At 72.7% G+C, this 113846-nt stretch carries 102 protein-coding genes, 2 pseudogenes and 2 riboswitches (1 of these 106 cut by a window edge); of the genes and pseudogenes, 53 read left to right on the forward strand and 51 right to left on the reverse strand.

Features of this window, described 5'->3' with window-relative positions; genetic code table 11:
- Together htpX and Sru02f_RS07950 are read right to left on the reverse strand one after the other, a co-directional pair.
- Positions 1–861: the 5' portion of a zinc metalloprotease HtpX gene (gene htpX / locus Sru02f_RS07945; RefSeq protein WP_109032089.1), read on the reverse strand. It extends 54 nt beyond the left edge of the window; 861 of the gene's 915 nt are visible here — the first part of the coding sequence; its start codon is at positions 859–861; its stop codon lies beyond the left edge, outside the window.
- Between the two features lie 62 nt (positions 862–923).
- A complete protein-coding gene (locus tag Sru02f_RS07950; RefSeq protein ID WP_109031750.1) occupies positions 924–1295 on the reverse strand; it encodes a winged helix-turn-helix transcriptional regulator in 372 nt (123 codons plus the stop codon).
- Positions 1296–1408: 113 nt separating this feature from the next.
- Here Sru02f_RS07950 and Sru02f_RS07955 point away from each other — a divergent pair, with 113 nt between their 5' ends.
- On the forward strand, positions 1409–2248 hold the full coding sequence (locus tag Sru02f_RS07955; protein ID WP_109032090.1) for an SDR family oxidoreductase: 840 nt from the start codon (positions 1409–1411) through the stop codon (positions 2246–2248).
- 21 nt (positions 2249–2269) lie between these two features.
- Here the strand turns inward: Sru02f_RS07955 and Sru02f_RS07960 are convergent, their stop codons facing one another.
- Positions 2270–2530: an SCO2583/SCO2584 N-terminal domain-containing protein gene (locus Sru02f_RS07960; RefSeq protein ID WP_016326052.1), complete on the reverse strand. Its 261-nt coding sequence runs from the start codon at positions 2528–2530 to the stop codon at positions 2270–2272.
- Positions 2531–2701: 171 nt separating this feature from the next.
- Positions 2702–4111 carry a type I glutamate--ammonia ligase gene (gene glnA / locus Sru02f_RS07965; RefSeq protein WP_003976617.1) on the reverse strand — a complete coding sequence of 470 codons (1410 nt, stop codon included), beginning with the start codon at positions 4109–4111 and terminating at the stop codon, positions 2702–2704.
- Positions 4112–4331: 220 nt separating this feature from the next.
- On the opposite strand from glnA, the gene Sru02f_RS07970 reads away from it, so the two are divergent.
- Positions 4332–4799, forward strand: coding sequence for an RDD family protein (locus Sru02f_RS07970; RefSeq protein WP_109031751.1), 468 nt, complete (start codon positions 4332–4334; stop codon positions 4797–4799).
- 133 nt (positions 4800–4932) lie between these two features.
- Here Sru02f_RS07970 and Sru02f_RS07975 read toward each other — a convergent pair whose 3' ends face one another.
- The 4 genes from Sru02f_RS07975 to lipB form a co-directional block, all read right to left on the reverse strand.
- Positions 4933–5637, reverse strand: coding sequence for a DUF4191 domain-containing protein (locus Sru02f_RS07975; RefSeq protein ID WP_003976619.1), 705 nt, complete (start codon positions 5635–5637; stop codon positions 4933–4935).
- 81 nt (positions 5638–5718) lie between these two features.
- The gene (locus tag Sru02f_RS07980; RefSeq protein ID WP_003976620.1) at positions 5719–5934 is read right to left on the reverse strand and encodes an SCO2195 family GlnR-regulated protein; all 216 of its coding nucleotides are present in this window, start codon (positions 5932–5934) and stop codon (positions 5719–5721) included.
- A 244-nt stretch (positions 5935–6178) separates the two neighbouring features.
- Positions 6179–7132: a lipoyl synthase gene (gene lipA, locus Sru02f_RS07985; protein WP_109031752.1), complete on the reverse strand. Its 954-nt coding sequence runs from the start codon at positions 7130–7132 to the stop codon at positions 6179–6181.
- A 153-nt stretch (positions 7133–7285) separates the two neighbouring features.
- Complete coding sequence (gene lipB, locus Sru02f_RS07990; RefSeq protein ID WP_109031753.1) at positions 7286–8086, reverse strand: lipoyl(octanoyl) transferase LipB; 801 nt, start codon at positions 8084–8086, stop codon at positions 7286–7288.
- 234 nt (positions 8087–8320) lie between these two features.
- On the opposite strand from lipB, the gene Sru02f_RS07995 reads away from it, so the two are divergent.
- Positions 8321–9781 (forward strand): regulator, encoded by a 1461-nt coding sequence (locus tag Sru02f_RS07995; RefSeq protein WP_373103414.1) that lies wholly within the window; start codon positions 8321–8323, stop codon positions 9779–9781.
- An 18-nt stretch (positions 9782–9799) separates the two neighbouring features.
- On the opposite strand, the pseudogene Sru02f_RS08000 reads toward Sru02f_RS07995, so the two are convergent.
- Positions 9800–11202 (reverse strand): annotated as a pseudogene (locus Sru02f_RS08000) (NAD(P)/FAD-dependent oxidoreductase).
- Positions 11203–11443: 241 nt separating this feature from the next.
- A complete protein-coding gene (locus Sru02f_RS08005; protein WP_244941842.1) occupies positions 11444–12454 on the reverse strand; it encodes a TIGR01777 family oxidoreductase in 1011 nt (336 codons plus the stop codon).
- Positions 12455–12586: 132 nt separating this feature from the next.
- On the opposite strand from Sru02f_RS08005, the gene Sru02f_RS08010 reads away from it, so the two are divergent.
- Positions 12587–13087, forward strand: coding sequence for a GNAT family N-acetyltransferase (locus tag Sru02f_RS08010; protein ID WP_174855067.1), 501 nt, complete (start codon positions 12587–12589; stop codon positions 13085–13087).
- Positions 13088–13093: 6 nt separating this feature from the next.
- On the opposite strand, the gene Sru02f_RS08015 is transcribed toward Sru02f_RS08010, so the two are convergent.
- Positions 13094–14278: a MarP family serine protease gene (locus Sru02f_RS08015; RefSeq protein WP_109031756.1), complete on the reverse strand. Its 1185-nt coding sequence runs from the start codon at positions 14276–14278 to the stop codon at positions 13094–13096.
- A 110-nt stretch (positions 14279–14388) separates the two neighbouring features.
- Between Sru02f_RS08015 and Sru02f_RS08020 the strand changes: the two genes are divergently transcribed.
- The gene (locus Sru02f_RS08020) at positions 14389–15315 is read left to right on the forward strand and encodes a peptidoglycan recognition protein family protein (protein WP_109031757.1); all 927 of its coding nucleotides are present in this window, start codon (positions 14389–14391) and stop codon (positions 15313–15315) included.
- Between the two features lie 34 nt (positions 15316–15349).
- Here the strand turns inward: Sru02f_RS08020 and Sru02f_RS08025 are convergent, their stop codons facing one another.
- From Sru02f_RS08025 to Sru02f_RS08055, 7 genes and pseudogenes are all read right to left on the reverse strand, one after another.
- Positions 15350–15871, reverse strand: coding sequence for a DUF4240 domain-containing protein (locus Sru02f_RS08025; protein ID WP_109031758.1), 522 nt, complete (start codon positions 15869–15871; stop codon positions 15350–15352).
- Between the two features lie 555 nt (positions 15872–16426).
- On the reverse strand, positions 16427–17410 hold the full coding sequence (locus tag Sru02f_RS08030) for a helix-turn-helix transcriptional regulator (protein ID WP_109031759.1): 984 nt from the start codon (positions 17408–17410) through the stop codon (positions 16427–16429).
- A 70-nt stretch (positions 17411–17480) separates the two neighbouring features.
- Positions 17481–20180: a pyruvate dehydrogenase (acetyl-transferring), homodimeric type gene (gene aceE, locus Sru02f_RS08035; protein ID WP_109031760.1), complete on the reverse strand. Its 2700-nt coding sequence runs from the start codon at positions 20178–20180 to the stop codon at positions 17481–17483.
- A gap of 389 nt (positions 20181–20569) precedes the next feature.
- Positions 20570–21193 (reverse strand): GntR family transcriptional regulator, encoded by a 624-nt coding sequence (locus Sru02f_RS08040; RefSeq protein WP_003976633.1) that lies wholly within the window; start codon positions 21191–21193, stop codon positions 20570–20572.
- A gap of 209 nt (positions 21194–21402) precedes the next feature.
- Positions 21403–23173, reverse strand: a pseudogene (gene sucB / locus Sru02f_RS08045) (2-oxoglutarate dehydrogenase, E2 component, dihydrolipoamide succinyltransferase).
- A 63-nt stretch (positions 23174–23236) separates the two neighbouring features.
- Positions 23237–24625, reverse strand: a complete 1389-nt coding sequence (gene lpdA, locus Sru02f_RS08050; RefSeq protein WP_030873385.1) for a dihydrolipoyl dehydrogenase — start codon at positions 24623–24625, stop codon at positions 23237–23239.
- Positions 24626–25004: 379 nt separating this feature from the next.
- Positions 25005–26549 carry a leucyl aminopeptidase gene (locus tag Sru02f_RS08055; RefSeq protein ID WP_109031762.1) on the reverse strand — a complete coding sequence of 515 codons (1545 nt, stop codon included), beginning with the start codon at positions 26547–26549 and terminating at the stop codon, positions 25005–25007.
- 252 nt (positions 26550–26801) lie between these two features.
- Between Sru02f_RS08055 and Sru02f_RS08060 the strand changes: the two genes are divergently transcribed.
- Positions 26802–27647: an endo alpha-1,4 polygalactosaminidase gene (locus tag Sru02f_RS08060; protein ID WP_109031763.1), complete on the forward strand. Its 846-nt coding sequence runs from the start codon at positions 26802–26804 to the stop codon at positions 27645–27647.
- Positions 27648–27656: 9 nt separating this feature from the next.
- On the opposite strand, the gene Sru02f_RS08065 is transcribed toward Sru02f_RS08060, so the two are convergent.
- Positions 27657–28439, reverse strand: a complete 783-nt coding sequence (locus tag Sru02f_RS08065; RefSeq protein WP_109031764.1) for an adenosylcobinamide-GDP ribazoletransferase — start codon at positions 28437–28439, stop codon at positions 27657–27659.
- Between the two features lie 60 nt (positions 28440–28499).
- On the opposite strand from Sru02f_RS08065, the gene Sru02f_RS08070 reads away from it, so the two are divergent.
- The gene (locus Sru02f_RS08070) at positions 28500–29240 is read left to right on the forward strand and encodes a hypothetical protein (protein WP_109031765.1); all 741 of its coding nucleotides are present in this window, start codon (positions 28500–28502) and stop codon (positions 29238–29240) included.
- A 689-nt stretch (positions 29241–29929) separates the two neighbouring features.
- Here Sru02f_RS08070 and cobT read toward each other — a convergent pair.
- Entirely contained in the window at positions 29930–31003 is a 1074-nt protein-coding gene (cobT, locus tag Sru02f_RS08075) for a nicotinate-nucleotide--dimethylbenzimidazole phosphoribosyltransferase (RefSeq protein ID WP_109031766.1), read from the reverse strand.
- 112 nt (positions 31004–31115) lie between these two features.
- On the opposite strand from cobT, the gene Sru02f_RS08080 reads away from it, so the two are divergent.
- The gene (locus Sru02f_RS08080) at positions 31116–31877 is read left to right on the forward strand and encodes a class I SAM-dependent methyltransferase (RefSeq protein ID WP_164272402.1); all 762 of its coding nucleotides are present in this window, start codon (positions 31116–31118) and stop codon (positions 31875–31877) included.
- On the opposite strand, the gene Sru02f_RS08085 is transcribed toward Sru02f_RS08080, so the two are convergent.
- The gene (locus tag Sru02f_RS08085; protein WP_109031768.1) at positions 31866–33065 is read right to left on the reverse strand and encodes a bifunctional adenosylcobinamide kinase/adenosylcobinamide-phosphate guanylyltransferase; all 1200 of its coding nucleotides are present in this window, start codon (positions 33063–33065) and stop codon (positions 31866–31868) included. The two genes, Sru02f_RS08080 and Sru02f_RS08085, sit on opposite strands and share 12 nt — an antisense overlap.
- 210 nt (positions 33066–33275) lie before the next feature.
- Here Sru02f_RS08085 and Sru02f_RS08090 point away from each other — a divergent pair, with 210 nt between their 5' ends.
- The gene (locus tag Sru02f_RS08090; protein ID WP_109032093.1) at positions 33276–33524 is read left to right on the forward strand and encodes a hypothetical protein; all 249 of its coding nucleotides are present in this window, start codon (positions 33276–33278) and stop codon (positions 33522–33524) included.
- Between the two features lie 30 nt (positions 33525–33554).
- On the opposite strand, the gene Sru02f_RS08095 is transcribed toward Sru02f_RS08090, so the two are convergent.
- The 3 genes from Sru02f_RS08095 to Sru02f_RS08105 form a co-directional block, all read right to left on the reverse strand.
- Entirely contained in the window at positions 33555–34643 is a 1089-nt protein-coding gene (locus tag Sru02f_RS08095; RefSeq protein WP_109031769.1) for a S1C family serine protease, read from the reverse strand.
- Positions 34644–34743: 100 nt separating this feature from the next.
- Positions 34744–35445 carry a class I SAM-dependent methyltransferase gene (locus tag Sru02f_RS08100; RefSeq protein ID WP_109031770.1) on the reverse strand — a complete coding sequence of 234 codons (702 nt, stop codon included), beginning with the start codon at positions 35443–35445 and terminating at the stop codon, positions 34744–34746.
- 83 nt (positions 35446–35528) lie between these two features.
- Positions 35529–36206 (reverse strand): DUF3043 domain-containing protein, encoded by a 678-nt coding sequence (locus Sru02f_RS08105; protein WP_164272160.1) that lies wholly within the window; start codon positions 36204–36206, stop codon positions 35529–35531.
- A 244-nt stretch (positions 36207–36450) separates the two neighbouring features.
- Between Sru02f_RS08105 and Sru02f_RS08110 the strand changes: the two genes are divergently transcribed.
- The 5 genes from Sru02f_RS08110 to Sru02f_RS08130 all read left to right on the forward strand — a co-directional run bounded on the left by Sru02f_RS08110 (position 36451) and on the right by Sru02f_RS08130 (position 42968).
- Positions 36451–37248, forward strand: coding sequence for a PspA/IM30 family protein (locus Sru02f_RS08110; protein WP_275413688.1), 798 nt, complete (start codon positions 36451–36453; stop codon positions 37246–37248).
- Positions 37249–37269: 21 nt separating this feature from the next.
- Positions 37270–37554, forward strand: coding sequence for a PspA-associated protein PspAA (gene pspAA, locus Sru02f_RS08115; RefSeq protein WP_003976649.1), 285 nt, complete (start codon positions 37270–37272; stop codon positions 37552–37554).
- 169 nt (positions 37555–37723) lie between these two features.
- A complete protein-coding gene (locus Sru02f_RS08120; RefSeq protein WP_109031773.1) occupies positions 37724–38944 on the forward strand; it encodes a sensor histidine kinase in 1221 nt (406 codons plus the stop codon).
- 35 nt (positions 38945–38979) lie between these two features.
- Positions 38980–39663 carry a response regulator gene (locus Sru02f_RS08125; protein WP_087809777.1) on the forward strand — a complete coding sequence of 228 codons (684 nt, stop codon included), beginning with the start codon at positions 38980–38982 and terminating at the stop codon, positions 39661–39663.
- A gap of 179 nt (positions 39664–39842) precedes the next feature.
- Positions 39843–42968 (forward strand): efflux RND transporter permease subunit, encoded by a 3126-nt coding sequence (locus Sru02f_RS08130; protein ID WP_109031774.1) that lies wholly within the window; start codon positions 39843–39845, stop codon positions 42966–42968.
- 78 nt (positions 42969–43046) lie between these two features.
- Here Sru02f_RS08130 and nadA read toward each other — a convergent pair whose 3' ends face one another.
- Complete coding sequence (nadA, locus tag Sru02f_RS08135; RefSeq protein ID WP_109032094.1) at positions 43047–44231, reverse strand: quinolinate synthase NadA; 1185 nt, start codon at positions 44229–44231, stop codon at positions 43047–43049.
- 275 nt (positions 44232–44506) lie between these two features.
- On the opposite strand from nadA, the gene Sru02f_RS08140 reads away from it, so the two are divergent.
- Positions 44507–44863 (forward strand): iron-sulfur cluster assembly accessory protein, encoded by a 357-nt coding sequence (locus Sru02f_RS08140; RefSeq protein ID WP_003976654.1) that lies wholly within the window; start codon positions 44507–44509, stop codon positions 44861–44863.
- 101 nt (positions 44864–44964) lie between these two features.
- Here Sru02f_RS08140 and Sru02f_RS08145 read toward each other — a convergent pair whose 3' ends face one another.
- On the reverse strand, positions 44965–46500 hold the full coding sequence (locus Sru02f_RS08145) for a hypothetical protein (RefSeq protein WP_109031775.1): 1536 nt from the start codon (positions 46498–46500) through the stop codon (positions 44965–44967).
- A 114-nt stretch (positions 46501–46614) separates the two neighbouring features.
- Complete coding sequence (locus Sru02f_RS08150) at positions 46615–46824, reverse strand: hypothetical protein (protein ID WP_109031776.1); 210 nt, start codon at positions 46822–46824, stop codon at positions 46615–46617.
- 132 nt (positions 46825–46956) lie between these two features.
- On the opposite strand from Sru02f_RS08150, the gene Sru02f_RS08155 reads away from it, so the two are divergent.
- Complete coding sequence (locus tag Sru02f_RS08155) at positions 46957–47931, forward strand: carbohydrate kinase family protein (RefSeq protein ID WP_016326033.1); 975 nt, start codon at positions 46957–46959, stop codon at positions 47929–47931.
- 120 nt (positions 47932–48051) lie between these two features.
- Here Sru02f_RS08155 and Sru02f_RS08160 read toward each other — a convergent pair whose 3' ends face one another.
- On the reverse strand, positions 48052–49434 hold the full coding sequence (locus Sru02f_RS08160) for a cysteine desulfurase/sulfurtransferase TusA family protein (RefSeq protein ID WP_109031777.1): 1383 nt from the start codon (positions 49432–49434) through the stop codon (positions 48052–48054).
- Between the two features lie 329 nt (positions 49435–49763).
- Between Sru02f_RS08160 and ctaC the strand changes: the two genes are divergently transcribed.
- The 4 genes from ctaC to Sru02f_RS08180 all read left to right on the forward strand — a co-directional run bounded on the left by ctaC (position 49764) and on the right by Sru02f_RS08180 (position 54272).
- Complete coding sequence (ctaC, locus tag Sru02f_RS08165) at positions 49764–50723, forward strand: aa3-type cytochrome oxidase subunit II (RefSeq protein WP_011028168.1); 960 nt, start codon at positions 49764–49766, stop codon at positions 50721–50723.
- Positions 50720–52456, forward strand: coding sequence for an aa3-type cytochrome oxidase subunit I (gene ctaD, locus Sru02f_RS08170; RefSeq protein ID WP_003976660.1), 1737 nt, complete (start codon positions 50720–50722; stop codon positions 52454–52456). The genes ctaC and ctaD overlap by 4 nt, the downstream gene beginning before the upstream one ends.
- The gene (locus Sru02f_RS08175; RefSeq protein ID WP_109031778.1) at positions 52453–52851 is read left to right on the forward strand and encodes a cytochrome c oxidase subunit 4; all 399 of its coding nucleotides are present in this window, start codon (positions 52453–52455) and stop codon (positions 52849–52851) included. The genes ctaD and Sru02f_RS08175 overlap by 4 nt, the downstream gene beginning before the upstream one ends.
- Positions 52852–52997: 146 nt before the next feature.
- Positions 52998–54272 carry a L,D-transpeptidase gene (locus tag Sru02f_RS08180; RefSeq protein WP_109031779.1) on the forward strand — a complete coding sequence of 425 codons (1275 nt, stop codon included), beginning with the start codon at positions 52998–53000 and terminating at the stop codon, positions 54270–54272.
- A gap of 104 nt (positions 54273–54376) precedes the next feature.
- Here the strand turns inward: Sru02f_RS08180 and Sru02f_RS08185 are convergent, their stop codons facing one another.
- On the reverse strand, positions 54377–54778 hold the full coding sequence (locus tag Sru02f_RS08185; RefSeq protein ID WP_109031780.1) for a response regulator: 402 nt from the start codon (positions 54776–54778) through the stop codon (positions 54377–54379).
- A gap of 198 nt (positions 54779–54976) precedes the next feature.
- On the opposite strand from Sru02f_RS08185, the gene ctaE reads away from it, so the two are divergent.
- The 6 genes from ctaE to Sru02f_RS08215 all read left to right on the forward strand — a co-directional run bounded on the left by ctaE (position 54977) and on the right by Sru02f_RS08215 (position 62122).
- Complete coding sequence (gene ctaE, locus Sru02f_RS08190) at positions 54977–55597, forward strand: aa3-type cytochrome oxidase subunit III (protein ID WP_003976664.1); 621 nt, start codon at positions 54977–54979, stop codon at positions 55595–55597.
- A gap of 74 nt (positions 55598–55671) precedes the next feature.
- On the forward strand, positions 55672–56481 hold the full coding sequence (qcrC, locus tag Sru02f_RS08195; RefSeq protein WP_003976665.1) for a cytochrome bc1 complex diheme cytochrome c subunit: 810 nt from the start codon (positions 55672–55674) through the stop codon (positions 56479–56481).
- On the forward strand, positions 56478–57539 hold the full coding sequence (gene qcrA / locus Sru02f_RS08200) for a cytochrome bc1 complex Rieske iron-sulfur subunit (protein WP_003976666.1): 1062 nt from the start codon (positions 56478–56480) through the stop codon (positions 57537–57539). Before qcrC ends, qcrA begins: the two co-directional genes overlap by 4 nt.
- Entirely contained in the window at positions 57536–59173 is a 1638-nt protein-coding gene (qcrB, locus tag Sru02f_RS08205) for a cytochrome bc1 complex cytochrome b subunit (protein WP_109031781.1), read from the forward strand. Before qcrA ends, qcrB begins: the two co-directional genes overlap by 4 nt.
- Before the next feature lie 131 nt (positions 59174–59304).
- Positions 59305–60369: an anthranilate phosphoribosyltransferase gene (gene trpD, locus Sru02f_RS08210; protein ID WP_109031782.1), complete on the forward strand. Its 1065-nt coding sequence runs from the start codon at positions 59305–59307 to the stop codon at positions 60367–60369.
- 104 nt (positions 60370–60473) lie between these two features.
- Positions 60474–60590, forward strand: a riboswitch (SAM riboswitch).
- Positions 60591–60736: 146 nt separating this feature from the next.
- Positions 60737–62122: an aminotransferase class V-fold PLP-dependent enzyme gene (locus tag Sru02f_RS08215; protein WP_109031783.1), complete on the forward strand. Its 1386-nt coding sequence runs from the start codon at positions 60737–60739 to the stop codon at positions 62120–62122.
- On the opposite strand, the gene Sru02f_RS08220 is transcribed toward Sru02f_RS08215, so the two are convergent.
- The 7 genes from Sru02f_RS08220 to Sru02f_RS08250 form a co-directional block, all read right to left on the reverse strand.
- The gene (locus tag Sru02f_RS08220) at positions 62044–63279 is read right to left on the reverse strand and encodes a glycerate kinase (RefSeq protein WP_167469535.1); all 1236 of its coding nucleotides are present in this window, start codon (positions 63277–63279) and stop codon (positions 62044–62046) included. The two genes, Sru02f_RS08215 and Sru02f_RS08220, sit on opposite strands and share 79 nt — an antisense overlap.
- A gap of 29 nt (positions 63280–63308) precedes the next feature.
- Positions 63309–64724 (reverse strand): SLC13 family permease, encoded by a 1416-nt coding sequence (locus Sru02f_RS08225; protein WP_167469514.1) that lies wholly within the window; start codon positions 64722–64724, stop codon positions 63309–63311.
- An 82-nt stretch (positions 64725–64806) separates the two neighbouring features.
- Positions 64807–65472, reverse strand: a complete 666-nt coding sequence (locus tag Sru02f_RS08230; protein ID WP_003976672.1) for a response regulator transcription factor — start codon at positions 65470–65472, stop codon at positions 64807–64809.
- Positions 65469–66833, reverse strand: coding sequence for a sensor histidine kinase (locus tag Sru02f_RS08235; protein WP_109032096.1), 1365 nt, complete (start codon positions 66831–66833; stop codon positions 65469–65471). Before Sru02f_RS08235 ends, Sru02f_RS08230 begins: the two co-directional genes overlap by 4 nt.
- A gap of 58 nt (positions 66834–66891) precedes the next feature.
- Positions 66892–67206 carry a small secreted hydrophilic protein gene (locus Sru02f_RS08240; RefSeq protein WP_109031785.1) on the reverse strand — a complete coding sequence of 105 codons (315 nt, stop codon included), beginning with the start codon at positions 67204–67206 and terminating at the stop codon, positions 66892–66894.
- A gap of 157 nt (positions 67207–67363) precedes the next feature.
- A complete protein-coding gene (locus Sru02f_RS08245) occupies positions 67364–67645 on the reverse strand; it encodes an Lrp/AsnC family transcriptional regulator (RefSeq protein WP_003976675.1) in 282 nt (93 codons plus the stop codon).
- Complete coding sequence (locus Sru02f_RS08250; protein ID WP_109031786.1) at positions 67642–68412, reverse strand: rhomboid family intramembrane serine protease; 771 nt, start codon at positions 68410–68412, stop codon at positions 67642–67644. The genes Sru02f_RS08245 and Sru02f_RS08250 overlap by 4 nt, the downstream gene beginning before the upstream one ends.
- Positions 68413–68568: 156 nt before the next feature.
- On the opposite strand from Sru02f_RS08250, the gene Sru02f_RS08255 reads away from it, so the two are divergent.
- The 5 genes from Sru02f_RS08255 (at position 68569) to Sru02f_RS08275 (ending at position 74029) form a co-directional block, all read left to right on the forward strand.
- A complete protein-coding gene (locus Sru02f_RS08255) occupies positions 68569–68808 on the forward strand; it encodes a hypothetical protein (RefSeq protein WP_003976677.1) in 240 nt (79 codons plus the stop codon).
- Positions 68809–68870: 62 nt separating this feature from the next.
- Positions 68871–70214 carry an NYN domain-containing protein gene (locus Sru02f_RS08260; RefSeq protein ID WP_109031787.1) on the forward strand — a complete coding sequence of 448 codons (1344 nt, stop codon included), beginning with the start codon at positions 68871–68873 and terminating at the stop codon, positions 70212–70214.
- A gap of 231 nt (positions 70215–70445) precedes the next feature.
- Positions 70446–71489 (forward strand): C40 family peptidase, encoded by a 1044-nt coding sequence (locus tag Sru02f_RS08265; RefSeq protein ID WP_109032097.1) that lies wholly within the window; start codon positions 70446–70448, stop codon positions 71487–71489.
- Between the two features lie 235 nt (positions 71490–71724).
- A complete protein-coding gene (locus tag Sru02f_RS08270; RefSeq protein ID WP_109031788.1) occupies positions 71725–72741 on the forward strand; it encodes a C40 family peptidase in 1017 nt (338 codons plus the stop codon).
- Positions 72742–72835: 94 nt separating this feature from the next.
- Complete coding sequence (locus Sru02f_RS08275) at positions 72836–74029, forward strand: hypothetical protein (protein WP_167469515.1); 1194 nt, start codon at positions 72836–72838, stop codon at positions 74027–74029.
- A gap of 35 nt (positions 74030–74064) precedes the next feature.
- Here the strand turns inward: Sru02f_RS08275 and Sru02f_RS08280 are convergent, their stop codons facing one another.
- A complete protein-coding gene (locus Sru02f_RS08280; protein ID WP_109031789.1) occupies positions 74065–75330 on the reverse strand; it encodes a glycosyltransferase family 87 protein in 1266 nt (421 codons plus the stop codon).
- Positions 75331–75488: 158 nt separating this feature from the next.
- On the opposite strand from Sru02f_RS08280, the gene Sru02f_RS08285 reads away from it, so the two are divergent.
- A complete protein-coding gene (locus tag Sru02f_RS08285) occupies positions 75489–76631 on the forward strand; it encodes a glycosyltransferase family 4 protein (protein ID WP_109031790.1) in 1143 nt (380 codons plus the stop codon).
- Between the two features lie 117 nt (positions 76632–76748).
- On the opposite strand, the gene Sru02f_RS08290 is transcribed toward Sru02f_RS08285, so the two are convergent.
- A complete protein-coding gene (locus tag Sru02f_RS08290; RefSeq protein ID WP_109031791.1) occupies positions 76749–78545 on the reverse strand; it encodes an AMP-dependent synthetase/ligase in 1797 nt (598 codons plus the stop codon).
- Positions 78546–78897: 352 nt separating this feature from the next.
- On the opposite strand from Sru02f_RS08290, the gene Sru02f_RS08295 reads away from it, so the two are divergent.
- From Sru02f_RS08295 to Sru02f_RS08320, 6 genes are all read left to right on the forward strand, one after another.
- Entirely contained in the window at positions 78898–79653 is a 756-nt protein-coding gene (locus Sru02f_RS08295) for a metallophosphoesterase family protein (RefSeq protein WP_174855084.1), read from the forward strand.
- Between the two features lie 137 nt (positions 79654–79790).
- Entirely contained in the window at positions 79791–80228 is a 438-nt protein-coding gene (locus tag Sru02f_RS08300; RefSeq protein WP_109031793.1) for an SRPBCC family protein, read from the forward strand.
- Positions 80229–80351: 123 nt separating this feature from the next.
- On the forward strand, positions 80352–81524 hold the full coding sequence (locus Sru02f_RS08305) for an ArsA family ATPase (RefSeq protein WP_109031794.1): 1173 nt from the start codon (positions 80352–80354) through the stop codon (positions 81522–81524).
- A gap of 70 nt (positions 81525–81594) precedes the next feature.
- A complete protein-coding gene (locus Sru02f_RS08310) occupies positions 81595–82170 on the forward strand; it encodes a carbon catabolit repression protein (protein ID WP_109031795.1) in 576 nt (191 codons plus the stop codon).
- A 54-nt stretch (positions 82171–82224) separates the two neighbouring features.
- Complete coding sequence (locus Sru02f_RS08315) at positions 82225–83178, forward strand: ROK family glucokinase (RefSeq protein WP_019327958.1); 954 nt, start codon at positions 82225–82227, stop codon at positions 83176–83178.
- A gap of 169 nt (positions 83179–83347) precedes the next feature.
- Positions 83348–84109, forward strand: a complete 762-nt coding sequence (locus Sru02f_RS08320; RefSeq protein ID WP_109031796.1) for an endonuclease/exonuclease/phosphatase family protein — start codon at positions 83348–83350, stop codon at positions 84107–84109.
- A 26-nt stretch (positions 84110–84135) separates the two neighbouring features.
- Here Sru02f_RS08320 and Sru02f_RS08325 read toward each other — a convergent pair whose 3' ends face one another.
- The gene (locus tag Sru02f_RS08325; protein WP_109031797.1) at positions 84136–84753 is read right to left on the reverse strand and encodes a hypothetical protein; all 618 of its coding nucleotides are present in this window, start codon (positions 84751–84753) and stop codon (positions 84136–84138) included.
- On the reverse strand, positions 84746–85549 hold the full coding sequence (locus Sru02f_RS08330) for an alpha/beta hydrolase (RefSeq protein ID WP_109031798.1): 804 nt from the start codon (positions 85547–85549) through the stop codon (positions 84746–84748). Before Sru02f_RS08330 ends, Sru02f_RS08325 begins: the two co-directional genes overlap by 8 nt.
- Positions 85550–85699: 150 nt before the next feature.
- Between Sru02f_RS08330 and Sru02f_RS08335 the strand changes: the two genes are divergently transcribed.
- From Sru02f_RS08335 to Sru02f_RS08355, 5 genes are all read left to right on the forward strand, one after another.
- Positions 85700–86473 carry a lysophospholipid acyltransferase family protein gene (locus Sru02f_RS08335; RefSeq protein WP_167469516.1) on the forward strand — a complete coding sequence of 258 codons (774 nt, stop codon included), beginning with the start codon at positions 85700–85702 and terminating at the stop codon, positions 86471–86473.
- Between the two features lie 40 nt (positions 86474–86513).
- On the forward strand, positions 86514–87755 hold the full coding sequence (gene macS / locus Sru02f_RS08340; RefSeq protein ID WP_109031800.1) for a MacS family sensor histidine kinase: 1242 nt from the start codon (positions 86514–86516) through the stop codon (positions 87753–87755).
- Entirely contained in the window at positions 87748–88470 is a 723-nt protein-coding gene (locus Sru02f_RS08345; protein ID WP_167469517.1) for a response regulator, read from the forward strand. The genes macS and Sru02f_RS08345 overlap by 8 nt, the downstream gene beginning before the upstream one ends.
- Before the next feature lie 51 nt (positions 88471–88521).
- The gene (locus Sru02f_RS08350) at positions 88522–89550 is read left to right on the forward strand and encodes a 6-phosphofructokinase (RefSeq protein ID WP_109031801.1); all 1029 of its coding nucleotides are present in this window, start codon (positions 88522–88524) and stop codon (positions 89548–89550) included.
- An 83-nt stretch (positions 89551–89633) separates the two neighbouring features.
- Positions 89634–90629: a 2-hydroxyacid dehydrogenase gene (locus Sru02f_RS08355; RefSeq protein WP_109031802.1), complete on the forward strand. Its 996-nt coding sequence runs from the start codon at positions 89634–89636 to the stop codon at positions 90627–90629.
- Here the strand turns inward: Sru02f_RS08355 and Sru02f_RS08360 are convergent.
- The 3 genes from Sru02f_RS08360 to Sru02f_RS08370 all read right to left on the reverse strand — a co-directional run bounded on the left by Sru02f_RS08360 (position 90581) and on the right by Sru02f_RS08370 (position 95595).
- Positions 90581–92488 carry an anthranilate synthase family protein gene (locus Sru02f_RS08360; RefSeq protein ID WP_373103416.1) on the reverse strand — a complete coding sequence of 636 codons (1908 nt, stop codon included), beginning with the start codon at positions 92486–92488 and terminating at the stop codon, positions 90581–90583. The two genes, Sru02f_RS08355 and Sru02f_RS08360, sit on opposite strands and share 49 nt — an antisense overlap.
- A gap of 106 nt (positions 92489–92594) precedes the next feature.
- Positions 92595–92693, reverse strand: coding sequence for a trp operon leader peptide (locus Sru02f_RS08365; protein WP_109031804.1), 99 nt, complete (start codon positions 92691–92693; stop codon positions 92595–92597).
- 70 nt (positions 92694–92763) lie between these two features.
- On the reverse strand, positions 92764–95595 hold the full coding sequence (locus Sru02f_RS08370) for an N-acetylmuramoyl-L-alanine amidase (RefSeq protein ID WP_109031805.1): 2832 nt from the start codon (positions 95593–95595) through the stop codon (positions 92764–92766).
- 170 nt (positions 95596–95765) lie between these two features.
- On the opposite strand from Sru02f_RS08370, the gene Sru02f_RS08375 reads away from it, so the two are divergent.
- A complete protein-coding gene (locus Sru02f_RS08375) occupies positions 95766–97118 on the forward strand; it encodes a class II 3-deoxy-7-phosphoheptulonate synthase (RefSeq protein WP_109031807.1) in 1353 nt (450 codons plus the stop codon).
- Between the two features lie 165 nt (positions 97119–97283).
- Positions 97284–97517, forward strand: coding sequence for a (2Fe-2S)-binding protein (locus tag Sru02f_RS08380; protein ID WP_030869393.1), 234 nt, complete (start codon positions 97284–97286; stop codon positions 97515–97517).
- A 14-nt stretch (positions 97518–97531) separates the two neighbouring features.
- Here the strand turns inward: Sru02f_RS08380 and bfr are convergent, their stop codons facing one another.
- Positions 97532–98035: a bacterioferritin gene (gene bfr / locus Sru02f_RS08385; protein ID WP_007448529.1), complete on the reverse strand. Its 504-nt coding sequence runs from the start codon at positions 98033–98035 to the stop codon at positions 97532–97534.
- A gap of 191 nt (positions 98036–98226) precedes the next feature.
- Between bfr and Sru02f_RS08390 the strand changes: the two genes are divergently transcribed.
- The gene (locus Sru02f_RS08390) at positions 98227–98874 is read left to right on the forward strand and encodes a sulfite oxidase-like oxidoreductase (RefSeq protein WP_109031808.1); all 648 of its coding nucleotides are present in this window, start codon (positions 98227–98229) and stop codon (positions 98872–98874) included.
- A 70-nt stretch (positions 98875–98944) separates the two neighbouring features.
- Here the strand turns inward: Sru02f_RS08390 and Sru02f_RS08395 are convergent, their stop codons facing one another.
- The 5 genes from Sru02f_RS08395 to thiO form a co-directional block, all read right to left on the reverse strand.
- Positions 98945–99826, reverse strand: coding sequence for a deoxyribonuclease IV (locus Sru02f_RS08395; RefSeq protein WP_109031809.1), 882 nt, complete (start codon positions 99824–99826; stop codon positions 98945–98947).
- A 159-nt stretch (positions 99827–99985) separates the two neighbouring features.
- Positions 99986–101950, reverse strand: a complete 1965-nt coding sequence (gene pknB, locus Sru02f_RS08400) for a Stk1 family PASTA domain-containing Ser/Thr kinase (protein WP_167469518.1) — start codon at positions 101948–101950, stop codon at positions 99986–99988.
- 209 nt (positions 101951–102159) lie between these two features.
- Complete coding sequence (locus Sru02f_RS08405) at positions 102160–102957, reverse strand: thiazole synthase (RefSeq protein WP_109031811.1); 798 nt, start codon at positions 102955–102957, stop codon at positions 102160–102162.
- Positions 102958–102959: 2 nt separating this feature from the next.
- A complete protein-coding gene (thiS, locus tag Sru02f_RS08410; RefSeq protein WP_109031812.1) occupies positions 102960–103160 on the reverse strand; it encodes a sulfur carrier protein ThiS in 201 nt (66 codons plus the stop codon).
- A 5-nt stretch (positions 103161–103165) separates the two neighbouring features.
- Positions 103166–104398 (reverse strand): glycine oxidase ThiO, encoded by a 1233-nt coding sequence (thiO, locus tag Sru02f_RS08415; RefSeq protein WP_109031813.1) that lies wholly within the window; start codon positions 104396–104398, stop codon positions 103166–103168.
- Positions 104396–104507: riboswitch (TPP riboswitch) on the reverse strand. It overlaps the preceding gene by 3 nt.
- Before the next feature lie 126 nt (positions 104508–104633).
- Here thiO and Sru02f_RS08420 point away from each other — a divergent pair.
- The 5 genes from Sru02f_RS08420 to Sru02f_RS08440 all read left to right on the forward strand — a co-directional run bounded on the left by Sru02f_RS08420 (position 104634) and on the right by Sru02f_RS08440 (position 109273).
- Positions 104634–105932, forward strand: coding sequence for an NAD(P)/FAD-dependent oxidoreductase (locus Sru02f_RS08420; RefSeq protein WP_373103418.1), 1299 nt, complete (start codon positions 104634–104636; stop codon positions 105930–105932).
- A 41-nt stretch (positions 105933–105973) separates the two neighbouring features.
- The gene (locus Sru02f_RS08425) at positions 105974–106339 is read left to right on the forward strand and encodes an Rv2175c family DNA-binding protein (RefSeq protein WP_087809829.1); all 366 of its coding nucleotides are present in this window, start codon (positions 105974–105976) and stop codon (positions 106337–106339) included.
- 155 nt (positions 106340–106494) lie between these two features.
- The gene (thiE, locus tag Sru02f_RS08430) at positions 106495–107166 is read left to right on the forward strand and encodes a thiamine phosphate synthase (protein WP_109031814.1); all 672 of its coding nucleotides are present in this window, start codon (positions 106495–106497) and stop codon (positions 107164–107166) included.
- Positions 107167–107303: 137 nt separating this feature from the next.
- Positions 107304–108227, forward strand: a complete 924-nt coding sequence (gene metF / locus Sru02f_RS08435; RefSeq protein ID WP_109031815.1) for a methylenetetrahydrofolate reductase [NAD(P)H] — start codon at positions 107304–107306, stop codon at positions 108225–108227.
- 56 nt (positions 108228–108283) lie between these two features.
- Positions 108284–109273 carry an SCO2102 family sporulation regulator gene (locus tag Sru02f_RS08440; RefSeq protein ID WP_109031816.1) on the forward strand — a complete coding sequence of 330 codons (990 nt, stop codon included), beginning with the start codon at positions 108284–108286 and terminating at the stop codon, positions 109271–109273.
- Between the two features lie 15 nt (positions 109274–109288).
- Here the strand turns inward: Sru02f_RS08440 and Sru02f_RS08445 are convergent, their stop codons facing one another.
- Both Sru02f_RS08445 and Sru02f_RS08450 read right to left on the reverse strand, forming a co-directional pair.
- A complete protein-coding gene (locus Sru02f_RS08445) occupies positions 109289–110809 on the reverse strand; it encodes a phytoene desaturase family protein (RefSeq protein WP_109031817.1) in 1521 nt (506 codons plus the stop codon).
- 470 nt (positions 110810–111279) lie between these two features.
- Positions 111280–111909: a TetR/AcrR family transcriptional regulator gene (locus tag Sru02f_RS08450; protein WP_011028140.1), complete on the reverse strand. Its 630-nt coding sequence runs from the start codon at positions 111907–111909 to the stop codon at positions 111280–111282.
- Between the two features lie 183 nt (positions 111910–112092).
- Between Sru02f_RS08450 and Sru02f_RS08455 the strand changes: the two genes are divergently transcribed.
- Both Sru02f_RS08455 and Sru02f_RS08460 read left to right on the forward strand, forming a co-directional pair.
- Positions 112093–112686, forward strand: coding sequence for an SAV_6107 family HEPN domain-containing protein (locus Sru02f_RS08455; protein ID WP_159107540.1), 594 nt, complete (start codon positions 112093–112095; stop codon positions 112684–112686).
- Between the two features lie 148 nt (positions 112687–112834).
- Positions 112835–113662, forward strand: coding sequence for a methyltransferase (locus Sru02f_RS08460; RefSeq protein WP_174855069.1), 828 nt, complete (start codon positions 112835–112837; stop codon positions 113660–113662).
- The last annotated feature ends 184 nt before the right edge of the window (positions 113663–113846 follow it).

Genomic DNA, 113846 nt, shown 5'->3' on the forward strand with positions numbered 1-113846 from the left:
CTGGTCGAGCCGCTGCTCCAGGCTGGGGTGGGTGGCGAAGAACCGGCCGAGGCCGGGGTCGCTGCCGAAGGCCGGGGTGAAGTAGAAGGCGTTGAAGGCCTGGGCCGTGCGCAGGTCCTTGGTCGGGATGCGGGCGATGTCGCCGGTGACCTTGGTGAGCGCCGCCGCCAGGGCCGAGGGGCGCCCGGTGAGCAGGGCCGCGGCCCGGTCGGCCGCCAGCTCCCGGTACCGGGACAGGGCCCGGATCAGCAGGAAGCTGAGCGCGTACACGGCCGCCGAGACGCCCATCACGACCGCCAGCACGGCCATCGTGTTCTGGTCCCGGCGCCCGCCGAAGAGCTGGGAGTAGAAGGCGAACCGCACGATCAGCCCGGCGATCACGCCCAGGAACGACGCCACCGTGATCACCGCGACGTCCTTGTGCGCCACGTGCGACAGCTCGTGCGCCAGCACCCCCTCCAGCTCCGCGGGCTCCAGCCGCCGCAGCAGCCCGGTGGTGACGCAGACCACCGCGTTGTCCGGATTGCGGCCGGTGGCGAAGGCGTTCGGCATCTCCATCTCCGACACCGCGACCACCGGCTTCGGCATGTCGGCCATCGCCGCCAGCCGGTCCACCACCCCGTGCAGCTCCGGATACTCCTCCCGCTCCACGACCCGGCCGCGCATCGCGAACAGCGCGATCCGGTCGGAGAACCAGTACTGCGCCCCGAACACCAGCGCCACGATCACCACGACCAGGACCCAGGACTTCAGCAGCGCGATCAGCGCGGCGACGAAACCCACGTACAACAGGCCGAGCAGGAACAGGGTGATCCCCATGCGCACGGTCAACCGCCGGTCACTCCGGAAGCGGCTCTGCATCTCCACCACCTCGCAGTCGGGCACTCGTCCCGCTGTCCAGTGTGCACCCGGCGCACCGAAGGTCAGGCGGGACCGAGCGCCGACAGCCGCCGGGTGATCCGGTCGAACAGCTCCGTCAGCGGCTCGCCGACGTCCCGGCCGAACTCGGTCAGCCCGTACGTGACCTGCGGCGGCGTCGTCGGCTCGACCTTCCGCCAGACCAGACCGTCCTCGACCAGCGCGCGCAGGGTCTGGGCCAGCATCTTCTCGCTGATGCCCCGGATGCTCTCGCGCAGCTCGTAGAACCGGAGGTCGTTGCGGCGCAGGGAGATCAGCACCCAGACGCCCCACCTGCTGGTCACATGGTCCACCACGTCCCGCGCCAGGCAGTCGGTGTGAAACACGTCATACCGCCCGCCGGTCTCGACCCGTCTGTGCTGCACGCCTTCCGTCATGTCATGAGCTTACCTCCAGGTATGCCCTTACCAGGAGTTAGCCGCCCCTCCTAGCGTGAACGCCCTCGGAGCACTTCCGAGCACCTTTGAGCACGTCCGACAAGGAGCTGATCATGATCGTGGTGACCGGGGCGACCGGAAACATCGGCCGGCCGCTGACGCGGGCGCTGGCGGAGGCGGGCGAGCAGGTGACGGCGGTGTCCCGGCACCCGGCGGCGGTACCCGACGGCGTCCGCCACCAGGTGGCCGACCTCGCCGAGCCGGCCGGCCTGCGGCCCTCGCTGGCCGGGGCGAAGTCGCTGTTCCTGCTGCTCTCCGGCGATCTGCACGCCCTCGGCGCCAACCCCGCCGACATCGTCGCCGAGGCCGTGGAGAGCGGGGTCCGCCGCATCGTCCTGCTCTCCACGCTCGGCGTGGTGACCAGGCCCTTCGGGGCGACGCGGATCGCCATGCGCGAGCTGGAGGACACGGTGCGGGAGTCCGGCCTCGAGTGGGCTCTGCTGCGGCCGGGCGGCTTCGCCTCCAACGCCCTGTGGTGGGCCGGGTCCGTCCGCGAGCGACGGGTCGTCGCGGCGCCCTTCGGCGACGTCGGGGTGCCGGTGATCGACCCGGCCGACATCGCGGCGGTGGCGGCGGCCTGCCTGCTGGAGGACCGGTACACCGGCGACGCGTACGAGCTGACCGGCCCGGAGGTGATCACTCCGCGCGGGCAGACGGAGGCCCTCGCCGCAGCGCTCGGCTCGCCCGTGGCCTTCCACGAGCTGACCCGCGAGGAGGCCAGGGCCGCCATGGCCCGGAGCATGCCGGCGGAACTCGCCGACGACACCCTGGACATCGTCGGCAACCCGAGCCCGGCCGAGCAGCGCGTCAGCCCGGACGTCGAACGGGTCCTCGGCCGCGCCCCGCGCCCCTTCGCCGACTGGGCCGCCCGCAACGTCACCGCGTTCCGCTGAGACCGGGGGGGCCGGACAGGCCTAGTAGGGCGCCCGGAAGTTGACGTAACCGAGCAGCACGATCACCGCGGCCACACAGCCGAGCACCACGACGGTGGACACCCACGACGACCGGCGCCGCGAGCCCACGTGGTCGGGGTCGGCGCGGAAGGGGACCGGGCCGGGCGGGTTCTCCTTCCAGCGCGCGGCGAGCATCCGGGCGCGCGCCGAGGGCTCCTTGTGCTCGGCACCCTCCGCCCACCTCAGGTCGTACTCGCGCTCCTCGTCGTCGCGATCCGGCATCTCCGGCACTCTCCCCGTCCCCCCGACGTCAACCTGACTCGAACAACCGTGTCAGTGAACATGATCCCGGCCCGCCCGCACCCTGTGAAGGGTTTTCGGCCACGTACGACGGCGCCCCCGCCCCCGGGAGACGGGGACGGGGGCGCCGGTCGGATCGGCGGGACCCGTCGATCACACGTCGAAGTACATCTCGAACTCGTGCGGGTGCGGACGCAGCTGCAGCGGCGCGATCTCGTTGGCGCGCTTGAAGTCGATCCACGTCTCGATCAGGTCCGGCGTGAACACGTCGCCCTGGAGCAGGAACTCGTGGTCGGCCTCCAGACGGTCCAGGACCGCGCCCAGCGAGGTCGGGACCTGCGCCACGTTCGCGTGCTCCTCGGGAGCCAGCTCGTAGAGGTCCTTGTCGATCGGCTCGGCCGGCTCGATCTTGTTCTTGATGCCGTCCAGGCCCGCGAGCAGCAGGGCCGAGAAGGCCAGGTACGGGTTGCCGGAGGCGTCCGGGGCGCGGAACTCGACGCGCTTGGCCTTCGGGTTCGAGCCCGTGATCGGGATGCGCATCGCGGCCGAGCGGTTGCGCTGCGAGTACACCAGGTTCACCGGCGCCTCGAAGCCCGGCACCAGGCGGTGGTACGAGTTCACCGTCGGGTTGGTGAAGGCCAGCAGCGACGGGGCGTGCTTGAGGATGCCGCCGATGTAGTAGCGGGCGGTGTCCGACAGGCCGGCGTAGCCCTGCTCGTCGTAGAAGAGCGGCTCGCCGCCCGACCACAGCGACTGGTGGACGTGCATGCCCGAGCCGTTGTCACCGAAGATCGGCTTCGGCATGAAGGTCGCCGTCTTGCCGTTCTTCCAGGCCACGTTCTTCACGATGTACTTGAAGAGCTGGAGGTCGTCCGCGGCCGCGAGCAGCGTGTTGAACTTGTAGTTGATCTCCGCCTGGCCGGCCGTGCCCACCTCGTGGTGCTGGCGCTCGACCTGGAGGCCGGACCGCTCCAGCTCCAGGGAGATCTCGGCGCGCAGGTCGGCGAAGTGGTCGACCGGCGGGACCGGGAAGTAGCCGCCCTTGTAACGGACCTTGTAGCCGCGGTTGTCCTCCAGCGCACCGGTGTTCCAGGCGCCGGCCTCGGAGTCGATGTGGTAGAAGGACTCGTTCTCGCGGGTGGCGAAGCGGACGGAGTCGAAGACGTAGAACTCGGCCTCGGGACCGAAGAACGCCGTGTCGGCGATGCCCGTCGAGGCCAGGTACGCCTCGGCCTTCTTCGCCACGTTCCGCGGGTCGCGGGAGTACTGCTCGCCCGTGATCGGGTCGTGGATGAAGAAGTTGATGTTGAGGGTCTTGTCCCGGCGGAACGGGTCGACGCGCGCGGTGGACAGGTCGGGACGCAGGGACATGTCCGACTCGTGGATGGCCTGGAAGCCGCGGATCGAGGATCCGTCGAAGGCCTGCTCGGCGTCGGGGTCGAACGCCGTGGCGGGCAGCGTGAAGTGCTGCATGACGCCCGGCAGGTCACAGAACCGGACATCGACGAACTTGACGTCCTCGTCCGCGATGAACTTCTTGACGTCGTCGGCGTTCTGGAACATCCAGCTCCTCCTACTCCCGACCGTCCCGCCGGGTTGGTAGATCGTTCGTGCGGCCAGTGCGGGTGGCACACGCTTCCTCGACCCTAGGGACGGGTGATTTCTCGGGCGTGACCCATTTGTTTCGCAGAAGTTAACCGGCTCCCTACCCAGCCTAGGCCGGATCGGGGGCCCGCACACCCCGCCGTCCCCGGTACGTATACGGGCGCAGTACCGTGTTCGGGTGGACAACAGGCAAGCAATCGGATCGTGGCTCTCCGGCCCTCGCGCGGCCGTGGAAGACGCCGGCGCCGATCTCGGACACCGCGGCGAGCAGCTCGGCCTGCCCGAGGAGGGCCCGGGTTCGATCGCCCGCCCGGGCAGGCGGCTCGGCGCCCTGGCCGTCGACTGGGCCCTGTGCTCCCTGATCGCATACGGCCTGATCACGGGCAGCTACGGGCAGACGGCGAGCAACTGGGCGCTGCTGATCTTCTTCGTGCTGAGCGTGCTGACCGTCGGCACGGTCGGCTTCACCCCGGGCAAGCGCCTGTTCGGCCTGCGCGTCGTGGACCTCGCCACGGGCCGCCCCAGCCCGCTGCGCGCCCTGCTCCGCTCGGTCCTGCTGTGCCTCGCCCTCCCGGCGCTGATCTGGGACCGCGACGGCCGGGGCCTGCACGACCGGCTGGCGCGCACGGTCGAAGTCCGGATCTGATCCGCCGCGCGCCTCACGTCTCGCGCGGTACGAGGCCGGTGGGGCGAGCGGTACGAGGCCGGTACGGCGATGGGGGCGGCCCGAGTGATCGGGCCGCCCCCATCGCCGTACCGGCGTCTTGGAGTCCTGCGGGTCAGCGCTGCTTGGGGTTGCCGCCGCGGGGCATCCGCATGCCCTTGGGCATCGGGCCCTTCGGCAGCGGCATGTTGCTCATCAGGTCGCCCAGGGCGCGCAGCCGGTCGTTGGTCACGGTGACCTGCGGGCCGCTCAGCACGCGGGGGAGCTTGAGCATGGTCGTGCGCAGCTTCTTCAGCTCGACCTGCCCCTCGCCGGTGCCCACCAGCAGGTCGTGCACCGGGACGTCGGCGACGATGCGGTTCATCTTCTTCTTCTCGGCCGCCAGCAGGGACTTCACCCGGTTCGGGTTGCCCTCCGCGACCAGCACGATGCCGGCCTTGCCGACCGCGCGGTGCACCACGTCCTGGTTGCGGTTCATCGCCACCGCGGGGGTCGTCGTCCAGCCCCGGCCGATGTTGTCCAGCACGGCCGCCGCGGCGCCGGGCTGTCCCTCCATCTGCCCGAAGGCCGCCCGCTCGGCCCGGCGCCCGAAGACGATCGCCGTCGCGAGGAAGGCGAGCAGCAGGCCCAGGATGCCGAGATAGATGGGGTGACCGATCCAGAAACCGATCGCGAGGAGGACACCGAAGACGACGATGCCGACACCCGCGAGCACAAGACCGATCTTCTTGTCGGCCTTGCGGGTCATCTTGTAGGTCAGAGCGATCTGCTTCAGTCGCCCGGGATTCGCAGCGTCCGCTGCAGGTTCCTTCCTCGCCATGGCACGAAGTCTACGTGCCCCCGAAAGCGCCGACGACGGCAGTGCCCGGCCGTGCCCGTCGGGGGGTGGGGCGGGACGTGGTCAGGGGCGGCCGGCGACGGACTGCCGCAGCGCGCGCTCGGTCTCGATCCGGTCCTTGGCACGGCGGCGGTCCTCCAGGACGGAGTTCCAGGCGTTGCGCCGGGCGGTGCGCTGGCCGCCGCTCATCAGCAGCGACTCGACGGCCCGCAGGGCGGTGGTGAACGACGGGATGGCGGTGGCGCGGACGGTGGTGGGGCGAACGGGCGCGGCCTGCATGGTGGAGGTCCCCCCTCGGTACGGCTCCGGGTACGGAGACGGGTGTACGTGGCGGTGTACGTGCTGTGATTCCAGGGTCACTGATTGGTGTTACCAGGGCGTGACCCGCCGGTCAAACGCACATGAAGCCGCGTCGCCGGGTGCTGGAACGGGCTCGCGGCCCCGACCGGTGCCCTCATCAGCGAGGACGGTCGGGGCCGCGACGTATCGGCCATTACTGGCCAGTAGTGACTTGTGCGGGACTTCACACGATGGCGGACCGGCGCTGCTCCATGGCCATTCCGTAGAGCCGTCCGGCCCGGTACGACGAGCGGACCAGCGGGCCCGACATCACGCCGGAGAAGCCGATCTGCTCGGCCTCCTCCTTCAGCTCGACGAACTCCTGCGGCTTGACCCAGCGCTCCACCGGGTGGTGGCGCACGGACGGGCGCAGGTACTGCGTGATGGTGATCAGCTCGCAGCCGGCCTCGTGCAGCTGCTTCAGCGCCTCGCTGATCTCCTCGCGGGTCTCGCCCATGCCGAGGATCAGGTTCGACTTGGTGACCAGGCCGAAGTCACGGGCGTCGGTGATGACCTTCAGGGAGCGCTCGTAGCGGAAGCCCGGGCGGATGCGCTTGAAGATCCGCGGGACGGTCTCGACGTTGTGCGCGAAGACCTCGGGGCGGGACTCGAAGACCTCCCGGAGCAGCTCCGGGACGGCGTTGAAGTCCGGGGCCAGCAGCTCGACCTTGGTGCGGCCGGCCTCGCGGCCGGCGGTCTGCTCGTGGATCTGGCGCACCGTCTCCGCGTACAGCCACGCGCCGCCGTCGGGGAGGTCGTCGCGGGCGACGCCGGTGATGGTGGCGTAGTTCAGGTCCATGGTGACCACGGACTCGCCGACGCGGCGCGGCTCGTCGCGGTCGAGCGCCTCGGGCTTGCCGGTGTCGATCTGGCAGAAGTCGCAGCGCCGGGTGCACTGGTCGCCGCCGATGAGGAAGGTCGCCTCGCGGTCCTCCCAGCACTCGTAGATGTTGGGACAGCCGGCTTCCTGGCAGACCGTGTGCAGGCCCTCGCTCTTCACGAGGTTCTGCATCTTGGTGTATTCGGGGCCCATTTTCGCCCGGGTCTTGATCCACTCGGGCTTGCGCTCGATGGGGGTCTGGCTGTTGCGGACCTCCAGGCGCAGCATCTTGCGTCCGTCGGGTGCGACTGCGGACACGACCGGCTCCCTAGCGTTTGATTCTTCGGCGTTCTTCAGGGTACGCCCGTTGATTTGTTGGTCGGCGTTGGTGCTGGCCTTGCTGGGGGCTGCCGCCCCCAGGCCCCGCTTCGGCCTGAACGGCCTCGTCCTCAAACGCCGGACGGGCTCGTTTTATGCCGCCGTCGTCTTCTCGATGATCCGGGGCTTGAGTTCCGCGTTCTCCAGGACGTCCCGGAGGTGGCGTTCGGCCACCGGGAGGACCTCCTCGATGGTCACGTCGCGGCCGAGTTCGTTCGCCAGGGACGCGACGCCCGCGTCGCGGATGCCGCAGGGGATGATCCTGTCGAACCACTTGTTGTCGGGGTTCACGTTCAGCGCGAAGCCGTGCATCGTGACACCCTTGGCGACCCGGATGCCGATGGCGGCGATCTTGCGGTCCTCGCGGCGCTGGCCCGCGTTGGACGGGGCGTACTCGGGTCCGTCGAGGCGGGGGTCGAAGTCCTCGTCGCTCAGGCGGGGGTCGAAGTCCAGGGAGAGGCCGCCGAGCACGGGGCGCTGCTCGACCGGGTCGCCGAGGACCCAGACGCCGCTGCGGCCCTCCACCCGGGAGGTCTCCAGGCCGAACTCCGCGCAGGTGCGGATCAGGGCCTCCTCCAGGCGGCGGACGTGGGCCACCACGTCGACCGGGCGCGGGAGCTTCTGGATGGGGTAGCCCACCAGCTGGCCCGGGCCGTGCCAGGTGATCTTGCCGCCGCGGTCCACGTCGATCACCGGGGTGCCGTCCAGCGGACGCTCGCTGTCCTCGGTGCGCCGGCCGGCGGTGTAGACCGGCGGGTGTTCGAGGAGCAGCACGGTGTCGGGGACCTCGTCGACGAACCGCGCGGCGTGCACCCGGCGTTGTTCGTCCCACGCCTCCTGGTACTCGACGCGATCGGCACCGAACCCCATCCGGACGAAGCGCAGCTCACTCACGGCACGTGCCTCCCTGCAAGGTCGTAAGGCACGAAGCGTGCCCACGCCACTGTACGACCGTCCGCACGTCGTCAGCAGGGCGGGCAATTCTCACACGATCGGATGAATGCCGGGCGAATTGTGCGATCGGGTGCTTACTCTCCGCTACATTCACGCCGTTCACGAGGCCATAAGGGCTGCTCACAGGCGCTCCGGGCAATCGAACGCCCGGAAGGCAGGAGACCGCACCGCACCATGACGGAACGACCCGCGCAGCGCACCCCCAACCGCCAGCTCGCCGCGCTCATCGCCGAAGCGGGGTTCTCGAACGCGGGTCTCGCGCGTCGCGTCGACCAGCTCGGACTCGAACACGGCCTGGACCTGAGATATGACAAGACGTCCGTCACCCGGTGGCTGCGCGGTCAGCAGCCCCGCGGCACCACCCCGGCCCTGATCGCCGAGGTCTTCACCCGGCGCCTGGGCCGCCGCCTGACCGCCCAGGACCTCGGCCTGGACGCCTGCGCGCCCGTCTACGCGGGCCTGGAGTTCGCCGGGAGCCCGGAGGAGGCGGTCGACATCGTCGGCGGGCTGTGGCGCAAGGACTCCGGCAGCCACGCCGAGCTGCGGAAGATCGCCTTCACCCCGGCCGGGCTCGTCGTGCCCAGCCGCGACTGGCTGATCGGCCGCCCCGACGAGAAGGTGGCCCGCGTCGAGGTGCCCGTCCGCATTCCCGCGCAGGGCCGCCCGGCGACCCCGCGGCCCGCCGTCCCGCTCGACCCGTCCAGGCGCCGGGCCCCGGCCGAGCGCGGCCCCGGCCAGAAGGTCAGCGGGGGCGACCTCGCCGCGCTGCGCTCCGTCGGCGAGCTGTTCCGCAGCCTCGACGACCGCTACGGCGGCGGACACGCCCGCCAGGCCCTCGTGCGCTACCTCGAACACGAACTGGAGCCGATGCTGCGCGGCACCTACGGCGAGCAGACCGGCCGCCGCCTCTTCGCCGCCGCCGACCTGACCCGGCTCGCCGGCTGGACCTCGTACGACATCGCCGCGCACGGCCTCGCCCAGCGCTACTTCGTGCAGGCGCTGCGGCTGTCGCAGGCGGCCGGGGACCGGGCCTACGGCTCGTACGTGCTGGTCACCATGAGCCGGCAGGCCGTCTACCTCGGCCACGGGCGCGAGGCCGTGCAGCTCGCGCGCGTGGCGCAGCAGGGCGTGGGCACCTCCGCGCCGCCGGTCGTGCAGACCCTGCTGCACGCCGCCGAGGCGCGGGCGCACGGCCTGCTCGGCGAGGTGCGGGCCTGCACCGCGGCCCTGGTGCGGGCCGAGCGGGCGCTGGAGGCCGCCCGGCCCGGCGACGAGGTGCCGCACTGGGCGCGCTTCTTCGACGAGGCGCAGCTCGCCGACGAGTTCGGGCACTGCCACCGCGACCTCCAGCAGTTCCGCGCCGCCGCCCAGCACGCGGAACGCTCGCTGCAACTGCGCGCCCCCGTCTACGCCCGCAGCCGGCTCTTCTGCCGGGTCGTCCTCGCCACCGCCCGGCTCGGCCTCGGCGAACTCGACCAGGCCTGCCAGCTGGCCGCCGAGGCGGCGGGGCAGGCGGCCGAGATGCGCTCGGTGCGCGCCACGGAGTACGTCCGCGACTTCGAGCGCCGCCTGGAGCCGTACCGGGACGCCGCCCCGGTCCGGGGGTACCGGGACAAGGTGGCCGCCCTGGGGTAGCGCCGGACCGGGTCGGACCTAGGCCGCGTGGGCCGTCGGCGTCGGCTCCGCCGAGTGCATCGGACGGCCCGCGCCGAGGTCGCTCAGGATCGCCGCCGAGGCCCGGCGGCCCGAGTGCAGGGCGCCCTGGGCGGTGCTGGTGTCGCGGTGGTCGCCGCACACGTACAGCCCGGCCAGCAGCCGTACCGGCCTGCGTGGATCGTGCGGCGGGCGCATCGCGGGCACCGCCTCGGGCGTGTGGTGCACGGCGAGGGTCTCCCAGCGGGTGGTCGGGGTGCCGTAGAGGCGGGACAGGTGGATGCGCACGGCGGTGTCGAGGTCGGGCGGGGGAGGGCCGAGGACCGTCGACGAGACCAGGGTGCGGCCGGCCGGCGCGCGGGACGGGTCCACCCGGCTGACCTGTGCCGTGTGGGCCACCGGGCCGCCCCGGTCGGCGTCGAGCAGCAGGGCGGCGCCGGTCGTCGGCGGCTCGTCGGTGGTGTGGTGGACCACCGTCACCGGGTGGAAGTCCGGCACCCGCAGGCCGGGCAGCAGCTCGGCCGCCGCGCGGGCGTCGGTCGCCACCAGCACGGCCCGGCAGCGGATGACGCCGTGCTCCGCGGTGGTCACCGCGTTGGTCGCGACCGAGGTGACGCGGACTCCGGTGTGCACGGTGCCCGGCGGCAGCGACCGCGCCATGTGCTCCGGCAGGGCCTCGGCGCCGCCCTCGGGCAGCGCGAGCCGTCCGCCGGCGAAGGCGCGCAGCGCGAGGTCCGCGCACCGGCTGGACGTCGTGAGGTCCGGGTCGTACAGCAGGGCGGCGAGCAGGGGGCGCAGGAAGCCGTCGATCGTGCGGGCCGGCAGCCCGCGGGCCGCCAGTGCCCGGGCGGCGGGCAGTTCCGGGCGGGCCAGCAGCCGTTCGGCCGGCGTGTGCGCGAGGCGGGCCAGCGCGGCACCGAGCCGGGCCTGGTCCACGGCGGTGCCGAGCGGGGCGCCGGCGCGGGTGCGGGGCGCCGCGGCGGGCCTGCCGGACGTGCCGGGCGCGTTCACCGTGCGCCGGGGCGCGGGCATCGAGCGGGGGCGCTCGCGAGGGCGCGCACCGCGTGGAGTGCGCCCCGCGCGCTCCGTACGCCCGACGGGGCGCCCGCGTGATGGTGGCGGCCCTCGCTGTGCAGCAGGACCCCGGGGGCGAAGGGCAGCAGCGCGAGGCCGTCGAGCCCGGGGGTGCGGCGCAGTTCGGGGTACGCCGTGGACAGCAGCTGTCCGACTCTGTCGAGCCGGAAACCGTCGACCTTCTCGGTGGCCATCCGACCGCCCACCGCATGGGCGGCCTCCAGGACCGTGGTCGTCACTCCTGCGCTGGTCAGCCGTTGCGCCGCGGCGAGTCCGGCGATCCCGGCCCCCACGACGACGACGTCCGCCTGGTACGCGGGCTCAAGCACGTGCCCCTCCTCGAGGTTGCGCGGCCGCTGGAGACGTCATGCCCCCAACAGGCTTGAGGAATACCCGAGTTCGAGACGAGGTTAGGGTGCGAAACGGTCAACGGGAATCACCCGGGGGCAGCACACGGTCGCACAGCGGTCGCATGCGGGTGCGATATGGGCATCGAGTGGTCGGAGTGCGGTGGCGCGTGGCCGCGCGTGGCCGCGCGGGGCTGTGCAGGGTCGCGCGGGACCGCGTGGATCACAGTGCCGCCCGGATCGCCCCGTCGATCTCCGGGAACGCGAAGCGGAAGCCCGACTCCAGGAGGCGGGCGGGGAGGACCCGGGCACTGCCGAGGACGTCGCCCGCCATCTCGCCGAGCGCGGCGCGCAGCACCGGCGCGGGCACGGCGAACGGCGTCGGGCGGTGCAGTACCCGGCCCATGGCCACCGTCACCTCACGGTTCGTCACCGGCTGAGGGGCGGTCAGGTTGAAGGGGCCGGAGAGGTCGTCCCGGTCCAGGAGGTGCCGGATCGCCGCCACCTCGTCGTGCAGCGCGACGAAGGACCAGTACTGCGACCCGTCGCCCATCCGCCCGCCGAGCCCTGCCCGGAAGAGCGGGAAGAGCCGTCCCCAGGCGCCGCCCCGGCGCGCGACGACCAGGCCGGTGCGGGTGAACACCGTCCGCACGCCCGCCTTCTGCGCGGGGGCCGCCGCCGCCTCCCACTCCACGCACAGGCCCGGCAGGAAGCCCTCGCCCGGCGGGGCGCTCTCGTCCACGGGACGGTCGCCGGTCTCCCCGTAGTAGCCCATCGCGCTGCCGTTCACGAAGACCCGCGGCGGCCGTTCCAGCGCGGCGACGGCCTCCGCGAGCGCCGTCGTGCCGTGCACCCGGCTGCTGCGGATGCGGGTCTTGTACGCGTCGGTCCAGCGGCGGTCGCCCACCCCGGCCCCGGCCAGGTTGACCACCGCGTCGCAGCCCTCCAGGCCGGTGGCGTCCACCCGCCCGTTCTCGGGGTCCCAGCGGACCTCGTCCGGGCCCTCGGGGGCGCGCCGCACCAGGCGCACCACCCGGTGCCCGTCCGCGGTCAGGGACCGCGCCAGGGCGCCGCCGATCAGACCGGACGCTCCGGCCACCACGATGCGGGGGCGGTCCCCGGGCGGGCGTCGTCCGTCGTCCGTGTGCCGGTCGTCCGTGTGTCCGTGGTCCGTGTGTCCGTGGTCCATGTGCCCGCCGTCCGTGTGTCCGTCGTCCGTGTGCCTGCCGCCCATGTGTCCGGCGGCCACGTGCCCGCCGTCCGTGTGCCCGCCGTCCACGTGCCCGTCCCCCAGAGGTCCATCCTGCCGGGTGGCCCCGGAAAAACCCCGGACCGGTCCCCGGCACCGCGTCGTACAGTGATCGCCATGCCAGCCCCGCACATACGCCGCGCCAGGTCCGAGGACGAGCACCCGCTGCGCCGGATCGACCTCGAGACCTGGTCCTACCTGCACGCCGTCTCGCCCCCGCCGGGACCGGACGACCCCTTCTTCCGGGACACCTGCGGCCCCGACGCCCACCTGGTCGCCGAACTCGACGGCGCCGTCGTCGGCTACGTCCGCCTCGGATTTCCCACCCCGCTGGCCTCCAACACCCACGTCCGGCAGATCCGCGGCCTCGCCGTCGCCGGCGCGGCCCGCGGCCACGGCGTGGGGCGGGCACTGGTCCGGGCCGCCGTCGAGGAGGCCCGGCACGAGGGCTTCCGCCGGATCACCCTGCGGGTTCTCGGCCACAACACGGCCGCCCGGGGCCTCTACGAGTCGGAGGGCTTCGTCGTGGAGGGCGTACAGCCCGAGGAGTTCCACCTCGACGGCCGGTACGTCGACGACGTGCTGATGGGACAGATGCTGACCGCGCTCACGCCTTGACCGCGCTCACGACGTGACCGGCTCGCCCGTGTCCACCGCCCGCGTGGCGTCCGCCGCGTCGCGGGCCTCGGGGGCCACCTCGGCCGCCGTCAGCACGTAGCCGGTCTCCGCGTCGGAGGTGGAACGGGCGAACACCACCCCGTACACCCGGCCGTCGGTGGTCAGCAGCGGTCCGCCCGAGTTGCCGGGGCGGACCGTGGAACGGATCGAGTAGATCTCCCGGGTCACGTTCTCGTCGTTGTAGATGTTCTGACCGGTGGCGCGGACCCGGTTGGCCACCGTCGCCGCCCGCAGATCCAGGTCGCCGTTCTGCGGATAGCCCGCCACCACCGCGGCGTCGCCCCGCGCGGCGTCCTCGTCGAACCGCAGCACCGGCGCGCTCAGGTCCGGGACGTACAGCACGGCCACGTCCTTGTCCGGGTCGAACAGCACCACCCGCGCCTCGTACGTGGGGCCCACGCCGCCCACCCGGACGCTCGGGTCGTCGATGCCGGCCACCACGTGGGCGTTGGTCATCACGTGCTCCGGCGCGTACACGAAGCCGCTGCCCTCCCGGCCCTGGGTGCCGCTCACGCCCTCCACCTTCACCGTGCTGAGCCGGGCCGCGCGGGTGGCCGCGGGCGTGACGCTGTCGCCGGAGGGCTCGGCGACCTCGGCGGCCGACTCGTTCTCGAACGGGTTGAAGACCTGCGGGAACCCGGCGTCGGCCAGCGCGGACGTCGACCGGGAGAACCACGCCGGGGTGGTGTCCGGCATCACCCGCTGCACCGCGCCCAGCAGCGTCGAGTCCCGGATCGCCGAGGTGAGCAGCGAGGACGAGGAGGCCGCGAGGACGCTCGCCGCCACCCACGCCACGATCAGCGCCGCCGCCGAGTTCGCGACCGCGCCGCCGACCCCGTCGGCCACCCGGAGCGGGCCCGCGGCCATTTCTCCGCGCAGCCGCAGCGCGAGGCGTCCCGCCAGCTCGTGGACCGCCATCGCCGGCAGCAGCACCGTGACCACCGCGACCACGGTCGCCGCCGTCGAGCCCCGCTCCACCAGGTCCATCACCCACGGCAGGACCCACACGCCGAGCGCCGCGCCGCCCACGAAGCCCGCCAGCGACACGCAGCCGGCCACCAGGCCGCGCCGGTAGCCGGAGGCGGCGTAGGCCAGCACCACCAGCGCGAGCACGATGTCGAGCAGGTCCACGCGAACCGCCTTTCTGCCGGGCCCCGGGATCCTCAGTACGTGCCGTACCGGGCCGATGATCAGCCTGGTGCGCACGACTGTCCGGAAAACGGCCACCTGTGCGAGCGAGTGTGTGCGGGCCGGTCATGGGTGAAACGCCGTGCACCGGGACGATGGTTCCACCGGGTGGCACAGCACACATCGCGGACAGAGCGGATCCGCCGGACAGTGGGACCATGCGAGTCTTCCGAGGACCGCGCCGGGCCCGGGAGCGACGGACCGCCCGCATACCCGGCGCCGTGCGCATGCCGACCGCGGCACGGGCGCTGCTCGGTGCCCTGCCCGGGCTGGCCGCCGTCGCCGCGCTCTTCCTGTGCGCGAACGGGGTGGAACGGGCGGCCGACGCCGACGCCGAGGCCGTTCCGGCCGCCGCCACCGACCGGTACGCCGCGCCCCGGCCCGACATCGTGCCCCGGTCGGTCTGGCTGGGCGACGCCGCCCGCGCCCAGCCCGCCCCCCGCTACGACGACGAGGTGGTCGCCGTCTTCGTCCACCACACGGACACGCCCAACGGCTACGACTGCGCCGACGTGCCGGCCATCCTCCGCGGGGTGTACCAGGGTCAGACCGGTGCCCGGGACTGGGACGACATCGGCTACAACTTCGTCGTGGACCGCTGCGGCACCGTGTACGAGGGCCGCGCCGGCGGCATCGACCGGCCCGTCACCGGCGCCCACACCCAGGGCTTCAACCACCGCACCACCGGGATCGCCGCCCTCGGCACCTACACCGCCGGGGTGCCCGTGCCCGACGAGCTGACCGACGCGATCGCCGCCGTGGCGGCCTGGAAGCTGGGCGAGACCGGCACCGACCCGCGGGCGAAGGTCGCCCTGGTCTCCAGCAACGGCCTCAGCCGGTACGCCGCGGGCGCCACCGCCATGCTGCCCGCCGTCGCGGGCCACGACGACGGTTACCAGACCAGTTGCCCGGGTGCGGCTCTCTCCGCCCGCCTCGCGGACGTCCGGGACACGGCGGCCCGCCTCCAGGGCCGGGCCTGACCGCCCGGGCCGGCGGTGCGCCCGAGTCCGCGCGTCACTCCGGTCCGAACCTCGCCCACAGGCGGGGCAGGCGCTCGGCGAGGGCGCGGTCGTTCTCCAGGTCGATCGGTGCGCCCAGCGGTTCGGGGGGCGCGGGCGCGATGCCCAGGTCCGGGGCGACGGTGCCGGTGAGCTGCTCGTAGGCCTCGTCGGCCGCGTAGCCCAGCTCCTCGCCGTCGCCGTCCAGCTCCTCGTCGAAGTCGTCCAGCAGCTCGGCGAGCGAGTCGGGCTCGTGCACCGCGCCCTCGTACACCTCGCGGCCCTGGCCGATCAGCCAGCACCGGAAGAAGTCGAAGGCGTCGTCGCTCGCCCCGCCGAGCAGCACCCACGCGGCACCCCACAGGTCCCAGGTGCAGGCGCGGTTGTAGCGGGCCTCGAAGTGGCGGGCGAAGTCGAGCACCAGGTCCGGGTCCATGCCGAGCAGCCGCTCCACGAGCAGGTCGGCCTGGTCCTCGGAATCGCCGTCGGCGCGCTGCCGGGCGGCGTCGATCAGCTCCCAGAACTCCGTCTCGTCCATCACGGGTCCAGCATCGGCCCTGGGCGGGGGCGGCGCACGCGGAGTGCGGCGGATCGTTATGCGCGGGTGTGGTGGGGGTGCGTGTAGCGCGGTGTGTGCGGTGGGTGGGTCGGGGTCGCGCCGGGGGGTGTCCGTCCTCGGAACGGCGCGGAATGGGTCACTTGAAGAGGCTCGGGGTGTTGACGCGCCAACCGCTGCGGGCGGACACCCCCGGCACGCCCCTTCTCGCCGTACGCGGCTGCGGCCCGCCCTCGCTCCGCGCTCCTTCTCGCGGTACGCGGCTTCCCCGCCGCGTCGCCCCCGGCCGCCGCTGCGGGCCGTCGTCGCCCCCGCGGCAGCTGCGCGTGACCGCCCCGCCGCCCAGCTGCGGGCAGTCGCCGCCCCCCGCCGCCGCTGCGGGCAGTCGTGCCGCTGGGGCGGCACGGGTGGGCGCAGCGGCACCCGCAACGCCGGGCCGCGCATCCCTCGCGCCCGCACCCACCCCGGGCACCAAGACCACGCCGGGTCACGCGACCCCCGGTCAACCGGACCGCGCCGGTCCGCGGCACCCCGCACTCACCCCCCGTACAACCCCGCCAACCGCCGAGCCTCCCGCGCGAACCGTTCCCGCAGCGCCGCCGGCGCCAGCACCTCCACCTCCGGCCCGAGCCCCCTGAGCTGCGCATGCGCGACCTCCTCCGACTCCACCGGCAGCGCCACCGTCACCCAGCCGTCCGCATCCGGCGCACCCGCGGCGCTCAGCGCCTCCCGGGCCGACAGCGCGTCGACCGCGTACGGCAGCCCGCGCACCCCCCGCTCCGACAGCCGCACCACCACCTCGGCCCGCAGGATCGACCGCGCGAACTGCTCGGCCCGCTCGGCCCAGAACGCGGGCAGGTCGAAGCCGTCGTCCCGGACGAAACGTTCCTCGCCCGCCTCCACCGCCGTGAACCGGTCGATGCGGTACACGCGGAAGGGTCCGTCGTCCGCCGTCCCCGCGACCCGCGCGCAGAGGTACCAGACCCCGGCCTTCAGTACGAGCCCGTACGGCTCCAGCTCCCGGACGACCTCGTCCGTCCCGCGCCGGTAGCGCGCGGCGACGCGCCGGTCGTCCCAGACCGCGTCCGCCACCGCGGGCAGCAGCTCGGGCGTCTCCGGCTCGCGGAACCAGTTCGGCGCGTCCAGGTGGAAGCGCTGGGCCGCCGTACGGGAGGCGTCCCGCAGGGAGGGGAGCAGGGCCGCCGACACCTTCAGGCGGGCCGCCGAGGCCGCGTCCTCCAGGCCCATCTCGCGCAGCGCCCCGGGGACTCCGGACAGGAACAGCGCCTCCGCCTCGCCCCGGGCCAGCCCGGTCAGGCGGGTGCGGTAGCCGCCGACGAGGCGGTAGCCGCCGGCCCGGCCGCGCTCCGCGTACACCGGCACGCCCGCCTCCGACAGCGCCTGCGCGTCCCGCGTCACGGTCCGCTCCGACACCTCCAGCTCGCGGGCCAGCTCGGCGGCGGTCATGGACGGGCGGGACTGGAGGAGCAGCACCATCTTGATGAGGCGGGCAGCGCGCATGCCCACATGATGCAGGAGGCGCGGAAGGCCCCCGCCGGGGCGGGGGCCTTCCGTTCGTGGTGACTCGCCTCTACAGGCCGTAGCGCTCGCGCGCCTCCTTCACGGCCGTCGCCTTGACCTCGCCGCGCCGGGCGAGCTGGGCCAGGGCCGCGACCACGATGGACTCGGCGTCCACGCCGAAGTGGCGGCGGGCGGCGTCCCGGGTGTCCGACAGGCCGAAGCCGTCGGCACCGAGCGACGAGTAGTCCTGCTCGACCCACTGCGCGATCTGGTCCGGGACCTGGCGCATGTAGTCGGAGACCGCGAGCACCGGGCCCTCGGCGCCCTGCAGCGCCCGGCGGACGTACGGCACCCGGTCCTCGCCGCGCAGCAGCGCCGCGTCGGCGTCCATGGCGTCCCGGCGCAGCTCCGTCCAGGAGGTCGCGGACCACACGTCGGCGGCCACGCCCCACTCCTCGGCGAGCAGCCGCTGCGCCTTGAGCGTCCAGTGGATCGCCGTGCCGGAGCCGAGCAGCTGGATGCGCGGGGCGTTCGCGGCCGGGGTCAGGCCCGCCGTCTCCGCCGTGTTGAAGCGGTACAGGCCCTTGACGATGCCCTCGTCCACCCCGGACGGCTTGGCCGGCTGCGGCATCGGCTCGTTGTAGACCGTCAGGTAGTAGAAGACGTTCGGGTCCTCGCCCGGGGCCGCCTCGCCGTACATGCGGCGCAGACCGTCCTTGACGATCGCCGCGATCTCGTACGCGAACGCCGGGTCGTAGGAGAGCGCGGCCGGGTTGGTCGCCGCGATGGCCGGGGAGTGGCCGTCCGCGTGCTGGAGGCCCTCACCGGTGAGGGTGGTGCGGCCCGCGGTGGCGCCCACCAGGAAGCCGCGGCCGAGCTGGTCGCCGAGCTGCCACATCTGGTCGGCCGTGCGCTGCCAGCCGAACATCGAGTAGAAGATGTAGAACGGGATCATCGCCTCGCCGTGCGTCGCGTACGCGGTGGACGCGGCGATGAAGTCGGCCATCGAGCCGGCCTCGGTGATGCCCTCGTTGAGGATCTGGCCGTTCTTGGCTTCCTTGTAGTACATCAGCTGGTCGCGGTCGACCGGCTCGTACGTCTGGCCCTTGGGCGAGTAGATGCCCAGTGACGGGAAGAGGCTCTCCATGCCGAAGGTGCGGGCCTCGTCGGGGACGATCGGCACCCAGCGCTTGCCGGTCTCCTTGTCCCGGACCAGGTCCTTGACCAGGCGGACGAAGGCCATGGTCGTCGCGACGTTCTGCGAGCCGGAGCCCTTGTCGAAGGAGGCGAACGCCTTGTCGGCGGGGGCGGGCAGCGGCGCGAGCGGGTGGACGCGGCGGGCCGGGGCGGGGCCGCCGAGGGCGGCGCGGCGCTCCTGGAGGTAGCGCACCTCGGGGGAGTCGGCGCCGGGGTGGCCGTAGGGGACCACGCCGTCGACGAAGGCGCTGTCCGCGATCGGCAGGCCGAGCAGGTCGCGCATGTCCTTGAACTCGTCCACCGAGAGCTTCTTCATCTGGTGGTTGGCGTTCTTCGACGCGAAGCCGGAGCCGAGGGTGTGGCCCTTGACCGTCTGGGCCAGGATCACGGTGGGCGCGCCCTTGTGGGCGAGCGCGGCGCGGTAGGCGGCGTACACCTTGCGGGACTCGTGACCACCGCGGGAGAAGTGGAAGCACTCGAGGATCTTGTCGTCGGACAGGAGCTTCGCCATTTCGGCGAGCTGCGGGTCCTTGTTGAAGAAGTCCTCGCGGATGTAGGCGGCGTCGCGCGTCTGGTACGTCTGGACCTGGGCGTCCGGTACCTCGCGCAGGCGGCGTACCAGGGCGCCGGTGGTGTCGAGCTGGAACAGCTCGTCCCAGGCCGTGCCCCACAGCGACTTGATCACGTTCCAGCCGGCGCCGCGGAACTGGGCCTCCAGCTCCTGCACGATCTTGAAGTTGGCGCGGACCGGACCGTCGAGGCGCTGCAGGTTGCAGTTGATGACGAAGGTCAGGTTGTCCAGGCCCTCGCGGGAGGCGAGGGTGAGCGCGGTGGTGGACTCCGGCTCGTCCATCTCGCCGTCGCCGAGGAACGCCCACACGTGGGAGTTGGTCAGGTCCTTGATGCCGCGGCTGGTCAGGTAGCGGTTGAACCGCGCCTGGTAGATCGCGGAGATCGGACCGAGGCCCATGGAGACGGTGGGGAACTCCCACAGCCAGGGCAGGCGGCGCGGGTGCGGGTAGGACGGCAGGCCGTTCCCGCCGGCCTCGCGGCGGAAGTTGTCCAGCTGCTCCTCGTTCAGGCGGCCGTCGAGGAAGGCGCGGGCGTAGATGCCGGGGGAGGCGTGGCCCTGGACGTAGAGCTGGTCGCCGGAGCCGTCACCCTCCTTGCCCTTGAAGAAGTGGTTGAAGCCGGTCTCGTAGAGCCAGGCCGCGGAGGCGAAGGTGGCGATGTGGCCGCCGACGCCGTACTTGCTGCCGCGGGTCACCATCGCCGCCGCGTTCCAGCGGTTCCAGGCGGTGATCCGCTGCTCCATCGCCTCGTCGCCGTCCACGGTGGGCTCGTCGGCGGTCGGGATGGAGTTGACGTAGTCGGTCTCCAGCAGCTTCGGCAGCGCCAGGCCCGCGCCCTCGGCGCGCTCCAGCGTGCGGCGCATCAGGTACGCGGCACGGTGCGGCCCGGCCGCCTTGGTGACGGCGTCCAGGGAGGCCTGCCACTCGGCGGTCTCCTCGGGGTCGCGGTCCGGGAGCTGGTCGAGCTCGCTCGGCTGGATGGCTTTGGGGTCGGTCGTCATGTCGCCGCCTTCCTCAGTCGAAGGGGGTTCCCTCATCGGCAAGGGTTCGGGGGTGCCCTAGGTCTTTGGCAGGACAGGGCTGGGGCTTGGGTGGAAGCCCGTCTGTGACTGTAACTCCCTGATCGATGATCGATCAAAGGGTTGAGGGGCAAAACCTCTTGATCACGAGAAAGTCGGCACGGGGTGCCTCCGGCGGTGGCACGGGGTGACCTTGAAGTTGGCGGTTCGTGCAGGTGAGAGGGGGTGGGCGCGGATGAGCCCGGGAGGTTCGGTCGAGTGGCGTCCGCGGGTGGGCCCACGCGGCGGAGCCGCATATCGGTACAGCCCCGCGACCCCATGAGGGGCGCGGGGAACTGCGCGAACGGGGGCGGCGGGGGTGAAGGAACGCGTCAGGGGCGCGGGGCGCAGCCCAGGACGTGGGACTTCACGATCTCCGGGATGCGAGGGTCACGGCGGCGGAAGGCCGCGACCAGCTCCTCGTGCTCCTCCGCGTACGACTGCTGCACCGTCCCCAGCCACCGTATCGACAGCGCCGTGAACACCTCGATCCCCAGCCCCTCCCACGTGTGCAGCAGCACCGAGTTGCCCGCCGCCCGCACCAGCTCCCGGTGGAAGCCCACCGTGTGCCGCACCTGGCCGGTGCCGTCGGAGACCCGGTCGGCCTCGTACAGCGCGGCGACGTGCGGCTCCAGGGCCGAGCAGTCCAGGGCGAGCCGGTCCGCCGCCAGCTCGGCCGCGATGGCCTCCAGGCCGGCCCGGACGGGGTAGCTCTCCTCCAGGTCGGCGGCGGTCAGGTTGCGCACCCGCACGCCCTTGTTCGGCGCCGACTCGATCAGCCGCAGCGACTCCAGCTCCCGCAGCGCCTCCCGCACCGGCGTCTGGCTGACCTCCAGCTCGGTCGCGATCCGCCGCTCCACGATCCGCTCGCCCGGCTGCCAGCGCCCGCTGATGATCCCTTCCAGGATGTGCTCGCGGATCTGTTCGCGCAGCGAGTGGACGACGGGCGCGGTCATGAGAGCTCCTTCGGGAGGGGGCCCCTTCGGCCCCCTGGGGGACTGACGTTTAGACAATACGGCCGTCACGGGGGGCGGGAAGGGCGCACGGGGGCGCTTTGACGCAGGTGAGACGAGACTTACACAGCGTGCCCCGGTCGAAACACGGCGATGCCCCCGCCCGGGAGGTTCCGGGCGGGGGCACCGTACAGGCCCACTGGCGAGGGTGACTACAGGCCGAGCTCGACCTCGAACTCGCCCGCCTCCAGGATCGCCTTGACCGCCGTCAGGTAGCGGGCGGCGTCGGCGCCGTCCACCAGACGGTGGTCGTAGGACAGGGTCAGGTACGTCATGTCGCGGACGCCGATGAGCGGGCCGTCCTCCGTCTCGATGACGGCCGGACGCTTGACCGTGGCACCGATGCCGAGGATGGCGACCTGGCCCGGCGGCACGATGATCGTGTCGAACAGCGCGCCGCGCGAACCGGTGTTGCTGATGGTGAAGGTCGCACCGGCCAGCTCGTCCGGGCTGATCTTGCTGGCCCGCACCTTGCCCGCCAGGTCGGCGGTCGCCTTGGCGATGCCGGCCAGGTTCAGGTCACCGGCGTTCTTGATGACCGGGGTCATCAGGCCCTTCTCGGAGTCCACCGCGATACCGATGTTCTCGGTGTCGAAGTAGGTGATGGTCCCCTCGGCCTCGTTGATCTTGGCGTTGACCGGGGCGTGGGCCTTGAGGGCCTGGGCCGCGGCCTTGACGAAGAACGGCATCGGGGAGAGCTTGACGCCCTCGCGAGCCGCGAACGCGTCCTTGGCACGGGCGCGCAGCTTCATCAGACGGGTGACGTCGACCTCGACGACCGACGACAGCTGGGCCTGCTCGTGCAGCGCCTTGACCATGTTGTCGCCGATGACCTTGCGGATGCGCGGCATCTTGACGGTCTGGCCACGCAGCGGGGAGGCCTCCAGGACGGGGGCCTTCTTCGCGGCGGGCGCGGCAGGGGCGGCGGCCGGAGCCGGGGCGGCGGCCTTCGCGGCCTCGGCCGCGGCGACGACGTCCTGCTTGCGGATACGGCCGCCGACGCCGGTGCCCTTGACGGTGGACAGGTCGACGCCGTTCTCGGCGGCGAGCTTGCGCACCAGCGGGGTGACGTAGGCGCCGTCGTCCACCGGCTGGGCGGCGGCCGGGGCAGCCGGAGCGGCGGCCGGGGCCGACGCGGGCGCCGGGGCGGCGGGCTGCGGGGCCGGAGCCAGCGGCGCCTGCGGGGCCGGGGCGGCCGGAGCCGGAGCGGCCTGCGCGGGAGCCGGGGCCGGAGCCGCCGGAGCCGGGGTGGGCTCGGGCTGGGCCGGAGCAGCGGGGGCGGCCGGGGCAGCCGCCGGGGCGGCGCCCGCCGCACCGATGACGGCGAGCTTGGCGCCGACCTCGGCCGTCTCGTCCTCGCCGACCACGATCTCCAGCAGGGTGCCGGAGGTGGGGGCCGGGATCTCGGTGTCGACCTTGTCGGTCGAGACCTCGAGCAGCGGCTCGTCCTCCTCGACGCTGTCACCGACCGACTTCAGCCAGCGGGTGACGGTGCCCTCGGTGACGGACTCGCCGAGCGCGGGCAGCACCACGTCCGTGCCCTCCGCGGAGCCGCCGGCGGCGGCGTCGGCGGTGGGAGCGGGCGCCGGGGCGGCCTGCTCGGTGGAGGGGCGGCCGGGGCGGGCTCGGGGCCGGCTCGGCGACCTGCTCGGCCTGCGGGGCCGGGGCGGCGGCGGGGGCGCCGCTGCCGTCGTCGATCAGCGCCAGCTCGGCGCCGACCTCGACGGTCTCGTCCTCGGCGACCTTGATGGAGGACAGCACGCCCGAGGCGGGGGCCGGGATCTCGGTGTCGACCTTGTCGGTCGAGACCTCGAGCAACGGCTCGTCGGCCTCGACGCGCTCACCCTCGGCCTTCAGCCAGCGGGTGACGGTGCCCTCGGTGACGCTCTCGCCGAGCGCCGGAAGGGTTACGGAAACCGCCATGGTTTCGGTTGCTCCTTACGAAATTGCGGAAGTCTGTGTCGTCGCGCCCGAAGACCGAAGCGGTCAGTCGTGCATGTGGAGCGGCTTGCCGGCCAGCGCCAGGTGGGCCTCGCCGAGCGCCTCGTTCTGCGTCGGGTGGGCGTGGATGAGCTGGGCCACCTCGGCCGGCAGCGCCTCCCAGTTGTAGATCAGCTGCGCCTCGCCGACCTGCTCGCCCATACGGTCGCCGACCATGTGGACGCCGACCACGGCGCCGTCCTTGACCTGGACCAGCTTGATCTCGCCCGCGGTCTTCAGGATGCGGCTCTTGCCGTTGCCGCCCAGGGGGAACTTGATCGAGACGACCTTGTCCGCGCCGTAGACCTCCTTCGCCCTGGCCTCGGTGAGACCGACGGAGGCGACCTCCGGGTGGCAGTACGTCACCCGCGGCACGCCGTCGTAGTCGACCGGCACGGTCTTCAGGCCGGCGAGCCGCTCCGCCACCAGGATGCCCTCGGCGAAGCCGACGTGCGCGAGCTGGAGGGTGGGAACGAGGTCACCGACGGCGGAGATGGTCGGGACGTTGGTCCGCATGTACTCGTCCACGAGGACGAAGCCGCGGTCCGTCGCGACGCCGTTCTCCTCGTAGCCCAGGCCCTGCGAGACCGGGCCGCGGCCGATGGCGACGAGCAGGACCTCGGCCTCGAACTCCTTGCCGTCGGCGAGGGTGACCTTGACGCCGTCCTGGGTGTACTCGGCCTTCTGGAAGAAGGTGCCCAGGTTGAACTTGATGCCGCGCTTGCGGAAGGCGCGCTCCAGGAGCTTGGAGCTGTTCTCGTCCTCGACCGGGACGAGGTGCTTGAGGCCCTCGATGACCGTGACCTCGGAACCGAAGGACTTCCACGCGGAGGCGAACTCGACGCCGATGACGCCGCCGCCCAGCACGATCGCGGACTTCGGCACGCGGTCCAGCGTGAGGGCGTGGTCCGAGGAGATGATCCGGTTGCCGTCGATCTCCAGGCCCGGCAGCGTCTTCGGCACGGAGCCGGTCGCGAGCAGGACGTGGCGGCCCTGGACACGCTGGCCGTTGACGTCGACGGAGGTGGGGGAGGAGAGCCGGCCCTCACCCTCGATGTACGTGATCTTGCGGGAGGCGACCAGACCCTGCAGGCCCTTGTACAGGCCGGCGATCACCTCGTCCTTGTACTTGTGCACGCCGGCCATGTCGACGCCCTCGAAGGACGTCTTGACGCCGAACTGCTCGCTCTCACGGGACTGGTCGGCGACCTCGCCCGCGTGGAGCAGGGCCTTGGTGGGGATGCAACCGTTGTGCAGGCAGGTGCCGCCGAGCTTGTTCTTCTCGATCAGGGCGACGTCCAGGCCCAGCTGCGCCCCGCGCAGGGCCGCGGCGTAACCACCGCTGCCACCGCCGAGGATCACTAGGTCGAAAACGGTGCTGGCGTCGTTCGCCACGTCACGTCCTCCATGCATGTGCGCCACGCCGGTCTCCAGTGACCGGTCGGCGGCTGGTGTCCGGCCGCTCATTGTTCTCGGCCCTTGGGTGGGCCCTGTCCTGCCGGGCTCCATCTTCGCACTTGTGAGAGGCGAACGAGACGTGGGGCCGGGGTGTGAGACACCCCACGTTCACGTGAGCGGGTTTTCCCTGCGGTTCATTTGTGCCGACGCCAGCGGCTCCGCCGCGTGGGCGCGACGCCCTGCGGTTCTTCTCGGCCGACGCCGGGACAGCCCACCCAGGGGCGCGGGGAACCGCGCGACGAGCCACGACGGGCCCGCAGCCGCACGATCACCCGCGCCCCGAACCCCTTAGGCGCCCCCGGCCCAGCTGGCCCAGCTAGCCCAGCTCACCCGCAGCCGCCAGCTCGGCGACCCGCACCAGCGTCCGCACCGCCGTCCCCGTGCCGCCCTTCGGCGTGTACCCGAACGGCCCGCCCTCGTTGAAGGCCGGACCCGCGATGTCCAGGTGCGCCCAGGTGATGCCCTCGCCGACGAACTCGCGCAGGAACAGACCGGCCACCAGGCCGCCGCCCATCCGCTCGCCCATGTTCGCGATGTCCGCGGTCGGCGAGTCCATGCCCTTGCGCAGGTGTTCCGGCAGCGGCATCGGCCACGCCGGCTCGCCGGACTCCTCCGCCGCCTCGTGCACCGCGGAGCGGAACGCGTCGTCGTTCGCCATGATCCCGTACGTGCGGCTGCCCAGCGCCAGCATCATCGCGCCCGTCAGCGTCGCCACGTCGATGATCGCGTCCGGCTTGTCCTGCGAGGCCGCCCACAGCGCGTCGGCGAGCACCAGCCGGCCCTCGGCGTCGGTGTTGAGCACCTCCACCGTCTTGCCGCTGTACATGCGCAGCACATCACCCGGGCGGGTGGCGGAGCCCGACGGCATGTTCTCGGCCAGCGCCAGCCAGCCGGTCACGTTGACCTCCAGGCCGAGCCGCGCGGCCGCGACCACCGCGGCGAACACGGCGGCGGCACCGGCCATGTCGCACTTCATCGTCTCGTTGTGGCCGGCCGGCTTCAGCGAGATGCCGCCCGAGTCGTAGGTGATGCCCTTGCCGACGAAGGCGAGGGACTTCTTCGCCTTGGGCGAGGTGTACGACAGCTTCACCAGCCGCGGACCCGACGCCGAACCGGCGCCGACGCCGAGGATGCCGCCGTAGCCGCCCTTGGTGAGCGCCTTCTCGTCGAGCACCTGCACCTTGATGCCGTGCTCCTTGGCGGCCGCCTGCGCCACCGCCGCGAAAGCCTCCGGGTCGAGGTCGTTCGGCGGGGTGTTGACCAGGTCGCGGGCGCGGTTCAGCTCCTCGGCGACGGCCGCGGCACGCTCGATCGCCGCCTTGTACGCCTTGTCGCGCGGCTTGCCGCCGAGCAGCGCGGCCTCCGCCAGCGGGGCCTTGCCGTTGCCGTTGGCCTTCGCCTTGGCACCCTTGGCCTCCGTGGCCGACGCCTTGTACGCGTCGAAGGAGTACGCGCCGAGCAGCAGGCCCTCGGCGACGACACCGGCGTCGGCGGCCTCGGCGAGCGGCAGGGCGAAGGCGGCCTTCTTGGCGCCGGCCAGGGCGCGGGCGGCCGCGCCGGCGGCCCGGCGCAGCGCCTCGGGGTCGAAACCGGCGTCCTTCTCGGGCTCGGCACCGAGGCCCACCGCCACGACGACGGGGGCCTTGAAGCCGGACGGAGCGGGCAGCTTCGTCACCTCGCCCTCGGCACCGGAGGCGCCGAGGGTCTCCAGGACGGCGGCGAGCCGGCCGTCGTACGCCTTGTCCACGGCCTCGGCGCCCGGGGCGACGGACGGGCCGCCTGCGCCCTTGGCGACGCCGATCACGATCGCGTCGGCCCGCAGGCCGGGCGCCGCGGCGGTGGAGAGAGTGAGAGCAGTCACGGTGGTGAAATCTCGCTTCCGTATGAAGTCTGGTGTGGCCGAATGCGGGTGGGTCGACCGGGCCCGACATCCGACCCTAGATCCCTCCTGCGATGCGGTCCTCGCCTGGGCAGGCGAACACTCGGCACGAGCCTACGCTCGCGCACGGGCGCGCTCCCTCCCGCGGGGCCGTGGTTTCCCCGCCGCTGTGCGGGTGGGAGATCATTCCGGGGGCATGCCGCCCACCCCCTCCCGCACTCTGGAGCACTTCCCGTGAGACGCCCGGTCCTGCCGACAGCCCTTCTCCTGCTGCTGCTTGCCGGCTGCACCTCGGCCCCCGCCGGCGACGACGGTGACGGCGGTGCCGGCGTCGGCGTCGGCGGTGGCGGTGGCGGTGGCGGTGGCGGTGGCGAGGCCGCCGGCCACTGGCGGCCGACGGCCGGCACCGCCTGGCAGTGGCAGCTCAGTGGCAGGCTCGACACCTCCGTCGACGTACCGGTCTACGACATCGACGGCTTCGACCACGACGAGGCCACGGTCGCCGGCCTGCACGACGACGGGCGCAAGGTCATCTGCTACGTCTCCACCGGCGCCTGGGAGGACTTCCGGCCCGACGCCGACGCGTTCCCCGAGGAGGTGCTGGGCAAGGGCAACGGCTGGGAGGGCGAGCGGTGGCTGGACATCCGCGCGACTGACGTCCTGGAGCCGCTGATGGCCGAGCGCCTCGACATGTGCCGCGACAAGGGCTTCGACGCCGTGGAGCCGGACAACATGGACGGCTACAAGAACGACACCGGCTTCCCGCTCACCGGCGACGACCAGCTCCGCTACAACCGGCTGATCGCGAAGCTCGCCCACGACCGCGGGATGGCCGTCGGGCTGAAGAACGACCTGGACCAGATCCCGGACCTGGTCGACGACTTCGACTTCGCCGTCAACGAACAGTGCGCCCAGTACGGCGAGTGCGCCGACAACCGGCCGTTCGTCGACGCGGACAAGGCGGTGTTCCACGTCGAGTACGAGCTGCCGACCGAGCGCTTCTGCGCCGACTCCCGTGAGCTGCGGCTCAGTTCGATGCTGAAGAAGTACGAACTGGACGCGTGGCGGGAGGCCTGCTGAGCCGGTGGCTCAACCGAGGACGAGGACCACGAGGGCGGTGGTGGCCGCCGTCTCCGCCACGCCGCCGAAGACGTCGCCCGTGACGCCGCCGAAGCGGCGGACGCAGTGGCGCAGGAGGAGTTCGGCCACCGCGGCGGCGCACACCACGGCGAGCGCCGTGCGCAGCGCGTCGTACGGGCCCAGGTACGCGCCCGCCGCCGCGCCAGCCAGGGTGACGGCCGCCGTCGCCGCCAGCGCCCCGCCGGCCGGGACCACCCCGGCGACCGCCGCGCCCAGGCCCTCCGGGCGGGCGGCGGGCACTCCGGTCCGGGCCGCCGTCGTGAGCGCCAGCCGGGCGGCGGTCGCCGACACCACGGCGGCGAGCGCGCCCCGCGCCCACGAGCCGTCGTAGGCCTGCGCGAGGGCGGCCACCTGGGCGAGCAGCGTGAACAGCAGGGTGAGCACGCCGAACGGTCCGATGTCCGACTGCTTCATGATCCGCAGGGCGTCCTCGGCGGGCTTGCCGCTGCCCAGTCCGTCGGCGGTGTCGGCCAGTCCGTCCAGGTGCAGTCCACGCGTGAGTACGGCGGGGACGGCGGCCGTGGCGACCGCGGCGAGCAGGGTCCCGGCACCCAGGGCGAGCAGCAGGAGCCCGGCGGCCGCGGCGGCGACGCCGACGGTCAGCCCGGCCAGCGGCGCGCACAGCATGCCGCCGCGCGCGGCGTCCCGGTCCCAGCGGGTCACCTTGACCGGGAGCACGGTGAGGGTGCCGAAGGCGAAACGGAGGCCGTCGGGGGAGGGGGTCCTGAGCACCGGCGCAGACTACCCGGCGGTCGGCGGGGCGTGGGCGGGCACTGGGGATAAAGTGCGCATATGGGAGATTGGTGGCAGCGCAACATCATGGAGCCGGGCAAGCTGCCGCTGCTCCTCGCGCTGGCGGCGTTCGTGCTGACGTTCGCGATCACCCGGGTGATCACCCGTCTGATCCGGGCGGGCAAGGGGCCCTTCGGGAACGTCAAGGCGGGCGGGGTGCACATCCACCACGTCGTTCCGGGGGTCGTGCTCACCGTCGTCGGGGGCTTCGGCGCGGTCGCGGGGGGCCGGCACGGGGTCTGGTCGGCGCTCGCGGCGGTGGTCTTCGGTATCGGGGCGGGGCTGGTCCTGGACGAGTTCGCGCTGATCCTGCACCTCGACGACGTGTACTGGAGCGAGGCGGGGCGCAAGAGCGTGGAGGTCGTGGTGCTCACCGCGGCGCTGGTCGGGCTGGTGCTGGCGGGGTTCACGCCGTTCGGTGTCGACGGGATGTCCCAGGACGAGTTGCAGGACCGCGCGAACGTCATCGCGACGGTCGCGGGGAACTTCCTGTTCTCCCTCCTCGCCCTGGCCAAGGGCAAGGCGCGGCTGGCGATCTTCGGGGTCATCGTGCCCCTGGTCGCTCTGGTCGGCGCGGTTCGCCTGGCCCGGCCGGGCTCTCCGTGGGCCCGCCGGTTCTACGCCCGCCGGCCGCGGGCCCGCGCACGCGCCCGGCTGCGCGCCGCCCGCCACGACCGCCGCTGGTCCGGACCGCGCCGCGTCGTCCAGGACTGGATCGGCGGCCGTCCGGATCCGCGGTGACGGTGCCCTGCCTGCGGCGGCCTGTGCGGGTTCGGTGGGGGTGCGTGTAGCGCGGTGTGTCCGGTGGGTGGGTCGGGGTCGCGCCGGGGGGTGTCCGTCCTCGGAACGGCGCGGAATCGGTCACTTGAAGAGGCTCGGGGCGTTGACGCGCCAACCGCTGCGGGCGGACACCCCCCGACACGCCCCCTTCTCGCCGTACGCGGCTGCGGCCCGCCCTCGCTCCGCGCTCCTTCTCGCCGTACGCGGCTTCCCCGCCGCGTCGCCCCCGGCCGCCGCTGCGGGCCGTCGTCGCCCCCGCGGCAGCTGCGCGTGCCCCCCCGCCGCAGCTGCGAGCAGTCGCCGCCCCCGCCGCTGCGGGCAGTCGCCGCCTCCCCGCCGCCGCTGCACGTGCCCCCGCCGCAGCTGCGGGCAGTCTCCGCCTCCCCGCCGCCGCTGCACGTGCCCCCGCCGCAGCTGCGGGCAGTCTCCGCCTCCCTGCCGCCGCTGCGCGTGACCGCCCCCGCCGCCGCTGCGGGCAGTCGTGCCGCTGGGGCGGCACGGGTGGGCGCAGCGGCACCCCGCAACGCCGGGCCGCGCACCCCTCGCGCCCGCGCCCACCCCAGGGCCGGGTGCTACGCCGGGCCGCGCGACCTACCCCGCGCCCGCACCCACCCCGGAGGACCAAGCCAGCCCGGTCCACTGAACCGCGTTCACTCGTCCCCGGGCACGGCCTTGCCGTCGGAGATCTCCGGCAGCTCCGCTGCCAAGGACGCCGCCGCCTGGACCAGGGGCAGCGCCAGCAGTCCGCCCGCGCCCTCGCCCACCTGTACGCCCTGGGTCAGCAGCGGCTCCATGGCCATCCGGTCCAGCGCCTTCGCCTGGCCCGGCTCCCCGCTGTCGTGCGCGGCCAGCCACCAGTCCGGCGCCCGGAACGCCACCCGCTGCCCGACCAGCGCGCACGCGGCCGTCACGACGCCGTCCAGGATCACCGGCACCTTCCGCACCGCGCTCTGCAGCAGGAAGCCCGTCATGGCGGTGAGGTCCGCGCCGCCGACCGTGGCGAGGAGTTGCAGCTGGTCGCCGAGGACGGGGCGCGCGCGGCGCAGCGCGTCGCGGATCGCCGCGCACTTGCGCATCCAGGCCAGGTCGTCGATCGGCAGCCCGCCCCGGCCGGTGACGACCGACGCGTCCGTCCCGCACAGCGCGGCCACCAGCGTCCCCGCCGCCGTCGTACCGCCCACGCTCACGTCACCCAGCACCACCAGGTCGGTGCCCGAGTCGGCCTCCTCGTCGGCCACCGCCATCCCGGCGCGGAAGGAGGCCTCCGCCTCCTCGGGGGTCAGCGCGTCCTCGATGTCGATGCGGCCGCCGCCGCGCCGCACCCGGTGTCCCGCCACCTCGGCCGGCAACGTCTCCGGGTCGCAGTCCAGGGCCATGTCGACGACGCGCACCGGTACGTCCAGGCGCCTGGCGAGCACCGACACCGGCCGGCCGCCCTCCAGTACCGCGCGCACCAGTTCACCGGCACCGCCCGCGGGCCGCGCCGACACGCCCAGCTCGGCGACCTTGTGGTCGCCGGCGAAGAGCACCACCCGGGGGCGTACGACGGGGCGTACCGGTACGGCGGACTGGGCCGCCGACAGCCACTCGCCCAGGTCGTCGAGGCGGCCCAGTGATCCGGGCGGGACGACCTGACGCTCCCGGCGCGCCTCCGCGTCGCGACGTACCCCGCCGTCGGGGCGCTCGATCAGGTCGGTGAAGTCGTCGAGATTCAGCGAGCTCATTCGCCGAACAGTACCGGCCCCGGTCGAACGCGAAGGAGGGCCCGTGGGCGGCACGTCCGGGCGGCGTCGTTGCGCCCCGGATCGCGCTCACCTACGTAACGTTTTGCCTGGAATGTCTTACGTGCCCGCGTACGTCTCGTGTCGGGAGCCGCTCGTGTCCGGAACCTCCGCCCCCTCGGTGCCTCCCGTCCCCCCGTACGGGCCGTACCGCGAGGACTGCCCCTGGTGCGGCTCGCGGCGGCTGCGGGCCCGGCTGCGCGGTGACGGGCCGCGGCAGGGGGCACCCCACCGGTCTCCGGTCGAGCGGTGCGCGGACTGCCGCCACGTCTTCCGGAACCCGCCGCTCACCCCCGGTCCGGAGCATCTTCTGGTCCGGGCCGGAGTCCGGTTCAGACACCGGCTGGCCGCCCGGGCGCTGTACCGCCACTGTCCCGAGCCCGAGAGCTGGCTGGACGTCGGCACCGGCGACGCCGACTTCCCCCGGACCGCCCGCACGCACTTCCCGTACACCGCGTTCGACGGCCTGGACGCCACCCACCGCGTGCTGCGGGCCCGCGCCGTCGAGCGGGTCGAGGAGGCGTTCGTCGGGCGGCTGACGGATCCGCACATCGCGGCCCGGCTGCGGGCGCGCTACGACGTCGTGAGCCTCTTCCAGTACCTGGAGCGGGTGGTGGACCCGCGGGCGGAGCTGCGAGGCGCGCTGCGGGTGCTGCGGCCCGGCGGGCATCTGCTCGTCGACGTGGCCGACCCGCGTCGCCTGCTGCCCGTCCACCCGGTCGGACTGGGCGCCGAACTCGTGGCCCAGGGCTGCACGGTCCTCACGGGCGCCAGGGGGCACCGGGTCGTCGCGCGCAAGGACGGCTCAGCCCCGTAGCACCAGCGCCTGGCCCGCCACCACCAGCAGCACCTGCTCGCACTCGGCCGCGAACGCCGCGTTCAGGCGGCCGAGTTCGTCGCGGTAGCGGCGGCCGGACGCCGTGGCCGGGACGATGCCCGAACCGACCTCGTTCGACACCGCCACCAGCGTGCGGCGGGTGTCGCGGACCGCCCGGGTCAGTTCCCGCACCCGGTCCCGCAGCGCCCGTTCGCCGCCGTCGGCCCACTCCTCGTCGTCCCACGCGCCGACCGCGTCCATCGCGTCCGTCAGCCACAGGGACAGGCAGTCGACGAGGAGGGGCGGGCCCTCGTCCTTCAGGAGGGGGACCAGGTCGCAGGTCTCGGCGGTCCGCCACGAACCGGGGCGGCGTTCCCGGTGCGCGCCGACCCGGGCCGCCCATTCGGTGTCGCCGTTGCGGGAGCCGCCGGTGGCCACGTAGAGGACGTCGGGGAAGGGTTCGAGGCGGCGTTCCGCCTCCACCGACTTGCCCGACCGGGCACCGCCCAGGACCAGGGTGCGCCGCGGGACGTCGGGCACGTCCTCGTACGAGCCCACCGTCAGCGTCGTGCCGTCCGGCACCGCCCGTGCGCCCGCCGCCGCGAGCCGCCGCGCCAGCTCCCGGCCCGGCGGCACGTCGTGGTCCAGGTGGACGGCGACGACGTCCGTCGTCGGGCCCGCCGCGCCCACCGCCCGCAGCCGCGCCAGCGCGTCCGGCCGCCCCACGACGTCCGCGAGGACCAGGTCGTACGGCTCGGCGGGCTCCTCCAGGCCCGCCGGGGCGCCGCCCGGCGGCACGTAGAGGAGCCGCCGACCGTCGGGTCCCGTCACGGCGTAACCCGTCCCCGGCGCGTCCAGCGCCACCGCCCGCACCCGGTGCCCGGTCAGCAGCGCCAGCTCCCGGCCGTCCGGCACCCGGCCCGGCTGCGGCAGCCCGGCCGGCACCTCCACGGCGGGGCCGTCGTGAGGGTGGGAGAGCAGCACCTGCCGTACGCCGGACAGGGAGTGCCCGGCCCTGGCGGCGGCGAACGCGGCGCCGGGCGTCAGGTCGAGCAGCAGCGCGCCGTCCACCAGCAGCGCGGTCGCCGCACGCGCGTCCTCGCCCTGCGCCGCGGCACAGGCCGCGCAGGGACAGTCGGGGCGGGGGAGTCCCGCGGGGGCACCGGTGCCGAGCAGAGTCACGTCCACGCACCGATTTTCGCCGGTCACCCGGCGACATGCGCGCCCGAGTCCCCCGGGGGGCGGGTGCCGCGACCGTTCCCGCCCCCCGGGGGTCCCCCTGCGGGGCCTTCTCCCCTGGCCTTCTACGGTGCGCCCGGTTCAGCGCATAGGCTGCGGGCGGAGGGCGGATCAAGATCCGGCTTCCGCTCTGCATGTGCTCACATCTTGGAGGCGTACATGGCGGCATGGACGTGGCGGTTCGAGACGGCCGACGGGACGGAGGTCCAGCCCGCGGTGCAGCCCGAGGAGTTCACCACGCAAGGGGACGCCGAGTCCTGGATCGGGGAGCAGTGGAAGGACCTCCGGGAGGGCGGCACCGACCAGGTGCGGCTCTTCGAGGACTCCACCGAGATCTACGGCCCGATGAGCCTGCACGCCGAGGAGGCGGAGGCCGATGCCGAGGCCGAGGCGGGGACCGAGGCCTGAGGCCCGGGGGCGGGGGCGGCCCCGCCCCCGTCACTGCTCGCCGAGCGTCACCTCGGCCGTGTGCTCCTTGCCGTCCCGGGTGTACGTCACCTTCGTCCGGTCGCCCGGCCGCATCGACGCCAGCGCCTCGGACAGCGAGGTGATGGTGGTGATGTCCGTGTCGCCGAGCTTCACGAGGACGTCCCCGGGACGCAGACCGGCGTCGTCGGCGGCCCCGCCGTCGCTCACCTCCACGACGGCCACCCCGGCCGGGCGGTAGCTGTCGTCCACGACCGTGCGGGCGGTGATGCCCAGCGCGGCCCGGCCCGAGTCGGTGACCTTGCCGTCCCTGACGATCTGCCCGGCCACCGTCGTCACCATCGACGCCGGGATCGCGAACCCGATGCCGGGCGCCGCGCTGTCGCCGAGGCCCGGATCGGTCGCCGCCAGCGTCGGGATGCCGATCACCTGCCCGTCCAGGTTCACCAGCGCGCCCCCGCTGTTGCCCGGGTTGATGGCCGCCGACGTCTGCACCATGTTGGCGATGGTCGCGCCCGTGCCGCCGCCGCTGCTGCCCTCCGTCACGGTGCGCCCGGTCGCCGACACGATGCCCTGCGTCACGCTGGAGGACAGGCCGAGCGGCGAGCCCATCGCCAGCACGATCTGCCCCACCTCGACCTTCGCGGAGTCCGCGAACCGGGCCGCCTTCATGCCCTCGGGCACCTTGTCGAGCTTGATGACCGCCAGGTCCTGCTCCGGGTAGGAGGAGACCAGCTTCGCGGTCAGGGCGCCCTCGGTGCGGGCCGTCGTCACCCGGAAGGACTTCGCGTCCCCGACGACGTGCGCGTTGGTGACGACGTGTCCCTTGTCGTCGTACACGACCCCCGACCCCAGGGAGTCGCCCGCCTGGATCTGTACGACCGACGGCAGTACGTCCTTGATCACCCGCTCGTAGTCGGCCTCCAGCTCACTGGCCGCGCGCGGCGCCGCGGCCTGCGCCGTGTCGCCCTCCCGTGCGCTCCCCGAACCCCGGTCGGTCCCCGCACCGGCGTCGGAACAGCCGGTCGCCAGCAACAGGACGCAGGCCGGTACGGCCACCGGAGCGAGCAGACGACGCAGACGGGTGCGGGAAGTGTCCATGGGCCGAGTCTCACCGCGTCCCCGGCGCCCGGCGCCCGGTGCACACCCGAACGGGCGCCGGGGCCGGGCCGGTGGCGGTACCGGGCCGGTGGGGCAGGAGCTAGCCGCGCACCCCGCACAGGTGCAGCAGCGCCGCGACCGAGCGGTACGGGTCCGTCCGGCCGGCCCGCTCCTCGGCGGCCAGCAGGGCTTCGAGGTCCGCGGGGGGTGCGGCACCGTCGGGCGCCGTGTCCGTGAAGACCCGCACGCCGTACCAGGTGTGCAGCGGCGCGCCGATGCCCGCGAGCTTCGCCGTCAGCGTCGCCAGCCGGTCCGCGCGGACGTCGAGGCCCAGGCGGTTGCGGTAGCTCGTGGTGTCGAAGGCGGCCAGCGCCCCCGGCCAGTCGCCGTGCAGGCCGGGGCGGAGCGCGAGCGCGTCGCCGTTGCGCACCACGAGCGACAGCAGACCGCCGGGCGCGAGCATCCTGGCCAGCCCCGCCAGCAGCGGGTCGGGCTCCTCGACGTACATGAGCACGCCGTGGCACAGCACCACGTCGAAGCTGCCCGGCAGGAAGTGCACACCGGTGTCCCGGCCGTCGCCCTCGACGATCCGCATCCGCTCCCGGATGCCCTCGGGCTGGCCGGCCAGGGCGTCACGCGCGGCGGCGATCATCGTCGCGTCCCGCTCCACGCCGGTCACCTGGTGCCCGGCCCGTGCCAGCCGCAGCGCCTGGGTGCCCTGGCCCATTCCGACGTCGAGCACGCGCAGCCGCCGCCCCACGGCGAAACGCCCGGCTATCTGCTCGTCCAGCTGCCGGGCCACCAGCTCCTGCCGTACGACGTTGCGAAGCCCGGACAGTCCCGCCGTCCAGGCCTCGGCCGCGCCCTCGGTGAACGGCGTCGTGCTCAGGGCCGCTCCCCACGCTTGACCTGCGGCTTGGGCAGCCGCAGCCGGCGCATCTGGAGCGAGCGCATCAGCGCGTACGCGACCGCACCGCGGCGGCGCTCGTCCGGGAAGCGCTCCGCGAGCCGCTTCTTCAGCCGGAAGCCGGTGACGATCGAGTCCAGCACGATCAGCACGATCACGACCAGCCACAGCAGCAGCGCGACGTTCTGCAGCGACGCCACCCGGATCATGCTCAGCACGAGGATGATCACGGCCATCGGCAGGAAGTACTCCGCGATGTTGAACCGCGAGTCGACGAAGTCGCGCGCGAACTTGCGGACCGGGCCCTTGTCGCGGGCCGGCAGGTACCGCTCGTCGCCCTTGGCCAGCGCCTCGCGCTGCCGGGCCATCGCGGTCCGCCGCTCCTCGCGCTGCCGCTTGGCGGCGTCCTTGCGGGTCATCGGCGTATTGGCGACGCTGCGGCGCTGGGACTGGGCCACACTGCGCTTGGGCGTGGGCCTGCCCTTCGGGGCCTGCGGGTCACGGGGCTGATTGGAGTCGGTCACCTGCGCGCTGACGGCGCTCTGGGCCTTCTCATCCTTGGCACGGCTACGGAACACAAAACCCAAGGGTACGTGGTGCGGGGGTGTGGGCCCCAGTCCGGTGGGGAACGATCCGGCAACGCCGGTCGTCTGTATGGGGACAGAGCGGATGTACGGAGCGGATGCCGCGTACAGCCCCGGACACCGGGATTTTCCGGACAACCCGGGGAGCACCTACTCCCTGCGCCGGACGGGGAACGTACGCAGTCGTCCTTGGGGATGAGCGCATCCGTCCCCGAACAGTGCGGTAATGGATGCAGGGCCCGTACTGTGGGTTCTGTTGCAGTCGCTGGAGCTGGAGTCGGTCAGAAGGGGGCGCGCGAAGCCCATGAGCGGTGTCATGAAGCGTATGGGGATGATCTTCCGCGCGAAGGCCAACAAGGCCCTTGACCGGGCCGAGGACCCGCGCGAAACCCTCGATTACTCGTACCAGAAACAGCTGGAGCTGCTGCAGAAGGTGCGCCGCGGCGTCGCCGACGTGGCGACCAGCCGCAAGCGGCTGGAGCTGCAGCTCAACCAGCTCCAGTCCCAGTCGGGCAAGCTGGAGGACCAGGGCCGCAAGGCGCTGGCGCTGGGCCGCGAGGATCTGGCCCGCGAGGCGCTCTCCCGGCGCGCCGCGCTCCAGCAGCAGGTCACCGACCTGGAGACGCAGCACGCGACCCTCCAGGGCGAGGAGGAGAAGCTCACCCTTGCGGCCCAGCGCCTCCAGGCCAAGGTGGACGCCTTCCGCACGAAGAAGGAGACCATCAAGGCCACCTACACGGCGGCCCAGGCGCAGACCCGCATCGGCGAGGCGTTCTCCGGCATCTCCGAGGAGATGGGCGACGTCGGCCTGGCCATCCAGCGGGCCGAGGACAAGACCGCCCAGCTCCAGGCCCGGGCCGGCGCCATCGACGAGCTGCTCGCCTCCGGCGCCCTCGACGACCAGTCCGGCATGCACAAGGACGACATCCAGGCCGAGCTGGACCGGCTCTCCGGTGGTACGGATGTAGAGCTGGAACTGCAGCGGATGAAGGCCGAGCTGGCCGGGGGCTCCACCTCCGACCGCCAGGCCATCGAGGGCGGCCAGGGACAGGGCCAGTCCGCGTCGCAGTCCCAGCAGCAGCCGCAGGACACCCCGCGCTTCGACAAGCAGTAGCCCACGGCTAGGAGGGCCGACATGATCGTACGGATCATGGGGGAGGGACAGCTGACGCTGGCCGACGGCCGGCTCGGCGAGCTGAACAAGCTGGACGACGAACTCCTGGCCGAGATGGAGAACGGCGACGGCCCAGGCTTCCGCGCGACCCTCCAGGCCCTCCTGGCCAAGGTCCGCGAACTGGGCGAGCCCCTCCCGGACGACACCCTGGAGCCGTCCGACCTCATCCTCCCGTCCCCGGACGCCACCCTGGAGGAGGTCCAGGAGCTCCTGAGCGACGACGGCCTCATTCCGGGCGGTGCGTGACGAACGCGGGCGACCGCGTTCAGCCCGTGGGGGTGCCCCCTCTGGGGGAGTTTGAGGACGAGGCCCGTTCAGGGCCGAAGCGGGGGTCCGGGGGCGCAGCCCCCGGCCGACGCCCACTGAACGCGGGCCCGGTCACAAGACACCCCCACTCCGGCTACCGTGAAAAACCGTGAGCACACTCGCGAGAGCCCGTTGCGTCTTCGGCGCCCACCCCTCCGCCATGGACACCGTCCTCGCGGTGGTCGTCCTGGTCTGCATGGTCGCCGGCTCCTTCGTGGACCCGCACGGTCCGGAGGGCGTCAGCTGGGGGCTGCGCACCCCCGACGCGCTCAGCCTCGCCCTGATGACCGCCGGCGCCGCCGCGCTCGCCTTCCGGCGCCGCCAGCCGATGGCGGTCCTCGTCGTCACGGGCTGCGTCTCCGTCGTCGAGAGCGTCACCGGCGACCCGCGCGCCCCGGTGGTCATGTCGGCCGTCATCGCCCTGTACACCGTCGCCGCCTCCACCGACCGGCCCACCACCTGGCGGGTCGGCCTGCTCACCATGACCGTGCTCACCGGCGCCGCCATGCTGGCCGGCCCGCTGCCCTGGTACGCGCAGGAGAACCTCGCCGTCTTCGCCTGGACCGGCATCGGCGCCACCGCCGGGGACGCCGTCCGCAGCCGCCGCGCCTTCGTGCAGGCCATCCGGGACCGGGCGGAGAAGGCCGAGCGCACCCGGGAGGAGGAGGCCCGCCGCCGCGTCGCCGAGGAACGGCTGCGCATCGCCCGCGACCTGCACGACGTGGTCGCCCACCACATCGCCCTGGTCAACGTGCAGGCCGGGGTCGCCTCGCACGTCATGGACAAGCGGCCCGACCAGGCCAAGGAGGCGCTCGCCCACGTACGGGAGGCCAGCCGCTCCGCCCTGGACGAGCTGCGGGCCACCGTCGGCCTGCTCCGCCAGTCGGGCGACCCGGAGGCACCGACCGAGCCCGCCCCGGGCCTCGCCCGCCTCGACGAACTCGTCGGCACCTTCCACCACGCCGGCCTGCGGGTCGAGGTGGCCCGCACCGACCAGGGCACCGAGCTGCCGGCCGCCGTCGACCTGGCCGCCTACCGCATCATCCAGGAGGCGCTGACCAACGTGCAGAAGCACGCGGGACGGCAGGCGAAGGCCGAGGTCAGCGTCGTGCGGGTCGGGCCGGACATCGAGGTGACCGTCCTCGACGACGGCACCGCCGACGGCGAGGTCCCCGAGGGCACCACCGAGGGCGGGGGACACGGGCTGCTCGGCATGCGCGAGCGCGTCACCGCCGTGCGCGGCACCCTCACCACCGGTCCCCGCTACGGCGGCGGTTTCCGCGTGCATGCGATCCTTCCGGTCAAGAGCCGCACCGACGCCGCCACCTGAGCCACCCAAGCCACCGAAGCCACGGGGGACCCCGTATGACGATCCGTGTCCTGCTCGCCGACGACCAGGCGCTGCTGCGCAGCGCCTTCCGGGTGCTGGTCGACTCCGAGCCCGACATGGAGGTGGTGGGGGAGGCGTCCGACGGCGCGGAGGCGGCCCGGCTGGCCGCCGAGCAGCGGGCCGACGTGGTGTTGATGGACATCCGGATGCCCGGCACGGACGGTCTCGCCGCCACCCGCATGATCAGCGCCGACCCGTCCCTCGCCCACGTCCGCGTGGTCATACTGACCACCTTCGAGGTCGACGACTACGTGGTGCAGTCGCTGCGGGCCGGGGCCTCCGGATTCCTCGGCAAGGGCTCGGAGCCCGAGGAACTGCTCAGCGCGATCCGGGTCGCGGCCGGGGGCGAGGCGCTGCTGTCGCCGACCGCCACCAAGGGGCTGATCGCCCGCTTCCTCGCCCAGCAGGACACCGCCGACGAGGACCGAGACCCGGCCCGGGCCGAGCGCCTCGAGTCGCTGACCGTGCGCGAGCGCGAGGTCCTGGTCCAGGTGGCCGGCGGGCACTCCAACGACGAGATCGCCGAGCGCCTCGAGGTCAGCCCGCTCACCGTGAAGACCCACGTCAACCGGGCCATGGCCAAGCTGGGCGCCCGCGACCGGGCCCAGCTGGTCGTCATCGCCTACGAATCCGGGCTGGTCCGTCCAAGGGTGGAGTGACCTCTACCCGCGTGTACTGCGGAGGGAGTAGGCGCGGGATAAGGAAATGGACCTGGGGCCTAGGGATACCGGGCCGCCCATGGCCCAGGGTGTTGGGGTGGGCGCTCAGCTGTGTGCCCGCGACCGGCGCTGCCATGTGCCCCGTCCCCCGCTCGGCCACAGAAGAGAGACCCTGACCCATGTCCTGGCTGTCGAGATTCAGCCTCGCGCAACGGGCCCTGATAGGCCTGATGTCGATCGTCGCGCTCGTCTTCGGCGCGATCGCCATCCCCCAGCTCAAGCAGCAGCTGCTGCCCACCATCGAACTGCCCATGGTGTCCGTGCTGGCTCCGTACCAGGGCGCCTCGCCGGACGTGGTCGAGAAGCAGGTCGTCGAGCCGATCGAGGACAGCCTCGAGGCCGTCGACGGGATCTCGGGCGTCACCTCCACGGCCAGTGAGGGCAACGCCGTCATCATGGCGTCCTTCGACTACGGCCCGGACAACCAGCAGCTCGTCGCCGACGTCCAGCAGGCCGTGAACCGGGCCCGCGCCCAGCTCCCGGACGACGTGGACCCGCAGGTCATCTCCGGCTCGACGGACGACATCCCGACCGTCGTTCTCGCCGTGACCTCGGACAAGGACCAGCAGGCGCTGGCCGACCAGCTCGACAAGACGGTCGTCTCCGAGCTGAAGGACATCGACGGCGTCGCCCAGGTCGTGGTCGACGGCGTCCGCGACGTCCAGGTCACCGTCACGCCGGACCCGGCGAAGCTGGCCGCGGCCAAGGTGAGCCCGCAGGCGCTCGCCCAGTCCCTCCAGGCGGGCGGCGCGACCGTCCCGGCCGGTTCCTTCGACGAGGCGGGCGCCAACCGCACCGTCCAGGTCGGCGGCGGCTTCACCTCGGTCGAGCAGATCCAGGACCTCATGGTCACCGGTGAGGGCGTCGACGAGCCGGTCCGCCTCGGCGACGTCGCCACCGTCAAGGAGGAGGAGGCCAAGGCCGACTCCCTCACCCGAACCAACGGCAAGCCGTCCCTCGCGGTCGCCGTGACGATGGACCACGACGGCAGCGCGGTCTCCATCTCGAACGCCGTCGAGGACAAGCTCCCCGACCTGCGCGAGCAGCTCGGTTCCGGCGCGACCCTCACCGTCGTCAGCGACCAGGGCCCGGCCGTCTCCAAGGCCATCTCCGGCCTGACCACGGAGGGCGGGCTCGGTCTGCTCTTCGCCGTCCTGGTCATCCTGGTCTTCCTGGCGTCGATCCGCTCCACCCTGGTCACCGCGGTCTCCATCCCGCTGTCGGTGGTGCTGGCGCTGATCGTCCTGTGGACGCGCGACCTGTCGCTCAACATGCTGACGCTGGGCGCGCTGACCATCGCCATCGGCCGCGTCGTCGACGACTCGATCGTGGTCCTGGAGAACATCAAGCGGCACCTCGGCTACGGCGAGGAGCGCAAGGACGCCATCCTGAACGCCGTCCGCGAGGTCGCCGGGGCGGTCACCTCGTCCACCCTCACCACGGTCGCCGTGTTCCTGCCGATCGGTCTGGTCGGCGGCATGGTCGGCGAGCTGTTCGGCTCCTTCAGCCTCACCGTCACCGCGGCGCTGCTGGCCTCCCTGCTGGTGTCGCTGACGGTCGTTCCGGTGCTGTCGTACTGGTTCCTGCGGCCCCCGAAGGGCACGCCTCAGGACGCGGCCGAGGCCCGCAGGCTGGCCGAGGAGAAGGAGGCCAAGAGCCGCCTCCAGCGCTTCTACGTCCCCGTCCTGCGCTTCGCCACCCGCCGCCGGCTGACCAGCGTGGCCATCGCGATCGTCGTGCTGGTCGGTACCTTCGGCATGGCGCCGCTGCTGAAGACCAACTTCTTCGACCAGGGCGAGCAGGAGGTCCTCAGCGTCAAGCAGGAGCTGAAGCCCGGCACCAGCCTCGGCGCGACCGACGAGCAGGTGAAGAAGGTCGAGAAGCTGCTCGGCGACACCGAGGGCGTCAAGGACTACCAGGTCACCATCGGTTCGTCCGGGTTCATGGCCGCCTTCGGCGGCGGCACGGACACCAACCAGGCCTCGTACCAGCTGATGCTGGAGGACTCGGCGAACGCCGACGACGTCCAGGACCACATCGAGGACGGGCTGGGCAAGCTCGGCGAGGGCATCGGCACCACCACCATCGCCGCCGGTGACGGCTTCGGCAGCCAGGACCTGAGCGTCGTCGTCAAGGCGGCCGACGCGCAGGTGCTCCGCGACGCCGCCGAGCAGGTCCGCAAGACCGTCGCCGGGCTCGACGACGTCACCGACGTCACCAGCGACCTGGCGCAGAGCGTCCCGCGCATCTCCGTGAAGGCCAACGCGAAGGCCGCCGAGGCCGGGTTCACCGACCAGACGCTCGGCGCGGCCGTCGCCCAGGCGGTGCGCGGCACCCCGGCGGCCAAGGCGACCCTGGACGACACCGAGCGCGACGTCGTCATCAAGTCGGCGCAGCCCGCCCGGACGATGGCCGAGCTGAAGGCGCTGAACCTGGGCGCGGCCAAGCTCGGCGACATCGCCACCGTGCAGCTGGTGGACGGCCCGGTCTCGATGACCCGCATCGACGGCCAGCGCGCGGCGACCATCACCGCCAAGCCGACCGGCGACAACACCGGCGCGGTCGGTGCGGACCTCCAGTCGAAGATCGACGGCCTGGACCTGCCGGCCGGCGCCACCGCCGAGATCGGCGGCGTCACCGCGGACCAGGACGAGGCCTTCGTCAACCTGGGCCTGGCCATGCTCGCGGCGATCGCGATCGTCTTCATGCTGCTGGTGGGCACCTTCCGGTCGCTGGCCCAGCCGCTGATCCTGCTGGTGTCCATCCCGTTCGCGGCGACCGGCGCGATCGGCCTGCTGATCGCCACGGGCACCCCGATGGGCGTTCCGGCGATGATCGGCATGCTGATGCTGATCGGCATCGTGGTCACCAACGCCATCGTGCTGATCGACCTGATCAACCAGTACCGCAAGCAGGGCTACGGAGTCGTCGAAGCGGTGATCGAGGGCGGCCGCCACCGTCTGCGGCCCATCCTGATGACGGCCCTGGCGACGATCTTCGCGCTGCTCCCGATGGCGCTGGGCGTCACCGGCGAGGGCGGCTTCATCGCCCAGCCGCTCGCGGTGGTGGTGATCGGCGGTCTGATCACGTCGACGCTGCTGACCCTGCTCCTGGTCCCGACGCTCTACGCGATGCTGGAGCTCCGCAAGGAGCGCCGGGCGAAGAAGCGGGCCGCGAAGAAGGGCGGCGGCGACGTGCCGCCGCAGCCGGCGGCGTCGGACGAGCCGGAGCCGGCGCAGGTCTGACGGCGGCGGCCGAACGCAGGAGGGTGTCCCCACCGCTCGGTGGGGACACCCTCGGTGCTCTGCCGCTGCGAGAACCGCCTACGGAAGCGCCAGCATGCGCTCCAGGGCCAGCTTCGCGAACGCCTCCGTCTCCTGGTCCACCTCGATGCGGTTGACCAGCGTGCCCTCGGCGAGGGACTCCAGCGTCCAGACCAGGTGGGGGAGGTCGATGCGGTTCATGGTCGAGCAGAAGCAGACCGTCTTGTCGAGGAAGACGATCTCCTTGTCCTCGGCGGCGAAACGGTTCGCCAGGCGGCGGACCAGGTTCAGCTCGGTGCCGATGGCCCACTTGGAACCGGCCGGGGCCGCCTCCAGGGCCTTGATGATGTACTCGGTCGAGCCGACGTAGTCGGCGGCGGCGACGACCTCGTGCTTGCACTCCGGGTGCACCAGGACGTTCACACCCGGTATGCGCTCGCGCACGTCGTTGACCGAGTCGAGGCTGAAGCGGCCGTGCACCGAGCAGTGGCCCCGCCACAGGATCATCTTCGCGTCGCGCAGCTCCTGCGCCGTCAGCCCGCCGTTCGGCCGGTGCGGGTTGTAGACGACGCAGTCCTCCAGGGACATGCCCAGGTCCCGCACCGCCGTGTTGCGGCCCAGGTGCTGGTCGGGCAGGAAGAGGACCTTCTCGCCCTGCTCGAACGCCCAGTTCAGGGCGCGCTCGGCGTTGGAGGAGGTGCAGATGGTGCCGCCGTGCTTGCCGGTGAACGCCTTGATGTCCGCCGACGAGTTCATGTACGACACGGGCACGACCTGCTCGGCGATCCCGGCCTCGGTCAGCACGTCCCAGCACTCGGCGACCTGCTCGGCCGTGGCCATGTCGGCCATCGAGCACCCGGCCGCCAGGTCGGGCAGGACCACCTTCTGGTCGTTCGAGGTCAGGATGTCGGCCGACTCCGCCATGAAGTGCACACCGCAGAAGACGATGTACTCGGCTTCCGGGCGCGCCGCCGCGTCCCGGGCCAGCTTGAAGGAGTCGCCCGTGACATCGGCGAACTGGATGACCTCGTCGCGCTGGTAGTGGTGACCGAGCACGAAGACCTTGTCACCGAGCTTCTCCTTGGCCGCGCGGGCGCGTGCGACCAGGTCCGGGTCGGAGGGCGAGGGCAGGTCACCGGGACACTCCACACCGCGCTCGCTCCTCGGGTCGGCCTCGCGGCCGAGCAGCAGCAGGGCGAGGGGCGTCGGCTGTACGTCGAGCTCCTGGGTTTGGGCGGTGGTCACGACACGCACCCTTTCTAGTTTCGTCGACCCTTTTCGTCGAACTGACGCTATATATCATAACCGGTTCACGTCACTTTGACGATGTCCATAGTGTCGGTGTGACATGAATCCCGGTGCCCGAGCGGCCTTCCACAGCCGCTGACCGTCTGCGCGGGCATGTGCGAGCATGAAGGGAGCGCCGAGGACAAAGACTCGGTCCCGCCCGGAATGAATCCGCGGCTCCGTCGGTTGAAACCGTCGGCAAGCAGTCTCCGTACAACCCGGGAGAGATGTAGATGTCCGTATCGGACGAGACCACCACCGTCACCGACGGCATCATCCTGACCGACGCCGCCGCGGCCAAGGTCAAGGCCCTGCTCGACCAGGAAGGCCGCGACGACCTGGCGCTGCGCGTCGCCGTCCAGCCCGGCGGCTGCTCCGGCCTGCGTTACCAGCTCTTCTTCGACGAGCGCTCCCTCGACGGTGACGTGGTCAAGGACTTCGGTGGCGTGAAGGTCACCACCGACCGCATGAGCGCCCCGTACCTGGGCGGCGCCACCGTCGACTTCGTGGACACCATCGAGAAGCAGGGCTTCACGATCGACAACCCGAACGCGACCGGCTCCTGCGCCTGCGGCGACTCCTTCAGCTGACCGCCGGCGGGCGGAGTCGCGCCGCACCCGAGTGCGAGAAGGGCGGTGGCCCGGGGTTCGTCCCCGGGCCACCGCCCTTCCGCCGTCCCTCGGGTGCGGTGTCACCCGGCCCCGGACGGAGCCGGCAGCCGCGCGCCCGGCTTGTGCACCGGGACGTCCTTGCCGTCCGAGCCCACGACCGTCCGGTCGCCGAGCGGCTCGTCGAGCGGCACCGTCCGCTCGTACTCCTTGGCGATCAGGATGCACACCTGGTCCGGATGCGGGGTCTCGGTCACCGTGACGGTCACCTTCCCGCCGCTCTCCTTCGCCTTCGCGTCGTAGTCGGAGCACACCCCGCCCGTGAAGTGCACGGTCAGCTCGCCGTCGGCAGCCGTGTAGCCGCTCACCCGGACGTCCCGCGGCTCCCCGGGCCCGGCGGTCGGCCCGTCCGGGGCCGACGGGGAGGTGGGCGGCGTGGCGGGGGCCGCCGTGGTCAGGAACCTCGGCTCGACCGCGGGATAAGTGACCGTCACCGCGTCCCGCGCCCCCGGCGCCCGCACCTCGAACAGCCAGGACGGCACCAGCGTCTGCTGCCCCCGCACCGGATGCGCGGCCAGGCCGAACACCGCGTCCTCGACCGTGGCGGTCTGCCTCTTCCCCGCCCCGGGCCGCTCCGGAGCACCGGTCGGCGGCGCGCAGGGCGTGTCCGCCCCGTCCTGATGCGGTACGGGACTGGCGCAGCCGCCGATGCCCCCGGCACCACCGGCGCCGGAACCGGCACCCGGCGCGTTCAGCAGCGCCAGCGTCTCCTCCGCGTTCAGGACGGGGTACGTGTCCCCCTTGACCGGTGCCTTCGTCCGGCCGCTGCCGCCGACCACCTCGCCCTGCGCCCCGACGACGATCCCCGTCGTCCAGCCGTACGAGGGCAGCCCGCCCACCTCGGGTTCCGCGTTCACGGCCCGTCCGGCGCCCATCACCTGGCTCGCGTCGAGCTTGGCGTCGTCCTGGCCCAGCGCCTTCAGCACCGGTGCCGCCGCCTTCTTCGCGGCCGCCTCGCCCACCGGGTTCCCGTCGGCGGAGGGGGCCTTGCAGACCGGCCCCTTCTTGCAGTTGTCGGTGCCGGGCGCGTAGCGGTGGAAGGTCCAGGTGCCCGGTGCCTGACGGCTCACCGTGAGCAGCGGCCCGGAACCGTCCTTCGCGTTGCCGACCTTCCACGCCTCGCCCTGGGTACGGGGCGCGCCCTCGACGCCCAGCGCCTCGGCCAGCCGGGCCACCTCGGCCTCGGTGACGTCGCCCTTCGCCCGGTACACGGGCGCCGAGCCGGGGCCCTCGGGGAGCGGCCCGTCGGCGCGGTAGGTGACGCCGTACGGGTTCGGTTCGCCCGGCGCGATGCCGTTCGGGCCGCCCTCCGGGGACGACGCCCCGTGGTCGTCGAGGGGGAGCGGCGGGGGCGTGTCGTCGCCCGAGGCCCCGGACGCCGTACCGCCGTCCGTGTCGTCCCCGGTGGCGGACGTGGCCAGGTAGGCGCCGCCGCCACCCATCAGCAGCACGGCGGCGGCGACCGACGCGACCGCGACCGCCCGGGGGCGCCGCCGCGCGGGACGCCCGCCGCCGGCCTCGTCGGCGGCGTCGTCGTTGTCGGGTCGCTCGGTGTTCACCGCATCGCTCCTTCGGCTGTTGCTGGGGACAGCGATGGGACGCGGTGGGCCGGGATCCGGTTCCCGGTGACGGCGCGCTTCGCCCGAACGGCCCCGAGGCCGCCCGGCGGCCGCTCAGTCGCCGTAGTCGGACATCGCCTCCAGCAACCGGGCCGAGGCCGGCGGCACCCGGACGCCGTGGATGAGGGCGAGCGGCACCGGCCGGGCGGAGGCGCCGGCGGGCGCCGACCAGCGCGGAGTCATCCGGGCGCAGTCGCCGCGCAGCGACGCCAGGTCGCCGTCCAGGTCGGCCGGAGCGGGGTCGACGGTCCTCAGGTTCGTCATAACAGAACCGTAGGCACGTCCCGCGCCGCGAAGAAAGTTGTACTACCGGGTAGTTTCGCCTGCTTCAGCCTGACGGTGCCGCCGGGTAGCGTGAACCGTCAACCCGCCTCCCCTCAGGAGAGAGTCCACGCCGTGCGCATCGCAGTCACCGGCTCCATCGCCACCGACCACCTCATGACCTTCCCCGGCCGCTTCTCGGACCAGCTCGTCGCGGACCAGCTGCACACGGTCTCGCTCTCCTTCCTGGTCGACCAGCTGGACGTACGCCGGGGCGGCGTAGCCGCGAACATCGCCTTCGGCATGGGTCAGCTCGGCACCCGTCCCGTCCTGGTCGGCGCGGCCGGCTCGGACTTCGACGAGTACCGGGCCTGGCTCGACCGGCACGGCGTCGACACCGACTCGGTCCGCATCTCCGAGACCCTGCACACCGCCCGCTTCGTCTGCACCACCGACGCCGACCACAACCAGATCGGCTCCTTCTACACGGGCGCCATGAGCGAGGCCCGCCTCATCGAGCTGAAGACCGTCGCCGACCGGGTGGGCGGCCTGGACCTGGTCTCCATCGGCGCGGACGACCCGGAGGCGATGCTCCGGCACACCGAGGAGTGCCGCGCACGGTCCATCCCGTTCGCCGCGGACTTCTCCCAGCAGATCGCCCGGATGAACGGCGACGAGATCCGGATACTGCTGGACGGGGCGACCTACCTCTTCTCCAACGAGTACGAGAAGGGGCTCATCGAGACCAAGACCGGCTGGAGCGACGCCGAGATCCTCGACCGGGTCGGCCACCGCGTCACCACCCTCGGCGCGCGGGGCGTGCGCATCGAGCGGGCCGGCGGGGAGACCATCGAGGTCGGCGTCCCCGACGAGGAGCGCAAGGCCGACCCCACGGGTGTCGGCGACGCCTTCCGCGCGGGGTTCCTGTCGGGACTGGCGTGGGGCGTCTCGCTGGAGCGGGCCGCGCAGGTCGGGTGCATGCTGGCGACGCTCGTCATCGAGACGGTCGGTACGCAGGAGTACCAGCTGCGGCGCGGGCACTTCATGGAGCGGTTCACGAAGGCGTACGGGGACGAGGCCGCGGGGGAGGTTCAGGCGCACCTGGGCTGATTTCGGGGGGCGACTATTCGGTTGCCTCGCGAGGCGCGCTGTCGGGTGCGGGTGCGTCGTGGTTGTTCGCGCCCACGCGGCGGAGCCGCACATCGACACAGCCCCGCGCCCCTGAGTGAGTCAGCTCGTCCGGCGGACCAGGTAAGCCGTTCCTCTCTCCGCCGGTTCCTCGCCCACGTACTCCTGGCCCCGCATCTCGCACCACGCCGGGATGTCCAGGCGGGCCGCCTCGTCGTCGGAGAGGACGCGGACGGTGGCGCCGACGGGGACGTCGCCGATGACCTTGGCCAGTTCGATCACCGGAATGGGGCAGCGCCGGCCCAGCGCGTCCACGACGAGGCCGGGGCCGGCCGCGCGGACGTTCTCCGTCGCGGCCGGCGCCCCCAGCTTCTCGCGCACCGCGGCCACCGTGCCCGGAAGTACCTCCAGGAACCGCTCGACGTCCTCGGCCGGGGTCCCGGCCGGCAGCGACACCCGGACGTTGCCCTCGCTGAGCACCCCCATCGCCCGCAGGACGTGGCTCGGCGTCAGCGTGCTGCTCGTGCAGGACGATCCGGACGACACGGAGAAGCCGGCGCGGTCCAGCTCGTGCAGCAGGGTCTCCCCGTCGACATAGAGACACGAGAAGGTGACGATCCCGGGCAGCCGGCGCGAGGGATCGCCGACCACCTCCACGTCCGGCACCAGCTCCGGCACCCGGGACCGGATCCGCTCCGTCAGCTCCCGCAGCCGGGCCGCCTCCGCCGCGGCCTCGGCCCGCACCGCCCGCAGCGACGCCGCCGCGGCCACGATCGCCGGCAGGTTCTCGAAGCCGGGCGCCCGCCCCGACTCCCGCTCGTCCCCGGGCCCTTGGGGCGCGAACCGGACACCCTTGCGCACGGCGAGCAGCCCCACCCCCGAGGGTCCGCCCCACTTGTGGGCGCTGCCGGTCAGCAACGACCAGTCGCCCTCGACCCGCCCCCAGCCCAGCGACTGGGCCGCGTCCACCAGCAGCGGCACACCCGCGGCCCGGCAGGCCTCGGCCACCCGGGACACCGGCTGCTCGGTGCCCACCTCGTGGTTGGCCGACTGGAGACAGGCCAGCGCCGTGTCCTCGCCCAGGGCCGCCGCGTACGCCGCCGGGTCGACCGCGCCCGCGCGGTCCACGCCCACCTGCGTGAGACTCCCGCCGCCGGCCTCGTGCGCCTCGGCCGCATGCAGTACGGAGGAGTGTTCGACGGCTGACACGATCAGGTGGCGTCCGACGCGGCGCCGCCCGGCCAGCGCCCCCGCAACCCCTGAATGCACCGCCCGCGTCCCCGAAGGAGTGAACACCAACTCGTCCGGCCGACACCCCACGCACTCGGCCATCGCCTCCCGAGCGGCATCGAGCAGCAACCGCGCTCGCCGCCCTTCGCGGTACAGCCGAGCAGGATCGGCCCACCCCTCGTCGAGAGACGCCAACAGCGCCTGCCGGGCAACGGGATGAAGGGGAGCAGCGGAAGCAGCATCGAAGTAAGCCACACGCCAACGCTAGAACGCCGGGGGCTGTAGCGCCCCGCCAGGGGCGCGGGGCTGTGACATGTGCGGCTCCGCCGCGTGGGCGCGACAAGCCACGACGCACCGTCAGCCGCCCACGAAACCGCACCTCCCCGTCCCGTAGGCGCCCCCATCCCACCCTTAAAGAGTGACCCCCGGCGCGTATGCCACCCTCCCCGCGACCCCCCGGATGGCGTCGGCTAGGGTTTGGTCCGCATAAACATCAAACCCCTGCCCGACGCAGGGCGGCGACCGACCAGCGAGAAGGCAGGCCGCAGCCAACCGCGCGGGCGAGACTCTCGGGAAGGCGCTACGTGAGTCCCAACGGCTCCGACCGCTCGCCGCGGCGCCCGATGCGGCGGAAGCTGCTGCAGGCACTGACCGCGGGCCTGGTCCTGGCGACCGCCACCGGTTGCACATACGAGGACTTCCCCCGCCTCGGCATGCCCACCCCCACCACGGAAGAGGCTCCGCGGATCCTCTCCCTGTGGCAGGGCTCATGGGCAGCCGCGCTGGCCACCGGCGTGCTGGTGTGGGGCCTGATCCTGTGGAGTGTCTTCTTCCACCGGCGCAGCCGCACCAAGGTCGAGGTCCCTCCACAGACCAGGTACAACCTGCCCATCGAGGCGCTGTACACCATGGTTCCGCTCGTCATCGTCTCGGTGCTGTTCTACTTCACCGCGCGTGACGAGTCCGATCTCATGAGCCTCAACAAGAAGCCCGACCTCACGGTCAACGTGGTCGGCTTCCAGTGGAGCTGGTGCTTCAACCACATCGAGGACGTCCCGGGCTCCACCGGCGACGCCAAGACCTCCAAGGAACTGGCCGGCATCCCGGACCGGTTCATCGAGGACTTCCCGGCCAACGCCGGCGGTGTCTACGACTGCGGTACCCCCGGTACGGAGAACCCGCAGACCGGCAACCCCGGCCCGACCCTCTGGCTCCCCAAGGGCAAGACGGTCCGCTTCGTCCTGACCTCGCGTGACGTCATCCACTCCTTCTGGGTGGTGCCGTTCCTCATGAAGCAGGACGTGATTCCGGGCCACACCAACGCCTTCGAGGTGACCCCCAACAAGGAGGGGACCTTCCTGGGCAAGTGCGCCGAGCTGTGCGGCGTGGACCACTCCCGGATGCTGTTCAACGTCAAGGTCGTCTCCCCGGAGCGCTACGAGCAGCACCTCCAGGACCTCGCGAAGAAGGGGCAGACCGGTTACGTTCCCGCGGGCATCGCTCAGACGAGCCACGAGAAGAACCGGGAGACGAACAACCTGTGAGCATCCTCAACGAACCCCAGGGTGCCTCGGCAGCGGAGGACTCGTACGAGAACGAGCTGCCGGTACGGCGCAAGCAGCCCGGCAACGTCGTGATCAAGTGGCTCACGACCACTGACCACAAGACGATCGGCACGATGTACCTGGTGACGTCGTTCGCGTTCTTCGTGATCGGCGGCGTGATGGCGCTCTTCATGCGCGCCGAGCTGGCTCGACCTGGTCTGCAGATCATGTCGAACGAGCAGTTCAACCAGGCGTTCACGATGCACGGCACGATCATGCTGCTGATGTTCGCGACGCCGCTGTTCGCGGGCTTCGCGAACTGGATCATGCCGCTGCAGATCGGCGCGCCGGACGTGGCGTTCCCCCGGCTGAACATGTTCGCCTACTGGCTGTACCTGTTCGGCTCGACCATCGCGGTGGGCGGGTTCCTGACCCCGCAGGGCGCGGCCGACTTCGGTTGGTTCGCCTACTCGCCGCTGTCCGACGCGGTGCACTCGCCCGGCATCGGCGGAGACCTGTGGATCATGGGCCTGGCCTTCTCCGGCTTCGGCACCATCCTCGGCTCGGTCAACTTCATCACCACGATCATCTGCATGCGCGCGCCCGGCATGACCATGTTCCGCATGCCGATCTTCACCTGGAACGTGCTGCTGACCGGTGTGCTGGTCCTGCTGGCCTTCCCGGTGCTGGCCGCGGCCCTGTTCGCGCTGGAGGCCGACCGCAAGTTCGGTGCCCACATCTTCGACTCGTCCAACGGCGGGGCCTTGCTGTGGCAACACCTCTTCTGGTTCTTCGGGCATCCAGAGGTGTACATCATCGCGCTGCCGTTCTTCGGCATCGTCAGTGAGATCATCCCGGTCTTCTCCCGCAAGCCGATCTTCGGCTACATGGGTCTGATCGGCGCGACGATCGCGATCGCGGGTCTGTCGGTGACGGTGTGGGCCCACCACATGTACGTCACGGGCGGCGTGCTGTTGCCGTTCTTCTCCTTCATGACCTTCCTGATCGCGGTCCCGACCGGTGTGAAGTTCTTCAACTGGATCGGCACCATGTGGAAGGGCTCGCTGTCCTTCGAGACACCGATGCTGTGGTCCACCGGCTTCCTGATCACCTTCCTCTTCGGTGGTCTGACCGGTGTCATCCTCGCCTCGCCGCCGCTGGACTTCCACGTCTCCGACTCGTACTTCGTGGTGGCGCACTTCCACTACGTGGTCTTCGGCACCGTGGTGTTCGCGATGTTCGCCGGCTTCCACTTCTGGTGGCCGAAGTTCACCGGCAAGATGCTGGACGAGCGCCTGGGCAAGATCACCTTCTGGACGCTGTTCGTCGGCTTCCACGGCACGTTCCTGGTCCAGCACTGGCTGGGTGCCGAGGGCATGCCGCGTCGTTACGCCGACTACCTGGCAGCCGACGGCTTCACCGCCCTGAACACGATCTCGACGATCAGCTCGTTCCTGCTCGGCATGTCGATACTGCCGTTCTTCTACAACATCTGGAAGACCGCCAAGTACGGCAAGAAGATCGAGGTGGACGACCCGTGGGGCTACGGCCGTTCGCTGGAGTGGGCGACCTCCTGCCCGCCGCCGCGGCACAACTTCCTCACGCTGCCGCGCATCCGCAGTGAATCCCCCGCCTTCGACCTGCACCACCCCGAGATCTCCGCGATCGACCAGCTGGAGAACGTCGGCCACGGTGAGAAGGCCCTCGCCGGCGGCAAGGAGGCCGGGAAGTGAAGATCCAGGGCAAGATGTTCATCTGGTTGAGCGTCTTCATCCTCGCCGTGGCGGTTGTCTACGGCTACTGGTCCAAGGAGCCGGCCGGTACCACGGCCCTCTTCCTGGCCTTCGGCCTGGCCATCATGATCGGCTTCTACCTCGCCTTCACGGCGCGGCGGGTCGACGCGGGTGCGCAGGACGACATGGAGGCGGACGTCGCGGACGACGCCGGCGAGGTCGGGTTCTTCAGCCCGCACAGCTGGCAGCCGCTGTCCCTCGCCGTCGGTGGCGCCCTCGCCTTTCTGGGCATCGCCGTCGGCTGGTGGGTCATGTACTTCTCGGCACCGATCCTCATGGTCGGCCTGTTCGGCTGGGTCTTCGAGTACTACCGCGGTGAGAACCGCACCCAGTAGCACGCGGACCCAGTAGCACGCGTCGAGCGCGAAGGGGCCCGGACACTCCGCCAGGAGCGTCCGGGCCCCTTCGTCTGCCGTACGGCCCCTCACCCTTCCGGCTTACCCACCGCGCCGCCGCTGACGTCTCTCCCTAGCGTGAGGCCATGAGCAACACGGTTCACTTCCAGGCGCGGGGGCGTACGGTCGTCGGCTGCACCCTGCTGGTGATCGCCCTCGGCGCGAGCGGCACCGCCTGCCTCGGCGACGACGACAACCCGCTGTCGGCCACGCCCTACGACGCGGCCGGCCAGATCTCCTTCAACGGCCCCACGGACGCCGGGAAGAAGGCCGACCCGGACAAACCCCTGGAGGTGGTCGCCGAGGGCGCCGACGGGCGCATCACGGACGTCACGGCCATGGACGCGGCCGGACGCCACGTCGCGGGCGAGCTGTCCGCCGACGGCGCCCGCTGGCACAGCACCTCGCCGCTGGCGGCCAACGCCAGCTACACGGTGCGGGTCAGCACCGAGGACGGCGACGGCGCGCCCGGCCGCAAGGTGCTCACCTTCGAGACCGGCAAGCCCGGCGCGAAGAAGACCCTGGACGTCACCTTCGGGCCCAAGGCGGGCGCGTACGGCGTCGGTCAGCCCATCACGGCGGAGCTGAGCCAGCCGGTCCGGGACCCGGCGCAGCGGGCCATAGTGGAGCGCGCCCTGAAGGTCGACTCCACCCCCTCCGTGCGGGGCGCCTGGTACTGGGTGGACGACAAGAAGCTCCACTACCGGCCCGAGGAGTACTGGCCCGCCCACGCCACCGTCAAGGTCCACAGCACCCTGGACGGCATCAAGATCGGCGACCGGATGTGGGGCGGCAAGGCGAAGCCCCTGAAGATCACCACCGACGACCGAGTCGTGGCCGTCACCGACGCCTCCGCGCACACGCTGACGGTCTTCAAGGACGGTGAGGAGATCCGGCAGATCCCGGTCACCACCGGCAAGCCCGGCTTCGAGACCCGCAACGGGGTCAAGGTCGTCCTCGGCAAGGAATCCTTCGTACGCATGCGCAGCACCACCGTCGGCATCGCCGAGGGCTCCTCGGAGTCGTACGACCTGCCGGTCTACTGGGCCACCCGGGTGACCTGGAGCGGCGAGTACGTGCACGCCGCCCCCTGGTCCGTGGGCTCGCAGGGCATCGCCAACGTCAGCCACGGCTGCGTCGGCATGAGCACCGACAGCGCGGAGTGGTTCTTCAACACGGTCCAGGAGGGCGACCTCGTCGAGGTCGTCAACTCCGGCGGCGAAACGATGGAACCCTTCGGCAACGGCTTCGGCGACTGGAACATGGACTGGACCAAGTGGCGCACGGGCAGCGCCCTCACGGGCACCGGCAACGCGTCCGGCACGGAGGACCAGGCGAGGCTGAGACCGGAGAGCGTCTAGAGGCGCCTGGGGGCAGCGTCCCAGGGGCGCGGGGAACTGCGCGAGAAACCACGACGGCGCCGCAGACGCCAACGCTACCCGCACCCCCGAGCTGAGAGGCGCCCCTACACCCCCTGCAGCCGCTTCTCCCGCAGCAGCGCGGCCAGCGCACCCGCGAACTCCACCGGCTCCACCGGCAGCGTCACAGCCGCCTCAGCCCGGCTCCACGTGGCCAGCCACGCGTCCTGCGGCCGCGCGATGAGCAGCAGCACCGGCGGGCACTGGAAGACCTCGTCCTTGATCTGACGGCACATGCCCATCCCGCCCATGGGCACGGCCTCGCCGTCCAGGACGCAGACGTCGATCCCGCCCCGGTCCAGCTCCTTGAGCACGGCGGCCGGGGTGGCGCACTCCACGAACTCGACCACGGGCACGTCCGGAGCCGGCCGGCGGCCGGTCGCGAGCCGCACCTGTTCGCGGGTGTTGGAGTCGTCGCTGTAGACCAGCACCGTGGCGGTCGCCTGCATGCTTCCTCCGATACGCGGTGAGACCGGTGAAGGCTGTCGTAGCCCGTTGGGGCGGATGCTACTCCCTCGAACGTCCCGTCAGCACTGGTTCGGACAGGGCTTCGACGGGCCGTTCGATGGGCCATCCGGGCCGTACAAGCAGGGGGAACACACCGAACGGCACCCCCCGGGGTGAGGGCGGGATAAGCGACCGACATAATGTCGGTCGTGGCGACAGCAACGACAGTAGAAACCGGGCACGCGCACCCGTCGGTCAACCGGCCGAACCTCACCAGCGTCGGAACCATCATCTGGTTGAGTTCCGAGCTGATGTTCTTCGCGGCCCTCTTCGCGATGTACTTCACCCTGCGATCGGTGACCGGCCCGGACTTCTGGTCCGAGAAGGCCGACGCGCTGAACATCCCGTTCTCCGCGACGAACACCACGATCCTGGTGCTCTCCTCCCTCACCTGCCAGCTCGGCGTGTTCGCGGCCGAGCGCGGTGACGTGAAGAAGCTCCGGATGTGGTTCATCGTCACCTTCGTGATGGGTGCGATCTTCATCGGCGGTCAGGTGTTCGAGTACACCGAGCTGGTCAAGCACGAGGGCATCTCGCTCTCGTCCGACCCGTACGGCTCGGCGTTCTACCTGACCACCGGCTTCCACGGACTGCACGTGACGGGCGGACTGATCGCCTTCCTGCTGGTCCTCGGCCGCACCTACGCGGCCCGGAGGTTCACCCACGAGCAGGCGACCGCCGCCATCGTCGTGTCCTACTACTGGCACTTCGTCGATGTGGTCTGGATCGGCCTGTTCGCCACGATCTACCTGATCAAGTAGTCGCGGCGCGCACCCGCGCAACACCAGAAGCATCGACAGCATCGACGCAGAAGATCCTGACACCGGGGTAATCCGTGAAAAAGCTCTCCGCACGACGACGCCATCCGCTGGCGGCCCTCGTCGTCCTACTCCTCGCGCTGGCATGCACAGGGGGGCTGTACGCCGCGTTCGCACCCGCGAGCAAGGCGCAGGCCGATGAATCCGCCCAGTCCCTCGCCATCGACGAGGGCAAGAAGCTCTACGCCGTCGGCTGTGCCAGTTGCCACGGCACCGGAGGGCAGGGCACCAGCGACGGTCCGAGCCTGGTCGGCGTAGGCGCCGCGGCCGTCGACTTCCAGGTGGGCACCGGCCGCATGCCGGCCCAGCAGCCCGGCGCGCAGGTGCCGAAGAAGAAGGTCATCTACTCCCAGGCGGAGATCGACCAGCTCGCGGCCTACATCGCGTCGCTGGGTGCCGGTCCGGCGATCCCCTCGGAGGAGAAGTACGGCCCCGAGGGCGCGGACATCGCCAAGGGTGGCGAGCTGTTCCGCACCAACTGCGCGCAGTGCCACAACTTCACCGGCAAGGGCGGCGCCCTGACGCACGGCAAGTACGCGCCGAGCCTCGAGGGTGTCGACCCGAAGCACATCTACGAGGCCATGCAGACCGGCCCGCAGAACATGCCCTCCTTCCCCGACACCACGCTGTCGGAGCAGAACAAGAAGGACATCATCGCCTACCTGGACGCGGTCAACGGTGACGACACCGAGAGCCCCGGTGGTCTCAGCCTCGGCGGACTCGGCCCGGTCAGTGAGGGTCTGTTCGCCTGGGTGTTCGGACTGGGCGCGCTGATCGCCGTCGCCGTCTGGGTCGCCGCTCGGACCGCAAAGGCCAAGAAGTCATGAGTAGCCAAGACATTCCAGAAGAGAACCTGCCGGCAGAGCAGGACCGCCCGCACGGCGCGGCCGCCCGGCCCGCGGACGAGACCAACCCGTTCGCCGACCCGGGTCTGCCGCCCCACGAGCCGCGGGTCCAGGACGTCGACGAGCGGGCCGCCAAGCGGTCCGAGCGCACGGTCGCCCTGCTGTTCACGCTGTCGATGCTGGCCACCATCGCCTTCATCGCCGCCTTCGTGGCGATCGACGTCGACAAGTCGGTCTACATCTTCCCGCTCGGTCACATCAGTGCGCTGAACTTCGCGCTCGGCATGACGCTCGGCGTCGCGCTGTTCGCCATCGGCGCGGGCGCGGTCCACTGGGCCCGCACCCTGATGTCCGACGAGGAGGTCGCCGACGAGCGTCACCCGATCGAGGCGTCCCCCGAGGTCCGTGCCAAGGTCCACGCGGACTTCAAGCAGGGCGCCAAGGAGTCCGTGATCGGGCGCCGCAAGCTGATCCGCAACACGATGCTGGGCGCGCTCACCCTGGTGCCGCTCTCCGGCGTCGTCCTGCTGCGCGACCTCGGTCCGCTGCCCGGGACCAAGCTCCGCCACACCCTGTGGTCCAAGGGCAAGCTCCTCGTCAACATGAACACCAACGAGCCGCTGCGTCCCTCCGACGTCGCGGTGGGTTCGCTCACCTTCGCCATGCCCGAGGGCCTGGAGGAGCACGACGAGGACTTCCAGAACGAGATCGCCAAGGCCGCCCTGATGATCATCCGGCTGGAGCCGGACTCCATCAAGGACAAGCGCGAGCTCGAGTGGTCGCACGAGGGCATCGTGGCGTACTCGAAGATCTGCACCCACGTCGGTTGCCCGATCTCCCTGTACGAGCAGCAGACGCACCACGCGCTCTGCCCCTGCCACCAGTCCACCTTCGACCTTGCCGACGGTGCCCGGGTCATCTTCGGTCCCGCCGGTCACGCCCTGCCGCAGCTGCGCATCGGCGTGAACGACGAGGGTTACCTCGAAGCGCTCGGCGACTTCGAGGAGCCCGTCGGTCCTGCTTACTGGGAGCGCGGATGAGTACTGCAGCAAACGAACCGTCCCGCTCACGCGGGAAGGCACCGGCCGGCGAGCGCGTCGCCGACTGGGCCGACGGCCGGCTGGGGATCTACTCCCTGGCCAAGGCCAACATGCGCAAGATCTTCCCCGACCACTGGTCGTTCATGCTGGGTGAGGTCTGCCTCTACAGCTTCATCATCATCATCCTCACGGGTGTGTACCTGACGCTGTTCTTCCACCCGTCGATGGCCGAGGTCCAGTACCACGGCTCGTACGTGCCGCTGCAGGGCCAGATGATGAGTGAGGCGTACGCCTCCACTCTGGACATCAGCTTCGACGTCCGCGGCGGTCTGCTGATCCGGCAGATCCACCACTGGGCCGCGCTGATCTTCCTGGCCGGCATGTTCGTGCACATGATGCGCGTCTTCTTCACCGGCGCGTTCCGCAAGCCGCGCGAGGTCAACTGGCTGTTCGGCTTCCTGCTGCTCGTCCTCGGCATGTTCACCGGCTTCACCGGTTACTCGCTCCCGGACGACCTGCTCTCGGGCACCGGTATCCGCTTCATGGAGGGCGCGATCCTGTCCGTGCCGATCGTCGGCACGTACATCTCGTTCTTCCTGTTCGGCGGCGAGTTCCCCGGCCACGACTTCGTGTCCCGGTTCTACTCGATCCACATCCTGCTGCTGCCGGGCATCATGCTCGGGCTGCTGGTGGGCCACCTGATCCTGGTCTTCTACCACAAGCACACGCAGTTCGCGGGTCCCGGCAAGACCAACAAGAACGTCGTCGGCATGCCGCTGCTGCCGGTGTACACGGCGAAGGCCGGCGGCTTCTTCTTCCTGGTCTTCGGTGTGATCTCCGTCGTGTCGGCCATCGCCACGATCAACCCGATCTGGGCCATCGGGCCCTACCGGCCCGACCAGGTCTCCACCGGCGCCCAGCCGGACTGGTACATGGGCTTCTCCGAGGGCCTGATCCGGGTGATGCCTGGCTGGGAGATCAACTTCTGGGGCCACACACTGGTCCTGGGCGTGTTCGTCCCGCTGCTGATCTTCCCGCTGGTCCTGGCGGCGATCGCGGTCTACCCGTTCATCGAGTCCTGGGTCACCGGGGACAAGCGCGAGCACCACATCCTGGACCGCCCGCGCAACGCCCCGACCCGTACGGCCTTCGGTGTCGCCTGGCTGACCGTCTACTTCGTGCTGCTGATCGGTGGCGGCAACGACCTGTGGGCCACCCACTTCCACCTGTCGATCAACGCGATCACCTGGTTCGTCCGCATCGCGTTCTTCGTCGGACCGGTCGTCGCCTTCATCGCCACCAAGCGGATCTGCCTCGGCCTCCAGCGCCGGGACAAGGACAAGGTGCTGCACGGACGCGAGTCCGGCATCATCAAGCGCCTGCCGCACGGTGAGTTCATCGAGGTGCACGAGCCGCTCAGCCAGGAGCAGCTGCACACGCTCACGGCGCACGAGCAGTACAAGCCGGCCGAGATCGGCCCGACGGTCGACGAGAACGGCGTCGAGCGCAAGGTGAGCGGCACGCAGAAGCTCCGTGCCAAGCTCAGCGAGTCGTACTACGGCGAGGAGTCGCAGATTCCGAAGCCGACCGTCGAGGAGTACAAGGAGATCACGAGCGGCCACGGCCACCACTGACCCTCCGGCGTCGCCACACCACGGTCGAAGGGCCCCGTTCCGTTCTGCGGACGGGGCCCTTCGCCGTGTCCGGGGCTGGATAGGGTGGGAGCACGATCCCCGTCGACGACACACACGATTCAGGAGCGGCTATGAGCGCTGTGACCCCCGCTGGAGGCGACACCACGGCGGACCGCTCCTGGCCCGCCCTGCTGAACGGACTGCTGGACGGCCGCGACCTGAGCGCGGACGACACCGCCTGGGCGCTGGACGTGATCATGCGCGGCGAGGCGACCGACGTGCAGATCGCCGGGTTCGCGGTGGGCCTGCGGTTCAAGGGGGAGACGGTCGAGGAGATCTCCGGACTGGTCCGCACCATGTACGAACACGCCAACGTGATCGAGGTGCCGGGGAAGACCGTCGACATCGTCGGCACCGGCGGCGACGGCGCCAAGACGGTCAACATCTCCACCATGTCGGCGATCGTCCTGGCCGGCGCGGGTGCGAAGGTCGTCAAGCACGGCAACCGGGCCGCCTCCTCGGCGTCCGGGGCCTCCGACGTCCTGGAGAAGCTCGGGGTCAACCTGGAGCTGACGCCGCAGCGGGTGGCGGAGGTCGCCGAGGAAGCCGGCATCACCTTCTGCTTCGCCGTGAAGTTCCACCCGGCGCTGCGCCACGTGGCGACGGCCCGCGGCCAGCTCGGCATCCGTACGGTGTTCAACTTCCTGGGTCCGCTGACCAACCCCGCCCGGGTGAAGGCCCAGGCGGTCGGGGTCGCGCACGCCCGGATGGCACCGATCGTCGCCGGGGTCTTCGCCGAGCGGGGCCACTCGTCGCTGGTCTTCCGGGGCGACGACGGTCTCGACGAGCTGACCACGACCGCCACCTCCCGGGTCTGGGTCGTGCGCGACGGCCGGGTGACCGAGGAGACCTTCGACCCGCGGGACGTCGGCATCGAGCTGGTGCCGGTCGAGGCGCTGCGCGGGGCCGACGCCTCCTACAACGCCGACGTCGCCCGCCGCCTGCTGGCCGGCGAGAAGGGTCCGGTGCGGGACGCGGTCCTGCTGAACTCGGCGGCGGCCCTGGAGGCCCTGGAGCCCGGCGAGGGGGCGCTGGCCGAGCGGCTGCGGGCCGGGATGGACCGGGCGGCCGAGGCGATCGACTCCGGGGCGGCCCGGCGGGTGCTGGAGCGTTGGGTGGCCGTCAGCAACGCCTGAGCGGCGGCACGGCGGCACCGCGCTACGGCGGTACATGTGACGTGCGTCCCGCGATCCGGACCCGGGTTGCGGGACGCCGATCATTTCCCATAGGTTTTTCGACAGGTCATGAGTGACAGTCATGAGGCCCCGGCCGACTGTCCGGCAACCCTCCGTCCGTGGCGGGGTGCCCCGGGTGAAGACCAGGTCGTGGACAGCAAGGTCCACGGCAAGCGCGGACCCCTCGCGAAACCAGGGGTCCTGGGTCGTCCGAGGGAGTCTCCCGTGAACCAGCGAATGCGATAGGGCCGCAGAGCCCCGCCTCCGCACCCTCCTTTTTCCTCTTTCACAGCGCCCCGCCGCGCGCTGGTCCTCACGGGAGTCCGCCATGTCCGTACCCACCGCTGTCGCCACCCCGCTGCCCGTCCTCGGCCGGGACGTCACCGTGCCGCTCGTCACCGGCGGCGAGGTCGCCTACGCCGCGCTCGACTACGCCGCCAGCGCGCCCGCGCTCCAGCGGGTCTGGGACGACGTGGCCGCCTACGCCCCGTACTACGGCAGCGTGCACCGGGGCGCCGGGTACCTCTCGCAGCTGTCGACCGACCTGTTCGAGAACGCCCGCGGGACGGTCGCCGAGTTCCTCGGCTGCCGGGAGGACGACCAGGTCGTCTTCACCCGGTCCACCACCGACTCCCTGAACCTGCTCGCCGCCGCGCTGCCCGCCGGCTGCCGGGTCTTCGTCTTCGAGACCGAGCACCACGCCTCGCTGCTGCCCTGGCGGAACGCGGACGTGACCTACCTCGACGCCCCGCGCACGCCCGCCGAGGCCGTCGAGACCCTGGAGCGCGCCCTCGCCGCCCGCGAGCCGTACGGGCCCGCCCTGGTCTGCGTCACCGGCGCCTCCAACGTCACCGGCGAGCTGTGGCCGGTGCGGGAGCTGGCCGCCGCCGCCCACGCGCACGGCGCCCGGATCGTGCTGGACGCCGCCCAGCTCGCCCCGCACCACCCGGTGAGCGTGCGCGACCTGGACGTGGACTGGGTCGCCTTCTCCGGGCACAAGCTGTACGCGCCCTTCGGCTCCGGCGTGCTGGCCGGCCGCGCCGACTGGCTGCGCGAGGCGGAGCCGTACCTGGCCGGCGGCGGCGCCAGCCGCAGCGTCTCCCGGCGCGCGGACGGCGGCGTGGACGTGCGGTGGCACGACAGCGCGGCCCGGCACGAGGCCGGATCGCCCAACGTCATCGGGGCCTACGCGATCGCCTCCGCCTGCAAGGCGCTCACCGAGGCCGGGTTCGACTCGCTGGTCGCCCGCGAGGAGTACCTGATCCGGAAGGTGCGCGAGGGCCTCGCCGAGGTGCCCGAGGTGCGTGTCCTGTCCCTCTTCGGGGACGACGCGCCGCGCGTCGGAGTGCTCTCCTTCGTCGTCGAGGGCTGGAACAGCTCGCACTTCGCCGCCGCGCTCTCCGCCGAGTACGGCATCGGCGTGCGCGACGGCCTGTTCTGCGCCCATCCGCTGCTGCGCACCCTGCTCGGCAGCGACCCGCAGACGCAGGGCGAGTGCGGGGCGCCCGAGGCGGCGCCCGGCGAGAAGTCCCTCAACGCCATCCGCGTCAGCTTCGGTGCGGGCACCCCGGACGAGCACGTGGAGCGGTTCGTGAACGCCGTCCGGGAGCTGGTGAGCGACGGCGCCCGCTGGAACTACCGCACCGAGGACGGGCGCTGCGTGCCCGACACCACCTCCGGCGCCCCCGCCCCCGCGGCGGGTAGCGGCGCCTGAGCGGTCCGGCCCGGCAGCCGCGACCCCAGCACCACCATCCGCAGCGCCCGTTCCGTGGCGTCCGTGAGGAGCTCGGAGGCGCGCAGCAACGCGTCCGCCAGGGCCATCGGCGCCGGCATGATCCCGTGGCAGGCGTCCACCCCGGGCACGTCGTGCGCGCCCTCGCCGAGCGTGCCCGCCAGGGCGAGGACGGGCCGGCCGGAGAGCTTGGCGCGGCGGGCCACCTCGGCCGGCACCTTGCCGCGCGGCGTCTGGTGGTCCAGGGCGCCCTCGGCGGTGAGCACCAGGTCGGCCCGGGCGAGGCGGGCGTCCAGGTCGAGGTGGCCCAGGAGCACGTCGAAGCGGGGCAGCAGCCGGGCCCCGACGGCGGCGAGTCCCGCGCCGAGGCCGCCGGACGCGCCGGTGCCTGGCCCCGTGCGCAGGTCGGTGCCGACGACACCGAGGTCGCGGGTGAGTACGCGCGCCCAGTTCTCCAGCCCGGCCGACAACTCCTCGACCTGCGCGGGCGTCGCCCCCTTCTGCGGGCCGAACACCCGGGCCACGCCCCGCTCGCCGCACAGCACGTTGTACGGGTTGCAGGCGACGAGCAGCTCGGTGTCCTTCAGCCGGGCGTCGAGACCGGACGGGTCGATGCGGACGAGGCGGTTCAGCTCCCGTCCGCCGGGGCCGAGTTCGAAGCCGTCCGCGTCCAGCAGCCGGGCCCCGAGCGCCTGGAGCGCGCCCGCGCCTCCGTCGGACGTCCCCGAGTCGCCGCAGCCGACCAGCACCCGCCGCACCCCGGTGCCGAGGGCGGCGCGGATCAGCTCGCCGACGCCGTACGTGGTGGTGGCGCCGGGGTCGCGCAGGGCGCGGGGGACCAGGGACAGGCCCGCGACGGCCGCCATCTCCACCACCGCCGTGTCCCCGGTGCCGAGCAGCGCGAAGTGGGTGCCCACGGGATCGCCGACCGGACCGGTGGCGGCCAGCGCCACCAGCCGCCCGCCGGTCGCCGACGCCAGCGCGACGGCGGTGCCCTCGCCGCCGTCCACGAGCGGGATCCGGTCGATCTCGGCGTCCGGCAGCACCCGGCGGACGCCCGCCGCGATGGCGTCGGCGGCGGCACGGGCGGACAGGGATTCCTTGAATCCGCTGGGGGCCACGACCACACGGTTCAGCACGGGGGACGGACGAGACATGGTGGGCTCCTTCAGCGGGTCACGGGCACGCCGAGCAGCGGCCAGACCGCGGCGGCGAAGAACAGCACGAGCAGGGCGGTCAGCGGCGCCAGTACGGCGGACAGCCGCAGCAGGTCGCGCGGGGTGTAGGTGGGGACGCCGGGCACCTCGGAGAAGAGCGTGACCGGCTTGGCGGAGGCCGGGAGGGTGTGGCAGAACCCGGCCGCCGCCGTCGAGGCGAGCGCGGCGGCGACCGGGTTGACCCCGGCGCCGACGGCCGCGGCGATCACCAGCGGGACCAGCACCGAGGAGCGGGCGGAACGGGACTGCAGGACCAGGTGGGCCGCCGTGCTCACCGCGACCACCACGCCGAGGAAGGCGGCCGGGGCGACGTCCGCGGGCAGGCCCGACACCAGCCACCCCGCCGCACCGGAGTCGGCCAGCGCGACGCCCATCGCCATCGTCGCCGCCATGAACAGCAGCAGCGACCACGGCACGGTCCTCAGCGCGTCCTTGAGCCGTACGGTGCCCAGCGCGGGGGAGGAGGCGACGACCGCGCCGATCAGCGCCACCACGGCGGGGGAGACCCGGTGCACGGGCTCGCTGCACCACAGGGCCACCACCGTGGCCAGCAGCAGCGCGCAGCGCTTCTCGGCCTGCGTCCAGGGGCCGGTGACCGGGCTCTCGCCGTGCCGCTGTATCTCCTCGGCGGTGATGCGGACGGGCCCCGCGCGGTCCGCGCGGCGCGTGGTCGTCAGCAGGACCGTCTCGGCGGCGAGGTGGGAGGAGGCGACCGCCAGCGGCAGGCCGAGCAGCAGCCACTGGGTGAACCCGATCCGGTCCCCGGTCGCCTCCCACAGCACCGACACCGTGATCAGATGCGCACCGGCACCGATCAGGGTCGCCACCGCCGACAGCAGGATCACGGTCGGGAACAGCAGCGCCAGCATCACGACCAGTCGTTTCCGGTCTGCGAGCGCCTTGGCGAGGGCGAGGAACACCGGCAGCGCCAGCGCCGCCCGGCCGGAGGTGGCCGGCACCGCGAAGGCCGTGACGACCAGCGCGGCCGTCGTCAGGTGCACCAGCTGCCGCACCGTGCGCGCCCCGCCCACCAGGAACGCCGCCGCCCGCCCCGCGAGCCCGGTCCTGGCGACCGCGGCGGCCAGCACGAAGGCGCAGATCAGCAGCCACACCGTGTCCTCACCGAGGGTGCCGAACAGGGTGTCGCTGCTGATCACACCGGTCGCGGTCAGCGCGAGACCGGCGCCCAGCGCGATGTACGTGTCGTCGATCGGCGTGCCGATCCAGGCACAGGTGGCCAGCGCGAACACGGCGAGGGTCAGGCGCGCGTCGCCGCCCAGGGCGGGGAAGTTGCCGGGGACGGCCAGCAGCGCGCACAGGGACAGCGCCGCGCACAGGGCCGCCGCGAGGCGGAGGTTCAACGTCACGCCTCGAGCGTCCAGGGGCGCGGTGAGCCCTCAATGAGGGTCACATGAAGGAAACTTCACCGGGCCGCCCAGGACGCGGGCCTCACCAGGTCGGCAGCCGGTACCCCATCCCGCGCACGGTCTCCACCTGCCGCGCGCCGAGCTTCTTGCGCAGGGCCCGCACGTAGACGTCCACGATGTTGGAGCCCGGGTCGAAGTCGTAGCCCCACACGTGCGACAGGATCTGCTCGCGGGACAGCACCTGCCCCGGGTGGCGCAGGAACAGCTCAAGGAGCACGAACTCACGGGCCGTCAGGTCCACCGTGCGGCCCTCGGACCGGGCCCGGCGGGTACGCAGGTCGAGGCTGAGCGGCCCCGACCTCAGCACCGTCACCTCCGGCGCCCTGGCCGCCGTACGCAGGCGCAGCCGCACCCGGGCCAGCAGCTCCTCGAAGCGGAACGGCTTGGTCATCCAGTCGTCGGCGCCGCCCTCCAGGCCGGCCACCGTGTCCCGTACCGAGTCCCGTGCGGTCAGCACGATCACCGGGGTCGTCACCCGGGCCTCGCGCAGCTCGCGCAGGACCGTGAAGCCGTCCCGGCCGGGCAGCCCGATGTCCAGGACGACGAGGTCGAAACCGCCGGTGAGGGCGTACTCGTAGGCGGCGTCGCCGTCGGCGACCGCGGTGGTGGTGAAGCCGTTGGCGCGCAGGCCCTTCTGGACGAAGGAGGCGATGCGTTCCTCGTCCTCGACGATGAGGATGCGGTTCATGGTCGTGCCTCTTCCAGAGTGAGTACGAAGGTGGCGCCACCGCCGGCGGTGGCGCGCAGGTCGACCCGGCCGCCGTGGCCCTCGGCGATCGCCCGCACGATCGACAGCCCGAGCCCGGCGCCCGTGCCGCGCACCCCGCGCCGGGCCGTGCCGCGCCGGAACCGCTCGAAGATCACCTCGGCGTCCTGCGGCTGGACGCCGGGGCCGGAGTCGGCGACGTACAGCTCGATCCGCGAACCGTCGGCGCGGGAGCCTATGCGGACCCGCTGGCCCGCCGTGGTGTGCTGCACGGCGTTCTGCGCGAGCTGCACCATCGCCTGGGTGATGCGCTGGGGGTCGAGGTGGGCCTCCCGGTCGGCGACCTGGTCCAGCACCCACTCCCGCTCGCCCAGGGTGCGCGCCTTGACGAAGACGTCGGCGGTGAGTTCGGCGAGCTGCACCGGCTCGGGGGCGACGAAGTCGGGGCGTTCGGCCTTGGCGAGCAGCAGCAGGTCCTCGACGATGCGGCTCATCCGGTCCAGTTCGTCGGTGACCAGGCGGACGGTCTCCTCGCGCTCGGCCGGATCGTCGCCCATCAGCTCCAGGTGGCCGCGCACGATGGTGATCGGGGTGCGCAGCTCGTGCCCCGCGTCGTCGACGAACCTGCGCTGGGTGGCGAAGGCGCGCTCCAACCGGTCCAGCATGGCGTTGAACGTCTCGGCCAGGGCCGCCACGTCGTCGTGGCCGTGCACCGGGATGCGCCGGGTCAGGTCCTGCTCGGTGAGCTGGGCGGCGGTCGTGCGCACCAGCCGCACCGGCTTCAGGATGCGGCCCGCCACCACCCAGGCGATGCCGGTCGTCATCAGCAGGGCGACGCCGGAGATGGCGAGCAGGACGCGGAACACCTCGTCCGCGCGCGCCTGTTCGCGCCCCGGGTGGAAGGCGACCACGAAGGCGGCCGCCGGTTCGCCGCCGTAGCGGGCCACGGTGACCTTGGCCCAGCGGATCTCGCCCTCCGGCCGCTCCAGGGTGCCGGTGGAGTCGGGGGAGGCGTAGATGCGGCGCCGGGCGTCGGCGTCCTCGTGCAGGGGCCGGCCGACCGGGATCTCCCGCTGCTGGATGATCTGCGTGGGCCGGCTGCCCACCTCGCCGACCAGGCCGACCAGTTCCTCGTCCAGGTCGGCGTACTGCCGTTCCAGGAAGACCCGCAGCAGCCGCCCCGGGTCGGTGAACGGGCGGCCCGTCTCCGGGTCGAAGCCCTGCTCCTCGAAGTTGGCGAACTCGCCGGCCTCCTGCGCGAGCAGGCCGTTGATCCGCTGGTCGGTGTCGCGCAGCAGGATCGAGCGGGTGGTCGCCGCCACCGAGGCCAGCGCGACCGCCATCACGAGCAGCAGCCACAGCAGGATGCGGACCCGGGCCGAGACCCGGCGGCGCTCGCGCTCACCCGTCGCCGGGTCCGTCGTCCCCGGCCGCGTCGTCCGCGGGTTCCCCGGCGTCCCGGCCGCCCCGGTCGTCGTCATCGTCGTCATCCGAAGGGCCGTCGGTGACCGGCGGCCGCGTCACCACCTGGTCGCTGGGCGTCGGCTCGGGCGAGGAGGAGGCCGGCGCCGGGGTGGGGGAGCCGCTCTCCAGCTCCACTTTGGCCGGGACCTTGGGCTCCTGCGGGCTGTCGGTCAGGGCGAAGCTGGTCGCGGCGATGCCGAGCGGGATCAGGACTACGGCCGCGAGGGCCGCCATCCGGCGGGAGAAGACCATGCGGTGGATTCTGCGCGAGGATTTCGGCGGGCCGGATGAGTACCGCGTGAAGAACTCTTCATCCGGTGCCCGGGCTCGTCGGTTGTCTGCCGCGCCGTCGTGGCTGGTCGCGCAGTTCCCCGCGCCCCTTCAGGGGCGTGACCCACTCGCCCGCGTCTCAGTTGTCGAGGCCGATGGCGAACGCCGCTTCCAGGTCGTGCTGGGAGTAGGTGCGGAAGGCCACGTGCGTGTCGGTGCCCTCCACGCCCGGGATCTTGCTGATCCGGCCGGGGATGACGTCGGCCAGGTCCTCGTGCCGGCTCACCCGCACCATGGCGATCAGGTCGTAGGTGCCGGTGACGGAGAAGACCTCGCTGACGCTCTCCAGCGCGGCGATCTGCTCCGCGATCTCGGGAATGCGGTCCACGCTGGTCTTGATGAGGACGATCGCGCTGATCACGGCTGGTTCTCTCCCTCGGGCGCCGCCACTGGAACGCCACCAACTCTAGTCGCACGTCCGAACCGCACCCAGGCGAAGGCGAAGCCCAGGCCGAAGCCCACCAGGTGCGCCAGGTACGCCACCCCCGGTCCGTCACCGGCCCGCCCGGCGGCCAGCCACTGAAGGGAAACCCAGAACGGCAGCACGACCCAGGCCGGGAAGCGCAGCGGCAGGAAGAAGAGGAAGGGCAGCAGGCTGGTCACGCGGGCCCGCGGGAAGAGGAACAGGAACGCGCCGAGGACCGCGGAGATCGCCCCCGAGGCGCCGACCAGGGACTCCTGGGAGTGGGCGTTGGCGCCCGCGTAGCCCACCAGGGCCAGGTAGCCGCAGCCGAGGTAGAACAGGGCGAACTGGAGCCGACCCATCCGCTCCTCGGTCATGGCGCCGAAGACGTAGAGGAAGAGCATGTTGCCCAGCAGGTGCACCCAGCTGCCGTGGACGAACAGCGCCGTGGCCGGGGTGAGCGCCGACCCGGGGGAGTCCTCGAACAGTTCTGCGGGGATCACGCCCCAGCGCCGGAAATAGGCGCGCTGTGCCGCCAGCACCTCCTCCCCGGTGCCGTACACCGGATTCAGGCCCGCCGCCGGGCTGATCAGGAACAGCAGACAGCACAGCGTGATCAGCGTGTACGTCACGGGCGCCGTCCGGCGCCGGGACGGGCGGGCCGGGACGAGCCCGCCGACCGCCGTGACCGTTCTGCGGACCGCCGTGCTCCAGTTGCGGATCATGGACACAGAGCATGACGTAACGGGCGCGAGGGCTCATAGCGCCTCGCCGCCGTGGACACGCGGGCGTCGGGTACCCGCCAGGCCGTAGGGTTACGTGCCACACGCACCGGGGGAGCCCGGCGCGTCACCGACACTGGAAGAGAGCGAACAGCCACGATGACGGTTCCCCTGCCGACCGACACGACGCGGTGGCGCTGCACCCTCTGCGGCAACCTCACCCGCTTCGACGTGACCCGGGCCTCGAAGGTCGTCGAGTACGTCCACCTCGACCTGGCCGGTGAGCCGACGGTCGAGGAGCGCGAGGTGCTCAGCGAGACCGTCGAGTCGGTGCGGTGCCGCTGGTGCAACGCCGTGGACCAGGTGGAACTCGTGGACAGGCCGGGTGCCGCCTCCTGAGCGGAGCGGCCCCGCACCAGGCGATTCCGGTCCGGGATCGCCCTGAGACATTGGGGTGACGGATGGTGGAGACACACGGCGGGGGGCCGGGCGACGGCGCCGCTGAGGTGCTCGACCGCCCGCTGCCCGACGGCGTGCGCCGCCGGGTCGTGCAGATCGTGTCCGACGGCTTCGGCTCGCTCACCCTCGGCGAGCTGCCCGCACAGCTGAGGCAGTACGCCAGGTTCGCCCCGAACCGCCGGGTCAAGTTCGCCGGCAACGCCATGGCCGCCGCGGTGGAGACCGACCCGCTCTTCCGCCAGCGCATCGGCGAGAAGTTCCGCGACGCCCAGCCCGAGCTGGCGGACGCGCTGGACGCCGGGTCCGCGCTGCCGGCCGCCGACCCGCTGGACGTGGCCGCCGCGGCCTACGTGCTGCGCCCGCACGGCTGGGTGAAGCTGGTCACCGCCGCCGGTGAGGAGGCGCAGCGCGCGGACGCCGAGCGCGCCGACGAGGAGAGCCGCGCGGAGCTGGAGCGGCTGCACGAGGAGCTGTCCCGGGCCCGGGAGCACACCAGGGCCGAGACCGAGCGGCTGCGCGGCGAGCTGGACGCGGCGAAGCGGGAGACCGAGTCGCTGCACCGCAAGCTGCGCTCCGCCCTCAGCGACGTCAAGCGCGGCGAGGCGGCGCTGCGCAAGGTCCAGGCCGAGCTGGACGCCGTACGGGCCGAGGGGCAGACCCAGATGTCCGCGGCCGAGAGCGAGACCCGGCGGCTCAAGGCCCGCCTGGGGGAGGCCGAGGCGGGTCTGGAGGCCACCCGCAGGGCCGCCCGCGAGGGGCGCAGCGTCGAGGACATGCGCGTACGGCTGCTGCTCGACACCCTCCTCGACGCCACCCAGGGGCTGCGCCGCGAGCTGGCGCTGCCCCCGGTGTCCGTGCGGCCCGCCGAGACCGTGGACGCGGTCGAGCCCGGCCGGATGACGCCGAAGGACATCGCCAACCGGGCCCTGTCCGAGAACGACCCGGCGATCCTCGACCAGTTGCTGGCGCTGCCCCAGGCGCATCTGGTCGTCGACGGCTACAACGTCACCAAGACCGGCTATCCGCAGATGCCCCTGGAGAAGCAGCGGCTGCGGCTGCTCGGCCAGCTCTCCCAGCTCGCCGCGCAGACCGGCGCCGAGATGACCTGTGTCTTCGACGGGGCCGAACTCGTCGCGCCGGTGCTGCTGGCGCCGCCGCGCGGGGTGCGGGTGCTGTTCTCCAAGCCGGGTGTCACCGCCGACGAGCTGATCCGCCAGCTGGTGCGGGCCGAGCCGCCGGGCCGACCGGTCATCGTCGTCTCCACCGACCGCGAGGTCGCCGACGGGGTGGCGCGCGCGGGCGCACGCCCGGTGGCGTCCGTGGTGCTCCTCAAGCGGCTTTCCTAGCCCCTCATTCACTTCCGTACCAACCGCAACGTAGGCTCCCTATGCCCGAATTGACGGAACCGTCACGCAACGTAGTGTCAGGCAGGCGTCACTGCAGGTGAGTTGTGGCGGAAAACGCGGTGCGTAACCGTGATTTTTCGGCGGAGGATTTGAACTGATCACGAGTGGGTCACTAGGGTCACCCTTCGAACCCTCGAACGGGTGATCCCTCTCAAGAAGGAGCTCGTCTCCGTGGCGTCCCACCGTCGTCCCAAGCAGCCGAGCCGCACGCGCGTGACCGTGCTCACCACCGCTGCCGCCGCCGCTGTCGTTCTCAGCTCCCAGGCCGCCAACGCCGCCCCGAGCGAGAAGCCGAGCAAGGACGAGGTCAAGGCCAAGGTCGACAAGCTCTACGAGGAGGCCGAGCAGGCCACCGAGAAGTACAACGGCGCCAAGGAGAAGCAGGAGAAGCTCCAGAAGGAGATCTCCACCATCCAGGACAACGTCGCCCGCGGCCAGGAGGAGCTCAACGAGCTGCGCGACGGCCTCGGTTCGATGGCCAGCGCCCAGTACCGCTCCGGCGGCATCGACCCCTCCCTCCAGCTCTTCCTGTCCGCCGACCCGGACAACTACCTGGACAAGGCCTCCACCCTCGACCAGCTGAGCGGCCAGCAGGTCGAGGCGCTGAAGAAGATCCAGGTCAAGCAGCGCGACCTCGCGCAGCAGCGCTCCGAGGCCTCCGAGAAGCTCAAGGACCTCTCCGCCACCCGCACCGAGCTGGGCAAGAAGAAGAAGGAAGTCCAGGGCAAGCTCTCCTCCGCGCAGAAGCTGCTCAACACGCTCACCGCGCAGGAGAAGGCCGCCCTCCAGCAGGAGGAGCAGCGCTCCAACCGCGCCAGCGAGCGCCAGGTCCTCACCGGCGGCAAGTCCACCCCGGCCTCGGGCCGCGCGGGGGCCGCCTTCGCCGCCGCCCAGGGCAAGATAGGCACGCCCTACGTCTACGGCGCCACCGGCCCGTCCTCCTTCGACTGCTCGGGCCTGACCTCCTGGGCCTACGCGCAGGCCGGCGTCGGCATCCCGCGCACCTCCCAGGCGCAGGCCAACTACGGCACGCGCATCTCGTCGTCGAGCCAGCTTCAGGTCGGCGACCTCGTCTTCTTCTTCAGCGACCTGCACCACGTCGGCCTCTACGCCGGCAACGGCCAGGTCCTGCACGCGCCGCGCACCGGCACGAACGTCCGCTACGAGTCGATGAGCACCATCGGCGGTCCGTTCATGTTCGGCGTACGGGTCTGACCGTGCTCCGCGTCCGGGGCCGACCCGGACGACCAGCACCACCCGAAGTCGTCCCCGCCGTGCCGCCCGTTCGGGCGAATCGCGTCCGGGCCCTGTGACCCCCGCCCCGCCGGTGACCTGCGTCAGCGGCGGGGCGTCGTGTTGCGCGGCGCCGGCGGTCGTTGGCCGGTGCCCCGCCGGGGGGTTACTGTCTGCCGCGTTTCCCCGTCCGCCAGCGGAAGGAGTGCGGCTTCCCGTGGGGTCCCATCGCCGCCTTGCACCATCCGGGTTCGACCGTGGCTCCACCGCCGCCGTCGGCCTGCTCTCCGTGGCCGCCGCACTGCTGGGCGCCGTACCGGCCACGGCCGCCCCGCACGACGACCGGCGGGCGGAGGTGGACCGGCTCCACACCGAGGCGGAGCAGGCGACCGAGGCCTACAACAAGGCCGACGCGCGCACCGACGCGCTGCGCGAGGAGGTCACCACCGCGCAGGAGTCCATCGCCCGGCAGCAGGAACGCGTCAACACCATGCGGGACGCGCTCGGTTCGCTGGCCGGCGCGCAGTACCGCTCCGGCGGCATCGACCCGTCGCTGGCGCTGCTGCTCTCCGCCGAACCGGACGACTACCTCGACCGGGCCTCCGTGCTCGACCGGATCACCACCCGCCAGGCGGGTGAGCTGAGGGAACTCCAGCAGGCGATGCGCGACCTCGCCCAGGACCGTGCCGAGGCGGCCCGCAAACTCACCGAGCTGGAGCGGGGCCGCAAGGCCGTGGCCGCCCACAAGAAGACCGTCGAGCGCAAGCTGGCCAGGGCCCGCGCGCTGCTCGCCGCCCTGCCGGACGACGAACGCACCGCCTACCAGCGGGGCTCCCGCTCCGGCCGCGAGGACCTGACCGCCCTCGCCGGTGCCGCCGCGCCCGCCTCCGGCCGGGCCGGAGCCGCCTTCGCCGCCGCCCGCTCCGCCCTCGGCAAGCCCTACGTCTGGGGCGCCAACGGCCCCTCCGGCTTCGACTGCTCGGGCCTGACCCAGTGGGCCTACGCGCAGGCCGGAGTGGGCATCCCGCGCACCTCCCAGGCTCAGTCCGGCGCCGGGCGGCACGTGTCCCTGGCCGAGGCGCGCCCCGGCGACCTGGTCGCCTACCGCGACGACGCCAGCCACATCGGCATGTACGCCGGCAACGGCCAGGTGATCCACGCGCCCTACCCCGGCGCGCCGGTGCGCTACGACCCGGTCGGCATGATGCCGATCTCCTCGATCACCAGGGTGTGACCCCACGGCCCCTCCGGCCCGCCGCGTGCACCGCGTACCCCACGTCCGCATCGCCCGGTGCCTTCCGCGGCCAGGCGCCCGTACGATCGGGAAGGTGGCTGGTCGAAGGCGGGTGTCGGGGTTCTCGGTGGTGGCGCTGTGCCTGCTGCTGGTCGCGCTCGTGGGCTGCGGGGGCCGGACCGCGACCGACCCGTCCCCGGCCGACGTCCAGCGGGTGCTCGACCGGCGGGCGGCGGCCGTCCTCGCCCACGACGCGGCCGCCTACGCGCGCACCGGCACCGGCACCGGCTTCGGCAACCTGAGCGCGATCCCGCTCGCCGCCTGGTCCTACCGGGTACGGGGCGTGGAGCGCAGCGGCGACACCGCCACCGCCGACGTCGAGCTGCGCTACCGCGTCCAGGGCTACGACCGGGGTCCCGTCTCCGCGGGCCGCACCGTGCGGCTGAGCCGGGACGGCACGGCCGGGACCTGGACCGTCGACTCCGACCGCCCCGCCAAGGAGTCCGGCCAGCAGCCCTGGGACCAGGGCGCGGTCGAGGTCGTGCGCGGCACGCACAGCCTCGTCCTCGGCGTCGGGCAGTCCACCACCACCCTGCGCCGCTTCGCCGACCTGGCCGACCGCGCGGTGCCGGCCGTCTCGGACGCCTGGGACGGCGACTGGTCCCGCCGGGTGGTCGTGGTCGTCCCCCGGTCACTGGAGGGCATGGCGGGCCTGCTCGGCTCGCCCGCCTCGTCCTACCGGGGCATCGCCGCGGTCACCACCGGGGAGACGGGCGGCCGGGAACACGCCCCCGCGGACCGGATCATCGTCAACCCCGACGCGTACGGACTGCTGGGCAGCCTGGGCAAGCAGGTCGTGCTCACCCACGAGACGACCCACGTCGCCACCCGCGCCGACACCACCTCCGCCACCCCGCTGTGGCTCTCCGAGGGCTACGCCGACTGGGTCGGCTACCGCGGCAGCGGCCGCACCGCCGCCCAGGCCGCCCCCGAACTGGCCGACGCGGTCGCCGAGGGCCGGGTGCCCGCCCGGCTGCCGACCGACGAGGACTTCGGCTTCACCGCCGACGCGGACGCACTGGCCCGCGCCTACGAGGGCGGCTGGCTGGCCTGCCGGATGATCGCCGAGCAGTGGGACGAGGACCGGCTGGACGCGTTCTACCGCTCCGTGGGCACCCACGACGACCGCGCCGGCGCGGTGGAGGCCGCGCTGCACGAGGTGCTCGGAACGACACCGGACAACTTCACGGCACGCTGGCGGGCGTACCTGCGGACCCGGCTCGGATGATCGGACGAGCCGCGCGGGCTCTCGGCCGGCGGGCCTCAGGGCGCGCCGGTGGGTGTGTCCGCGGGTGCGGCTCGGGTGAGGGGGGCGGGCCGTTCGGCCGGGGCCGGGGTCCCGCGGCGCACCGTGCCCCGCCACAGCGCGCGGGCGGCGAGGAGGGTGGCGGCCACCAGCAGGCCGTTGCGGACGGACAGGAGCGTGATGCCGAAGGGGGTGCTCGCCACCACGTCCGCGAACAGCAGCGGGAACTCCAGTGCCGTCAGCGGGGTCGCCGCCAGCACCAGGGCGACCGGCACCCGCATCCGGCTCGCCCGGAAGCACCGGCAGACCGCACCGAGGCCCACCAGCCACACCAGGTACTGGGGGCTGATCACCCGGCTGGTCACCGTGAACATCAGCACCGCCACGAAGGCCGCGTCCGCCGCCGTGTGCGCCGCGAACCGGTGGGACGCCGACCGCGAGGCCCGCACCCGCCACAGCAGCAGCCAGCCGAACGCCACCGCGCTCAGGGCCAGCGAGACCGTGCCCACGGTGTCCACGTGCGGGCCCAGGAACTCCATCGAGCCGTAGTTCAGCAGCACCCCGCCCTCCCAGCCGAAGTGCCGGGCGACGTGGAAGACCAGCGAGCCCAGCGACTCCACCTCGACGCCCCGCTCGCGCTGGAACGTCAGGAACGCGAACGCCCCGGGCATCGACACGGCGAACAGCGCGGCCAGCCCGGCCCCGCTCACCGCGGCGGCGACCCACGGCCCGCGCCCCCGCATCCCGACGAGCACCAGCGCCGGCCACACCTTCAGCAGCGCCCCGACCGCCGCCAGGGCCCCCGCCACGCGCGGATGCCGCCCGGCGGCGAGCAGCGCGGCCACCGCGACGGCCGTGACCATCACGTCGTAGCGGGCGTACACCGTGGGACCGAGCAGCGGTACGCCCGCCACCCACACCCACGCCCCGCGCGGCGACCGCCCCGTCCCCCGGCCGGCCTGCCACAGCAGGGCCAGGACGGCGGCGTCCGTGACACACGCGAGGACGAAGAAGGCCGTCGCGTACTCCAGGAAGGGCAGCAGGCCGGGGGAGAGGACCGCGAAGGCCGCCGCCGGCGGATACTGCCAGGTGACGTCGTCCAGCGGAAACGTTCCGGTGCGCAGCACGTCGGCCCAGTCCCGGTAGATGACGGACACGTCGCCGGTGACGTCCGGACCGGGGAAGACCAGCACCTTCAGCACGAACAGCAGCAGCACCAGCCGGGTGGCGCCCCAGACCGTCAGCAGCCACACCGGTGACCGCCCCGCGTCCCTCGTCTCCACGTGCTCCCTGCCCGTCCGTGCCCGCCCGCACCTGCCCGTCCCCGCCTCGTACCCGCTTGCCCCTCCCGGTGCGGCCATGATGACCCGGACCCCTGTGGGCGTGCCACAGGAGGCGGCCGGGCCAGGCCCCCGGCGGCCGGTTCGGTAGGGTCGGCGGCGTGCGCAAGACCTTGATCGTGACCAACGACTTCCCGCCCCGCCCGGGCGGCATCCAGGCCTTCCTGCACAACATGGCGCTGCGCCTGGACCCGGAGCGGCTGGTCGTCTACGCCTCCACCTGGAAGCGCGGCCGCGAGGGCACCGAGGCCACCGCCGCCTTCGACGCCGAGCAGCCCTTCACCGTCGTACGGGACCGCACGACGATGCTGCTGCCGACGCCGGGCGCCACCCGGCGGGCGGTGGGGCTGCTGCGCGAGCACGGCTGCACCGCGGTGTGGTTCGGGGCGGCCGCGCCCCTCGGCCTGATGGCCCCGGCCCTGCGCAGGGCGGGCGCCGAGCGCCTGGTCGCCACCACCCACGGCCACGAGGCGGGCTGGGCCCAGCTGCCCGCCGCCCGGCAACTGCTGCGCCGGATCGGGGAGTCGACGGACACGATCACCTACCTCGGCGAGTACACGCGCTCCCGGATCGCGGCCGCGCTCACCCCGGAGGCCGCCGCCCGGATGGTGCAACTGCCGCCCGGCGTCGACGAGAAGACCTTCCACCCGGCCAGCGGCGGCGACGAGGTGCGCGCCCGCCTCGGCCTCACCGAGCGCCCCGTCGTGGTCTGCGTCTCCCGACTGGTCCCGCGCAAGGGCCAGGACACCCTGATCCGCGCGATGCCGCGCATCCTCGCCGCCGAGCCGGACGCCGTCCTGCTGATCGTCGGCGGCGGCCCCTACGAGAAGGACCTGCGCCGCCTCGCCGAGGAGACCGGCGTCGCCGCCGCCGTCCACTTCACCGGCGCCGTGCCCTGGTCCGAACTGCCCGCGCACTACGGCGCCGGCGACGTCTTCGCCATGCCCTGCCGCACCCGCCGGGGCGGTCTCGACGTGGAGGGCCTCGGCATCGTCTACCTGGAGGCCTCGGCGACCGGCCTGCCCGTCGTCGCCGGCGACTCGGGCGGCGCACCCGACGCCGTACTCGACGGCGAGACGGGCTGGGTGGTCCGGGGCGAGGACCCGAACGAGTCCGCCGACCGCGTCACCACCCTCCTCGCCGACCCGGAACTGCGCCACCGGATGGGGGAGCGGGGCAGGGCGTGGGTCGAGGAGAAGTGGCGCTGGGACCTGCTGGCGGAGCAGCTGAAAACGCTGCTGTAGGACAACGCCCCCAGGGGCGCGGGGCTGTGACATGTGCGGCTCCGCCGTGCGGGCGCGGGCAACCACGACGAGGGTGAAGCCGCCGACGAACCGAACCCGGCACCCCGGAAGGCGGCCCTACTTGGCGTAAATCGCCTCGATCTCGTCCGCGTAGTCCTTGGCGACAACGTTCCGCTTCAGCTTCAGCGACGGCGTCAAGTGCCCCGAGTCCTCGGTGAACTGCGCCCCCAGCACCCGGAACTTGCGCACCGACTCCGCCTTGGACACCGCCGCGTTCCCGTCGTCGATCGCGTCCTGGATCGCCGCGAGCAGTTCCGGATCTTCCCGCAGCGACACCGCCGTCGAGCCTGCGGGCTTCCCGTGCTCCGTGCACCAGCGTCCGAGGAACTCCTCGTCGATGGTGACCAGCGCGCCCACGAAGGGCCGCCCGTCGCCGACCACCATGCACTCCGCGACCAGCGCGTGCGCGCGGATGCGGTCCTCCATGACGGCCGGGGCGACGTTCTTGCCGCCGGCGGTGACGATGATCTCCTTCTTGCGGCCGGTGATCCGCAGGTAGCCGTCCTCGTCCAGGGTGCCGATGTCGCCGGTGTGGAACCAGCCGTCGGCCAGCGCCTCCGCGGTCGCGCCCGGGTTGTTCCAGTACTCCTTGAACAGGTGCTCGCCGTGCAGCAGCACCTCGCCGTCGTCCGCGATGCGCACCACCGAGCCGGGCAGCGGCTGGCCCACCGTGCCGATCTTCTGCCGGTCCCAGGGGTTGAAGGCGGTGGCCGCGCAGGACTCGGTCAGGCCGTAGCCCTCCAGGACCGTGAAGCCGATGCCGCGGAAGAAGTGACCGAGTCGCTCGCCGAGCGGGGCGCCGCCGGAGATGGCGTACTCGCCGCGCCCGCCGAGGACCGTGCGGAGCTTGCTGTAGACGAGCTTGTCGAAGACCTTGTGCTTGATCTTCAGGCCGACGGACGGGCCCGACGGGGCGTCCAGGGCCTTGCTGTACGCGATCGCGGTGTCGGCGGCCTTGTCGAAGATCTTGCCCTTGCCGTCCGCCTGGGCCTTGGCGCGCGCCGAGTTGTACACCTTCTCGAAGACCCGCGGCACGCCGAGGATCAGCGTGGGCCGGAAGGCGGCCAGCTCGTCGGTGAGGTTCTTGATGTCGGGGACGTTGCCCAGCTTGATCGGCGCGATCATCGGCGCGACCTGGACCAGGCGGCCGAAGACGTGGGCGAGCGGCAGGAAGAGGAGGACCGAGCACTCACCGGTGCGGAAGAGCGGGCGCAGCCGTTCCACCACGTTGCCGCACTCCGCGAAGAAGCTGCGGTGGGTGAGCACGCAGCCCTTGGGGCGGCCCGTGGTGCCCGAGGTGTAGACGATGGTCGCGGGGTCGTCGGCCTTCGCGATCGAGCCGCGCTCCTCGACGGTGCGGTCCGTGACGTCCTGGCCCAGACGCCCCAGCTCCTCCACGGCGCCGGCGTCGATCTGCCAGACGTTCTTGAGGGCGGGCAGCTGCTCGCGCACCGACTCGACGGTAGCGGTGTGCCCGGCCGACTCCACCACGCACGCCGTGGCGCCCGAGTCGCTCAGGATCCACTGCACCTGCTCCGGCGAGCTGGTCTCGTACACCGGCACGGTGATCGCGCCCGCGCTCCAGATCGCGAAGTCCAGCAGCGTCCACTCGTAGCGGGTGCGGGACATCAGACCGACCCGGTCGCCCGGCTGGACACCGGAGGCGATGAGTCCCTTGGCGGCGGAGTGCACCTCGGCGAGGAAGGCGCGCGCGGTGACGTCCTGCCAGACGTCTCCCACCTTGCGGGCGATGACGGCGACGTCGGGATGCTGCGCGGCGTTTCTGCGGACGATGTCGGTCAGGTTTCCGTCCGCGGGGACCTCGTACAAGGCCGGAAGGCTGAACTCGCGCAAGACTGCTGCTCCTCATAGGGCGCCGGCGCCACGACGTTGTGTGATGCGACGGTGCGGTCCAAGGCTCGGGCTGTGGCTCCGGAGGACTCATGCGGGATTCACATGTTGAAATCCAGAGCACGACTGGACTGCCCGGACGTTACCCGCCGGTATGCGTTCTCCGACAGGGGGTCCCCGCGAGATGTTCGCTGCGTCACACGGATGGGGTTTGCTTTGCGCACAGTAGTCGACGGATCAACGGACCAGCCAGTAACCGCAGGTCCGACCGCCACTGTTCACATCACGCGCGCGCTGCTTACGCTTGATCGCCATGGCACCCACACCGCCCCGTAACACGAGCACGCGCGTCCACGTGGTCAGCGACGTCCACGGCAACGTCCGCGACCTGGCCCGGGCCGGCGACGGCGCCGACGCCCTGATCTGCCTCGGGGACCTGGTCCTCTTCCTCGACTACGCCGACCACTCGCGCGGCATCTTCCCCGACCTGTTCGGCGTCGCGAACGCCGACCGCATCGTCGCGCTGCGCACCGCCCGCCGCTTCGAGGAGGCGCGGGAGTTCGGCAGGCGGCTGTGGGCGGAGGCCGGCGGGGAGCCGCGGGAGCTGATCGAGCGGGCGGTGCGCAAGCAGTACGCCGAGCTGTTCGCCGCCTTCCCCACCCCGACGTACGCCACCTACGGCAACGTCGACGTGCCCCCGCTGTGGCCCGAGTACGCCGGGCCCGGCACCACCGTGCTCGACGGGGAGCGGGTGGAGATCGGCGGCCGCGTCTTCGGCTTCGTCGGCGGCGGGCTGCGAACCCCGATGAACACGCCGTACGAGATCAGCGACGAGGAGTACGCCGCGAAGATCGAGGCCGTCGGCGAGGTGGACGTGCTGTGCACCCACATCCCGCCGGACGTGCCGGAACTGGTCTACGACACGGTGGCCCGGCGCTTCGAGCGGGGCAGCCTCGCGCTGCTGGACGCGATCCGCCGCACCCGCCCCCGCTACGCCCTGTTCGGGCACGTGCACCAGCCGCTGGCCCGGCGGATGCGCGTCGGGGCCACCGAATGCGTGAACGTCGGCCACTTCGCGTCGAGCGGGCGGCCGTGGGCGCTGGAGTGGTGACCGGGTGCGGTTCGGCCGCGCAGGTGGGTGGTGGCATGCGGCCTCCCCGTGCGCGATAGCCTTCACGCGGCACACACGTGCGCGCGACGGGCGCACGACGACCTCAGTAGCGGCCCGCATCCGGAGGAGCCACGGCGATGGCGGAACACACCAGCTCGAGCATCACCATCGAGGCGGCACCGGCCGACGTCATGGCGGTGATCGCCGACTTCGCCCGCTACCCGGACTGGACCGGCGAGGTGAAGGAGGCGCAGGTCCTCGCGACCGACGAGCAGGGGCGTGCCGAGCAGGTCCGGCTCGTCATGGACGCCGGGGCGATCAAGGACGACCAGACGCTGGGGTACACCTGGACCGGTGAGCACGAGGTGTCCTGGACGCTGGTGAAGTCCCAGATGCTGCGCTCCCTCGACGGCTCCTACCTGCTCCGCCCGGCGGGCACCGGCACGGAGGTCACCTACCGGCTCACGGTGGACGTCAAGATCCCGATGCTCGGCATGATCAAGCGCAAGGCGGAGAAGGTCATCATCGACCGGGCCCTGGCAGGCCTGAAGAAGCGGGTCGAGTCGGGGAAGTAGCGCAGCCGCGGGCATTCGCCTACGCCGCCGCGGCGGCACCCGGCCGCCGGCCCGCGGACCCACGCCCACCCCGGTGCCGCTCAGCGGTCCAACCGGCGGAGCCCCCAGGTACCGTTCACCCCCATGCGCACCCTCCTGATCACGGGCCCCGGCGGCGCCGGCCGTACCACCGTCGCCGCCGCCACCGCGCTCACCGCAGCCCGGCAGGGCACCCGCACCCTGCTCCTCGGCACCGACCGCGAGGACACCCTCGGTGCCGCGCTCGGCGTGCGCACCGGCCCGGCCCCGACCCCCGTCGAACCCGGCCTCACCGCCTGGCGCCCCGACGCCGCCCAGGGCTTCCGGGACGCCCTCGCCGCCCTCCAGGACCGCGCCGCCTCCGCGCTCGACCTCCTCGGCGCCTCCCGCCTGGACCCCGAGGAGCTCACCCCGCTGCCCGGGGCCGACGACCTCGCCCTGCTGCGGGCCCTGCGCGAGGCCGCCCTCGCCGAGGCGCACGACCTCCTCGTCGTCGACCTGCCGCCCGCCCCGCGCGCCCTCGCCCTGCTCGCCGCGCCCGAGGAACTGCGCCGCGGCCTGCGCCGCCTGCTCCCGCCCGAGCGGCAGGCAGCCCGCGCCCTGCGCCCGGTCCTCGGCCGGCTCGCCGGCGTCCCCATGCCGACCGAGGCGTTGTACGAGGCCACCGCCCGCTGGGACCTGGAACTCGCCGCCGCCGAGTCCGTCCTGGCCGACCGGAGCACCGCCGTACGGCTGGTCGCCGAGCCCGGACCGGCCGGAGCCGACGCCGTCCGCACCACCACCCTCGGCCTGGCCCTGCGCGGACTGCGCACCGACCTGCTCGTCGCCAGCCGCGTGCTGCCCGAGGACACCCCGGCGGACAGCTGGCTCAGCGGCCCCCTCGCCCAGCAGCGCAAGACCCTGGAGGAGTGGCGGGGAGCGTACGACGTCCGCGCCGTCGCCCATCTCGGCCACGACCCGCGCGGCACGGACGACCTCGCGGCCCTCGCCGTGCCGGGCGTCAACCCGGACGCCTCCCCGGTCGAGTGGCCCGTCACCGACCGGCTGGCCGAGGACGGCGTGCTGGTCTGGCACATCCCGCTGCCCGGCGCCGTGCGCGAGGAGCTCGACCTGGTCCGCCGCGGCGACGAACTGGCCGTCGCCGCCGGGCCGTTCCGCCGCACCGTCCCACTGCCGTCGGCGCTGCGCCGCTGCACCGTCGACGGGGCCGCCCTGCGCGACGGCACGCTCGCCGTCCGGTTCGCGCCCGACCCGGGGCTGTGGCCGCGGGGGCGATGACCCGCGAGGCCCCGGAGCGCGGGCCCGTTCGGGTAACGTCGTAAGGACGAACCGTAGTCAGGAGTCCGTCATGAGCGAAGACCTCCCCCCGTCCGAGGCCCCCCGCCCCGGCGAGGCCGACGCGGTCGACGAGACGCGAGCGACCGGCGAGACGCGCGGGGCGGCACAGGAGCCGCGGGCGAGCGACGCCGACGCCTGGGCGACCGCGTGCGCCGAGGACCTGGAGGCCGAGAAGGCCCGCCGCCGCGCCGCGTACGGGCCGCCGCCCGGCTCGGCCGCCGAGGAGCTGCGCCGGCTCGTCGACACCGTCGCGGACAAGCTGTCCGGTCTCCAGTCCCCCCTGCTCGGCCAGGTCGCCGGACCCGCCGCCCAGCAGGTGGTCCGGCAGGTCGTCCAGCAGGCCAAGGCCGCCGTCGAACCGGTCATCGAGCGCAACCCGGACCTGTTCGACCACCTCGCCGCCGCCGGTGGCGAACTGCTCGCCGCCTACCGCTCCGCCGTCCAGAACCAGGAACGCCGCTGGACCACCGGGGACACCGCGCCCAAGGACCCGAGCGACCCCCGTGACCTGGACGAACGCGGCACCGACGGCCGCGACGAGGACGACGGGGGCACCGGCCCGGGGCAGCGCATCGACCTGGACTGAGCCCCGCCTCGGGTACGGTTGCCCTTAGCGGGGCTCGACCGAACTGAGGGATTCATGGGACTCACCATCGGCGTCGACATCGGCGGCACGAAGATCGCGGCCGGCGTGGTCGACGAGGAAGGCAACATCCTCTCGACCCACAAGGTGCCGACCCCCACCACACCCGAGGCCATCGTGGACGCCATCGCCTCCGCGGTGGAGGGCGCACGCGTGGGGCACGAGATCGTCGGCGTCGGAATCGGTGCCGCCGGATACGTCAACCGCCAGCGCTCCACGGTCTACTTCGCGCCCAACATCGACTGGCGCCAGGAGCCGCTCAAGGAGAAGGTCGAGGCCCGCGTCGGCCTCCCGGTCGTGGTGGAGAACGACGCCAACGCCGCGGCCTGGGGCGAGTACAAGTTCGGCGGCGGCAAGGGCCACCGCAACGTCATCTGCATCACCCTCGGCACCGGCCTCGGCGGCGGCATCATCATCGGCAACAAGCTGCGCCGCGGTCACTTCGGCGTCGCCGCCGAGTTCGGCCACATCCGCATGGTGCCCGACGGCCTGCTGTGCGGCTGCGGCTCGCAGGGCTGCTGGGAGCAGTACGCCTCGGGACGGGCGCTGGTGAGGTACGCCAAGCAGCGCGCCAACGCCACCCCCGAGCGCGCCGAGGTGCTGCTCGCGCTCGGCGACGGCACCCCCGACGGCATCGAGGGCAAGCACATCTCGGTCGCCGCCCGCCAGGGCTGCCCGGTCGCCGTCGACTCCTACCGGGAGCTGGCCCGCTGGGCCGGTGCCGGTCTCGCCGACCTGGCCTCGCTCTTCGACCCGTCCGCCTTCATCGTCGGCGGCGGCCTCTCGGACGAGGGCGACCTGGTCCTCGACCCGATCCGCAAGTCCTACAAGCGCTGGCTGGTCGGCGGCAACTGGCGCCCGGTCGCCGACGTGATCGCCGCCCGGCTCGGCAACAAGGCAGGCCTGGTGGGCGCCGCCGACCTGGCCCGGGAGCCCGACCCGATCATGTAGCGGTCGCTTCTCGACCGACGGGATCCGTCCCAACCAAGGGGCGCGGGGTGGAGTCCATTTGGGGCTCCGCCCCGCGGGCGCGACAAGCCACAACGAACCGGCAGTCGCCCACAGACCTCGCGTCCCGACCCATGAGGCGCCTGATCATGCGTTCCCGTAAATTGACGGCATGGCAACGTCCCTCCCCGCGCTCCCCAACTCGCGCACCGAACCCGACGGTTCCGCGGTCATCCGCGTCCTGAGCTACAACATCCGCTCACTGCGCGACGACACCGACGCCCTCGCCCGCGTCATCAAGGCATGCGCGCCCGACCTGGTCCTCCTCCAGGAGGCCCCCCGCTTCTTCCGCTGGCGCAAGAAGATCACCCGGCTCGCCGCCGCCGCCGACCTGGTCCTGCTCTCCGGCGGCGCCACCGCCGCCGGCCCCGCGCTGCTCTGCTCCCTGCGGGCCACCGTGGAGCGCACCGAGGACGTGCTGCTGCCGCTCACCCCCGGCCGGCACCGCCGGGGCCTCGCCACCGCCGTGGTCCGGTTCGGCGGCGCCCGTATCGGCGTACTCAGCTCCCACCTGTCGCTCCAGCCGGACGAGCGCCACGAGCAGGCGGGGATGCTCCTCGACCGGCTGGCCGGCCTCGGCGTGCCGCACGCCGTGGCGGGCGGCGACCTGAACGAGCGCCCCGGCGGCCGCACCTTCCGCCGGCTCGGCGAAGGGCTGCGCGACTGCTGGACCGCCGCGCCCTGGGGCGGCGAGTACACCTTCCCCGCCACCGCCCCGGACCGCCGGATCGACGCGGTCTTCGTCACCGAGGGCATCGAGGTGCTGGGCTGCGGGGTGCCGTCGGGGCTGGCCGGGGTGGCCGAGGACGACCTGAGGGCGGCCACGGACCACCTTCCGGTCCTGACCGCCCTCCGCGTGCCCGCGACCGCCTGACCCCCGGGGCCAGGCCGGCCACCCGGCTACACCACCGCGCCCCGCCCCGGATCGTCGTCGTCCTCGTCGCCCGTCCGCATCCGCACGACCAGGGTGGCGAAGCCGCCGAGGAAACCGCCGATGCTCAGGGTCGTCAGCCACCAGGTCATGTCCCAGCCGAGCACCACCGCCAGCAGGAGCAGCACCGGGCCGCCGAGCACGCCCAGCCAGGCGAACTTCGAGGTGGGATCGGTCTCGGGCAGCGGCGGCGGCTCGGGCGGCACGAAGTGGCCCTCGTCGTCCGCGTCGAAGTCGTCGTCGGACGGCTCTGCGGGCGTGTGGTCGCGGGGGCCGATGCCGGGGGCGAACGCGACGGAACTCCCCAGCGGCCGGTCCGAGGAGGGCCGGTCCGCCGAGGGCTTCTCGTCGTTCACCTCGGGCTCGAGCAGCGCCAGGTCCTCGACCGACTTGAACGGCTTGGCGCCCGGCGGGTCCGGGGGCTCCTCCCCGTACCCGGCGACGATCGAGGCCCAGGCGGCGTCCTCGTCGAACGGCGCGCCCTGCGCCTCGGGCCCGCCGTCCGCCGCGCGCTCCCGTCCCTCGCGGTGCTCCCGCTCCAGGTCCCGCTCCTCGCGGTCCTCGCGGTCGGAGTCGTGCTCAGCCACCTGCGGTCGTCCCTTCCTTGCCGAGACCGGACTCCGGTTCCCCGATGGAACCGGGCGCGAGCCGGCCGATGAACGCGACGCTCTCCGCGAAGATCCGGTCCGCATCGTGGTCCAACGTCGCCACGTGGTAGCTCTGTTCCAGCAGGATCTCCGTCACGTCCGTCGACGACACCCGGCCCAGGATCCGCGCCGAGTCGGCCGGCGGCACCACGTGGTCCCGCGGGCTGCGCAGCAACAGCAGCGGCTGGGTCACCTGCGGCAGGTCGCCGTCGGCCAGCCGGAAGAAGGCGCGCAGCGAGTGCGCCGAGTGCAGCGGCACCCGGTCGTACCCCAGCTCCGTGCTGTGCGGCTTGGCGATGTCGCTGGCGATGCCCTTCGTGGCCGGCACCAGGTGGCGCAGGACCGGAAGGGCGTGCTGGGCGACGCCGTGCATCCTGTTCGCCGGGTTGACGACGACGACGCCCGACACCGCGTCCCCGTGCTTGGCGGCCAGCCGCAGCGCCAGCGCGCCGCCCATGGACAGACCGGCCACGAAGACGCGCTCGCAGCGCTCGCGCAGGGCACGCAGCTCGCGGTCCACCTCCGCGTACCAGTCCTGCCACCCGGTGACCTGCATGTCCTGCCAGCGCGTGCCGTGCCCGGGCAGCAGCGGCAGCGCCACGGTCAGGCCGCGCGCGGCAAGGTACCGGGCCCAGGGGCGCAGCGACTGCGGGGAACCGGTGAAACCGTGACAGAGGAGGACGCCGACCTTGCCGCCCTCGTGGCGGAACGGCTCGGCTCCGGGCAGGACCGACACGTCTCGGTCTCCTGTCGTCAGGGGTACTCGCGGGTCTTTCACCGTACGCGACCGCACGGACACCGACCAGGGCCGTCGGGGCCATTGACGGTCTCCCGGGATAAGGTCTGACCCACGGACACGGGAGGCACTGGGTTGTTGTACGGCGCGATGAAGGTCACCGTCGGGGGGTCGCTGAAGCTCGCCTTCCGGCCCTGGGTGGAGGGCCTGGAGCACATCCCGGCCGACGGCCCCGCCATCCTGGCGAGCAACCACCTGTCGTTCTCCGACTCGTTCTTCCTGCCGGCCGTCCTCGACCGCAAGGTGACCTTCATCGCCAAGGCCGAGTACTTCAACACCCCCGGGGTCAAGGGCCGGCTGACCGCCGCCTTCTTCAAGGGCGTGGGCCAGCTCCCGGTGGACCGCTCCGGCGCCCGCGGTGCGGGGGAGGCCGCCATCAAGAGCGGCATAGAGGTCCTGGAGCGCGGCGAGCTGTTCGGGATCTACCCCGAGGGCACCCGCTCCCCGGACGGGCGCCTCTACCGCGGCAAGCCGGGCGGGCTGGCGCGCGTGGCCCTCGCCACCGGAGCGCCCGTCGTCCCGGTCGCCATGATCGACACCGAGAAGATCCAGCCGCCCGGCCAGGTGATGCCGAAGCTGATGCGGCCCGGCATCCGCATCGGCAAGCCGCTGGACTTCTCCCGCTACCAGGGCATGGAGCACGACCGCTTCGTGCTCCGCGCGGTGACCGACGAGGTCATGTACGAGATCATGAAGCTCTCCGGCCAGGAGTACGTCGACATGTACGCGACCGCCATGAAGCGGCAGCTCGCGGAGGCGGCGAAGGCGGAGAAGGCGGCCAAGAGCGACAAGGCAGTCAAGAACGACAAGGCGACCAAGAGCGACAAGGCGGCGGAGGTCGGGAAGGACCGGGCCGGCACGTAGTCCGGGCGGCACCGGACACGGGGGCCCGGGGAGGGGGGACATGGCCAGGCGCGAGAGAGTCATGAGGATGTCGGTCGAGCAGCCGCTGTGGCGCGCGCTCGCCGGCTACCGCGTGCTCACCATGCTGTACGCGATCGGCTTCTTCGCCACCGCCTACTCCGGCTTCGCCCGCCCCTGGCTCGCCGTCGCCTACTACGCGGTCCTCCTCGTGTGGACCCTGGCCACCCTCCCCAAGCTCGCGAACGCGGCGAGCTGCACCAAGCGGTTCCTCACCGCCGACCTGACCATCGCGCTGGCCGGCATCCTGCTCACGCCCTTCGCCGACGCCCACCAACGCGTCGCGGACGGCGGCCCGACCCTGCCGTCGATATGGACCGCCGGGTCCGTGCTCGCCTTCGCCATCAAGGGCGGCTGGCGCTGGGCCGCCGTCGCCTCCACCCTCGTCGCCGTCGCCAACCTGGTCGAACGCGGCACGCCGGCCCGCGACACCGTGCACAACGTCATCCTCGTCTGGGTCGCCTCCATCGCGATCGGCTACGTCGTCGAAGTCGCCCGCGCCTCCGAGCGCACCCTCGCCCGCGCCCTGGAGATCGAGGCCGCGACCAGGGAACGCGAGCGGCTGGCCCGGGACATCCACGACAGCGTCCTCCAGGTGCTGGCGATGGTGCAGCGCCGGGGCGCCGTCATCGGCGGCGAGGCGGCCGAACTGGGCCGGCTGGCCGGTGAGCAGGAGGTGGCCCTGCGCACTCTGGTCTCCGGCGGCCTGGTGCCCGTCTCCCGGGTCTCCGAGGACGCCGCCGACGGCGCGCTCGTACGGGTGGTCGAGGAACGGGAGGGGACGGACCCGGCCAGGCCCGTCGACCTGCGCGCCCTGCTCGCCCCGTACGCCGGCTCCCTGGTGAACCTCGCCGAGCCGGGCGCCCCGGTCCTGCTGGCCCCGGGTGCCGCGCGGGAACTGGCCGCCGCCGTGGGCGCCGCGCTGGACAACGTCCGCGAGCACGTCGGCGAGCGGGCCCGCGCCTGGATCCTGGTCGAGGACGAACCGGACGAGGTGATCGTCACCGTCCGCGACGAGGGGCCGGGCATCCCGCCGGGGCGGCTCGCCGAGGCCGAGGGCGAGGGACGGCTCGGCGTGGCCCTGTCGATCCGCGGGCGGCTGCGCGACCTCGGCGGCACGGCCGAGCTGATCTCGGTGCCCGGACAGGGCACGGAGGTCGAACTGAAGGCACCGAAGAAGAACGCCGGTACCACCGCGCGGGGGAAGGCAGCGGACCATGAGTGAACGACACGGCTCCGAACGACACGACCCCGAGCGGCCGGACCCCGACCGCCAGGACCCGATCAAGGTCATGGTGGTCGACGACCACCCGATGTGGCGGGACGCGGTCGCCCGGGACCTCGCCGAGGCCGGCTTCGACGTGGTCGCCACCGCGAGCGACGGCGACCAGGCGGTGCGCCGCGCCCGGGCCGCCGCCCCCGACGTCCTCGTGCTCGACCTCAACCTGCCCGGCAGGCCCGGCGTCCAGGTCTGCAAGGAGGTCGTCGGCACCGACCCGAAGCTGCGCGTGCTCGTGCTCTCGGCGAGCGGGGAGCACGCCGACGTACTGGAGGCGGTCAAGTCCGGCGCGACCGGATACCTGCTGAAGTCCGCCTCCACCGAGGAGCTGAGGGACGCGGTGCGCCGCACGGCCGCGGGCGACCCGGTCTTCACCCCGGGACTCGCCGGGCTGGTCCTCGGCGAGTACCGCCGCCTGGCCTCCGAACCGGCCCCCGCCGCGGGCACCGACGACCCCGGCGCGCCCCGGCTCACCGACCGGGAGACCGAGGTGCTGCGCCTGGTCGCCAAGGGCCTGAGCTACAAGCAGATCGCCGAACGCCTCGTCATCTCCCACCGCACCGTGCAGAACCACGTCCAGAACACCCTCGGCAAGCTCCAGTTGCACAACCGGGTGGAGCTGGTGCGGTACGCGATCGAACGGGGTCTGGACGACGCCTGACCCACGCGGGACAGTGGCCTCAACCACCCACCCTGGCAAAGGGGTTGTGCGATGAAGGTCGGAGTACTGACCGGAGGCGGCGACTGCCCCGGGCTCAACGCCGTCATCCGGGCCGTCGTCCGCAAGGGCGTCCAGGAGTACGGCTACGACTTCACCGGCTTCCGGGACGGCTGGCGCGGCCCCCTGGAGGGCGACACCGTCCCGCTCGACATCCCGGCCGTCCGCGGCATCCTGCCCCGCGGCGGCACCGTCCTCGGCTCCTCCCGCACCAACCCGCTCAAGCAGCGGGACGGCATCCGGCGCATCAAGGACAACCTCGCCGCACTCGGCGTCGAGGCCCTCATCACCATCGGCGGCGAGGACACCCTCGGCGTCGCCACCCGCCTCGCCGACGAGTACGGCGTGCCCTGCGTCGGCGTCCCCAAGACCATCGACAACGACCTGTCCGCCACCGACTACACCTTCGGCTTCGACACCGCCGTAGGCATCGCCACCGAGGCCATCGACCGGCTGCACACCACCGCCGAGTCCCACATGCGCGTCCTGGTCGTCGAGGTCATGGGCCGGCACGCCGGCTGGATAGCCCTCCACTCGGGCCTGGCCGGCGGCGCCAACGTCATCCTCATCCCCGAGCAGCGCTTCGACGTCGAGCAGGTGTGCGCCTGGGTGACCTCCCGCTTCCGGGCCTCCTACGCCCCGATCGTGGTCGTCGCCGAGGGCGCGATGCCGCGCGACGGCGACATGGTGCTCAAGGACGAGTCGCTGGACTCCTACGGGCACGTCCGGCTGTCCGGGGTCGGCGAGTGGCTGGCCAAGCAGATCGAGAAGCGCACCGGCAACGAGGCCCGCACCACCGTCCTCGGCCACGTCCAGCGCGGCGGCACCCCCAGCGCCTTCGACCGCTGGCTCGCCACCCGCTTCGGACTGCACGCCGTCGACTGCGTGCACGACGGGGACTTCGGCAAGATGGTCGCGCTGCGCGGCACGGACATCGTCCGCGTCCCGATCGCCGAGGCCACGGCCCGCCTCAAGACCGTCGACCCGGCGCTGTACGAGGAGGTCGGCGTGTTCTTCGGCTGACGTCCGGCGGAACGGCCGCTGACCGGCGACGGTGGGCCGAGGGTCGTATATTCGGCCCGGAGCCCACCACGACGGGAGCGGTCATGGAGATCCTTGCCTTCGGCGTCCAGGCCGACGAGAAGCCCCTGATCGAGCGGGCCTTCCGGGACCACGGGGACGTCCGCTGCCTGGACGTCTTCCTCAACGAGGACACCGCCCCCATCGCGGCCGGCCACGAGATCGTCTCCACGTCCGTCAACGCCGACCTCGGCGCGGCCGTCCTGGAGATCCTCGCGGCCGACGGCACCCGGATGGTGGCCCAGCGCTCCACCGGCTTCAACAACGTCGACCTGGACACCGCCGACCGGCTCGGCATGACCGTCGCCCGGGTGTCGTACTACTCGCCCCACTCGGTCGCCGAGTTCGCCTGGGCCCTCGCCATGGCCGTCAACCGGCGGATCGTGCGCGCCTCCATCCGCACCCGCGACTTCGACTTCCGGCTCGACGGACTGATGGGCCGGGACCTGCACGGCCGCACCGCCGGCGTCCTCGGCACCGGCAAGATCGGCGAGGCCTTCGCCCGGATCGCCCACGGCTTCGGCATGCGGCTGCTCGGCTGGGACGTCGCCGAGAACCCGGCCTGCGCCGAGCTGGGCATGCGCTACGTCCCGAAGGACGAGCTGCTGGCCCGCTCCGACCTGATCACCCTGCACGTCCCGCTGATGGCCGAGACCCGGCACCTGATCGACGCGACCGCCCTGAAGGCGATGCGCGACGACGCCATCCTGATCAACTCCAGCCGCGGCGGCCTGATCGACACCGCGGCCCTGGTCGGTGAACTGCGCGCGGGCCGCTTCGCGGGCGTCGGCCTGGACGTGTACGAGGCGGAGGCGGGCCTGTTCTTCCTCGACAAGTCCCTGGAGGCCGTCGAGGATGACACCCTGGCCCGCCTCGTCACCTTCCCGAACGTCCTGGTCACCTCGCACCAGGCCTACTACACCGAGGACGCCGTCGGCCAGATCGTCGACACGACGGTGCGCAACGTCCTCGACTACCGGGAGGGCCGCCGCTCGGAGAACGTGCTCGTACCGCGCAGCTGACCGGCCAGCTCCCGCACGATCGCGGTGCCGTTCAGGGTCAGCACCGACTCGGGGTGGAACTGGACGCCCGCGAAGCCCTCGCCCCGCAGCGCGTGCACCTCGCCGCCCGCCGAACGGCTCACCTGGACGCCGTGCGCGGCCAGTTCGGCGGCCGCCGCGTCGTCGCAGCGCGCGGTGAAGCTGTTGTAGAAACCGACCGTCTCCGGCCGCCCGAACAGGTCGATCTCCGTCTGCGCACCCTGGTACGGCACCTCCTTGCGGACGATGTCCAGGCCCAGCTCCGCCGCGATCAGCTCGTGGCCGAGGCAGACGCCGAGGACGCCGTGCCGGTGCCCCGCGATCACCTCGGCGGTCAGGGACCGCAGGAAGCGCATCTTCGGGTCGGCCGGGTCCGAGGGGTCACCGGGACCCGGCCCCAGCACCACCGGGCCGCCCTGGTGCCCGAGCACCGCCTCGCGCAGCCCCGGTTCGTCGTACCGCCGTACGCTCACCGCGAGCCCCGAGGAGCGCAGCACGTGCGCGAGCATCGCCGTGAAGGTGTCCTCCGCGTCGACGACCAGGGCGTGCCCGGACAGTTCGGCCGACGGCTCCTGCATCCGCAGCCAGAACGGGGCCAGCGAGGCGCGGCGCCCGTCCAGCGCGGCCCGCACCCGGGGGTCGTCGGCCAGCCGCGGACGCCCGGCCTCCGTACGCGGCCGGGACGGGCGTACGCCCAGCGCCGCCAGCACGCCTACCGCCTTGGCGTGGGTCTCGGCGACCTCGCCCGCCGGGTCCGAGCCGCGCACCAGCGTGGCGCCGACCGGCACCCGCAGCCGCCCGTCGGCGTCGATGTCGGCGGTGCGGATCAGGATGGGGGAGTCCAGGGTCTGGGGTCCGGCCGCCGCGTCGGGCCCGTCCCCCGGGTCCCGGCCGAGCAGCGCCAGCGCGCCCGCGTAGTAGCCCCGCCCGCCGGCCTCGTGCCGCTCGATCACCCGGCAGGCGTTCTGCACCGGCGAGCCGGTGACCGTCGCCGCGAACATGGTCTCCCGCAGCACCTCCCGCGCGTCCAGGGAGGACTTGCCGCGCAGCTCGTACTCGGTGTGCGCGAGGTGCGCCATCTCCTTGAGCCGCGGGCCGACCACCACCCCGCCCATGTCGCCGACCGTGCACATCATCTTCAGTTCCTCGTCGACGACCATCGACAGCTCCTCGATCTCCTTGCCGTCGGCCAGGAAGTCGAGCAGGTGCTCGGGCGTCGGCCCCTCGGCGGGGTAGCGGTACGTGCCGCTGATCGGGTTCATGACGACCGTGCCCCCGGACATCCGCACGTGCACCTCCGGGCTGGCCCCCACCAGCGTGCGGTCCCCGGTGTGCACGACGAACGTCCAGTACGCGCCCCGCTCGCCCTCCAGGAGCCGCCGGAACAGCGCCAGCGCGTCGGCCCGCCCGAACCCGGGGATCCGCCCCTCGTACGTCCGCCGGATCACGAAGTTGGCGCCCTCGCCGCGTCCGATCTCCTCGTCGAGCACCCGGCCGACGGTCCGCGCGTACTCCTCGTCGCCGACGTCGAAGCCGCCGCCCTCGACCCTCACCTCGTGCGCGGGCAGCTGCGCCAGCGCCTCGCCGAGCGGGATGTCGTGGCGCTCCTCGGGGGTGAGCATCAGCAGGGGGGTGCCGTCGTCGCGGACGTCGAAGCCGCGCTCGCGGATCTGCCGGAACGGGACGAGCGCCAGCCCCTCGTCGGGCAGGTCGGCGAGTCTGCCGTGCTCGGTGACCGGGCCGAGCAGCAGTTCCACGACGTCGTGGTCGCGGCCGGGCGCGCGGCGGCGCAGCAGGGCGAAGGGGCGGGTATCGGTCAGGAGGCTGTCGAGCGGTGTCATGGGTCCGGTTCCTTCTCGGTTCGTCGGTGAGGAGGAACGGACCCGGGCTCGGAAACACCGAAGGCCGCCCCTCGGGCGGCCTTCGCGAGTCTGGAGTCGCGCGCAGTCAGTGGGCCGCCGGGTGAGCGGTCCACCACCAGTTCTGGGTCGAGTGCGCGAACATGCCGACGACCCTAGCGCATGCGCGCGCGGCGCCGCGGCACATCCCGCGATGCGGGACGACCGCGACGCCGCGGACGGTGCGCCGGATCGCCGGTGGATCACCGGCGGAGGCCTCAGATGATCAGGCCGTACGTGTTCCAGCCGCTGCCGATCGTGGTGCGGCGCTTGAACGGCGCCGAGGCGCTGCCGGTGCCCTCGTAGAAATAGAGCACGCCGTTCTTGTCACGGCCGACGAGGTCGGGCCTGCCGTCCCGGTTCAGGTCGCTGGGGCCGCGCAGCACGTTGTACGTGTTCCAGCCGCTGCCGATGCTGGTGCGGCGCTCGTACGGGGACGCCGCGTTGGCCTTGCCCTTGTAGAGCCACAGGACACCGTTCTTGTCGCGGGCGACCAGGTCGGGCCTGCCGTCGCCGGTGAGGTCGCCGGTGTCGGTCAGCGCGTTGTACGTGTTCCAGCCGCTGCCGATGGGGGACTTGGTCCGGAAGGGGGCGGAGGCGCTGCCGGTGCCCTGGTAGAGCCAGAGCCCGCCGCTCTTGTCGCGGGCGATCAGGTCCGGCTTGCCGTCACCGGTGATGTCCCGGGCGCCGGTGATCACGTCGTAGACGGACCAGCCGCCGCCGACCCTGGTGCGGCGCTCGAACGGCGCGGACGGGTTGCCGCTGCCCTTGTAGTACCAGAGCACACCGCTCTTGTCGCGGGCCACCATGTCGCCGGTGCCGTCGGCGCGCAGCGCCGTCAGCGTCGTCACCACGTTGTAGGCGTCCCAGCCGCCGCCGACGCGGAAGCGGCCGAAGAACGGTGAGGAGGCGCTGCCGGTGCCCTGGTACTGCCACAGCACGCCCGACGCGTCCCGGCCGAGGATGTTGTACCGGTCGGTGCCGGGGTCGGGCGCGGTGCCCTTGACCAGCTGGACGTCGGCCGCGCGGACGTAGCCGATGCGGTGGTTGAAGCGGATCGGGTAGTACGAGGTGTCGCCCACGACCACCGTGCGCGAACCCTCGCCCGAACCGTCGATGTTGCCGCTGTTGTAGTAGGAGCCCTTCATGGCGCCGCCGGCCAGGGCGTACTTCTGCCCGGCGAGGACGCCGTACTTGGTCAGCGACTCGTTGTTCCTGCTCTGGACCGGCACGCCGGTGCCGGCGTACGCGCCGTCCTCGGGGTAGGCGCGTCCGTACACCGGGACCGAGCCGGCTCCCGCCTTGGCCGTGACCACGTCCGGGGTGCCGGCGGCGGTGGCGAAGCCGCCGTCGCGGTTGTAGAACCAGGCCTTCTTGCCGCCGTACCAGATGGCCGTCCAGTCCCGCCGTGCCTCGGCGACCACGTACTCGCCGCCGGCCAGGACCTTGTTGCCCCAGTTCCAGCCCTCTGTCCAGGTCTGGCTGCCCAGGTACGGGTCGGTGAGCGTGGCCGATCCGGTGGACGGAGAGCTGTAGAGGTAGGTGAAGTTCGCGGGCTGCGCGGGGACCGAGGAGCCCCCGTTGGTGATCTTCGGCTGGTTCGCCGTGGTGAACGGCGGGACGACGCGGATCACCTGTCCGGCCTTGTACGGGCCGCCCGCGCCACCGGCGCCGGTGGGCGCGCCCAGCAGGCCCATGTAGTGGTTCCAGTCCCAGAAGGGGCCCGGGTCCCAGTGCTGGGACTTCACGTTGCCGTCCAGGACGCCCGGGACCTCGTCGTGGCCCAGGATGTGCTCACGGTCCAGCGGGATGTCGTACTTGCCGGCCAGGTACTTCACCAGCGCGGCCGAGGACTCGTACTGCGGCTCGGTGTACCAGCTGCCGTTCTTGATCGCGTAACCCTCGTGCTCGATGCCGACCGAGTGCATGTTGAGGGTCTTGTTGGCCGCGTGCCAGGCCTCGTTCTTCGTCTCGACCATCTGGGTGACCAGACCGTCGGAGGCGCGGATCAGGTAGTGGGCGCTGGCGTACGACAGGGAGTTCTGGAAGACGCCGAGCGCGCTGCTGTAGCTGCCCTCGGTGTCGTGGATCACGATCGAGGTGATCTCGTGGCCGGCCGTGGGGCGGCTCGCGACGTTGTAGTTGCCCCAGTCGTCGATGCCGCCGTTCTGCTTGTAGGCGGCGGGACGGAAGTCGCAGTTCAGGCCGGACGGGCACTCGGGGGCCGGGGCGGCGGAGGCCGCGGCCAGCTCCAGGTCCGTCGTCTTCTTCGGCTTCACCGCCGGGTCGGCCGGCAGGGTGAGGGCCTGGCCGTCCGCGGTGACGCGCTGCTCACCGGTCTTGATCGACTCGAACACGCGCTGCGCGAAGAGCTGCGCGCCCTTGGTGTCCGGGGCCTGGCTGGCGCGGGCCACGGCCGGGTACCAGGCGCCGGGGTCCTCGGGCAGCGAGCCGGTGGCGTCCTTCTGGTACTGCGCCAGCAGTGCGGCGCCCGCCCGGATGCTCTCGCCGGTGTCGCTCTGCACCTTCTCGGCGGAGGCGTCGATGAGGCCGGCCGCCTCGTCCAGGGTGTGCAGCCGCGGGTCGTCGGTGTCGACGGGCTCCTCGTCGAGGCTCTCGAGCGCCTTGTCGGCGTCGAAGTGCTTCTCGACGACCGGGTCGCCGCTGCGGTTCATGTGCTCGAGCCGGTGCTCGCGCTCCTCGGCGGCGCCGTCGTTCTCCAGGATGTCCGCGTCGACGTCGGTGAGCCCCATGACGTTGTACGCGCCGGTGGTGCTCGGCAGCCCGTCGTGGTCCTCCCAGCGCGTCTGCCGGTACGAGACCGCCATCAGCACGCTCTGCGGAACGTCGAACTCCTCGGCGGCCTGCTCGAACTCGCTCTGCAGCCGGGCCCCGGCGGGCGCGGCCGCGGCCTGGTCGGTGTCCAGGCCGAGGAGGCCCGGCGAGGCCAGGGCCAGGGTGCCCGTCGTGGCGGCCACGACCACCGCCGAGGCGACGCCGTAGACGAGCAGTCTCTTCTTGTTGCGGTTTCTTCGGTGCTCCGCGCTCAAAACCCCACCCCGGTGTGCGCTCGATATGAATATGTCCGCGAGTTGGCTGTGACGCGAACTCGGAAGGCGCGTGAGGTTACCAATCCGGTCGAGGTGGTCCGCGCAGGGGGTCTCGTCTCACCTGTCGAGCCGCACGAAGGCCGCGTGGCGCGACCCCGTAGTGTTGAGGCGTGACCGTGAACGCTAAGACCAGCCCGAGCGCTGGCAACACCTGGCGAGACCTGCCCGCGGCGCAGCAGCCCGAGTACCCCGACACCGAGGCTCTGCGCGCAGTGATCGCGGACCTCGAGTCGTATCCGCCGCTCGTCTTCGCGGGCGAGTGCGACCAGCTGCGCGCCCGGATGGCGGCCGTCGCCAAGGGAGAGGCGTTCCTCCTCCAGGGTGGCGACTGTGCCGAGGCCTTCGACGCGGTGTCCGCGGACCACATCCGCAACAAACTCAAGACCCTCCTCCAGATGGGCGCCGTCCTCACCTACGCCGCGTCCGTGCCCGTGGTGAAGGTCGGCCGGATCGCCGGGCAGTACTCCAAGCCCCGTTCCAAGCCGACCGAGACCCGCGACGGCGTGACGCTGCCGACCTACCGCGGCGACTCCGTCAACGGCTTCGACTTCACCGAGGCGGCCCGGATCCCGGACCCCGAGCGGCTCAAGCGCATGTACCACGCCTCGGCGTCCACGCTGAACCTGGTGCGCGCCTTCACCACCGGCGGCTACGCCGACCTGCGCCAGGTGCACGCCTGGAACCAGGACTTCGTGAAGTCCTCCCCCTCCGGCCAGCGCTACGAGCAGCTCGCCCGGGAGATCGACAACGCGCTGAACTTCATGCGGGCCTGCGGGACGGACCCGGCCGAGTTCCAGACCGTCGAGTTCTTCTCCTCGCACGAGGCGCTGCTGCTCGACTACGAGTCGGCCCTCACCCGCGTCGACTCGCGCACCGGGCAGCTGTACGACGTCTCCGGCCACATGGTGTGGATCGGTGAGCGCACCCGGCAGCTGGACCACGCGCACATCGAGTTCGCCTCGCGGATCCGCAACCCGATCGGCATCAAGCTCGGCCCGACGACGACGGCCGAGGAGGCGCTGCAGTACATCGAGCGGCTGGACCCGGAGCGCGAGCCCGGGCGGCTGACCTTCATCGTCCGGATGGGCGCGGACAAGATCCGCGACAAGCTCCCGGAGCTGGTGGAGAAGGTCACCGCCTCCGGCGCCACCGTCGCCTGGATCACCGACCCGATGCACGGCAACACCTACGAGGCGGCCTCCGGTCACAAGACCCGCCGCTTCGACGACGTGCTCGACGAGGTCAAGGGCTTCTTCGAGGTGCACAAGTCGCTCGGCACCCACCCGGGCGGCATCCACGTGGAGCTGACCGGCGACGACGTCACCGAGTGCGTGGGCGGCGGCGACGAGATCTTCGTCGACGACCTGCACCAGCGCTACGAGACGGCCTGCGACCCGCGGCTCAACCGCAGTCAGTCGCTCGACCTGGCGTTCCTGGTGGCGGAGATGTACCGGGACCAGTGACGGTCCGCCCCCGGGCGGGCGGGTGAAATGGGGCGCGGGTCACACGGGATCCGCGCCCCTCGCACTTTTGCCGGCCTTGCGCGATGGGTAAGGTTAGGTTTGCCTCACCGATCAGTCGGGCCCTCCGGTCGTCGGTACGGCACGACCTTGTACCCCGCCCGGGAGGTGAACCGCGTGTTCGTCTGCAGCTGCTTCGGTGTCACCGAGGAACAGGTGAAGAGCCACGCGGAGGCCGGTGCGTGCACGCCCCGGCAGATCGCCTCCGCCTGCAAGGCGGGCACCGACTGCGGCGGCTGCGTACGGCGCATCCAGGCGCTGCTCGGGCGCGGCGCCTGTCCCCGCCGGCAGCTGGCCGACCAGGGCGCCCCGGTCCTCGCGGAGCTTCCCGAGGCGGCCTAGCCGTACCTCCGGTTCTAGAGGGAGCCCGGCCCCGACGGGTCCGGCTGGGTCTGCTCGATGACCGTCGACAGGTACAGCGACTCGCCCAGCTTCTCGATCAGGTCGAGCTGGGTCTCCAGGTAGTCGATGTGGTGCTCCTCGTCGGCGAGGATCGCCTCGAAGACGTTGGCCGACGTGATGTCGTGCTTGGCCCGCATCACCTCGATGCCCCGGCGCAGCCGGTCGATCGCCTCCAGCTCGATCTCCCGGTCGGCCTGGAACATCTCGGTCACGCTCTGGCCGACCCGCACGTGGAAGAGCCGCTGGTAGTTCGGCAGGCCGTCCAGGAGCAGGATGCGGTCGGTGAGCACCTCGGCGTGGCGCATCTCGTCGAAGGACTCCGCGCGCGTGTACTTCGCGAGCTTGGTCCAGCCCTTGTGGTCCTGCAGCTTCGCGTGCAGGAAGTACTGGTTGATGGCCGTGAGCTCGGCGGTCAGCTGCTCATTGAGGAACTCGATGACTTCCGGGTCGCCCTGCATCGCTTGACGCTCCTTCGAACGGGAACAGGCGTGTTGCGCGGCATGATTGCACCGGCGTCGAAGATCGTCCAGTAAGTCTTGACTTAGTAAGTAAGTACAGGCTTAGTCGGTTTAGTCGGCATTGTGGGCTTTTGCCCGAATGTAAGTGGGGTGGGTCAGGGGCATCGGTCCGGGTCTGTCAGGATGGAGGCATGGGTCAGCCGGTGGAACACGGATCGGGAGAAGACGGTTCGCAAGGAGCGTCACGGTTCGAGCTCCCGCCCGGACAGCGGCTGCAGCGCGGCTGGCCCGTCACGCACTACGGACCGGTTCCCAAGTTCCGCCCCGAGCGCTGGGAGTTCCGGGTCTTCGGCGCCACCACCGACGACGAGAAGCACGGCTGGACCCACGACGAGTTCGGTGCCCTGCCCTACACCACGGTCGTCGCCGACCTGCACTGCGTCACGAAGTTCAGCATGCTCGGCGCCGAGTGGGGCGGCGTCCCGGCCACCACGATCCTGGAGCTGGCCCCGCCCGCGCCCGCCGTCACCCACGTGATGGTCTGGGCCGAGTACGGCTTCAGCTCCAACCTCAGGCTGTCCGACTTCGCCGCCGAGCGCACCCTCTTCGCCACCCACAAGGACGGCGAGCTGCTCACCGCCGAGCACGGCTTCCCGCTGCGGCTGGTGGTGCCCCACCTGTACGCCTGGAAGGGCCCGAAATGGGTGCGCGGCATCGAGTACATGACCGCCGACCGGCGCGGCTTCTGGGAGGAGCGCGGGTACCACAACATCGGCGACCCCTGGCGGGAGCAGCGCTACTCCTACCAGGAGGAGCCGGGGGACGGCCCCGAGGCGTGACCCGCCGCACGGCCCGCGCGGATCAGCCGTCACGGGCCCCCGCGGATCCGCCCTCGCGGGCCCCCGCGGATCAGCCGTCGCGCAGCTTCTTCAGCCGCGCCACGTCCGCCGCGTGTCCCTCCCTGCCGCCCGGCGTCTCGATGACCAGCGGCACGCCCTCCGTCGCCGGGTGCGTCATCAGCGCGCGGAACGGGTCCTCGCCGATGTGACCGGCGCCGATGTTCTCGTGCCGGTCCTTGTGCGCGCCGGCCACGTCCTTGGAGTCGTTGGCGTGGATCAGCTTCAGCCGGCCCTCGCCGACGGTGTCCACCAGCAGGTCGAGGGTCTGGTGCATGCCGGACGGTCCGGTCAGGTCGTGGCCGGCCGCGAAGATGTGGCAGGTGTCCAGGCACACGCCCAGCTTCGGATGGGCGTCCAGCGCCTCGAAGTACGGCCCGAAGTCCCAGGTTCGCGAGCACAGGGAGGCACCCTGCCCCGCCGTCGACTCCAGCAGCAGGTACGGGTCGTCGTCGTGGGTCAGCTCGTCGAGCAGCGGCAGCAGGTGCTCGCGCACCTGCTTCAGCGCCACCGACCTCTCCCGTCCGCCGGTCGCGCTCCCGGTGTGCACCACCACGCCGAGCGCCCCGATGGCGCGCCCGCGGCGCAGCGAGTGCCGCAGCGACTCGACCGACCGCTCCACGGTCGCCTCGGTGTGCGAGCCGAAGTTGATCAGGTACGGCGCGTGCACGTACGCCGGGACCGACCCGGCCGCGCAGGCCTCGCGGAAGGCCTCGTCCTGCTTCGGGTTGCCGGCCGGGGTGGCCCAGCCGCGCGGATTGGCGACGAAGACCTGCACGGCCTCCGCCTTCAGCTCACGGGCGTAGGACAGGCCGACGGAGTGCAGGCCGCCGGCCACGGGGACGTGGCCGCCGACGGGATTGCGCGGCAGGGGGGAGGAGGATGCGGTGCTCATGTCGGCACCAAGGATGCCAGGGTGCGTGGACGGACCCCGGCTCAGGGTACGACTGCACCGGCGCACCCTGATCGCCCGTCGACCAGGTGTCCGGCCTGATCGGCCGCTTGCCGCCCGCGGCGGCCGGTCCGGCGTCCGGGCGCCGGGGCCGCCGCCGGGTCAGCGGATGGTGATGGTGACCGTCGACCCCTCGGGAGCCGTGTCCCCGCCGTCCACGGACTGCTTCTTCACGGTGTCGCCGAACAGCCCGAGCAGACCGCGGTCCTCGTCCACCTCGAAGCCCGCGTCCTCGAGCTGCTGCTTGGCGTCGTCCACGCTGTCCCCGACCACGTCCGGGACCTCGATCATCCGGGGGCCCTTGGACACCGTGAGGGTCACCGTGTCCCCCTCGGCGGCGCGGCCGCCCGGCTCCGGCGTCTGCCGGGCCACCTGGCCGCTGTCGTACTCCGAGTTCACCCGCTCGTCGGCGACCTTCACCTTCAGGCCGGCCCCCTCCAGCTCGGCCCGCGCCTCGTCCAGGTCGTCGCCGGTGACGTCCGGGACGTCGACCGGGCTGCCCTTGCTGACGACCAGGGCGACCGCGGAGCCCGCGCGCACCGTGGTGCCCGACCCGGGCTTGGTGGAGATCACGAAGCCCCTGGCCACCTCGCCGCTGAACGCCCGGGTCACCATGCCCGGCTCCAGCCCCTCGTCCTCGAGCAGCGTGCGGGCCTTGTCCAGCTTGTAGCCCGTCACGTCCGGCAGCTTCACGGTGTCGGGGCCGTCGGAGACCGTGAGGGACACGGAGTCGTTCTTCCGGATGCGGTCGCCCACCCCGGGGTCGGTGCTGATGACCTTGCCGCGCTCCACGGTGTCGCTGTAGGCGTGCCGCACCTTGCCGACGTCGAGACCGGCGTCGTCCAGCCGGTCCCGGGCCTGCGCCTCGGTCTTGGACAGCAGTGGCGGCACCTTGGTGAACTGGCCGGAGTTGATGTACCAGACGCCCGTGCCGATCCCGAACACCAGCAGGACGGCCACCACGATCGTCAGCGGCCCGCGGCGCAGCCGCAGCCGCCGGGGCGGGGAGGGAGCCGGCGGGGGAGCGGCGAGCCGGCTGGTGCGGTTGACCCCGTCCGCGCCGGACCCGCCGTCCGAAGCGAAGCGGCCGTCGGTCTCGTCGTCCTCGTTGACGGGCAGCGGCCGGGGCATCGTCAGCGCGCGCGGGATCACGCTCGTGCGGTCCTCGGCGTTGTCGTGCTCGGCGGCGAGCGCCTGCGGCGGCACCGCGTCCAGCTGGGCCGCGCTCAGCGACTCACGCGCCTCGCGGGCCCGCGCGAGCAGCGCCACGGCGTCGTGCGGCCGGATCTCCGGGTTCCGCGCGGTGGCCGCGGCCACCAGCTCGTCCAGCTCGAACGCCAGCTCCGGCACGGCGGCCGACGGCGGCGGCACGTCCTCGTGCAGGTGCTTGTAGAGCACCGCCGCGGGGGAGTCCCCGTCGTGCGGCTTGGCGCCGGTCAGCATCTCGTACAGCACGACACCGCACGCGTACACGTCGACCCTGGGGTCTGCGGTGCCGCTCTCGATCTGCTCGGGCGCGAGATAGGAGACGGTGCCGAGGACGGCGCCGGTGGTGCTGGTGACGGTGTTCACGGCGCGGACCAGGCCGAAGTCGGCGACCTTGACCCGGCCGTCGTCACCTATCAGCACGTTCTCCGGCTTCATGTCGCGGTGCACGAACCCCGCCCGGTGCGCGGCGCCGAGCGCGGCGAGGACCGGCTCCAGGATGTCCAGCGCCGCCCGCGGCCTGAGCGCCCCGCGCTCGCGCAGCACGTCCCGCAGGGTGCAGCCCGCGATGTACTCCATCGCCAGGTAGACGTACGCCCCCTCGGCCCCCTGGTCGAAGACCTGGACGACATTGGGGTGGTCGAGCCGGGCCACCGACTTGGCCTCGCGGATGAACCGCTCGACGAAGGTGGCGTCGGTCGCGAGCGTCGGGTGCATCACCTTCAGCGCGAGCACGCGGTCCAGGCGGGTGTCCACGGCCCGGTAGACCGTGGCCATCCCGCCGACCGCGATCCGCGCCTCGACGCGGTACCGGCCGTCGAGCACCTGCCCGACGAGAGGGTCCTGAAGGGTCGTGTCCACGCAGGTGAGTGTACGAGCCGACACCGACACCCCGCGTCGCCGAACGGAAACGGACCGGGACTGCAGCGCATCTGTGACGCTTCCCACGCGCCGTGCGCCGCCGACGGCGGCGCACCCCCACGGGAGGGGTCCACTTCTTGTCCGACCGGAAACGGACCGGAAACGGGTGGTGCGCCGGTGGGAGAAGAGACCCCCGGGACAGCGCCGGGTCACTCGAAGGCGGGCCGCTCCGGATCCAGTACCGCCAAGCCCTCCGCAGGAGACGACGCCTCGGCGAAATGCCGCCGCGGAATCCGCCCCGCCCGCCGCGCCAACCGCCCCGCCTCCACCGCGGAGCGCATCGCGGCAGCCATCAGCACCGGCTCCTGCGCCCGCGTCACCGCCGAGGCCAGCATCACACCCGCGCACCCCAGCTCCATCGCCAGCGCCACGTCCGACGCCGTACCGGCTCCGGCGTCCAGGATCACCGGCACGCGCGCGTGCTCCACGATCAGCTGGAAGTTGTGCGGGTTGCGGATCCCGAGGCCCGACCCGATCGGCGAGCCCAGCGGCATGATCGCCGCACACCCGGCGTCCTCCAGCTTCCGCGCGAGCACCGGGTCGTCGTTGGTGTACGGCAGTACGGTGAACCCGTCGTCCACCAGCGTCTCCGCCGCGTCCAGCAGCTCGACCGGGTCCGGCAGCAGGGTGCGCTCGTCGGCGATGACCTCCAGCTTGACCAGGTCCGTGCCGAGCGCCTCGCGCGCGAGGCGGGCCGTGAGCACCGCCTCCCCGGCGGTGAAGCAGCCGGCCGTGTTCGGCAGCACCCGGATGCCGAGCCGCTCCAGCACGGACAGCACGGAGCCGTGCACCGAGGCGTTCACCCGCCGCATCGCGACGGTCGTCAGCTCCGTCCCGGAGGCCACCAGCGCGCGCTCCAGCACGTCGAGGCTGGGCGCCCCGCCGGTACCCATGATCAGGCGGGACGCGTACGTCGTACCGCCGAGGACGAAGGGATCGTCGGCCATGGTCAGCCTCCTTGGACGGCGGTGAGGATCTCGACACGGTCGCCGTCGGCCAGGGCGGTGGCGGACCACCGCGCGCGCGGGACGACGGTCTCGTTCAGGGCGGCGGCCACTCCGGAGGGGGCCGCGGTGAGCGTGCCCACCAGCGCGTCCAGGGCGGTGCCGGGAGCCACCTCGCGCGGCTCGCCGTTGACGGAGACGGTCACGTGACTCATACGGGCTGCTCCGAGAGTTCCGAGAGGGCCGGGAGTTCCGGCAGTGCGGGCGCGGCGTCGAAGCGCCGGGGCGTGAAGGGGCGGGCCTCCTCCGGCAGCTCCCCGGTGGTCAGGGCGTGCGCCATGACGTCGCCGGTGACGGGGGTGAGCAGGACGCCGTTGCGGTAGTGACCGGTGGCCAGCAGCAGGCCGTCCAGAGCGGTCGGGCCGAGCAGCGGGGCGTTGTCCGGGGAGCCGGGGCGCAACCCCGCGCGGGTCTCCGTCAGGGGCAGCTCCGTGATGCCGGGCACCAGCTCGTGCGCGTCCCGCAGCAGTTCGTAGACGCCGCCCGCGGTGACCGTCGTGTCCCAGCCCAGCTCCTCGCTGGTGGCGCCGACGACCAGCTCGCCGCTCTCCCGGGGCACCAGGTAGACGTGGTTGCCGCGCACCACGGCGCGCACGGTCCGGTTCAGCAGCGGTCCCGGCGTCCGCGGCATGGTCAGCCGCAGCACCTGCCCCTTCACCGGCCGCACCGGCGGCAGCACGGCCTCCGGCACGCCCCCGAGCCGCCCGCTCAGGCTGCCCCCGGCCAGCACCACCTGACCGGCCTCAAGGGCGGTGCCGTCGGCGGTGACGACGCCCGTGGCCCGGTCCCCGCGCCCGACGGTGAGCCGCTCGGCCCACACGCGGTGGAAGACCACACCCGCGTGCTCGCAGGCGGCCACCAGCGCGTGGGCGAGGCGGCGGGGGTCGATCTGGTGGTCGCCGTCCACCCGGAGCCCCCCGCGCACGCCCGGCGCGAGCATCGGCTCCAGGCGCCGGCACTCGCGCCCCGACAGCCACTCGGACTCCAGGCCGGAGCGCTGCTGGAGCGCGTGCAGTTCGCGCAGGTGGGCGCGGTCGTCGGCGTCCAGGGCGACGGCGAGTGTGCCGCACCGCCGGTAACCGAGGTCGTGGCCGGTCAGCTCGGTCAGCTCGGCCGCGAACTCCGGGTAGCGGCGGGCCGAGGCGAGGTTCAGCGCGAGCAGCGTCTCCTCGCCGTAGTGCAGCTCCGTGACGGCGGCCAGCATCCCGGCCGCCACCTGGGCCGCCCCGCCGCCCGGCTCGGGGTCCACGAGGGCGGTGACCAGCCCGCGCCGCGCGGCCCGCCAGGCGGTGACGAGCCCGATGATCCCGCCGCCGACGACGAGCACGTCGGGCGTACGGGACGTACGAGGTGTGTGCGGAGGCGTGTGTGATGGAGACGACATGGGCGTCCAGCCCCTCCCTTCGCCGGCATGACCCGGATCAGGTTCGTACGGTCGGAGGCCGCCAGCCTCCCTCTCAGCCCGGTGCGTCCGGGCTCCCGCGAGTGCCTTGCTCCGGCCACCCTAGCCCGCCGGGCGGCGCCCTTGTAAGGGAGCCTCCCGGGGCCGGGGGCCTCGCCGGGCAGCCCGCGGTGTGCGGGCGCCGACCGGCGAAACGCCGGGTGTCTATGGTGATCGGGTGAGCGAGCAGACGCGGGAACGGGAACAACGGGACCAACGGGAACAGCGGCCGGCGGCGGACGCGGAGCGCCGTGTGGTCGTGGTGGGCGCCGGGATGGCGGGCGTGCAGACCGCGGTCGCCCTGCGGGAACAGGGCTTCACCGGCCCGGTGACCCTGATCGGCGCGGAGCCGCACCAGCCGTACGACCGCCCCCCGCTGTCCAAGGCCGTCCTGCTCGGCACCGCCGAGGGCTCCGCCTTCGACGTCGACTTCGAGGCCCTCGGCATCACCCTGCGGCTGGGCTGCGAGGCCCTGGGCGTCCGCCCCGCGGAGCACGTCCTGGACACCTCCGAGGGGCCCGTGCCCTACGACGTCCTCGTCCTGGCGACCGGCGCCGAACCGGTGCGGCTCCCCGGCGCGGAAGGCGTGCCCGGCGTGCACCTGCTGCGCACCCTGGACGACGCGGAACGGCTGCGGCCGGTACTCGCCCGGCGGCACGACGTCGTGGTCGTCGGCGCGGGCTGGATCGGCGCCGAGTTCGCCACCGCCGCGCGCGAGGCGGGCTGCGCGGTGACCGTGGTGGAGGCCGCCGACCGGCCACTGGCCGACGCGCTGCCCGCCGAGGTCGCCGCGCCGATGACCGCCTGGTACGCCGACGCCGGCGCCGAACTGCGCACCCGCGCGCGCGTGGAGCGCGTCGAGTCCGGCGGCCCCGGCGGGTCCGGCCGGGTCGTCCTCGACGACGGCACCCGGCTGCCCGCCGACGCGGTCGTCGTCGGCATCGGCGCCCGCCCGGCCACCGGCTGGCTCGCCGGGTCCGGCATCGCCCTCGGCGCACAGGGCGAGGTGCTGGCCGACGACCGCCTGCGCACCTCCGCGCCGGACGTCCACGCGGTCGGCGACTGCGCCTCCTTCCCCTCCGCGCGGTACGGCGAGCGGCTGCTGGTGCACCACTGGGACAACGCCCTCCAGGGCCCGCGCACGGTCGCCGCCGACATCGTCGGCACCCCGGGAGGCGAGCCCCCGGCGGCCTACGACCCGGTGCCCTACTTCTGGTCCGAGCAGTTCGGCCGCTTCGTCCAGTACGCCGGTCACCACACCGCCGCCGACACCACCCTGTGGCGCGGCGACCCCGCGAGCCCGGCGTGGACGGTCTGCTGGCTGCGCGAGGGCCGCCTGGTCGCCCTGCTCGCGGTGGGCCGCCCCCGCGACCTGGCACAGGGCAGGCGCCTGATCCAGACGGGCACGCCGATGGACCCGGAGCTGCTGGCCGACCCGGCGAAGCCGCTGAAGGCGGCGACGGCGGCCACGGCGTAGCCAGGTTTCCGACTGTCAGTGCCAGGTGGCAGGCTGGAGGCGTGACCGAGATTGACGCAAAGACCGATGCTCTCGTGCCCGCCTGGCTCACCGTTCCCGACATCGCCGAGATGCTCGGCGTCGAGGTGACCCGGGTACGCCAGCTGATCAAGGAGGGCCAGCTCATCGCCGTACGCCGCGGTGAGAACCGCGCGCTGCACATCCCCGCGGCCTTCATCGACGAGGACAAGGTCGTCAAGGGCCTGGTCGGGACCCTGACGCTGCTGCGGGACGACGGCTTCACGGCCGAGGAGATGCTGGAGTGGCTCTTCACGCCCGACCCGAGCCTGCCCGGCACCCCCGCCCAGGCGCTGAGTGAGAACCGCGGTACGGAGGTGAAGCGCCGCGCCCAGGCGCTCGCCGTCTGACCTGCATCGCCGATCCGCCACACCGCCCGGCGTGCGGCCACGCACGCCGGGCGCCGTGCCAGTACGCCACTATGGCCGGGCCCGTCGTGGGCCCACACCACCATCGCGGGGCCCCTCGTGGGCCCACGCCACCGAACGACCGGGGGGACACCCGCATGCCCGACACCGCCCCGACCGCCGCCCGCGCCCGGCTCGCCGACGCCCGGCTCTACCTGTGCACGGACGCCCGCCGGAGCCAGGGCGACCTGCCCGAGTTCCTGGACGCCGTGCTCGCCGGCGGCGTCGACATCGTGCAGCTGCGGGACAAGGGAATGGAGGCGGCGGAGGAACTGGAGCACCTGGCGGTCTTCGCCGACGCCTGCGCCCGCCACGGAAAGCTCCTCGCCGTCAACGACCGCGCGGACGTCGCGCACGCCGCCCGCGCCGACGTGCTCCACCTCGGCCAGGGCGACCTGCCGGTGCCCGCCGCCCGCGCGATCCTCGGCGACGACGTGCTGATCGGCCGCTCCACGCACGCCGAGTCCGAGGCCGCCGCCGCGGCGGCCCAGGAGGGCGTGGACTACTTCTGCACCGGTCCGTGCTGGCCGACCCCCACCAAGCCCGGCCGCCACGCACCCGGCCTCGACCTGGTCCGCCGCACGGCGGCGCTGGGCACCGACCGCCCCTGGTTCGCGATCGGCGGCATCGACCTCGGCAACCTGGACGAGGTGCTGGAGGCCGGCGCCCGGCGCGTGGTCGTCGTCCGCGCGATCACCGCCGCCGAGGACCCGGGCGCGGCGGCGGCCGAGTTCGCCGAGCGGCTGCGGCAGGCCCCGGCACACGGGTAGCCGCACCTCGTCACCGACGTCGTCGCAGGCCGTCGTAACGGCGGGCAGGTGTCCAAAGGGTGGACAACAACTCGACAATGTGGACAAAAGTCCCGCATCCGGTTGGGTGGCCGCCGCACCCTGGCTAACCTGCCCATATGGCCCTCGGAACCGCAAGCACGAGGACGGACCGCGCCCGCACGGTGCGTGACATCCTCGCCACCGGCAAGACGACGTACTCGTTCGAGTTCTCGGCGCCGAAGACGCCCAAGGGCGAGAAGAACCTCTGGAGCGCGCTGCGCCGGGTCGAGGCCGTGGCCCCGGACTTCGTCTCCGTGACCTACGGCGCCGGCGGCTCCACCCGCGCCGGCACGGTCCGCGAGACCCAGCAGATCGTCGCCGACACCACGCTGACCCCGGTGGCCCACCTCACCGCCGTCGACCACTCCGTCGCCGAGCTGCGCAACATCATCGGCCAGTACGCCGACGCAGGGATCCGCAACATGCTGGCGGTGCGCGGCGACCCGCCCGGCGACCCGAACGCCGACTGGATCGCGCACCCCGAGGGCCTGACGTACGCGGCCGAACTGGTCAGGCTCATCAAGGAGTCGGGCGACTTCTGCGTCGGCGTCGCGGCCTTCCCCGAGATGCACCCGCGCTCCGCCGACTGGGACACGGACGTCACGCACTTCGTCGACAAGTGCCGGGCCGGCGCCGACTACGCCATCACTCAGATGTTCTTCCAGCCCGACTCCTACCTCCGGCTGCGCGACCGGGTCGCCGCGGCCGGCTGCGCGACCCCGGTCATCCCCGAGGTCATGCCGGTGACCAGTGTGAAGATGCTGGAGAGGTTGCCGAAGCTCAGCAACGCCTCGTTCCCGGCGGAGCTGAAAGAGCGGATCCTCACAGCCAAGGACGATCCGGCGGCTGTACGCTCGATCGGCATCGAGTTCGCCACGGAGTTCTGCGCGCGGCTGTTGGCCGAGGGAGTGCCCGGACTGCACTTCATCACGCTCAACAACTCCACGGCGACGCTGGAAATCTACGAGAACCTGGGCCTGCACCACCCACCGCGGGCCTAGACCGGCCGCACGTATTTGCGACACACTGCGTAACGGCCACTGGGAGAGGGGCGTACATGGGCTGGACGGTCCTCTACATCGCGTTCGGCGTCGTCGCGCTGTGGCTGCTCGGCGAGGTGCTGCTGCAGTACAAGGCGCGGCTGCGCTGGCGGCTGCTGGCCTTCGCCGGCTTCGTCGGCGTCGTGGCCGGTGTGCTGATGTCGAACGTGCTCGTCATCGGCGTCGGTGCCGCCGCCTTCGCGGTCGGCCAGACCTACGTCACCCTGTCGTTCCGCCGCGGCTTCGAGGCCGGCTGGGCGGTCAACGCCCCGGCGAGCCTCGTCGGCAAGCGCGGGCGTCCCGAACGGGGCCGCCGGGAACCGACGTCGGAGGTCTCCGGGCTCGAACCCGCCGAGGGCGGCCGGGACCACCACGACGGCTACGACGAGCGTGCCCAGGGCCATGCCCCGGGCCAGGACGACACCGGCTCGTACGGCCACGACGACTACGACCGCGACGACGTCTTCACCCCGGCCCGGCCCACCGCCGACCCCTCGGCCGCGGAGACCACCGCCGTCTACGAACCGCAGCCCATGCCGGACGACACCAACTCGTACGGCGTCTACACCGACGCCGGTTACGGCACCGGCCAGCAGCAGGCGGCCACCGCGCCGGGCGCCGACCAGGCGTACGCCTACGACTACTCCGGCTACGGCCAGCAGCAGGAGTACGGCTACGACACCGGCGCCCAGCAGCAGTACGCCGCCTACTCCGACCCGTACATCGGCACCCACACCTACGGCGGCGGGACGTACGACACCGGCGGCTACGACACGACCGGCGGGCAGCAGCAGTACGGCCAGCAGGGCTACGGGCAGGACCAGTACGCCCCCGGCGCGCCCGGCGGCTACGGCGGCGAGACCCCGGCCGGCGGAGTGTGGGTGCCGCAGCAGCGCAGCACCGACGACCCCTACGGCGGCGAACTCCCGCCCGAGCAGCAGCCCTACCCCTACCAGGGCGACGGCCAGACGCAGGGCCAGGGCTACGACGAGCAGTACCGCTTCTGAGGAAGCCGGAGCCGCTCACTGGGAGCCGCGGAACTCCGGCCCCTCCACCACGAGTCCGGCGACCAGCGCGCCCGACATGCCCGCGTGCGGCAGCCCCCCGCCGGGGTGGGACCAGCCGCCGACGGTGAACAGGCCGTCCGTGCTGGTGCCGTTCGCCGGATGCAGCAGCCGTCCGTCGGCGCCCGCCAGCGACGGCACCGGAATCGCCCCGTCCGCCGCGCCGGTGTCCGCCGCGACCTCGGCCGGGGTGCGCACCTCGTGCCACAGCAGGCGGTCGCGCAGGCCGGGCACGGCCCGCTCGGCGACCTCCGTCAACTGCCCGGCCCAGTGGTCGAACACCTCGGCCGGGGCCCGGTCGGGCGCACCGCCGAGGGCGGGCACCACCGCGCTGAGCGTCACCGCCTCGTGGTCCGCGTCCGGGACCAGCGCCGGGTCGTCGGGCCGCAGCACGGTGACGGTCGGCCGCGCGGCCATCCCGGGAGCGGCGCCGAACAGGCGGTCCAACTCCGTCTCGCGGTCCGCCGCGTGCACCACCGTCCGGTGCGCCGTGCCCGCCGGGCGGCTGCCGCGCAGGGCCAGCAGCACCGTCAGCCGGCTCGCCCCACCGCGCTGCGGCGGCACCTCGCCCCCACCGCGCACCGGTGCCCCGCCGCACAGGCGGTCCAGCACGCCCGGCGCCACGCCGGAGACGACGAACTCGGCCTCCACCACGGTCCCTTCGGCCAGCTCCACGCCCGCCACCCGGCCGTCCTTCTCGACGATCCCGGTGACCTCGGCCCCGAAGCGGAACTCGACCCGGCGGGCCAGGCACCGCTCGTACACCGCCCGCGCCAGCTCCCGCAGACCGCCGCCGCGCACGTACCAGACCCCGAACGCGTACTCCATGTACGGCAGGACCGCGGCGTTCGCCGGGGCGGTGCGGGGATCCAGGCCGTGGGCGAGCGCGTGGCTCTCCAGCAGGGCGGCCAGCCGGGCGTCGCGCAGCTCCCACGCGCCGACCTCGGCGAGCGTGCCGGCCCGGCGGGTGCGCAGCAGCCGCTTGTGCGGGACCGCCGGATAGGGCTCGCGCTCGGCCAGCACCCGCCAGTCGGGCCACAGCGGCTCCTCCAGGAGGGGACGGCGCGTGCGGTCCCAGGTCTCCCGGGCCCGCACCAGGAAGTCGCCCCAGCGCCGCCCCGCGCCCGCACCGAGCGCCGCGTCCAGGGCCGCGACGACACCCGCCCGCGAGGCGTTCGGCAGCGAGACCTCCGTGCCGTCCGCGAACACGTGCCGGGACGACGGGTCGACCTGGACCAGCTCGACGCGGGACTCCAGCGGCTCCTTGCCGGTCTTCACGAACAGATCGCGCCAGACCGCGGGCAGTGGGAGCAGGCCGGGGCCGGTGTCGAAGCGGAACCCGTCCCGCTCGACACGGCCCAGTGCTCCGCCGTAGGTCCCCGCCCGCTCGTACACCACCACCCGGTGGCCCGCGACGGCCAGCCGGGCGGCCGCCGCCATCGCGCCCATCCCGGCGCCGATCACCGCAATCCGTGCCATGCCAGGGACTTTATCCGCCGCCACCGACACCCCCGTGCGAGGGCTGAGCACCGGAACGGACGTCCAGGTGACCGGTCGGCGGCGCCGCGCCGTGGGGCCGGGTGCGCAGGACTGAGTAGCCGTACCTAGTGCGGCAGATGAGTACGCGCGCGGATGGGCCGCGACTGGCGTGGACGAGAGAGTGGAGACACGGAGAGGGGCACGGCTCCGGTACCGGCGGCACGGGGCGCCGGAACGGAGCCGGGCCCGCGATCCGCTCCTTCCGCCGGCCGGGGCCGGCGGGAGCGAGACACGGGGGAGCCCGGAGGGACGACCGGTGACGGGAGTCCCGACGCGGGGACGTACGGGGGAGCAGGAGAAGGCGCCGGTCCGACGGCGGCCCGCGGGGGACGCGGCCGCCACGGACCGGCGTTCTTCGTGCACCGCCACCCCGCCCGCCGGTCGGCCCCGGCAGCTCCGCCCCGGCAGGCTCAGCCCCGGCCGCTCACGCGTCCCTGGAGCAGCCGGGACAGCGCGGCGTGCACGTCGTCGAGCGAGCGCTCCGGCTGGAACGCCTTCCAGTCCAGCGCCGCCACCAGCACCATGCCGACCAGCGCGGCGGCGGTCAGCGGCACGTCGATGTCCTCACTGAACTCACCGCTCGCCACGCCTTCGCGCAGGACGCCCTCCACCACCGCCACGGCCTCCTGCCGGACCACCAGCAGCGTGGACTGCCAGGCCCGGTTGGTGCGCCACAGCTCGGCGACGTACAGCTGGGTGAAGGCCGGGTAGCGGTCGATGAAGACGAGCCCCGCGCGGATCATCGCGTCCAGGGCGTCGACCCGGCCGCGGCCCTCCCGGGCGGTCCGTTCCGCCGCCTGCCGCAGCGAGGCGGTCAGGAGGCCGACACCGTGCCGCAGCAGCTCCTCGAAGAGGACGGACTTGCTGGCGAAGTTGTAGTAGACCGTGCCCTTCGCGACCCCGGCCCGCTCGGCGATCTCGTCCACGGTGGTGGCGGAGAAGCCCTGCTCGGCGATGAGGGTGACCGCCGCCTCGTAGAGCTTCTGCCGGGTGGCCTCGCGACGGCTGCCGCTCTGCGAGGCGGTGCTGCTGCTTTCCATGGTCCCGATTCTCACAGCACCCCGCACGGCGGCGTCACCGCAGGCCCGCGCACGACCCGAACCGAACGGCCGATCGAATCGAAAGTCCAGGTCAGAACGGATTGTCAGTGCCATACCTCACGATGGGCACATACGGCACCTCCTGCCAGGACGTGCCGTCACGGAGACGACAGGAGGATCGTCATGGCCCACTCGTCCGCAGCCGCCGCCCGGCGGCGCCGCGCCGCCGGCCCTGCACCCTCACTGACCGGACCGGCGAGCGACGTGCACCCCGTGCTCCGCCGCACGACCGCCCCGCCCGCCGCCCTCGACCTGCTCGCCCAGGCCCGGGCCGGGCTGGAGGAGGCCACCACCCTCGAAACGCCGAACGAGCGCTACGCGACGGCCCACCTCGCCGCCCTGCGCACCGCCGCCGCGGTGCTGGCCGCGCGCGGCCGCCCGGAGACCGGCCCACGGGCCAGGGCCCGCATCCGCAGCGCCTGGGAGGTGCTGCCCGAGATCGCGCCCGAGCTGTCCGAGTGGAGCGCGCTGTTCGCCTCCGGCGCGCGGCGCCGGGCACGCGCCGAGGCGGGCATCCGGGGCGCGGCGGGCAGCCGGGACGCCGACGACCTGATACGCGACGTGGCGATGTTCCTGCGCCTGGTGGAGCGGATGCTGGTCCTCCAGCCGGTCCTGCCCCAGCCCCGCGCCGACACGGAGCCGCCGGGCCGGGGCTCCGAGCGGCCCCGCCGTTCCGACGCCGGTCACCCGGGCCGGGACCTGCCGGACGCCGGCTGAGCGGGAGGCGAACGGGTGCCCGGTGCGCGCGGCGCAGGCAATAGGGTGGGAGTCGCCTGAAGCCTCCCCCTCCCCGCACCGGGCGGGGGCGGCAGCCCGTTCGCTCCGCCCGTGTCCGAGGCGGTGCCGCGCCGAGGAGTCAACTGCCGTGTCGGACCCGATGCGCCCGCCCGCCTCCCACCCCCGGCCGCACACGGCCGCCTCGCGCTCCGAGCCCTCGCGTTCCCGGGCCGCGCTGCGCACCGCCGTGGTCTGGGACGTCCTCCAGGACGCGCTGGACCGCCGGGTGAAGGCTACGGGCCGGCCGACGCTGGACGTCCTCGACACCGGCGGCGGCAGCGGCAACTTCGCGGTGCCCGTGGCCGGACTCGGCCACCGCGTCACCGTCGTGGACCCGAGCCCCAACGCCCTGTTCGCCCTGGAGCGCCGGGCCGCCGAGGCAGGTGTCGCCGACCGCGTGCGCGGTGTCCAGGGCGACGCCCGCGGCCTCTTCGACGTGGCCGAGCGCGGCGGGTACGACGCGGTGCTGTGCCACGGCGTCCTGGAGTACGTCGACGACCCCGCGGAGGGCGTCCGCAACGCGGTGGCGGCGCTGCGCGAGGACGGCGTCCTCAGCCTGCTCGCCGCGGGCCTGGGCGGGGCCGTGCTCGCGCGCGCCCTCGCCGGCCACTTCACGGAGGCCAGGCAGGCCCTGGACGACCCGGACGGCCGCTGGGGCACCGGTGACCCGGTGCCGCGCCGGTTCACCGCCGAGCAGCTCACCGGGCTGGTCGAGGCCGCCGGGCTCCGGATCGGTGCCGTGCACGGGGTACGGGTCTTCGCCGACCTCGTTCCCGGCGTGCTGGTGGACACCGAGCCCGGTGCCATGGACGCCCTGCTGAAGCTGGAGGCCGCGGCGGCCGAACTCGCCGCGTTCCACTCCGTGGCCACCCAGCTCCATGTGCTCGGCGAGACGCGAGGGACCGACGAGGCCTGAGCGCCCGGTGGGGTAAGGCGCTGATCAGGGACGCGACTGCAGATGGAGTACGCCACAGGCCCCCCGAACGGGGGGCAGTCGCCGTATGATCGAGGGAGACGGCCCGGCATGACGGGTCGGCCGCTGGGGAATGGGAACTTCAGCGAGCCGGTACGGCCATGACGGAGTCCGGTTGGTCAATTGG

The sequence above is a fragment of the Streptomyces rubrogriseus genome, from assembly GCF_027947575.1.
GTDB lineage: Bacteria > Actinomycetota > Actinomycetes > Streptomycetales > Streptomycetaceae > Streptomyces > Streptomyces rubrogriseus.

Bases quoted from the DNA above. Each gene is read 5' to 3' on its own strand.
- Sru02f_RS07950 (WP_109031750.1), bottom strand. From the start codon at position 1,295: ATGACGGAAGGCGTGCAGCACAGACGGGTCGAGACCGGCGGGCGGTAT.
- Sru02f_RS07955 (WP_109032090.1), top strand. From the start codon at position 1,409: ATGATCGTGGTGACCGGGGCGACCGGAAACATCGGCCGGCCGCTGACG.
- Sru02f_RS07960 (WP_016326052.1), bottom strand. From the start codon at position 2,530: ATGCCGGATCGCGACGACGAGGAGCGCGAGTACGACCTGAGGTGGGCG.
- glnA (WP_003976617.1), bottom strand. From the start codon at position 4,111: ATGTTCCAGAACGCCGACGACGTCAAGAAGTTCATCGCGGACGAGGAC.
- Sru02f_RS07975 (WP_003976619.1), bottom strand. From the start codon at position 5,637: ATGGCGAGGAAGGAACCTGCAGCGGACGCTGCGAATCCCGGGCGACTG.
- Sru02f_RS07980 (WP_003976620.1), bottom strand. From the start codon at position 5,934: ATGCAGGCCGCGCCCGTTCGCCCCACCACCGTCCGCGCCACCGCCATC.
- Sru02f_RS07995 (WP_373103414.1), top strand. From the start codon at position 8,321: ATGACGGAACGACCCGCGCAGCGCACCCCCAACCGCCAGCTCGCCGCG.
- Sru02f_RS08005 (WP_244941842.1), bottom strand. From the start codon at position 12,454: ATGGGCGGCAGGCACACGGACGACGGACACACGGACGGCGGGCACATG.
- Sru02f_RS08010 (WP_174855067.1), top strand. From the start codon at position 12,587: ATGCCAGCCCCGCACATACGCCGCGCCAGGTCCGAGGACGAGCACCCG.
- Sru02f_RS08025 (WP_109031758.1), bottom strand. From the start codon at position 15,871: ATGGACGAGACGGAGTTCTGGGAGCTGATCGACGCCGCCCGGCAGCGC.
- Sru02f_RS08030 (WP_109031759.1), bottom strand. From the start codon at position 17,410: ATGCGCGCTGCCCGCCTCATCAAGATGGTGCTGCTCCTCCAGTCCCGC.
- aceE (WP_109031760.1), bottom strand. From the start codon at position 20,180: ATGACGACCGACCCCAAAGCCATCCAGCCGAGCGAGCTCGACCAGCTC.
- Sru02f_RS08040 (WP_003976633.1), bottom strand. From the start codon at position 21,193: ATGACCGCGCCCGTCGTCCACTCGCTGCGCGAACAGATCCGCGAGCAC.
- Sru02f_RS08070 (WP_109031765.1), top strand. From the start codon at position 28,500: ATGGGAGATTGGTGGCAGCGCAACATCATGGAGCCGGGCAAGCTGCCG.
- cobT (WP_109031766.1), bottom strand. From the start codon at position 31,003: ATGAGCTCGCTGAATCTCGACGACTTCACCGACCTGATCGAGCGCCCC.
- Sru02f_RS08080 (WP_164272402.1), top strand. From the start codon at position 31,116: ATGTCTTACGTGCCCGCGTACGTCTCGTGTCGGGAGCCGCTCGTGTCC.
- Sru02f_RS08090 (WP_109032093.1), top strand. From the start codon at position 33,276: ATGGCGGCATGGACGTGGCGGTTCGAGACGGCCGACGGGACGGAGGTC.
- Sru02f_RS08095 (WP_109031769.1), bottom strand. From the start codon at position 34,643: ATGGACACTTCCCGCACCCGTCTGCGTCGTCTGCTCGCTCCGGTGGCC.
- Sru02f_RS08110 (WP_275413688.1), top strand. From the start codon at position 36,451: ATGAAGCGTATGGGGATGATCTTCCGCGCGAAGGCCAACAAGGCCCTT.
- pspAA (WP_003976649.1), top strand. From the start codon at position 37,270: ATGATCGTACGGATCATGGGGGAGGGACAGCTGACGCTGGCCGACGGC.
- Sru02f_RS08125 (WP_087809777.1), top strand. From the start codon at position 38,980: ATGACGATCCGTGTCCTGCTCGCCGACGACCAGGCGCTGCTGCGCAGC.
- Sru02f_RS08130 (WP_109031774.1), top strand. From the start codon at position 39,843: ATGTCCTGGCTGTCGAGATTCAGCCTCGCGCAACGGGCCCTGATAGGC.
- Sru02f_RS08140 (WP_003976654.1), top strand. From the start codon at position 44,507: ATGTCCGTATCGGACGAGACCACCACCGTCACCGACGGCATCATCCTG.
- Sru02f_RS08150 (WP_109031776.1), bottom strand. From the start codon at position 46,824: ATGACGAACCTGAGGACCGTCGACCCCGCTCCGGCCGACCTGGACGGC.
- Sru02f_RS08180 (WP_109031779.1), top strand. From the start codon at position 52,998: ATGAGCAACACGGTTCACTTCCAGGCGCGGGGGCGTACGGTCGTCGGC.
- Sru02f_RS08185 (WP_109031780.1), bottom strand. From the start codon at position 54,778: ATGCAGGCGACCGCCACGGTGCTGGTCTACAGCGACGACTCCAACACC.
- ctaE (WP_003976664.1), top strand. From the start codon at position 54,977: ATGTCGGTCGTGGCGACAGCAACGACAGTAGAAACCGGGCACGCGCAC.
- qcrA (WP_003976666.1), top strand. From the start codon at position 56,478: ATGAGTAGCCAAGACATTCCAGAAGAGAACCTGCCGGCAGAGCAGGAC.
- qcrB (WP_109031781.1), top strand. From the start codon at position 57,536: ATGAGTACTGCAGCAAACGAACCGTCCCGCTCACGCGGGAAGGCACCG.
- trpD (WP_109031782.1), top strand. From the start codon at position 59,305: ATGAGCGCTGTGACCCCCGCTGGAGGCGACACCACGGCGGACCGCTCC.
- Sru02f_RS08215 (WP_109031783.1), top strand. From the start codon at position 60,737: ATGTCCGTACCCACCGCTGTCGCCACCCCGCTGCCCGTCCTCGGCCGG.
- Sru02f_RS08230 (WP_003976672.1), bottom strand. From the start codon at position 65,472: ATGAACCGCATCCTCATCGTCGAGGACGAGGAACGCATCGCCTCCTTC.
- Sru02f_RS08235 (WP_109032096.1), bottom strand. From the start codon at position 66,833: ATGGCGGTCGCGCTGGCCTCGGTGGCGGCGACCACCCGCTCGATCCTG.
- Sru02f_RS08240 (WP_109031785.1), bottom strand. From the start codon at position 67,206: ATGGTCTTCTCCCGCCGGATGGCGGCCCTCGCGGCCGTAGTCCTGATC.
- Sru02f_RS08250 (WP_109031786.1), bottom strand. From the start codon at position 68,412: ATGATCCGCAACTGGAGCACGGCGGTCCGCAGAACGGTCACGGCGGTC.
- Sru02f_RS08255 (WP_003976677.1), top strand. From the start codon at position 68,569: ATGACGGTTCCCCTGCCGACCGACACGACGCGGTGGCGCTGCACCCTC.
- Sru02f_RS08260 (WP_109031787.1), top strand. From the start codon at position 68,871: ATGGTGGAGACACACGGCGGGGGGCCGGGCGACGGCGCCGCTGAGGTG.
- Sru02f_RS08300 (WP_109031793.1), top strand. From the start codon at position 79,791: ATGGCGGAACACACCAGCTCGAGCATCACCATCGAGGCGGCACCGGCC.
- Sru02f_RS08305 (WP_109031794.1), top strand. From the start codon at position 80,352: ATGCGCACCCTCCTGATCACGGGCCCCGGCGGCGCCGGCCGTACCACC.
- Sru02f_RS08310 (WP_109031795.1), top strand. From the start codon at position 81,595: ATGAGCGAAGACCTCCCCCCGTCCGAGGCCCCCCGCCCCGGCGAGGCC.
- Sru02f_RS08315 (WP_019327958.1), top strand. From the start codon at position 82,225: ATGGGACTCACCATCGGCGTCGACATCGGCGGCACGAAGATCGCGGCC.
- Sru02f_RS08320 (WP_109031796.1), top strand. From the start codon at position 83,348: ATGGCAACGTCCCTCCCCGCGCTCCCCAACTCGCGCACCGAACCCGAC.
- Sru02f_RS08335 (WP_167469516.1), top strand. From the start codon at position 85,700: ATGAAGGTCACCGTCGGGGGGTCGCTGAAGCTCGCCTTCCGGCCCTGG.
- macS (WP_109031800.1), top strand. From the start codon at position 86,514: ATGGCCAGGCGCGAGAGAGTCATGAGGATGTCGGTCGAGCAGCCGCTG.
- Sru02f_RS08345 (WP_167469517.1), top strand. From the start codon at position 87,748: ATGAGTGAACGACACGGCTCCGAACGACACGACCCCGAGCGGCCGGAC.
- Sru02f_RS08350 (WP_109031801.1), top strand. From the start codon at position 88,522: ATGAAGGTCGGAGTACTGACCGGAGGCGGCGACTGCCCCGGGCTCAAC.
- Sru02f_RS08355 (WP_109031802.1), top strand. From the start codon at position 89,634: ATGGAGATCCTTGCCTTCGGCGTCCAGGCCGACGAGAAGCCCCTGATC.
- Sru02f_RS08360 (WP_373103416.1), bottom strand. From the start codon at position 92,488: ATGACACCGCTCGACAGCCTCCTGACCGATACCCGCCCCTTCGCCCTG.
- Sru02f_RS08365 (WP_109031804.1), bottom strand. From the start codon at position 92,693: ATGTGCCGCGGCGCCGCGCGCGCATGCGCTAGGGTCGTCGGCATGTTC.
- bfr (WP_007448529.1), bottom strand. From the start codon at position 98,035: ATGCAGGGCGACCCGGAAGTCATCGAGTTCCTCAATGAGCAGCTGACC.
- Sru02f_RS08390 (WP_109031808.1), top strand. From the start codon at position 98,227: ATGGGTCAGCCGGTGGAACACGGATCGGGAGAAGACGGTTCGCAAGGA.
- Sru02f_RS08395 (WP_109031809.1), bottom strand. From the start codon at position 99,826: ATGAGCACCGCATCCTCCTCCCCCCTGCCGCGCAATCCCGTCGGCGGC.
- Sru02f_RS08405 (WP_109031811.1), bottom strand. From the start codon at position 102,957: ATGGCCGACGATCCCTTCGTCCTCGGCGGTACGACGTACGCGTCCCGC.
- thiO (WP_109031813.1), bottom strand. From the start codon at position 104,398: ATGTCGTCTCCATCACACACGCCTCCGCACACACCTCGTACGTCCCGT.
- thiE (WP_109031814.1), top strand. From the start codon at position 106,495: ATGCCCGACACCGCCCCGACCGCCGCCCGCGCCCGGCTCGCCGACGCC.
- metF (WP_109031815.1), top strand. From the start codon at position 107,304: ATGGCCCTCGGAACCGCAAGCACGAGGACGGACCGCGCCCGCACGGTG.
- Sru02f_RS08440 (WP_109031816.1), top strand. From the start codon at position 108,284: ATGGGCTGGACGGTCCTCTACATCGCGTTCGGCGTCGTCGCGCTGTGG.
- Sru02f_RS08445 (WP_109031817.1), bottom strand. From the start codon at position 110,809: ATGGCACGGATTGCGGTGATCGGCGCCGGGATGGGCGCGATGGCGGCG.
- Sru02f_RS08450 (WP_011028140.1), bottom strand. From the start codon at position 111,909: ATGGAAAGCAGCAGCACCGCCTCGCAGAGCGGCAGCCGTCGCGAGGCC.
- Sru02f_RS08455 (WP_159107540.1), top strand. From the start codon at position 112,093: ATGGCCCACTCGTCCGCAGCCGCCGCCCGGCGGCGCCGCGCCGCCGGC.